At 41.5% G+C, this 115,343-nt stretch carries 105 protein-coding genes (2 of these 105 running past the window's edge); 22 read left to right on the forward strand and 83 right to left on the reverse strand.

Annotated elements, in window-relative coordinates; genetic code table 11:
- The 11 genes from SB658_RS12665 to SB658_RS12715 all read right to left on the reverse strand — a co-directional run.
- Nucleotides 1–334: the 5' portion of a hypothetical protein gene (locus tag SB658_RS12665; RefSeq protein ID WP_003228131.1), read on the reverse strand. Its footprint begins 26 nt before the window's first position; only the first 334 of its 360 coding nucleotides appear in the window; the start codon lies at nt 332–334; its stop codon lies beyond the left edge, outside the window.
- Nucleotides 335–348: 14 nt separating this feature from the next.
- A complete protein-coding gene (locus SB658_RS12670; RefSeq protein WP_003228129.1) occupies nt 349–2,235 on the reverse strand; it encodes a DUF6792 domain-containing protein in 1,887 nt (628 codons plus the stop codon).
- Nucleotides 2,225–2,938 (reverse strand): hypothetical protein, encoded by a 714-nt coding sequence (locus tag SB658_RS12675; protein ID WP_003228127.1) that lies wholly within the window; start codon nt 2,936–2,938, stop codon nt 2,225–2,227. The genes SB658_RS12670 and SB658_RS12675 overlap by 11 nt, the downstream gene beginning before the upstream one ends.
- Before the next feature lie 245 nt (nt 2,939–3,183).
- The gene (hisIE, locus tag SB658_RS12680; RefSeq protein ID WP_003228125.1) at nt 3,184–3,813 is read right to left on the reverse strand and encodes a bifunctional phosphoribosyl-AMP cyclohydrolase/phosphoribosyl-ATP diphosphatase HisIE; all 630 of its coding nucleotides are present in this window, start codon (nt 3,811–3,813) and stop codon (nt 3,184–3,186) included.
- Nucleotides 3,810–4,568, reverse strand: coding sequence for an imidazole glycerol phosphate synthase subunit HisF (gene hisF / locus SB658_RS12685; RefSeq protein ID WP_003228124.1), 759 nt, complete (start codon nt 4,566–4,568; stop codon nt 3,810–3,812). Before hisF ends, hisIE begins: the two co-directional genes overlap by 4 nt.
- Nucleotides 4,565–5,302: a 1-(5-phosphoribosyl)-5-[(5-phosphoribosylamino)methylideneamino]imidazole-4-carboxamide isomerase gene (gene hisA, locus SB658_RS12690; RefSeq protein ID WP_003228121.1), complete on the reverse strand. Its 738-nt coding sequence runs from the start codon at nt 5,300–5,302 to the stop codon at nt 4,565–4,567. Before hisA ends, hisF begins: the two co-directional genes overlap by 4 nt.
- A complete protein-coding gene (gene hisH, locus SB658_RS12695) occupies nt 5,299–5,937 on the reverse strand; it encodes an imidazole glycerol phosphate synthase subunit HisH (RefSeq protein ID WP_003228119.1) in 639 nt (212 codons plus the stop codon). The genes hisA and hisH overlap by 4 nt, the downstream gene beginning before the upstream one ends.
- Nucleotides 5,938–6,522: an imidazoleglycerol-phosphate dehydratase HisB gene (hisB, locus tag SB658_RS12700; protein WP_003228117.1), complete on the reverse strand. Its 585-nt coding sequence runs from the start codon at nt 6,520–6,522 to the stop codon at nt 5,938–5,940.
- On the reverse strand, nt 6,519–7,802 hold the full coding sequence (gene hisD, locus SB658_RS12705; RefSeq protein WP_003228115.1) for a histidinol dehydrogenase: 1,284 nt from the start codon (nt 7,800–7,802) through the stop codon (nt 6,519–6,521). The genes hisB and hisD overlap by 4 nt, the downstream gene beginning before the upstream one ends.
- Complete coding sequence (hisG, locus tag SB658_RS12710; RefSeq protein ID WP_015251138.1) at nt 7,799–8,440, reverse strand: ATP phosphoribosyltransferase; 642 nt, start codon at nt 8,438–8,440, stop codon at nt 7,799–7,801. The genes hisD and hisG overlap by 4 nt, the downstream gene beginning before the upstream one ends.
- A complete protein-coding gene (locus SB658_RS12715; protein ID WP_003228111.1) occupies nt 8,433–9,608 on the reverse strand; it encodes an ATP phosphoribosyltransferase regulatory subunit in 1,176 nt (391 codons plus the stop codon). The genes hisG and SB658_RS12715 overlap by 8 nt, the downstream gene beginning before the upstream one ends.
- Before the next feature lie 250 nt (nt 9,609–9,858).
- Between SB658_RS12715 and SB658_RS12720 the strand changes: the two genes are divergently transcribed.
- Together SB658_RS12720 and pelC are read left to right on the forward strand one after the other, a co-directional pair.
- The gene (locus SB658_RS12720) at nt 9,859–10,611 is read left to right on the forward strand and encodes a C39 family peptidase (protein WP_032677015.1); all 753 of its coding nucleotides are present in this window, start codon (nt 9,859–9,861) and stop codon (nt 10,609–10,611) included.
- A gap of 240 nt (nt 10,612–10,851) precedes the next feature.
- Nucleotides 10,852–11,517, forward strand: a complete 666-nt coding sequence (pelC, locus tag SB658_RS12725) for a pectate/pectin lyase PelC (protein WP_015251135.1) — start codon at nt 10,852–10,854, stop codon at nt 11,515–11,517.
- 19 nt (nt 11,518–11,536) lie between these two features.
- Here the strand turns inward: pelC and hprF are convergent, their stop codons facing one another.
- The 5 genes from hprF to hprK are packed head-to-tail and all read right to left on the reverse strand — an operon-like array spanning nt 11,537 to nt 15,423.
- Entirely contained in the window at nt 11,537–12,055 is a 519-nt protein-coding gene (gene hprF / locus SB658_RS12730; protein WP_003228107.1) for a heptaprenylglyceryl phosphate O-acetyltransferase, read from the reverse strand.
- A 3-nt stretch (nt 12,056–12,058) separates the two neighbouring features.
- Complete coding sequence (gene ppaX / locus SB658_RS12735) at nt 12,059–12,709, reverse strand: pyrophosphatase PpaX (protein ID WP_014481021.1); 651 nt, start codon at nt 12,707–12,709, stop codon at nt 12,059–12,061.
- The gene (locus tag SB658_RS12740; RefSeq protein ID WP_021480692.1) at nt 12,706–13,644 is read right to left on the reverse strand and encodes a nucleoside recognition domain-containing protein; all 939 of its coding nucleotides are present in this window, start codon (nt 13,642–13,644) and stop codon (nt 12,706–12,708) included. Before SB658_RS12740 ends, ppaX begins: the two co-directional genes overlap by 4 nt.
- A gap of 23 nt (nt 13,645–13,667) precedes the next feature.
- Nucleotides 13,668–14,477, reverse strand: a complete 810-nt coding sequence (gene lgt, locus SB658_RS12745; protein ID WP_021480693.1) for a prolipoprotein diacylglyceryl transferase — start codon at nt 14,475–14,477, stop codon at nt 13,668–13,670.
- A gap of 13 nt (nt 14,478–14,490) precedes the next feature.
- Complete coding sequence (gene hprK, locus SB658_RS12750; protein ID WP_003228097.1) at nt 14,491–15,423, reverse strand: HPr(Ser) kinase/phosphatase; 933 nt, start codon at nt 15,421–15,423, stop codon at nt 14,491–14,493.
- 181 nt (nt 15,424–15,604) lie between these two features.
- On the opposite strand from hprK, the gene nagA reads away from it, so the two are divergent.
- The 3 genes from nagA to nagR are packed head-to-tail and all read left to right on the forward strand — an operon-like array spanning nt 15,605 to nt 18,269.
- Nucleotides 15,605–16,795 carry an N-acetylglucosamine-6-phosphate deacetylase gene (nagA, locus tag SB658_RS12755; RefSeq protein WP_021480694.1) on the forward strand — a complete coding sequence of 397 codons (1,191 nt, stop codon included), beginning with the start codon at nt 15,605–15,607 and terminating at the stop codon, nt 16,793–16,795.
- Nucleotides 16,792–17,520: a glucosamine-6-phosphate deaminase gene (gene nagB / locus SB658_RS12760; protein WP_088467414.1), complete on the forward strand. Its 729-nt coding sequence runs from the start codon at nt 16,792–16,794 to the stop codon at nt 17,518–17,520. Before nagA ends, nagB begins: the two co-directional genes overlap by 4 nt.
- A 17-nt stretch (nt 17,521–17,537) precedes the next feature.
- Nucleotides 17,538–18,269, forward strand: coding sequence for an N-acetylglucosamine utilization transcriptional regulator NagR (gene nagR / locus SB658_RS12765; RefSeq protein WP_014478108.1), 732 nt, complete (start codon nt 17,538–17,540; stop codon nt 18,267–18,269).
- Between the two features lie 19 nt (nt 18,270–18,288).
- Here nagR and SB658_RS12770 read toward each other — a convergent pair whose 3' ends face one another.
- Nucleotides 18,289–22,158 carry a lamin tail domain-containing metallophosphoesterase family protein gene (locus tag SB658_RS12770; RefSeq protein WP_410601711.1) on the reverse strand — a complete coding sequence of 1,290 codons (3,870 nt, stop codon included), beginning with the start codon at nt 22,156–22,158 and terminating at the stop codon, nt 18,289–18,291.
- A gap of 164 nt (nt 22,159–22,322) precedes the next feature.
- Here SB658_RS12770 and SB658_RS12775 point away from each other — a divergent pair, with 164 nt between their 5' ends.
- Nucleotides 22,323–22,796 (forward strand): MarR family transcriptional regulator, encoded by a 474-nt coding sequence (locus SB658_RS12775; RefSeq protein ID WP_017695291.1) that lies wholly within the window; start codon nt 22,323–22,325, stop codon nt 22,794–22,796.
- A gap of 40 nt (nt 22,797–22,836) precedes the next feature.
- Here the strand turns inward: SB658_RS12775 and cypX are convergent, their stop codons facing one another.
- Nucleotides 22,837–24,054 carry a pulcherriminic acid synthase gene (gene cypX, locus SB658_RS12780; protein ID WP_017695292.1) on the reverse strand — a complete coding sequence of 406 codons (1,218 nt, stop codon included), beginning with the start codon at nt 24,052–24,054 and terminating at the stop codon, nt 22,837–22,839.
- Between the two features lie 15 nt (nt 24,055–24,069).
- A complete protein-coding gene (gene pchC / locus SB658_RS12785) occupies nt 24,070–24,816 on the reverse strand; it encodes a cyclo(L-leucyl-L-leucyl) synthase (protein WP_003242712.1) in 747 nt (248 codons plus the stop codon).
- Between the two features lie 425 nt (nt 24,817–25,241).
- Here pchC and pchR point away from each other — a divergent pair, with 425 nt between their 5' ends.
- Complete coding sequence (gene pchR / locus SB658_RS12790; protein WP_029318331.1) at nt 25,242–25,751, forward strand: pulcherriminic acid biosynthesis transcriptional regulator PchR; 510 nt, start codon at nt 25,242–25,244, stop codon at nt 25,749–25,751.
- Nucleotides 25,752–25,771: 20 nt separating this feature from the next.
- The gene (locus tag SB658_RS12795; protein ID WP_003228068.1) at nt 25,772–26,983 is read left to right on the forward strand and encodes an MFS transporter; all 1,212 of its coding nucleotides are present in this window, start codon (nt 25,772–25,774) and stop codon (nt 26,981–26,983) included.
- 28 nt (nt 26,984–27,011) lie between these two features.
- Here SB658_RS12795 and SB658_RS12800 read toward each other — a convergent pair whose 3' ends face one another.
- The 4 genes from SB658_RS12800 to yvlA are packed head-to-tail and all read right to left on the reverse strand — an operon-like array spanning nt 27,012 to nt 29,023.
- A complete protein-coding gene (locus SB658_RS12800) occupies nt 27,012–27,371 on the reverse strand; it encodes a phage holin family protein (RefSeq protein WP_003228066.1) in 360 nt (119 codons plus the stop codon).
- A gap of 1 nt (nt 27,372) precedes the next feature.
- Nucleotides 27,373–27,570 (reverse strand): PspC domain-containing protein, encoded by a 198-nt coding sequence (locus SB658_RS12805; protein WP_003228065.1) that lies wholly within the window; start codon nt 27,568–27,570, stop codon nt 27,373–27,375.
- Between the two features lie 4 nt (nt 27,571–27,574).
- Nucleotides 27,575–28,672, reverse strand: coding sequence for a DUF4097 family beta strand repeat-containing protein (locus SB658_RS12810; protein ID WP_014478112.1), 1,098 nt, complete (start codon nt 28,670–28,672; stop codon nt 27,575–27,577).
- Nucleotides 28,673–28,696: 24 nt separating this feature from the next.
- Nucleotides 28,697–29,023: a protein YvlA gene (gene yvlA / locus SB658_RS12815; protein ID WP_144500510.1), complete on the reverse strand. Its 327-nt coding sequence runs from the start codon at nt 29,021–29,023 to the stop codon at nt 28,697–28,699.
- A gap of 217 nt (nt 29,024–29,240) precedes the next feature.
- Between yvlA and SB658_RS12820 the strand changes: the two genes are divergently transcribed.
- Nucleotides 29,241–29,471: a hypothetical protein gene (locus SB658_RS12820; RefSeq protein ID WP_003235419.1), complete on the forward strand. Its 231-nt coding sequence runs from the start codon at nt 29,241–29,243 to the stop codon at nt 29,469–29,471.
- Between the two features lie 198 nt (nt 29,472–29,669).
- On the opposite strand, the gene hag (SB658_RS12825) is transcribed toward SB658_RS12820, so the two are convergent.
- The 4 genes from hag (SB658_RS12825) to SB658_RS12840 form a co-directional block, all read right to left on the reverse strand.
- Nucleotides 29,670–30,491, reverse strand: coding sequence for a flagellin Hag (gene hag, locus SB658_RS12825; RefSeq protein WP_029318328.1), 822 nt, complete (start codon nt 30,489–30,491; stop codon nt 29,670–29,672).
- 337 nt (nt 30,492–30,828) lie between these two features.
- Nucleotides 30,829–33,702 (reverse strand): excinuclease ABC subunit UvrA, encoded by a 2,874-nt coding sequence (uvrA, locus tag SB658_RS12830; RefSeq protein WP_144458806.1) that lies wholly within the window; start codon nt 33,700–33,702, stop codon nt 30,829–30,831.
- A gap of 7 nt (nt 33,703–33,709) precedes the next feature.
- A complete protein-coding gene (gene uvrB, locus SB658_RS12835) occupies nt 33,710–35,695 on the reverse strand; it encodes an excinuclease ABC subunit UvrB (protein WP_003228054.1) in 1,986 nt (661 codons plus the stop codon).
- A gap of 185 nt (nt 35,696–35,880) precedes the next feature.
- Nucleotides 35,881–36,111 carry a CsbA family protein gene (locus SB658_RS12840; RefSeq protein ID WP_003228053.1) on the reverse strand — a complete coding sequence of 77 codons (231 nt, stop codon included), beginning with the start codon at nt 36,109–36,111 and terminating at the stop codon, nt 35,881–35,883.
- 446 nt (nt 36,112–36,557) lie between these two features.
- Here SB658_RS12840 and SB658_RS12845 point away from each other — a divergent pair, with 446 nt between their 5' ends.
- The 3 genes from SB658_RS12845 to SB658_RS12855 all read left to right on the forward strand — a co-directional run bounded on the left by SB658_RS12845 (nt 36,558) and on the right by SB658_RS12855 (nt 41,063).
- Entirely contained in the window at nt 36,558–39,053 is a 2,496-nt protein-coding gene (locus SB658_RS12845; RefSeq protein ID WP_029725983.1) for a PEP/pyruvate-binding domain-containing protein, read from the forward strand.
- A gap of 75 nt (nt 39,054–39,128) precedes the next feature.
- The gene (locus tag SB658_RS12850; protein WP_029725984.1) at nt 39,129–39,698 is read left to right on the forward strand and encodes a TetR/AcrR family transcriptional regulator; all 570 of its coding nucleotides are present in this window, start codon (nt 39,129–39,131) and stop codon (nt 39,696–39,698) included.
- A 30-nt stretch (nt 39,699–39,728) separates the two neighbouring features.
- Nucleotides 39,729–41,063, forward strand: a complete 1,335-nt coding sequence (locus SB658_RS12855) for an MFS transporter (RefSeq protein ID WP_029725985.1) — start codon at nt 39,729–39,731, stop codon at nt 41,061–41,063.
- Nucleotides 41,064–41,110: 47 nt separating this feature from the next.
- Here the strand turns inward: SB658_RS12855 and minJ are convergent, their stop codons facing one another.
- The 30 genes from minJ to degS form a co-directional block, all read right to left on the reverse strand.
- Nucleotides 41,111–42,304 carry a cell division topological determinant MinJ gene (minJ, locus tag SB658_RS12860; protein WP_046160900.1) on the reverse strand — a complete coding sequence of 398 codons (1,194 nt, stop codon included), beginning with the start codon at nt 42,302–42,304 and terminating at the stop codon, nt 41,111–41,113.
- A gap of 78 nt (nt 42,305–42,382) precedes the next feature.
- Nucleotides 42,383–42,736, reverse strand: a complete 354-nt coding sequence (gene swrA, locus SB658_RS12865; protein ID WP_015251121.1) for a swarming motility protein SwrAA — start codon at nt 42,734–42,736, stop codon at nt 42,383–42,385.
- A gap of 383 nt (nt 42,737–43,119) precedes the next feature.
- Nucleotides 43,120–44,562 (reverse strand): carboxy-terminal processing protease CtpB, encoded by a 1,443-nt coding sequence (ctpB, locus tag SB658_RS12870; RefSeq protein WP_003228041.1) that lies wholly within the window; start codon nt 44,560–44,562, stop codon nt 43,120–43,122.
- Nucleotides 44,563–44,701: 139 nt separating this feature from the next.
- Entirely contained in the window at nt 44,702–45,592 is an 891-nt protein-coding gene (gene ftsX / locus SB658_RS12875) for a permease-like cell division protein FtsX (protein ID WP_015251119.1), read from the reverse strand.
- Entirely contained in the window at nt 45,585–46,271 is a 687-nt protein-coding gene (gene ftsE / locus SB658_RS12880; RefSeq protein WP_014481035.1) for a cell division ATP-binding protein FtsE, read from the reverse strand. The genes ftsX and ftsE overlap by 8 nt, the downstream gene beginning before the upstream one ends.
- Nucleotides 46,272–46,505: 234 nt before the next feature.
- Nucleotides 46,506–46,844, reverse strand: a complete 339-nt coding sequence (gene cccB, locus SB658_RS12885; RefSeq protein WP_003242725.1) for a cytochrome c551 — start codon at nt 46,842–46,844, stop codon at nt 46,506–46,508.
- Nucleotides 46,845–46,892: 48 nt separating this feature from the next.
- Entirely contained in the window at nt 46,893–47,738 is an 846-nt protein-coding gene (locus SB658_RS12890; RefSeq protein ID WP_049140380.1) for a YitT family protein, read from the reverse strand.
- Between the two features lie 166 nt (nt 47,739–47,904).
- Nucleotides 47,905–49,006, reverse strand: a protein-coding gene (prfB, locus tag SB658_RS12895) for a peptide chain release factor 2 (RefSeq protein ID WP_010886623.1) whose coding sequence is annotated in 2 segments (ribosomal slippage) — nt 47,905–48,933 and nt 48,935–49,006 — 1,101 coding nt in all. Because the reading frame shifts where the segments join, the coding sequence is not laid out codon by codon here.
- Between the two features lie 69 nt (nt 49,007–49,075).
- Nucleotides 49,076–51,601, reverse strand: coding sequence for a preprotein translocase subunit SecA (secA, locus tag SB658_RS12900; RefSeq protein WP_003228033.1), 2,526 nt, complete (start codon nt 51,599–51,601; stop codon nt 49,076–49,078).
- A 167-nt stretch (nt 51,602–51,768) separates the two neighbouring features.
- The gene (gene hpf, locus SB658_RS12905) at nt 51,769–52,338 is read right to left on the reverse strand and encodes a ribosome hibernation promotion factor (RefSeq protein WP_003228031.1); all 570 of its coding nucleotides are present in this window, start codon (nt 52,336–52,338) and stop codon (nt 51,769–51,771) included.
- A 190-nt stretch (nt 52,339–52,528) separates the two neighbouring features.
- Nucleotides 52,529–52,906: a DUF8042 domain-containing protein gene (locus SB658_RS12910; RefSeq protein ID WP_003244377.1), complete on the reverse strand. Its 378-nt coding sequence runs from the start codon at nt 52,904–52,906 to the stop codon at nt 52,529–52,531.
- Nucleotides 52,907–52,915: 9 nt separating this feature from the next.
- The gene (gene fliT, locus SB658_RS12915) at nt 52,916–53,257 is read right to left on the reverse strand and encodes a flagella biosynthesis regulatory protein FliT (protein WP_014481040.1); all 342 of its coding nucleotides are present in this window, start codon (nt 53,255–53,257) and stop codon (nt 52,916–52,918) included.
- Nucleotides 53,254–53,655 carry a flagellar export chaperone FliS gene (gene fliS, locus SB658_RS12920; protein ID WP_014481041.1) on the reverse strand — a complete coding sequence of 134 codons (402 nt, stop codon included), beginning with the start codon at nt 53,653–53,655 and terminating at the stop codon, nt 53,254–53,256. Before fliS ends, fliT begins: the two co-directional genes overlap by 4 nt.
- Before the next feature lie 21 nt (nt 53,656–53,676).
- Nucleotides 53,677–55,173: a flagellar hook-associated protein 2 gene (locus SB658_RS12925; protein WP_014481042.1), complete on the reverse strand. Its 1,497-nt coding sequence runs from the start codon at nt 55,171–55,173 to the stop codon at nt 53,677–53,679.
- A gap of 17 nt (nt 55,174–55,190) precedes the next feature.
- Nucleotides 55,191–55,520: a flagellar protein FlaG gene (flaG, locus tag SB658_RS12930; protein WP_021480710.1), complete on the reverse strand. Its 330-nt coding sequence runs from the start codon at nt 55,518–55,520 to the stop codon at nt 55,191–55,193.
- A 233-nt stretch (nt 55,521–55,753) separates the two neighbouring features.
- Nucleotides 55,754–56,575, reverse strand: coding sequence for a flagellin Hag (gene hag / locus SB658_RS12935; protein WP_029725988.1), 822 nt, complete (start codon nt 56,573–56,575; stop codon nt 55,754–55,756).
- 144 nt (nt 56,576–56,719) lie between these two features.
- Nucleotides 56,720–56,944, reverse strand: coding sequence for a carbon storage regulator CsrA (gene csrA / locus SB658_RS12940; protein WP_033884178.1), 225 nt, complete (start codon nt 56,942–56,944; stop codon nt 56,720–56,722).
- Nucleotides 56,938–57,369, reverse strand: a complete 432-nt coding sequence (fliW, locus tag SB658_RS12945; RefSeq protein ID WP_003228007.1) for a flagellar assembly protein FliW — start codon at nt 57,367–57,369, stop codon at nt 56,938–56,940. The genes csrA and fliW overlap by 7 nt, the downstream gene beginning before the upstream one ends.
- Nucleotides 57,370–57,389: 20 nt before the next feature.
- Nucleotides 57,390–57,965, reverse strand: a complete 576-nt coding sequence (locus SB658_RS12950; RefSeq protein ID WP_015384781.1) for a DUF6470 family protein — start codon at nt 57,963–57,965, stop codon at nt 57,390–57,392.
- A gap of 46 nt (nt 57,966–58,011) precedes the next feature.
- The gene (gene flgL, locus SB658_RS12955; RefSeq protein ID WP_015714797.1) at nt 58,012–58,908 is read right to left on the reverse strand and encodes a flagellar hook-associated protein FlgL; all 897 of its coding nucleotides are present in this window, start codon (nt 58,906–58,908) and stop codon (nt 58,012–58,014) included.
- Between the two features lie 10 nt (nt 58,909–58,918).
- Nucleotides 58,919–60,442: a flagellar hook-associated protein FlgK gene (gene flgK, locus SB658_RS12960; protein ID WP_003228001.1), complete on the reverse strand. Its 1,524-nt coding sequence runs from the start codon at nt 60,440–60,442 to the stop codon at nt 58,919–58,921.
- An 18-nt stretch (nt 60,443–60,460) separates the two neighbouring features.
- Nucleotides 60,461–60,943, reverse strand: a complete 483-nt coding sequence (flgN, locus tag SB658_RS12965; RefSeq protein ID WP_015714799.1) for a flagellar protein FlgN — start codon at nt 60,941–60,943, stop codon at nt 60,461–60,463.
- A 15-nt stretch (nt 60,944–60,958) separates the two neighbouring features.
- Entirely contained in the window at nt 60,959–61,225 is a 267-nt protein-coding gene (gene flgM, locus SB658_RS12970) for a flagellar biosynthesis anti-sigma factor FlgM (RefSeq protein ID WP_014478128.1), read from the reverse strand.
- 80 nt (nt 61,226–61,305) lie between these two features.
- Nucleotides 61,306–61,725 carry a TIGR03826 family flagellar region protein gene (locus tag SB658_RS12975; RefSeq protein WP_003227995.1) on the reverse strand — a complete coding sequence of 140 codons (420 nt, stop codon included), beginning with the start codon at nt 61,723–61,725 and terminating at the stop codon, nt 61,306–61,308.
- A gap of 72 nt (nt 61,726–61,797) precedes the next feature.
- On the reverse strand, nt 61,798–62,520 hold the full coding sequence (comFC, locus tag SB658_RS12980; protein ID WP_033884179.1) for a comF operon protein ComFC: 723 nt from the start codon (nt 62,518–62,520) through the stop codon (nt 61,798–61,800).
- The gene (comFB, locus tag SB658_RS12985; RefSeq protein ID WP_014478130.1) at nt 62,484–62,780 is read right to left on the reverse strand and encodes a late competence protein ComFB; all 297 of its coding nucleotides are present in this window, start codon (nt 62,778–62,780) and stop codon (nt 62,484–62,486) included. The genes comFC and comFB overlap by 37 nt, the downstream gene beginning before the upstream one ends.
- A 59-nt stretch (nt 62,781–62,839) precedes the next feature.
- On the reverse strand, nt 62,840–64,231 hold the full coding sequence (gene comFA, locus SB658_RS12990) for an ATP-dependent helicase ComFA (protein WP_014481052.1): 1,392 nt from the start codon (nt 64,229–64,231) through the stop codon (nt 62,840–62,842).
- Nucleotides 64,232–64,336: 105 nt separating this feature from the next.
- A complete protein-coding gene (locus SB658_RS12995; protein ID WP_003227986.1) occupies nt 64,337–65,182 on the reverse strand; it encodes a DegV family protein in 846 nt (281 codons plus the stop codon).
- 97 nt (nt 65,183–65,279) lie between these two features.
- On the reverse strand, nt 65,280–65,969 hold the full coding sequence (degU, locus tag SB658_RS13000) for a two-component system response regulator DegU (RefSeq protein WP_003219701.1): 690 nt from the start codon (nt 65,967–65,969) through the stop codon (nt 65,280–65,282).
- A gap of 82 nt (nt 65,970–66,051) precedes the next feature.
- Nucleotides 66,052–67,209 (reverse strand): two-component sensor histidine kinase DegS, encoded by a 1,158-nt coding sequence (degS, locus tag SB658_RS13005; RefSeq protein ID WP_003227983.1) that lies wholly within the window; start codon nt 67,207–67,209, stop codon nt 66,052–66,054.
- 216 nt (nt 67,210–67,425) lie between these two features.
- Here degS and SB658_RS13010 point away from each other — a divergent pair, with 216 nt between their 5' ends.
- Entirely contained in the window at nt 67,426–68,079 is a 654-nt protein-coding gene (locus tag SB658_RS13010) for a YigZ family protein (protein WP_003227979.1), read from the forward strand.
- On the forward strand, nt 68,079–69,254 hold the full coding sequence (gene tagV, locus SB658_RS13015) for a polyisoprenyl-teichoic acid--peptidoglycan teichoic acid transferase TagV (protein WP_072173456.1): 1,176 nt from the start codon (nt 68,079–68,081) through the stop codon (nt 69,252–69,254). The genes SB658_RS13010 and tagV overlap by 1 nt, the downstream gene beginning before the upstream one ends.
- 72 nt (nt 69,255–69,326) lie before the next feature.
- Here tagV and SB658_RS13020 read toward each other — a convergent pair whose 3' ends face one another.
- The 13 genes from SB658_RS13020 to SB658_RS13080 form a co-directional block, all read right to left on the reverse strand.
- Nucleotides 69,327–70,403 carry an MraY family glycosyltransferase gene (locus SB658_RS13020; RefSeq protein WP_410601724.1) on the reverse strand — a complete coding sequence of 359 codons (1,077 nt, stop codon included), beginning with the start codon at nt 70,401–70,403 and terminating at the stop codon, nt 69,327–69,329.
- A gap of 144 nt (nt 70,404–70,547) precedes the next feature.
- Nucleotides 70,548–71,741 (reverse strand): teichuronic acid biosynthesis protein TuaH, encoded by a 1,194-nt coding sequence (gene tuaH / locus SB658_RS13025; protein ID WP_080481292.1) that lies wholly within the window; start codon nt 71,739–71,741, stop codon nt 70,548–70,550.
- Nucleotides 71,742–71,769: 28 nt separating this feature from the next.
- The gene (gene tuaG, locus SB658_RS13030) at nt 71,770–72,528 is read right to left on the reverse strand and encodes a teichuronic acid biosynthesis protein TuaG (RefSeq protein ID WP_003242619.1); all 759 of its coding nucleotides are present in this window, start codon (nt 72,526–72,528) and stop codon (nt 71,770–71,772) included.
- Between the two features lie 23 nt (nt 72,529–72,551).
- Complete coding sequence (gene tuaF, locus SB658_RS13035) at nt 72,552–73,232, reverse strand: teichuronic acid biosynthesis protein TuaF (protein ID WP_017695313.1); 681 nt, start codon at nt 73,230–73,232, stop codon at nt 72,552–72,554.
- A gap of 28 nt (nt 73,233–73,260) precedes the next feature.
- Nucleotides 73,261–74,727 carry a teichuronic acid biosynthesis protein TuaE gene (gene tuaE, locus SB658_RS13040; RefSeq protein ID WP_003227966.1) on the reverse strand — a complete coding sequence of 489 codons (1,467 nt, stop codon included), beginning with the start codon at nt 74,725–74,727 and terminating at the stop codon, nt 73,261–73,263.
- A gap of 84 nt (nt 74,728–74,811) precedes the next feature.
- Complete coding sequence (tuaD, locus tag SB658_RS13045; protein WP_033884207.1) at nt 74,812–76,197, reverse strand: UDP-glucose 6-dehydrogenase TuaD; 1,386 nt, start codon at nt 76,195–76,197, stop codon at nt 74,812–74,814.
- Nucleotides 76,198–76,258: 61 nt separating this feature from the next.
- A complete protein-coding gene (gene tuaC, locus SB658_RS13050; RefSeq protein ID WP_038427949.1) occupies nt 76,259–77,428 on the reverse strand; it encodes a teichuronic acid biosynthesis protein TuaC in 1,170 nt (389 codons plus the stop codon).
- Entirely contained in the window at nt 77,425–78,876 is a 1,452-nt protein-coding gene (gene tuaB / locus SB658_RS13055; protein ID WP_029725996.1) for a teichuronic acid biosynthesis protein TuaB, read from the reverse strand. The genes tuaC and tuaB overlap by 4 nt, the downstream gene beginning before the upstream one ends.
- Nucleotides 78,877–78,931: 55 nt before the next feature.
- Nucleotides 78,932–79,591 (reverse strand): sugar transferase, encoded by a 660-nt coding sequence (locus SB658_RS13060; RefSeq protein WP_003242561.1) that lies wholly within the window; start codon nt 79,589–79,591, stop codon nt 78,932–78,934.
- Between the two features lie 234 nt (nt 79,592–79,825).
- Nucleotides 79,826–81,730 (reverse strand): (poly)ribitol-phosphate teichoic acid beta-D-glucosyltransferase TarQ, encoded by a 1,905-nt coding sequence (gene tarQ / locus SB658_RS13065; protein ID WP_144500508.1) that lies wholly within the window; start codon nt 81,728–81,730, stop codon nt 79,826–79,828.
- Between the two features lie 219 nt (nt 81,731–81,949).
- Nucleotides 81,950–83,437, reverse strand: a complete 1,488-nt coding sequence (locus tag SB658_RS13070; protein WP_038428159.1) for an N-acetylmuramoyl-L-alanine amidase — start codon at nt 83,435–83,437, stop codon at nt 81,950–81,952.
- A gap of 87 nt (nt 83,438–83,524) precedes the next feature.
- Nucleotides 83,525–85,678, reverse strand: coding sequence for a SpoIID/LytB domain-containing protein (locus SB658_RS13075; protein WP_038427951.1), 2,154 nt, complete (start codon nt 85,676–85,678; stop codon nt 83,525–83,527).
- 27 nt (nt 85,679–85,705) lie between these two features.
- Entirely contained in the window at nt 85,706–86,029 is a 324-nt protein-coding gene (locus SB658_RS13080) for a hypothetical protein (RefSeq protein WP_038427952.1), read from the reverse strand.
- Between the two features lie 212 nt (nt 86,030–86,241).
- Here SB658_RS13080 and tagU point away from each other — a divergent pair, with 212 nt between their 5' ends.
- A complete protein-coding gene (tagU, locus tag SB658_RS13085; protein WP_144500506.1) occupies nt 86,242–87,162 on the forward strand; it encodes a polyisoprenyl-teichoic acid--peptidoglycan teichoic acid transferase TagU in 921 nt (306 codons plus the stop codon).
- 39 nt (nt 87,163–87,201) lie between these two features.
- Here tagU and wecB read toward each other — a convergent pair whose 3' ends face one another.
- The 4 genes from wecB to SB658_RS13105 form a co-directional block, all read right to left on the reverse strand.
- On the reverse strand, nt 87,202–88,344 hold the full coding sequence (gene wecB / locus SB658_RS13090; protein ID WP_144500505.1) for a non-hydrolyzing UDP-N-acetylglucosamine 2-epimerase: 1,143 nt from the start codon (nt 88,342–88,344) through the stop codon (nt 87,202–87,204).
- Nucleotides 88,345–88,366: 22 nt separating this feature from the next.
- Nucleotides 88,367–90,277: a glycosyltransferase gene (locus tag SB658_RS13095; protein ID WP_029318775.1), complete on the reverse strand. Its 1,911-nt coding sequence runs from the start codon at nt 90,275–90,277 to the stop codon at nt 88,367–88,369.
- 75 nt (nt 90,278–90,352) lie between these two features.
- The gene (locus tag SB658_RS13100; protein WP_029318774.1) at nt 90,353–91,873 is read right to left on the reverse strand and encodes a glycosyltransferase; all 1,521 of its coding nucleotides are present in this window, start codon (nt 91,871–91,873) and stop codon (nt 90,353–90,355) included.
- Between the two features lie 34 nt (nt 91,874–91,907).
- A complete protein-coding gene (locus tag SB658_RS13105; protein ID WP_101172236.1) occupies nt 91,908–93,275 on the reverse strand; it encodes an alpha-glucosyltransferase N-terminal domain-containing protein in 1,368 nt (455 codons plus the stop codon).
- 340 nt (nt 93,276–93,615) lie between these two features.
- On the opposite strand from SB658_RS13105, the gene galU reads away from it, so the two are divergent.
- On the forward strand, nt 93,616–94,494 hold the full coding sequence (galU, locus tag SB658_RS13110) for a UTP--glucose-1-phosphate uridylyltransferase GalU (RefSeq protein WP_017695322.1): 879 nt from the start codon (nt 93,616–93,618) through the stop codon (nt 94,492–94,494).
- 38 nt (nt 94,495–94,532) lie between these two features.
- Here galU and tagH read toward each other — a convergent pair whose 3' ends face one another.
- The 8 genes from tagH to tagD all read right to left on the reverse strand — a co-directional run bounded on the left by tagH (nt 94,533) and on the right by tagD (nt 105,779).
- Nucleotides 94,533–96,116: a teichoic acids export ABC transporter ATP-binding subunit TagH gene (gene tagH, locus SB658_RS13115; protein ID WP_029726003.1), complete on the reverse strand. Its 1,584-nt coding sequence runs from the start codon at nt 96,114–96,116 to the stop codon at nt 94,533–94,535.
- 19 nt (nt 96,117–96,135) lie between these two features.
- A complete protein-coding gene (gene tagG, locus SB658_RS13120) occupies nt 96,136–96,963 on the reverse strand; it encodes a teichoic acids export ABC transporter permease subunit TagG (protein WP_014665585.1) in 828 nt (275 codons plus the stop codon).
- 217 nt (nt 96,964–97,180) lie between these two features.
- Entirely contained in the window at nt 97,181–99,211 is a 2,031-nt protein-coding gene (locus SB658_RS13125; RefSeq protein ID WP_029726004.1) for a DUF6270 domain-containing protein, read from the reverse strand.
- Between the two features lie 21 nt (nt 99,212–99,232).
- Nucleotides 99,233–100,012, reverse strand: a complete 780-nt coding sequence (locus SB658_RS13130) for a DUF6270 domain-containing protein (RefSeq protein ID WP_029726005.1) — start codon at nt 100,010–100,012, stop codon at nt 99,233–99,235.
- On the reverse strand, nt 100,009–102,693 hold the full coding sequence (locus SB658_RS13135) for a bifunctional glycosyltransferase/CDP-glycerol:glycerophosphate glycerophosphotransferase (protein ID WP_029726006.1): 2,685 nt from the start codon (nt 102,691–102,693) through the stop codon (nt 100,009–100,011). Before SB658_RS13135 ends, SB658_RS13130 begins: the two co-directional genes overlap by 4 nt.
- Before the next feature lie 40 nt (nt 102,694–102,733).
- Nucleotides 102,734–104,077 (reverse strand): glycosyltransferase family 2 protein, encoded by a 1,344-nt coding sequence (locus SB658_RS13140; protein WP_410601734.1) that lies wholly within the window; start codon nt 104,075–104,077, stop codon nt 102,734–102,736.
- A 29-nt stretch (nt 104,078–104,106) separates the two neighbouring features.
- Nucleotides 104,107–105,291, reverse strand: coding sequence for a CDP-glycerol glycerophosphotransferase family protein (locus SB658_RS13145; RefSeq protein WP_029726008.1), 1,185 nt, complete (start codon nt 105,289–105,291; stop codon nt 104,107–104,109).
- A gap of 98 nt (nt 105,292–105,389) precedes the next feature.
- Nucleotides 105,390–105,779, reverse strand: a complete 390-nt coding sequence (gene tagD, locus SB658_RS13150) for a glycerol-3-phosphate cytidylyltransferase (RefSeq protein ID WP_029318766.1) — start codon at nt 105,777–105,779, stop codon at nt 105,390–105,392.
- 507 nt (nt 105,780–106,286) lie between these two features.
- On the opposite strand from tagD, the gene SB658_RS13155 reads away from it, so the two are divergent.
- From SB658_RS13155 to SB658_RS13180, 6 genes are all read left to right on the forward strand, one after another.
- On the forward strand, nt 106,287–107,060 hold the full coding sequence (locus SB658_RS13155; RefSeq protein ID WP_015251089.1) for a WecB/TagA/CpsF family glycosyltransferase: 774 nt from the start codon (nt 106,287–106,289) through the stop codon (nt 107,058–107,060).
- 95 nt (nt 107,061–107,155) lie between these two features.
- Nucleotides 107,156–108,307 (forward strand): CDP-glycerol glycerophosphotransferase family protein, encoded by a 1,152-nt coding sequence (locus SB658_RS13160; RefSeq protein WP_069703629.1) that lies wholly within the window; start codon nt 107,156–107,158, stop codon nt 108,305–108,307.
- An 88-nt stretch (nt 108,308–108,395) separates the two neighbouring features.
- Complete coding sequence (locus SB658_RS13165; protein WP_003235520.1) at nt 108,396–109,109, forward strand: IspD/TarI family cytidylyltransferase; 714 nt, start codon at nt 108,396–108,398, stop codon at nt 109,107–109,109.
- On the forward strand, nt 109,106–110,131 hold the full coding sequence (locus SB658_RS13170; protein WP_003235523.1) for a ribitol-5-phosphate dehydrogenase: 1,026 nt from the start codon (nt 109,106–109,108) through the stop codon (nt 110,129–110,131). The genes SB658_RS13165 and SB658_RS13170 overlap by 4 nt, the downstream gene beginning before the upstream one ends.
- A gap of 3 nt (nt 110,132–110,134) precedes the next feature.
- A complete protein-coding gene (locus tag SB658_RS13175) occupies nt 110,135–111,304 on the forward strand; it encodes a CDP-glycerol glycerophosphotransferase family protein (RefSeq protein WP_024571914.1) in 1,170 nt (389 codons plus the stop codon).
- An 18-nt stretch (nt 111,305–111,322) separates the two neighbouring features.
- On the forward strand, nt 111,323–113,182 hold the full coding sequence (locus SB658_RS13180; RefSeq protein ID WP_048654775.1) for a CDP-glycerol glycerophosphotransferase family protein: 1,860 nt from the start codon (nt 111,323–111,325) through the stop codon (nt 113,180–113,182).
- Nucleotides 113,183–113,220: 38 nt separating this feature from the next.
- Here the strand turns inward: SB658_RS13180 and lytD are convergent, their stop codons facing one another.
- A protein-coding gene (gene lytD, locus SB658_RS13185; protein ID WP_048654776.1) for a beta-N-acetylglucosaminidase LytD crosses the window boundary here: on the reverse strand, nt 113,221–115,343 show its 3' portion. Its footprint extends 520 nt past the window's final position; only the last 2,123 of its 2,643 coding nucleotides appear in the window; its start codon lies off the right edge, out of view; the stop codon is at nt 113,221–113,223.

Consider the following 115,343-nt stretch of genomic DNA (forward strand, 5'->3'; position numbering starts at 1 on the left):
TTCTGTAAGTCAATGTTACATCCTGCTGTCGCAGGTCTTCTATTATCATTTTGTACCGATCAACTTTTGCGGTATGTTCTTCTTTTATCATCTGAAGGGCAGCTTTTCGTTTTTCGCTATTAGACTCAAGCTCTTTTTTTATTTTTTTTACAATCAACCCTTTTTGCCCTTTGATTTCCTCTTTTAATGAAGACTCAAATTTCTTTGTCAGGCTGAGAAAGTCGTTGATCGGTTGATTGAGGGTGCCCGCTTTCCCCTTCATTTCATCTTGGGTAAGAAACATATAGGTCGTTGATACAATTTCTGTTTCACTTTCTGAAAATAAGGAAGTCACTCTTCATATTCCTCCTAAGACTGAAAATCAAATAACTGAGAAATCATTTCTTCTTTTTCAAACAGCTTTTCAATACTCTCGCGGATATTTTTGATAAAATCTCTTTTTTCTGTTGTCTGTTTTTTTAATTCAGCAACAATTCCATCATTAGCAGGAAGCGCACCTGTGTGGAATGATTCATGAACTGAGATTTTCTCCAATTTATCGAATGTGTGGCTGAAACCAGCTGCAAGCCGGAATTGAAGATCGAAGGCATAATGCGAAGGGTTTTCTTCCATATGATGAATAGCCGTGATGATCGCCTGCTTTTTGTCTATGAAGTCTTCATCGATTTCCTGACTGTAAACCTTCTGGTACTTAGAAATCGCATCTTCCATATCTTCAACGATTTTCATACCGTTTTGATAGATTCTGACAGCGGATGAGAGATTGACTTGAATCGTTTCTCCCGAGCCACTCTTCCCTGTAAAATAAATATCGGAGCCTTTATAGCTGAAGCCTTTTTCCTTTGACAAGGCGTTGAGCATTTGAACGATGCTGTGGCCGTCGACGATAAGTTTTAGTGCGTCTTTTGTTTCTGTGTCGAGTGTTTTCAATGAGGACAGAATTGATTTTACATAGTCCACTATTTCACCAACGTCTTTTAAAGCTTGCATAAATTGGCCATGTTTTAGATGGTCTATGAAATGTTCGTACCGTGACTCTATGCCTCGCATACTCGCATTAATATTCGTTAATTCTTTTTTGATGACTTTCTTTTGCGTTTCATCAATATAACCATTTTCAGCTAACTGATCTACGACCGGTCCGCTGTTTCTCAACAAGGTATGAAGAAAACCTAAAAACGACGGCAGTTCCTCTTTTATTCGGCCATACATTTGCTTAACATCATCAAAATGCTCATATAGGACACTTACTTTCTTTAAAGCGCCGTCTGTGTTTTTCACTTTTTCAATCAGGTCTATGTCTATCCCGCTGGCTGCCTTTATAAAACCGTTCAAGCCGTCTTTTTCATAGTCATCCTTATATTTTTGAAGGAATTTTTGAATTGACCTCACATCTTCGTCAGGAACCCCATCCATAATGTTTCGGATGCCTTTTACACTTGTATTTGTATCTGCCATCTTCACATCACCGAATGTAATAAAATCGGCCTTGCCGCTGACTCCATACAGCGGGTCATCTTTTGAGATGCGCTGAGTGATGTTTGTTGTTACGCCTTTGTCTTTGTAATATTGGGTGATGGCTTTTTTAAGGTCATCTTTTGGAATTGAATTTAACTCTTTAAATGTATTCACTTTGAACTTCTTAATCATTGTGTACCTTAAATGATCATCTGCTTTTAATAAGTGATCTACACTTATTTGAGCTCCGTTCACTCCATAAACCTCATCATATTCCCCATCTATTAATTGCACCATTACTTGATTATTATTGGCAAGTGAATGCCCCATACTATACGTTTTTAAACTTTCATCCTTGCCAGCTTTCTTTTTGGCTTCTCTAGTAAACTCTTTCGTTGCATTATATTGGCTATCATCCATTCCAAGAAACAACCCAAAAAAATTATAAGTCCAGTCTTTATTATCTGCGCTACCTTCAGAAATAATTTGCAACTGATTCACTTCGTGCTTCTTATCTACAATATGAATAGCAGTACCATCATAGCCAGATTCTTTATTCTGGTGTACAAGCTCTTTAGATGTATAAATTTCAATATTTTGCGTGAGTTCTTGATGAGTTTCTTCCTTATAGATTCTTCGAATGTCTTCTTCAAAGTCTTTCTTAGCTTCTTGTATTACTTTGGGATCGGAAGAAGCGAATTTCTGTTTATAACCGTATTCTAAATTTATAAGACGTAGTTTTATATTTTCATTTTCAAAAATATTTTTATTTCCCATCTTCCCTCTCCTCTAAATTGAAGGTAACAGAGTTTAATATTTTTTTAACCTTTTTTTCATAGCCTTTTGGATTTTGCTTACATGTCTGTACATTTGCTGAGCAGCTAAACATAAAAGAATATTCCATCCCTAAATAATCTTGTTTTTTTGATTTTATATAACCAAGATAAATATAAGACGGGCTCTCTTGGTTATCAAAGTTTTCTTGTTTTGAAGCAAAATAAATATCCTTATCCTTTGCTTCTATTTTTTCAAATTTACCTTTGTATTCATTTTTACCACTAACAATGTCCAACATGGTCTCAGGGTTGTTTATAAATGATTCATTTTGATAGAACTTTAATGAAGCATTCATTACTATATTCGTTTTATTATTAATACTGTCGAAAAACAGTGACTCGTTTGTCTTTGAAGTTTCAGAGTCGGAATACTCCCCATCTTCCGGAAACAACATCCTAAAACCTTTCAGCTTAGATTCCAGCAAATAATATCCTGGTTCCTCTTCTTTTGTTGACACCATGTACTCTCTCGTTTTCTCGTCCTGAAACGCAGGTACTTGAGGCAGATCCTTGGGATCCATGTCTTTTGGTTTTACCGCTTCTGTTTTATTGTCATTTGTGGTGTTTTTATCATTGTCATTCATACTGCATCCTCCTGTCAGGGCAAGTAATAAGCTGAAGCAAATATAGATGATCTTTTTCATTACGAACCTCCACGGGTTTTGTGAGAATAGTATTCTATTTTTATATCAAAAATAATTCTATTGACCTGGTTAAGAGATGATTATTTCATCCTTTTTCATGTTACATCATGGCGGAATTTGGATAAATAGGAAATCAGACTCGGTTTTGATCTCCTTTTATTAACTAATCATATATAACACCTCATATAAATCTAAATACCTATTACTTTTTTCACAAAACAAAAAGAGCCGTATCATACGGCTCTTTACTCTTCTTTCTCAGAATGGCGTTTTTTCAATACGTCAAGCACATCATCCAGCGGCAAGGCTTGTTCTCTGAGCAGGACAAGCAGGTGATACAGCAGGTCTGCCGCTTCCCATTTGAGTTCCTCGTGGTCCCGATTTTTCGCGGCGATGATGACTTCGGATGCTTCTTCACCGACTTTTTTCAAAATCTTATCGACGCCTTCGCGGAAAAGGTAGGTAGTATAAGCTCCCTCAGGCATTTCCGCTTGGCGTTCCGCGATCACGCGTTCCAGTTCGTTCATGATGCCGAATCGGCCTGCGGCCTGTTCTTCTGTTTGTTCCTTCATAAAACAGCTGTAGCTGCCAGTGTGGCATGCCGGGCCGGATGGCTCTACAAGTACGATCAATGCGTCCTGGTCGCAGTCATACCGGATACCTTTGACGGCTTGCGTGTTCCCTGAGGTTTCTCCTTTATGCCATAACGCTTGGCGTGAGCGGCTGTAAAACCATGTTTCCTTCGTTTCCAGCGTTTTTTCGTACGATTCCTTGTTCATATACGCAAGTGTCAGCACTTCTTTGCTTGCCGCATCCTGCACGATGGCAGGAATTAATCCGTCCTCGTTAAAACGCAGTTCATCTGCCTGTTTCATCTCACATTCACCCCGTATTCTTTCAAGTATGATTTCACTTCTTTAATCGATGTTTCTTTATAATGAAAAATTGAGGCGGCCAGCGCGGCGTCAGCTTTTCCTTTTGTAAAAGCCTCAAGCATATGCTGTGCGTTTCCCGCGCCTCCCGAGGCGATAACAGGGACGGGGACAGCTTCGGAAACAAGCTTTGTCAGCGTGTGGTCGAAGCCTTTTTTCTCACCGTCGGAGTCCATGCTTGTCAGCAATATTTCTCCTGCCCCGCGTTTGACGCCTTCTTTTGCCCACGCGGTGACCTCCCAATCTGTTTTCTTTCTGCCGCCGTGCGTATAGACCTTATATGTGTCAGATTCTTTGTCATACTTGGCATCAATGGCAAGAACGATGCATTGCGAACCGAAAAACTCGGCTCCTTCTGCAATCAGCTCAGGGCGAAGAACAGCTGCCGTGTTCACCGACACTTTGTCCGCTCCGGCACGCAGAATCGTTTTCATATCGCTGAGCTGATTGATGCCGCCGCCGACTGTAAACGGAATCGCAAGCTTCGCGGCAACCTGCTCCACAACGTCAATCATCGTCTTTCGTCCTTCATGTGAGGCGGAGATATCAAGAAAAACAAGTTCATCTGCACCTTCCCGGTCGTACACTTCGGCGAGTTCAACTGGGTCACCGGCATCCTTCAATTCGAGAAATTGAATTCCTTTGACAACGCGTCCTTCTTTGACATCAAGGCATGGGATAATCCGTTTTGTGATCATTTGCGCTTCACCCTTTCAAGCGCCTCACCCAGCGTAAACTGATTGGTATACAGCGCTTTTCCGATGATCGCTCCAGAGACGCCGTCCGCCTCATAGCGGGCGAGGTCTTCGAGATCCGTGACGGAGCTGACTCCGCCTGAAGCGATCACCGATTTCCCCGTTTCCTTAGCAAGCTCGACCGTGCTTTTAACATTGGGGCCTGACAGCATTCCATCTGTCGCGATGTCAGTAAAAATAAAGACTTCCGCACCTTCATTGGCAAGCTCTTTGCCTAGTTCGGTTGCCTTAAGGGTTGATGTTTCCAGCCATCCCTCTGTTGAAACAAAACCGTTTCTCGCATCCAGTCCGATTGCAATTTTCTCGCCATATTGTTTCAGCATTTTTTTGACAAACGGAGGGTTAGAAACTGCTGAGCTTCCGAGAATTACCCGATCGACTCCTGCTGATAAATATTCGTAGACGTCTTTTTCGGAACGGATCCCGCCGCCGATTTCGACTTTCAGGTTCAGCTTTTGCGCAATCTCAATCACATGGCGGTCATTCACTCTTTTCCCTTCTTTGGCCCCGTCGAGATCAACGAGATGGATCCATTCGGCACCCTCTTTCGCAAATAACTCAGCCATCTCGTACGGTGAATCGCCATATATCGTTTCCTTATTATAGTCCCCTTGAACAAGGCGGACACATTTGCCATTTCTCATATCAATTGCCGGATATAATGTAAAAGCACTCATTTTTTCACCTTCTGTTCTGCTGCCATTTTCGTAAATTGGGTTAAGATAGACATTCCGACCGTGCTGCTTTTTTCCGGGTGAAATTGGGCGCCGAAGACGTTCCTTTTTCCAACTACAGCAGGCACTCGCACACCATAATCAGCGCTTGCCAGGAGCGAGTCCTCCTGCATCCCGTCAATGTAATAAGAATGCACGAAATAAGCGTAGCCTTCTTCTGCTTCAGCCAGCAGCGGAGATTCGTTATGAAAGGAAAGGAGGTTCCAGCCCATATGCGGAACCTTCAGCTTGTTTCCTTTTTCATCTTCTGCTTTCAGCCTGACTGCTTTTCCTTTTAACAGCCCGAGTCCTGAAGCGGTGCCGTTTTCTTCGCTTTCTTCAAATAAAAGCTGCATGCCGAGGCAGATCCCGAGAAGCAGCCTTCCCTCTGAGACCATATCGTGAATCAATTGATCAAGCTTCGTGTAGCGCAAATTGTCCATCGCGTCTCCAAATGAACCGACTCCCGGCAAAATGAAGGCATCAGCTTCTTTCAGCTCCTCCGGCTTTTCAGAAACAAAATACGGCACGCCGACACGTTCAAGCGCCTTTGAGACACTGTATAAATTCCCCATTCCGTAATCTATCACGCCGATCATTTACAGCATCCCTTTCGTTGACGGTATTCCTTTAACTCGCGGATCGATCGTTGTCGCTTCATCAAGCGCACGTCCCAGTGCTTTAAAAACGGCTTCAATCATATGGTGGGTGTTTGTGCCATAATGAACGATGACATGCAGGTTCATTCGAGCTTCGAGTGCCAGCTTCCACAAAAATTCATGTACAAGCTCCGTATCGAAAGTTCCGACTTTAGCAGCCGGGAAGTCAGCGCGCATTTCTAAGTGCGGCCGGTTGCTTAAATCAATCACAACTTGAGCAAGTGCCTCATCCATCGGCACAAACGCCGATCCGTAGCGTTTGATTCCTTTTTTATCGCCCAACGTTTCGAGCAGCGCCTGCCCTAAGCAGATGCCGATATCTTCAGTCGTGTGGTGATCATCTATATCAACATCGCCTTTTGCGTTAATGGAAAGATCGAATTGGCCGTGTTTCGTGAATAAATCCAACATATGTGTCATAAACGGCACATCTGTTTTGATATCCGCTTGTCCCCCGCCGTCTATTGTAAATGCCAGCTCAATATCTGTTTCGTTTGTTTTCCTGACGCGTTCCGCTTTTCTCATTTAGAAATCCTCCGTTCTCTCGCTTCAATTGATCTGGCATGGGCTTCTAACCCTTCCAGTCTGGCAAAAGCCGCGATGCTTTCGGCATGTTCTTCAAAGGCTGATTGACTGTAAGAAATAATGCTCGATTTCTTTTGAAAATCAGTTACGTTTAATGGACTTGAAAATCTGGCTGTTCCGTTTGTCGGAAGCACATGGTTCGGTCCGGCAAAATAATCACCGACAGGCTCAGGGCTGTATCTGCCTAAGAAAATTGCACCCGCATGTTTGATACTGCCAAGCAAAGCTTCCGGAGACTGTGTTATGATTTCTAAATGCTCTGGCGCGAGTGTATTGACAGTATTAATCGCTTCCACCATTGTTTCCGCCACATATATACAACCGTAATCTCTCACTGAAGCTTCCGCTATTTCTCTTCGCGGCAAGGTTTTCAGCTGCTTACTCACCTCGGCTGAAACCGCCTCGGCCAGCGCCATGGAATCTGTGACAAACACACATGAGCTGAGCTTATCGTGTTCCGCCTGTGACAGCAGATCGGCTGCAATTTCGCTCGGAATCGCTGTTTCATCAGCCAGCACGACGATTTCACTAGGTCCGGCAATCATATCGATATCGACATCGCCGAACACTTCTCGTTTGGCAAGCGCGACATAAATGTTGCCCGGACCCGTGATTTTATCCACCGGTTCAATGGTTTCTGTTCCGTATGCTAACGCCGCAATCGCCTGAGCGCCGCCCATTTTGTAAATATCTTTTATGCCCAGCTCGGCTGCAGCAACCAAAACTCCAGGAGACAGCAGACCGTCTTTTTCCGGAGGCGTGACGAGAACGATTCTTTCAACGCCCGCTACGAGCGCCGGAATCACATTCATCAAAACAGATGAAGGGTATGCGGCCGTTCCCCCCGGCACATATACACCGGCGGAATCCAGCGCCGTCACTTTCTGCCCCAGCATTGTGCCGTCCTTTCTGTGATAAAACCAGGAGGATTGCAGCTGTCTTTCGTGATATTCCCTAATATTTTCGATTGCCTGCCTAATCACCTGAAGAAGACGTGAATCCAGTGAGGTGTATGCCTCCTCAAATTCTTCTTTTGTGACCAGCGGACTGTCTATTTCGATGCCGTCAAATTTCGCCGTGTAGCTGCGAACCGCCTGATCACCGTTTGCTTTAACATCTTCTATAATGGACCGGACCGTCTTTCTTTGCTCTTCCGTTCCGGCATCGATGGAACGCTTGAGAGAAAGCCGTTCCGCTCCGCTGATGGTTTTGATCTTCATTTTGCCGTCTCTCCTTCCACAACGAGAGATAGGCGGGATGCCATTTCGTCAATCACATCGTCTTTCATGCGATAGCTTACCGGGTTGACAATAAAGCGAGAGGTAATGTCACAAATGTGCTCCGTTTCAACAAGCCCATTTTCTTTCAGCGTCTGTCCTGTGGAAACAATGTCCACTATCCGATCTGCAAGCCCAATGAGCGGAGCCAGTTCAATTGAACCGTTGAGCTTAATAATCTCGACTTGTTCTCCCTGCTCTCTGAAATAACTGGAAGCCACATTCGGATACTTTGTCGCGATTCTTGGCGCTACTCCGCTCCAGTCTGTATTCGGAAGTCCGGCGACAGCTAAGTGGCACTTGCTGATTTTTAAATCCAGTACCTCATACACGTCGCGTTCCTCCTCCAGCATGACATCCTTGCCCGCAATTCCGACGTCTGCCACGCCATGCTCCACATACGTAGTTACGTCCATCGGCTTCGCTAATATGAAACGAAGATTTTCCTCCGGCACATCGATGATCAGTTTTCTCGAATCTTCAAACTCCTCAGGGAGCCTGTAGCCTGCCTGCCTCAGCAGCCCTGCCGCTTCTTCAAATATCCGGCCCTTTGGCATCGCCATTGTGAGTAACTTACCCATTTTGCTCTTCCTTTCTGGCACCGATAAAATAAGTGACGTTTACAAAAGATTTTGTCATCTGGTCGATATTTTCTATTCCCGATAAATCTTGAAGAACCACTTTGTTCCCTTTCATGCGTTCTTCATTCGCATAAGCGATGGCTTGCGCCCGCTGCTCTTTGCTGAAAATAACAGCGTCTATATCACAAGGTTCTTCTTTCATATGAAGGGCTTCAATCAGCCGGTCGATCCGAAGCCCGAAGCCTGTTGCCGGTGCAGGTGAATCAAAATGGCCCAGCAGCTTGTTGTAACGGCCGCCGCTTCCAATGACAAAACCGACATTCTCGGCGAACACTTCAAATAAAATCCCTGTGTAATAGCTCATGTGGCTGACCATATTCAGATCCAGGCGGACATTTTCCGTACATCCGTAATCCTCAAGAATGCCCCACAGCGCCTTCAGCTCATCAACCACGCTTTTTCCTTGCGCAGAATCGACGATTTCCTCGGCACGTCCGCATACTTCTATGCCGCCCCGCAATTCGAGGAGCTCAAGCAGTCTGCTTTTATCAATGGAGGAAAGCGGGAGAGACTTGACATGCTCTCTGTAGCCGACGTAGTTCTTTTCATATAAGAACCTCCGCAGCACATCAGCTCGTTCAACGTTTCCGAGCACCTCAACAAACAAAGCATCCGCAATGCCGGCATGGCCGATGGCAATTTTAAAGGATGCCAGCCCAGCGTTTTTTAATGCCCCGACGACTAAAGCAATGACCTCCGCATCCGCGCTCGTCGTGCCGTCACCGATTAACTCCACTCCGACCTGCTCGAACTCAGCCGGACGTCCGCCTTCACGCTCCTGAGCCCTGAATACATTTGCCGCATAGCCGACTCTTAGCGGATGACCGTGTTTCAGAAGCTTCGATGCCGCTACCCTTGCAATCGGCCCCGTCATATCCGGGCGAAGCACCAATGTCTTGCCGTCCTGATCAAGTAGCTTAAACAGCTGCTGCTCTTCAATTGCTGACTGGACGCCAACGGTATCGTAAAACTCCAGTGTCGGCGTTTCCATAAATTGATATCCCCATTTATCAATCAAATCGGTTAACGATCGTCTCACCTTTTTTTTCGTTTCGTATAAACCGGGCAGTGTATCTCTCATGCCGTGCGGTTTTTCAAACATAAACATCAACCCGAGCACCTCCGCTGTTATCTTATGAAGGAAAATTCCGAATCCTTTAGTTCGCTAATATGATAATATGTTAGCAGATGAAAGAATGAAAATCAACGCTTAACTTCAGTAAGGATATTTTTAGTTCAAATATCCTTCTCCTCATTATGAAAAAATCATGAATAATGTATTAAAGGTACGTAATATCTCAAATTCTTTATGTTTGGCATGCTATAATACAAATCAAATAGAGAACAAGGAGATAAAGATGAAAACACTGCGAACTCTATGTGTCCTGATGATTCTTTCAGGCGTTATTTTTTTCGGACTTAAAATAGATGCAAAAGATATAGATATTCCTTTTTTGAACAGCCTTAAAAAAGTGGTTTCTGATAGCGATACAGACTCAGCTACGAATAGCAAAAAGGAGCTGAAGGGAAGCGCAAAACCGCTGGATGTCATCCTTTACAATCAAATGGACGCACCCCGGCTCTATAACGGCTGTGAAGTAACAAGCCTTGCAATGGTGCTGAATTACGCGGGATACGACGTGACAAAAAACACCCTGGCAAATCAGGTTGCCACAGTGCCTTTGACATACAGCAGCGGATTAAAGGGTGATCCGAATGACGGATTTGTCGGGGATATGGCGAATGGCCCTGGTCTCGGTGTCTACCATCGACCGATCTATCAGCTGGCGAAAACCTATGCAGGAGACAAAGTGTTTGACCTGACTGGAAAAAGCATTTCTGCTGTTTATGAACAGCTTGAAAAAGGCAATCCAGTTTGGGTTATTACGACAGCCAACTTTACGCCAGTTGACAACATGCAGACATGGAAAACGCCAAACGGAACGATAGAGATTACGTACAGCGAACACAGCGTCGCCGTTACGGGATATGATGATAAATATGTGTATCTCAATGATCCGTATGGCTATAAAAACAGAAAAACCGATAGAACAAGCTTTGAAAAAGCGTGGAAACAAATGGGCAGCCAGGCCGTGGTTATTCAAAAGTAAACACCTGAAAGCCGCACTATGCTCTATCCTGAGCAAATACGACAATATTCATGCTTTTTGTTTCAATCGGTAAGATCGATTCATTTTCCATTTATCATCCAAAATTGTCTTTACTTTCAGGCTGTCTGTTTTTATGATTAAAGCAGATTCAGCCTTGCCCCGATCTATGTGAGAGAAGCCGGTGCAAGTCGCTGACGCTTCTCTTGCAAAAAATGAAAGATATCCGGGGAGGATTTATCATTGAAAAAATTCGTGTCTATCCTATTTATGTTCGGTTTGGTTATGGGGTTCAGCCAGTTTCAATCATCAACCGCTTTTGCAGCAGACAAAGTGGTGCACGAAACAATTATCGTACCAAAAAATACAACATATGACGGGAAAGGACAGCGGTTTGTGGCAGGGAAAGAATTAGGCGACGGAAGCCAGTCAGAAAACCAAGACCCTGTTTTTCGTGTGGAGGATGGTGCAACCCTGAAAAATGTGGTGCTTGGCGCCCCTGCCGCTGATGGCGTACACACTTATGGAAACGTTAACATTCAGAATGTGAAATGGGAAGATGTTGGTGAGGATGCGTTAACGGTGAAGAAGGAAGGAAAAGTGACGATCGACGGCGGTTCTGCTCAAAAAGCGTCAGATAAGATATTCCAAATCAATAAAGCCAGTACATTCACAGTGAAAAACTTCACGGCAGACAATGGCGGAAAGTTCATAAGACAGCTTGGCGGTTCAACCTTCCACGTTGATGTGATCATCGATAAGTGCACCATCACAAACATGAAGGAAGCGATATTCCGGACGGACAGCAAAACAAGCACGGTCAGAATGACAAATACACGCTACTCTAATGTCGGTCAAAAATGGATTGGTGTTCAGCATATTTACGAAAACAACAACACTCAATTTTAACAAAAAAAGTCCGCTGATGTTATTCAGCGGACTTTTTCAATCTTTCTTGCATTTCTTCCTTCGTATAGATGATCCTCATCGGATTTCCGCCGACAAATGCGCCGGCAGGCACGTCTTTATGGACAAGTGTTCCGGCGGACACAACTGCGCCATCTCCTATTTTCACCCCGGGCAGAATTGTCGTGTTGGCACCAATCATCACTTCGTCTCCGATCAGAACTGTGCCGATCCGGTATTCGTGAATCAAATACTCATGGGCCAGAATGGTCGTATTGTACCCGATGATTGTATTTGTTCCGACTGAGATCTTTTCCGGAAACATGATATCTGGCATCACCATGAGGGCAAAGGATGTCTGATTTCCAACCTTCATCCGCAGAAATGTACGGTACAGCCAGTTTTTCATCCCTATAAACGGCGTATATCTCGCAATTTGAATGACAATGAAATTTTTGACGACCTTTAAAAAAGGTACCGTTTGATAGACATGCCACAGTGAGTTGGCTCCCGAGACCGGATGACGATCTGTTTTTCTCACAGATTACTTCACTCCAACGATTTGTAATAGATCACTCATTTTCTCAAGCATAAAATCCGGCTCATGCTTCGCCAGCATTTCCGGCCCTTTAATCGTCCATGCGACTCCTGCCGTTTTTGTACCGGCATTTTTGCCTGCCAGCACATCGTGGTAATTATCTCCGACCATAATGGCTTCCTCGGGCTTGCTTCCTAACTGTTTCAGCGCTAACAGCACAGGCTCGGGATCAGGCTTTGCATTCGTCACATCATCAAGGGTGACAACTGTTTCAAAGAATTCGCCGATTCCCGTGAGCTTGAGGCCCATATTGACAGTATCTCTTAATTTTGTTGTCACAATTCCTAATGTAAAGCCGGCTTTTTTTAATGCATCCAGGGTCTCATATACCGTTTCATATTCAGTCACGAGTGAATCATGCATGTCATGATTGTACGCTCTGTACATGGCGATCATATCCTCGCATTTATCAGGGTCCATCGAAGAGAACGTTTCAAAAAGAGACGGCCCGATAAATGCAAGGACATCTTCTCGTTTATACTTGCTCGGATAATAATGCTCCAGTGTATGCAAAAAGGACGCGATGATTAATTCATTCGTATTAATAAGCGTTCCGTCTAAATCAAACAGAATCGTCGTTACTTGTTTGTCACTCATATTGCTTCCTTTCCAACCGCTGAGGGTTTCCACTTTTTCCATGTATGCGCAATAGCCATTGTCAGCAGAACTGCTGTGGTGACACGAATCAAAAGAAGCGGCCAGACCGGTATGCCGAGGGGAATAAAGACAAGTGTATCTTCCACGACCGCGTGGCAGGCAACGAGAAATATAAATGCCAATGTCATATCCCGCCTGCTCACGCCGTCATCCTCGACAGCTTTGATCATGACACCCGCTCCGTAGGCCAGACCAATCGTCAGTCCCGCCACCATTGTCATAGACGTATTTTTATTCATGCCAAGCAGCTGCGTAAACGGAGACAGCCACCTGGAGAACCGATGCAGCCAGCCTAAATCTCTTAAAAACTGGATGATGATCATCAGAGGTATGACAATTGCCGCCAGCTGCAAAACACCAAGTCCGGCTTTCGTTAAGGCTTCTGTCAGCATTGCCAGCCAGCTGTCTGGCGCTACGCTCTTCGCAGCGATAAAACCGTACTGCGCCGTTTCCTGTCCGCCATGCCAAATGAGGTTGATGACGATGGCTGACACAGCGGCTAAACCGATGCGCACGGCCAATATGACGCCAATTCTGATGCCAACCTTTGCGGCAACTGTCGATTCGATAATCAAGTTATGACAGAATGAAAGCATAACAGCTAAAATAAAGACTTCTTTCACAGATAAATCCAATGTTAAAATCCCGGCAATTCCCGCATACAGATTCAGCATATTTCCCAGTACAAGCGGAATGGCCGCTTCACCAGAAAGCCCGAAGAGACCCATTACCGGTGTGATCAGCCGTACAAGCCAATCCATGACAGGGGTATGCTGAAGCAAAGTGACCAATAGCGTTACCGGGAAAATCACTTTACCCAGCGTCCATGTTGTTTGAAAACCTGCTGCAAGACCGGCCAGAAAGATTTTCTTCATGCCTCATCCCCCTTTGTTGACGTCTACTCCGCGTACCGCTCCTTCGAGTATCCCTTGACGCGTCTGAAGATGATGGCTGCCACAGCCAAAACAATCAATACGATTGAAATCACCTGAGCGATGCGAAGTGAATCTGTCAGCATTAAGCTGTCAGTCCGCATTCCTTCAATAAAGTATCTTCCGATTGAATACCAAATGATATAGATCAAGAACATCTCGCCTCTACGCAAATTCGCTCTGCGAAGCAGCAGTAAAACAATGACGCCGACAAAACTCCATAGTGATTCATATAAAAAAGTAGGATGATAATATTGCCCATTGATATACATTTGATTGATAATAAATTCAGGCAGGTGCAGGTTTTCTAAAAAGGCTCTGCTGACAGCCTCGCCGTGCGCTTCCTGATTCATGAAGTTCCCCCAGCGGCCGATCGCCTGGCCGAGCAAAATGCTGGGCGCGGCAATGTCCGCAAGCTTCCAGAACGAAAGTTTTTTCACTCTCGAAAACACATAACCCGTTAAAATGGCGCCGATTAATCCGCCATGAATGGCAATGCCGCCCTTCCAAATCTTAATGATTTCTCCCGGATGTGCCGCATAATAGTCCCATTCAAAGGCAACGTAATAAATTCGCGCGCAAATAATCGCAATCGGAATGGCAAACAGGACAAGATCAATAAACGTATCTTTCTGCAGCCCCCGTTTTTCACTTTCCCTCATCGCAATCCACAGCCCGAGCAAAGCGCCGAGACCGATAATGATTCCGTACCAATGGACGGCTAACGGCCCCAGCTGAAATGCTATCGGATTGAGTGGTTCTATCGCTTCATTCATTTAACGCCAACTCCTATTCTTCTTGTTCACCGTCTTCAATGACGTCCGCCAGCTTGTTGGTGAATTGTTCAGCGGCATTCAGCCCCATCCGCTTCAATCTGAAGTTCATTGCTGCCACTTCGATGATGACTGCAAGATTTCGGCCTGGACGGACAGGAATCGTCAGTTTTGTAATTTCTGTATCAATGATTTTCATGGTCTCTTCCTCAAGTCCGAGCCGGTCGTATTGCTTGCCCTGCTCCCAGAGTTCAAGATTCATGACAATCGTGATTCGTTTATTGCTTCTGACCGCGCCAGCGCCAAATAGCGTCATCACGTTGATAATGCCAAGGCCCCTGATCTCAAGAAGGTGCTCAATTAATTCCGGAGCGTTTCCCACAAGAGTATCCTGATCCTCCTGCCGTATTTCAACGCAATCATCGGCAACAAGGCGATGCCCTCTTTTCACAAGCTCCAGCGCTGTTTCGCTTTTTCCGACGCCGCTCTTTCCTGTGATCAGCACGCCGACACCATATATATCGACAAGAACACCATGAATTGCTGTGGTAGGCGCCAGCCTGCTCTCAAGGAAGTTGGTTAAACGGCTTGACAGTCTTGTCGTTTTCAGCGGCGATCTGAGGACAGGCACCCCATTTTTCTCGGAGGCGTCAATCAGCTCCTGCGGGATGGGCATATCTCTAGAAAGAATAATAGCTGGTGTTACATCAGTGCACAGAGAATCCATTCGCTGTTTTTTCTCCTCTTCAGGAAGCTGTTCAAAGAAAGAAAGCTCTGTTTTTCCGAGAAGCTGCACGCGCTCTCTCGGGTAATATGTAAAATATCCGGCAATTTCAATGCCTGGTCTTGATAGGTCACTCATTGTAATCGGGCGGTTAATTCCTTCTTCTCCGCTGATTAATTCCAAATTGAACTGTTCCATTACGTCTTTTGTGCGAACCTTTGCCACGATATGTTCCTCCTGTTCCGGGCTGCCCCGAGCTTGCTCACAATACTTTCATTTTATCACTTTCAGGCTTGAACCTAAAACAGATTTTATAAAAGGCGGGAAAACACCTCAGCTGGTCTAGATCACTAGTCTGAAAAAGAGTAAAATAAAGGTATTCAAATTCCAGAAAGGCGGATCATCTATGGCAGAGAGTCTTCTTATCAAAGACATTGCGATCGTGACAGAAAATGAAGTAATCAAAAACGGCTATGTCGGAATCAATGACGGAAAAATCAGCACAGTCTCAACAGAACGGCCCAAGGAGTCATATTCAAAAGAAATTCAAGCACCTGCGAATTCCGTTTTGCTTCCCGGCATGATTGACATTCATATCCACGGCGGCTATGGCGCAGATACGATGGATGCAAGCTTTTCTGCGCTCGACATCATGTCGTCAAGACTTCCCGAAGAAGGCACGACGAGCTTTTTAGCCACAACAATTACCCAGGAACATGGGAACATTTCTCAAGCTTTGGTGAACGCAAGAGAGTGGAAAGCGGCTGAAGAGTCCTCTTTATTAGGTGCAGAACTGCTCGGCATTCATTTAGAGGGCCCCTTTGTTTCACCTAAAAGAGCCGGAGCGCAACCAAAAGAGTGGATTAGGCCTTCGGATGTTGCGCTTTTCAAAAAGTGGCAGCAGGAGGCGGGCGGACTGATCAAAATTGTTACACTTGCGCCGGAGGAGGATCAGCATTTTGAACTGATCCGCCATTTGAAAGAAGAATCGATTATCGCGTCCATGGGGCACACGGATGCCGATTCCGCAATGCTGTCGGATGCCGCAAAAGCAGGGGCGAGCCATATGACCCATCTGTACAACGCGATGAGCCCGTTTCATCACCGAGAACCCGGAGTGATCGGAACGGCGCTGGCCCATGATGGGTTTGTGACAGAGCTAATAGCCGATGGCATCCACTCCCATCCTTTAGCGGCTAAGCTTGCTTTTTTGGCGAAAGGCAGCAGCAAGCTCATTTTAATTACCGATTCCATGAGGGCAAAAGGACTGAAAGACGGCGTATATGAGTTCGGCGGCCAAAGTGTGACGGTAAGAGGACGAACAGCTCTTCTTTCAGACGGAACCCTTGCCGGTTCGATCCTCAAAATGAACGAGGGCGCACGGCATATGCGTGAGTTTACAAATTGCTCTTGGACGGATATAGCTAATATAACTTCTGCAAACGCGGCCAAACAGCTGGGCATCTTTGACCGAAAAGGCAGTGTGACTGTGGGAAAAGATGCAGATTTGGTGATTGTCAGCAGTGATTGCGAGGTGATTCTCACCATTTGCCGCGGAAACATTGCATTTATATCCAAGGAGGCTGACCAGATATGAAAGTAATAGAATGTCAAACGTATGAAGAGCTAAGCCAAAAAGCAGCCAGAATAACGGCAGATACAATCAAAGAAAAACCTGATGCCGTTCTCGGGTTAGCGACGGGCGGCACACCGGAAGGCACTTATCGCGAGCTGATCCGCCTGCACCAAACTGAGAATCTCTCATTTCAAAACGTCACTACAGTTAATTTGGATGAGTACGCCAGACTTTCAAGCAATGACCCGAACAGCTATCACTTCTATATGAATGACCGTTTATTTCAGCATATCGACAGCAAGCCTAGCCGGCATTTTATTCCGAATGGAAATGCAGACGATTTGGAAGCCGAATGCAGACGGTATGAACAGCTAGTCGAGTCCCTCGGCGGCACTGACATTCAGCTTCTCGGCATCGGCCGAAACGGACACATCGGCTTTAACGAACCGGGAACGTCTTTCAAGTCGCGAACTCATGTTGTGACATTAAATGAGCAAACCCGCCAAGCGAATGCCAGATATTTTCCTTCCATAGACAGCGTGCCGAAAAAAGCACTGACAATGGGAATTCGAACGATTCTCTCAAGCAAACGCATTCTGCTGCTTATTTCTGGGAAAAGCAAAGCAGAAGCTGTTCGTAAGCTGTTAGAAGGAAACATAAGCGAAGATTTTCCCGCATCTGCTTTGCACCTGCATTCCGATGTTACGGTTTTGATTGATCGTGAAGCCGCGTCATTAAGACCTTGAAAGGAACATGCTGACTTATGAATATCAATAAACAATCGCCTATTCCGATTTATTATCAGATTATGGAGCAATTAAAAACCCAAATTAAGAGCGGAGAGCTGCAGCCGGATATGCCTCTTCCTTCCGAGCGCGAATATGCCGAACAATTCGGGATCAGCCGGATGACAGTTCGCCAGGCGCTTTCTAATTTAGTTAATGAAGGCTTGCTCTATCGCCTGAAAGGGCGGGGCACCTTTGTCAGCAAGCCAAAAATGGAACAAGCACTTCAAGGGCTGACAAGCTTTACCGAGGATATGAAAAGCCGCGGGATGACACCGGGCAGCAGGCTCATTGATTATCAGCTTATTGATTCAACTGAGGAGCTCGCGGCTATATTAGGCTGCGGGCACCCCTCCTCTATCCATAAAATCACTCGGGTGCGGCTGGCAAATGATATTCCAATGGCGATTGAGTCCTCACATATTCCGTTTGAGCTTGCGGGTGAATTGAACGAATCGCATTTTCAGTCGTCGATCTATGATCATATTGAAAGGTATAACAGCATACCGATTTCCCGTGCAAAACAGGAGCTTGAGCCAAGCGCTGCCACCACGGAAGAAGCGAACATTCTTGGTATTCAAAAGGGAGCGCCAGTCCTATTAATTAAACGAACAACATATCTGCAGAACGGAACTGCTTTTGAGCATGCAAAATCCGTATACAGAGGCGACCGTTATACATTTGTCCACTATATGGATCGTCTTTCATAAAAAAAGCCTCCAACCCTTTTTAAGGATTGGAGACATGGCGAAAATCAAACTGGTCTGGTGCCGGACGATATGTTTCTTTTTTCGTCTTGAACTTCCAGATCGGTGATTTCGTTTTGCCGTTAAAACTGTCTTCCACTATAATGTACCAATAATAAACAGACTGCGGTTCAAGATGATCCCAGCGGAATTCAGCTGTATCCCCGCTCTTCACTTGCTCCCGTTTTCCAAGCTCTTCATTGGTATATACGTTACATTCAAAATAATCGGTTTCCACCTTTTTGATTCTTGGCTTCAAATCAAGCGAAAGGGAAAATTCATCCTTGTTGCCATAGGTATCCGTATCATAGTAATTCTTATCCTTTACATACGGAGAATACGTCGATACGTGCACCATGTCATTGGCCTGGTCAAATTGAAGCAAACGCAAATACCCTTGACCGCCTTCTGGCCCGCCCTGATAATCGGCCAGCATTTGATGCACAAGACGATCCGGTTTCCCATCACCATCATCATCCAGCTCATCTGTTTTTCTCATCGCACTATGATAATGCCCGCTCAATACCATCACGACATTCGGGTTCGGCTTTACGATTTCTTTGAATATTTTCTCTCCGATCGGGCTTCTGTTTCCGCTGACCAGCAAATACTCATGAAAAGCTAAAATGGCCATCCGGTCAGGGTGTTTCTTCAGCACCTGATTCATCCACGCGATGTCTTCATCCGTAATGCCCCATCCCATGTACAGCATGATATAATCATTGCCGTTGCTAGAAATCAGGTCATAATGTCCGCGGTTATTTTTATAGGAACCGCCATAATGCAATTTTTTATCAAAACGATCGCTGCCAAAATATTTGCCAAACGCCCTGTAGGAGCCGTCCTTATGTCCGACATCGTGATTGCCGGCCAGCACGCCGTAAGGAATTCCGCTCTTATCCAGAACGGACATTGACCGATCAGCGTTTTTCCACTGTCTGATATCGGCGGAATCATCTACAATATCACCCGTGTGGAACACATATTTGATATTGAGCTGCTTTTGATTATCTTTTATCCATTCGGTCTGTTTATCAAAAATATGCGGATAGCTTTCGGCGTAATACTGTGTATCAGACATCCAGACAAATGTGTACATATCCTTCGCAGGAGGAATTTCATCCTGTACAATCACATTCATTTTCGACTCCCGTACAAAATCGGCGGCAATCACAGACGCTTTCAGCGTAAACGGTTTGTCATCCTTCGCTACGAAGCTGTCAACAGGCTGCCATTCGTTTGTCCGATAATTCCAAGCATACATCGTCACCTTTCTCCCCGGCAAAGAACTGCCCTTCCAGACCGCTTCTGCCAGATCATTCTCATCAATTGATGGATCAACCGTCACTTCAAAGCGATGATAAGGGAAAAGCTCTTTGTTTTCTGTCGATACTGTTTTTCCATCAGCAGCTGATACCCGCTCCAATTCTTTATTCGTAAATGGGGTCTCCCTTTCCGGCACAAAGCTTTTCGGCGGTTCAGTCAGTGACGCGTGCTTAAATATTTTCACATGATTGCGCGCTGTATATTGAAATCCCCTATAAAAACCAACATCCATGGCATCATTCGTCGGATCTTTCACCCGTACAGAAATCTTGGCCTTATGCGTGTCGGCTTCGCTGTCTATAACCTCCGGCTGGTCCGGATGCTCTCGTTCGGTTTTAAATATCCTCTCAATCACTGTTTTATTGCCCGCGAGATCCGTTGCTGTCACTTTTAGAGAATGTTTTCCCGGCAAAAGGTCAGAAGATGACGTATGATATGGGAGTGTAATGCTTTCTCCATCTAACGACGCCTCCGCTTCCTCAATTCTGCTCCATTTATCATACATATCCGCCTGCAGGATAAGGTTTCCTTTATACGTTTGCCCCTCGGTGATATTCGGCTCAATGTGAGGTCCTGAATTATCTACCCGTACAACCAGGCTGACATTTTCCTTGCCGTCGCTTGCTTGAATATGGTGAGCGCCTTCAGAAAGCTTTGATGTATCCCACTCCAGCAGCTGTGATGTAAATAGTCCGTCAGGCAGATTGAACTGAAATTGCCAGCTTTTATTTGAGCGCTGATTATCGCCAATAAAGAGTTCCTTCTCAGGGGACACCCTCTGATCCCTGATCACCGTTCCATCTGATAACACCAATCGGGCGTTTTTGACTAAGAAGTCATCACGGTTTTCAGCAGTATCAAACGGAGACACCTTCGAACCTGAACGTATCGTAATACGCTGCAGCTGCTTCCCTTTCCGAAGCAGTGTCTCTGGCAATGGAACAGAATAGGTGCGGTATTTATTTGTTGTATCATCGAACACCTTCAGCACTTTGCCTTCCATCGTTACCGCGTTTTTAAAATAAAGGTTCGTTTTCCTCGTATCGAATGCAAAATATACTTCTTTTTCCATCGCGGGCTCTGTCACTTGTTTTCTCCCGTCAATCCATAGCTTAATGCGGTCAGCTCGCCCTTCTGTCGTGGCTTTGAGAAATTGAGTTCCCGACAGCGTGTCTCTGTTTTCAATATTCAACCGCAGACCGTGCGCCTTGCTTGTTTGTTTAATATCAATCATTTTGACCGGCGTTCTCGCTTCATTGATCCCGTCCCCGGCCGCCACATAATACTCTAGTTGATCCTTCCCGATCAATTCAGGCGAATACACAATATAATGGTAGAGATTATCGTTACGGTCTTTTTCAGCAAGAATTCGCTTAAACGGTTTGTTCTCATCCGTCCGGTAGTAAAAGGCAGCTGTTTTCACTAGACTTCGGTCCCGTATGTCAGCCCGCAGCTCAATGCTTTCAGCAGGGCGGACAGGCTTGCGGTCAGTCAAATCCTCAATAACCGGCTTTTCTTTATCGAGCTTGATTTTCCGTTTCTGGTCGGGCACCTGTGCCTGTAATACGGTTCCGGGAGACGGATTCTTTTCCCCGATTGAAATGTTCAGAAGTTCTGCTGTTCCGTTCAGTGGATACTTATAAAGCACTGATGACAGCCGGCGCAGCGCATGTTTCCGATAATGCGCAACCGAAATGTCCTTTCCTGTATTCGTTGATATCACAACGGCCCGCGGCCTCGTATTGGCCATACCCTCTGTCTCGTCTATCACCGCAAGATTTTTTCCTTCTTTTAGTTGTGTCTGATAATAACGATTGAAATCCGCTGACGTCAATTCTGGATGCCCGGCAGGCTTCAGCCAGACGACAAACGTTTCGCCGGATGGTATCAAGATCCTTTCATCAGGTCTCCAAATCAGATCGGAGTCATGCCCTTCTTTTGGGTAGCGGTAACGGATATGGTAGTCTTTAAAATCAATCGTTCTGTCAGTCGTATTAAAAATCTCAATAAATTCATAACCGTCTGCGCGTCCTATATTCTTCGTATCAACCGCCAGCTCTGTGATCAGAAGCTCCGGAATATGGGCAAGGTCAGCCTGGTATCCTTCAAGCTTCAGTTTCTTCGTCTCCGACTCAACCCGCTGCTTCCCATTCGACATCACAATGTAATACTCAAGCTCGCTGTTCCAAATCAAACGTTTCGGAATTTGTGCCAAAAACTTGCGGACCGCTCCGGGGGTCGGGTCCATCGGCACCATTTTGTAGCCCAGCTCATTACTTTGTTTATAAAAAAGAAAGGCGGAAAATGCTTGATACGAATTATCGCGAACTTGAGCCTCAATCATTAGATTGCTTCTCATTTCAGCTTTCACATCAATTTGAGGAGGATTTTCAAGCAAGGGTATGTAATGAGGCGTTTGAAATAGTTCCTGCTGTACAACAGGAAAAGCTTTCGATTCATGATGGCCGCCAGACAAAACGGAAAGAAAAGACAGTAATATAGAAGCAATAACCGTGTATTTCCTCATCAAAGCACCTCCCTTTTCATGTATTTTGCGTCTGAACAGGGAAGCTTATGAGTTCATTTTTGTGCATAAAGAACAAAAAAACGTCTGTCTCTTGAAAATTCCACTATTACCCAGTAAACTAAGGATAGTTAACCAGTTAACAATTAAATCAGAGAGGCAAATTGATGGACAACAGCATTCATGATGAATTATTTCAAGCTATACAACAATTCGCATTAAAAAGGGATAAACGCGTCTGGCAAAAGGTGCAGATACCATCCATTGGCATATCCTCACAACATCACGATCACCTCAAAAAAGACTGGACTTTGACCCAGCTTCACATTGTTTCCTGCATACATACCAGCCAAAATGTGAACAACAGCTTCTTAGCATCCCGTTTACACATCTCAAAAGCCGCTGTTTCAAAAGCGGTTCATGCTTTGTTGAAACACAATATCATTACAGTGACAAAAAAGCCTGGCAACAAAAAAGAAATTTTTTATACGCTAACTGATAGCGGCAGAAAATTGGCGGCATTACATGAACAGCTTCATGAGAAAGCAAAGGAGCAATATAAACAGCTTTTTAATGAATTTTCAATTGATGATTTAAAAACAGTGACTGCGTTTTTAAACTTGTGGATCAAATATATGTAAAAAGAGTCTCACCCGCATGGGAGAGACCTTTGGAATTCTATTATGCCCCGTCAAACGCAACGAGAAGTGAAACAGGTCCGCGTGTATACAGACCGGACTCAGCATAACAAAAATCTTCCTCTAATCTGATATTCCGCATCTTATCCAGCACAATATTAGCTACAATTTCGATTTCGTTTTTGGCAAAAGCTGCTCCTACACAGTTATGAATGCCGGATCCGAAAGCGAGATGCCGGGCGGCGCCGCTAAAAGCGCTCTTGATACCAAGATCTTCCCGATGAATATTAAACACGTCAGGCTGTTCAAATGCTTCAGGGTCCCGGTTAGCCGCACCGATCATACAAAAAACAATCGTATCTTTTTTGATTTCCATACCGCCGACCACTGTATCTTGGGACAGCTGCCGCGGAATCAGCTGAACCGGCGGTTTATAACGCAATGTCTCCGCAATGGCTCTCGGAACTAACGAACGGTCAGCCAAAACATCATTCATCTGCTCAGGATTGTTGAGCAAATGGTAGATCATCAGTGCCAGCGTCTTATCAGCCGGTTCCGTTGCGGCTAACAGCACATTAAGAATCAGTGCGAGTATATCCTTGTCCGACAGCGCCATGCCTTCATATTCAGAAGTACATAGGATCGAAATTAAATCTGATCCCGGATTGACGCGACGTTCTTTAATGACCGGCATCAAGTATTGGGAAAGCTGTTCGCTGCACCATAACGAATGTGCCCGCGCTTCAGGAGATTGAGAGATACTCGTGATAAAATCGGCAACTCCGCTGTGCCACTCAGAGATTTTTTCATGGTCTCTTTTATCCAGCCCGAGCATGTCCATCGTGACGCACACCGCGAATGTCTTTCCAAAATCATTGACGAGATCAATTTTCCCTCTTTCAAGATAAGGCGCTAACAAGTTTTCTGCATTTTGTTTAATCAATGGAGACAGATGATCCAGTGCGTCACCGATAAAGCTTCTCACTACAATTCTTCTTTTGGCAGAGTGTTCTTTTCCATGCATTTGGGCCAGCACAGGGCCTCGCATGACTGGTTCGGCACGCTCAACAAGTGATTTCGTCGTGAAGATATCCGGATGCTGAAGGATATAGCGGACATCATGATAGCGGCTGATAAAATAACTGTCTATCGACTCTTCATAATGAACCGGATCTTCCTCCCGCAGTTGTGAAAAATAAGCATATGGATTGTTTTGAAATTGATCAGAAAGCACACTAAACAATTTAATCGATTGGCTCATGTTTTACTCCCCCTATCATCCTTCAGATGTGATCCGTTTCTCAGAAAGCATCTGCGCCATTTCCTGTACAATGAGATACCCTTGATTCGGCCGCATACAAATAGAAAATTCATGGTTACTGATCTTCTCACCCAGCTTCCACGGACGATGATAAGCAAGGAGTGTCTCTTCCACCTCTAAAATATCCGGAGCTCCGATAAAAAACGGCAGCTCAGCTATGACATATTCCACAGCCAAATTCAGCATATCCTCACTGACTTCTTCCATCATCAAACTGACGCCCCGCGCACGCCCGATTATCGCTTCACGAGACATGTCCAAACAAGCATGTCGAAAATGAGGCTGCTCAAAAAATGCATGTTCAACTTCTTGTCTCAACAGCTGGTAGGCTTTGTTATCAATAAAATCAGAAAATGTATGAATCGCCTTCGGATCCCCGCCATGAGCCACAAGGGCTCTTTCTGCAAATCTCCTGTTTCGTGATACCTCTTTCCTTACTTTTCGTTCAGCCTTTCCTCTCGGAGTTCCAAGCGCTTCTAGAAGATTAGCCGCCTCATGCCCTGCAAGTAAAACTGAAACGCTTTTAAATTGAGCTTTCGCCCATCCAATTAATCTGTAAATATAATCCTCTGAAAACCTGCTGTTAAATGGGCTGATCCCCACCAAAACATGCCTGCGCCGTTCAAATATTTCTCTGCAGTTTTCTGTTAATGCCTCAGCAATAAAATGCACAGACCTTCTTTCCGTTACCATTCCGGTCATCTCATTCACCCCTAAAACTTATCCCGCTTTAAGTCATCACCCTCAAATACAAGATGGAATAGCTAAAACAACTGAACAAGACGAATGGCAGGCAGCACTTAAAGTTTCCAAATGTTTTTTAAAATTTTAATAACTATTTCCATTTCACATATCATGATAAATGTTTACTAGTAAACATTAGTCATTTTATCCCTTTTCCTTCCAAACGTCAATATGATCTGTGCCCAAATATTTGAAAATAAATGTAAACATCACATTTTCCACACACTTTTTACACGCATATTCAGCATGACATATCAACAAATAGTCTAAACACCAACAATTGACAACGAAAACAAGAAAAGATAAAATGAAATTGTTCACCAGTAAACGATTTGTTTTATTGTTTCATCGTAAACTATTATTCCTAAGAAAGAAGGTAGCCTATGTCTGATTTGACAAAACAGATGATATACGACATATACGTGAGACTGCTGCACCTTAATGAACAAAAAGCGAATACTTCACTTCAGCAATTTTTTAAGGAAGCCGCAGAAGAGGATGTGATTGATATCCCTAAAAACATGACAAGCATACATGTCATTGACTGTATCGGCCAACATGAACCCATTAATAATGCCGGAATTGCCAGAAAAATGAACTTATCGAAAGCGAATGTAACGAAAATCAGCACAAAACTGATCAAGGAAGAATTCATTAACAGCTATCAGCTGACAGATAACAAAAAAGAAGTTTATTTTAAATTAACCCGTAAAGGCAGACGGATTTTCGACTTACATGAGAAACTGCATAAAAAAAAGGAGCTGGCTTTTTACCAATTCCTCGATTCATTTTCACAAGAAGAACAAAAGGCTGTATTGAAGTTTCTAGAGCAGTTGACGTCAACACTTGAAGCAGAACAAACCGATGGGACTCCAGACAAACCTGTAAAGTAAACAAAAAGGCGGTGTACACTTTGGCTCATACAAAATCAAAGGCAGTATTGATCTTATACACTGTTTGCTTCAGTGCATTTTTTGCATCTTTAAGCCAGAACATTTATTCACCTATTCTTCCGATCATTAAAGAATCATTCCATGTTTCCACAGCTATGGTGAACCTGTCAGTCTCAGTTTTTATGATTGTGACAGCAATAATGCAAATTATATTAGGAGCGATCATTGATTTTAAAGGCGCTCGGATCGTCTTGATTACCGGTATTCTGGCAACGGCAGCAGCCAGCATCGGCTGTGCGGTGACTACTGACTTTACCTTGTTTCTGATATTCAGAATGATACAGGCAGCCGGTTCCGCAGCACTGCCTCTTATTGCTGCCACAACGATCGGACAGCTGTTTACAGGAAATGAACGCGGGAGTGCAATGGGAACGTATCAAATGCTCCTGTCTGTCGCACCGGCTATTGCTCCAGTTCTAGGAGGATTCATAGGCGGAGCAGCCGGATACGAAGGGATTTTTTGGATACTTGCGGCCATCTCTATCGTTTTGCTGGTGACAAACAGCATCACCTTTCCTAAAGATTCTCCAACTGAATCTATGCAGCAAGCCAAAGGCAATGTGTTCGCTCATTATAAATCAATATTTACAAATCGAACAGGGAACGTCATTTTGACTTTAAGTTTTGTTCTCTTTTTCATTTATTTTGCAGTAATTGTCTACCTCCCAATATTGCTGACAGAGCATTACCATATAGATGTGGGTATAGCAGGACTGTTATATTTGCCGCTGGCGCTGAGCACGATTGCAGGTACGTTTCTGTTTAAAAGAATACAGGCAAAAATCGGGCTGCACACCTTGTTTATCGGAAGCAATGTGATTGCCGCCTGCAGCATCATTTTATTTGCTGTTACACATTCCGTTTCTCTCGTTCTCATGGCTCTGACGCTGGCACTGTTTGGCATCTCGATGGGGGTTATTCCTCCCTTGTACTCTACAATGATTACTAATGAATTTGAGCACAACAGAGGGAGTGCAATCGGAATGTTTAACTTTATCCGATATACAGGCATGGCAGCAGGTCCGATGGTATCTGCCTACTTGCTCACAATGATGCCGTCTGCCATGTCCTTTAGCCTCCTAGGCCTTGGATTTGCCGCATTGAGCTTTTGCCTTCTTCCGCCAATGTTTTCGCCGCAGAAGCGCACGAAACAAAAAAAGCACCACATGTAAAAAAGCTGCCTTTGCGGGCAGCTTTTTTTTATTTTTTTCTAAGCGGCTCTAAAATGCCTTTTTGAATCAGCAAATGGAAGACCGACAGGATAACGGATGCCCATATCGCTGTGCCGAAGCCGTCGATTTGAAAGCTGTCACCCATAATGGACGCGGTCATCATAAGCGTGATGGCGTTAATCACAAACAAGAAGAGTCCAAGCGTCACCATCGTGACTGGCAGTGTAAAGATAATCAAAAGCGGTTTAATCAGCACGTTTAAGATCGATAAAATGAGGCTGGCGATAATCGCTGCCCCGATGCTGCTGATATGGATGGAGTCAATATATCCATCAATGACGATTAATAACAATGCATTGACTAAAATGCTGACTGCCCATTTTACCATGTCATTTCATATCCCTTTCTGACGGGACGATAAAAATCCAAATGATATAAATGAGCAAAACCGGCAAGACACTTGTCATAATGGCTAAGATGACAGTTATGACTCTGAGGAGTGATGCGTCCCAATTGAAATATTCCGCGAGACCTCCGATAACACCGGCGATTTTCTTATTTTTTTCTGAGCGATAAAGCTTATTCATTCGATCACCTCTGTGAGTACTTTAGTTTGATGGCGCCTGTTAGTGATTCTGAGAAGACGGTGATGTTTTGATCATGTGCCTGATTTGAAGTGAACATCATTTCTTTTTGAATGGTATCATTTTTTTCCTTCAGCATCTCAACATCCATTAATTCATGGGACAGCGAACCAAGATTGCTTTTCAGCTCTGCCTTCACTGCGAGATCGTCCGGAATCGCAAGCTCCACACTTCCAGTCGTTGTTTTTGCATAAATGGAGCGGCAGTCTGATTCTGTTACGTTAATCGCAATATTTCCGTTAAAGCTTTGAACGTCAATGGATTCGCTTTTCCCTCGGAGATCGATCAATCCGTTAATGGTTTCCGCTTCTATCGTTCCGCAGCTGTGGCTGGCGAGCTTAATTTGCCCGTTGGCCGTTTCAGCTATGGCTTTTTCGGCTGTTAAGTGCGAGAACGACAGCACGCCGTTTGTCGTTTTCGCTGAGAACTCTTTTACATGTAAATGTTCCCCTCTGACCGGACCGTTAAACAGCTTCACCCGAATCTTATCATACTCCTTCTGAGGAATATACAAAGTGACATTCGTTTTCATCGTCTTTTTCTCAGTACGGATAAAAAACTTATTTCCTTTGATTTCACATTCAATATGCTGAAGAAATGCGTGTCTCGCCGCATCCTGGCTGTCAGCGCGATATACCTTCGCCTGGCATTCCGCTCTGATATCGTCATCTTCCCAAGGGACGATATTCACGCTGCCGTTGGCAATTTGCAGCTCAACACTGGAAAAGTCAGTATCTTTAAATTGAAAAATGTGCTGAACATCATACGCATGGCCAAAGTTTAAATCAAGGTCAACTTCCTTGACCTTTTTCACAGCAGAATCAATCCAGTCAAACAGCTTGGCTCCTAAAGACGGTTTGCCGCTTTCTTTTTTTGCCGTTGTAAATGGCTCTTCCTCGTCATGAACGTGAACTGAGAGCGCTGTGATTTTCTCTTCTTTTTCCTTGTAGTCGCTGTCAAGCTTTTCAATCAGTGTCAAAGCTTCTTGTGCTGTAAGCTTTCCTTCCTCAACAAGCTTAAGGATTCGTTCCTTTTCTTGCTTCATTACGATCTCCTCCCCATTGTCTACTTATGCTGCACGCAGGACCTTAATGCCCTGAATCACATTCCAAATGATAATGCCAATGACAACTAAGAAATAAATAACCGCTCCCCCGATGATTACAAATACAGGAAGCAAGCTGTCTCCATCAATCGCAAAGGCTCCGCCAAGTAAAGCAATAAAAAGGAACAGCCAGCCGACAAACGGAACAATGTGAGAAATAAGAGAGCGTATCGCATGGCGTTTTGTTTCTTTCTCATTTACAACAAAATAAGCGACAATCGGCACAATGATTGGCGCAATAAACACACTGAAATAACAAAGTGATGCAATAATAGCTTGATTACGGTTCAATTCATTCCACACTCCTATTGTGAATTGTCCATGACAAAAGATCAGGGACGTTTTACTTATTTATACGTTTAAAATCTCTTCAGGTTTCAAATTCATTCTTTAGACATGCTCCGATTTACGGAAATTGGATTTTAAAAAGTTTTAGAAGTAGAATCTTCCGGCTATACCGATTACAATATGTAAAAAGCTTACGGCAACCAAGGAGGCTGGACAAGCAATGGAGAAAGATCCCAGTGACTATACAGTAACACAAGAATCAGTGTTAAAGCTGATTCATGAACAAAAAAGAATGAATCGTGAAATGATCGCCGAGCTTGAGCAGATTCACGGACCCTTCCCGATCTCTCACGATATCCAATATATAAAAGTGCTGCTCGACAGCAGCAACACGCACATTGTTCAAGATTTAATGAGTGTAAGTAAGCAGCTGTATAAGAAGACTTTGTAATTGCGGAAAACATATCATTCATTATAACTGAAACAAAGTTAAAGGTTAGATGACAATATCTTGCCTTTTTTGTTTTGAAAAAACAAGTGATTCCCTGGCTGTCACAAAATGATTGTAACAAAAAAAGCCTGCCGGCACATCCAGTTAATGGACTCTGTCGGCAAGCTGTAACTATCAGAAAGAGATAGCCGTTCAAAATTAACGTAACAATTGAAGCACGTTTTGCGGCTGTTGGTTTGCTTGAGCAAGCATCGCTTGAGAAGCTTGAGAAAGAATGTTGTTCTTTGTGAAATCGCTCATTTCTTTCGCCATATCAACGTCACGGATGCGAGACTCAGCAGCTGTTAAGTTTTCAGAAGAAGCACCAAGGTTGTTGATTGTGTGCTCTAGACGGTTTTGTACCGCACCAAGTTTAGCACGTTGGTTTGAAACACTTGTAATTGCACTATCGATTTTAACAATCTCAGTGTCAAAACTAAAGTCATCTGCTGAAACATCGATACCTTTTACTCCTAAAGTTGTTGCATCCATGTTACCAATTGTAACATTAATATTTTGGCCAGCATTTGCACCAATTTGGAATGTAAATCCTGCTGTTTCACTACCGTCTAAAAGTTTTTTTCCGTTAAATTCAGTACGTTGAGAAATTCCATCGATCTCTTCAGTTAAAGCATCCATTTCATCTTTAATTGCAGTTAAATCTTCAGTTTGCTGTGTACCTGTGTTTCCTGCTTGAACAGTAAGTTCACGCATACGTTGAAGGATTGCATGGGTTTCAGTCAATGCACCCTCAGCTGTTTGGATAAGAGAAATTCCGTCTTGAGAGTTTTTAGAAGCCATTTCAAGACCTCTGATTTGTCCTCTCATTTTTTCAGAAATCGCAAGACCCGCTGCGTCATCTCCCGCACGGTTGATGCGAAGACCTGAAGAAAGTTTCTCCATGTTTTTTGAGCTCGCACTGTTGTTTGAAGACAAACGGTTTAGTGTGTTAAGCGCTGCAATATTGTGGTTGATTCTCATGTGAAAAATACCTCCATGTGTATATGTTTTTGAAATCAAAGACTTCCTTTTCTTTGATTTCTGGCGTATCAGATTCCAATAAAGCTTCTAACCTATGTAGATTCAGTTATTGCTTAAGGATGCCTTTAAGCCCCTTAATAGGGTTTGTCTGCTTAATTTGGAAATCATCATCCGCCTTTCAATTCATATATCGACAGCAATTTGTAAATGTTTAGGCGTTTTCCCAAAGAAATTATACCAAAGACGAATCTAAACCTATTATGCCGTAAAGAAAAAGCTTGCCTGCTAAGCCCAAAGATGGACTTGCTGACAAGCTGTCCCCTCTTAACAGAGGGTTTTAAGATGTAGCTGTTTCTTTCGCTTTTAAGAGCGATTTCATGCGTGTTTTGTCACGTTCGATAACAGGCTTCAAATAACGGCCTGTATACGATTCTTCCACTTCAGTGATTTCCTCTGGCGTTCCTGACGCGACAATGGTTCCGCCCCCGGCTCCGCCTTCCGGGCCCAAATCCACAATGTAATCGGCTGTCTTAATGATATCAAGGTTGTGCTCAATAACCAGTACAGTGTCTCCGTTGTCTACCAACCGTTGCAGCACGACAAGAAGCCTGGCGATATCGTCGACATGCAAACCTGTCGTCGGCTCGTCTAAAATGTAGAGCGTGCGTCCGGTCGAGCGTTTGTGCAGCTCTGATGCGAGCTTCACGCGCTGCGCTTCTCCGCCTGACAAGGTCGTCGCCGGCTGGCCGAGCGTAATATAACCTAAACCAACATCATAAAGGGTTTGGAGCTTGCGTTTGATTTTCGGGATATTTTCAAAGAAAGAAAGAGCATCTTCAACCGTCATATCAAGCACATCAGAGATGCTTTTTCCTTTGTACGTCACTTCAAGCGTTTCACGGTTATAGCGTTTGCCGTGACACACCTCGCATGGAACGTATACGTCAGGAAGGAAGTGCATTTCAATTTTAATAATCCCGTCGCCGCGGCAGGCTTCACATCGTCCGCCCTTCACGTTGAAGCTGAAACGGCCTTTTTTATAGCCGCGGACCTTCGCTTCATTTGTCTGCGCGAATACATCACGAATGTCATCAAATACACCGGTGTATGTCGCAGGGTTGGATCTCGGCGTTCTTCCGATTGGCGCCTGGTCAATGTCAATGACTTTATCTAAATGATCCAAACCTTTAATCTCTTTATGGCTGCCGGGCTTCGCTTTCGCTTTATGAAGCTTTTGCGCCAGCGCCTTATGCAAAATTTCATTAACGAGTGTACTCTTTCCTGAACCGGAAACACCTGTAACTGCTGTAAACGTCCCAAGCGGGAACTTGGCATTCACTTTTTTCAGGTTGTTTTCTGATGCACCTTTAATTTCAATGTAACGTCCGTCCGGCTTTCTTCTTTCAGGAGGCAATGGGATAAACTTTTTCCCTGATAAATAGCTGCCCGTTAATGAGTTTGGATCTTCCATCACTTCTTCCGGCGTACCCGCAGATATCACCTGTCCGCCGTGAATGCCGGCTCCCGGTCCAATATCTATTAAATAATCTGCTGCCATCATCGTGTCCTCATCATGTTCGACAACAATCAGCGTGTTCCCGAGGTCTCTCATATTTTTCAGAGCGCTGATCAAGCGGTCGTTATCACGCTGATGCAGACCGATAGACGGCTCATCTAAAATATAAAGCACACCGGATAAACGCGAGCCAATTTGAGTCGCCAGCCTGATGCGCTGCGCCTCTCCTCCGGACAATGTACCCGCTGCCCTGCTCAATGTCAGGTAATCGAGGCCGACTTTGTCCAGAAAGCTTAAGCGCTCCACAATTTCGCGCAAAATCAAATTGGCGATCTGCATATCCTTCTCAGAAAGGGTAAGATCTTTAAAGAAGGCAAGTGCGTCGGCGACAGACAGCTCGGTAATTTTCCCAATGTGGCGGCCGTCAATCAGTACGGCAAGCGCCTCTTTCTTTAACCGATAGCCTTTGCACGTCGGACAAGACTTCTGAGACATATACTGCTCCATTTGCTCACGTATGAAATCGGAGCCTGTCTCCTTATAGCGTCTTTCAATGTTGCGCAATACGCCTTCAAATTGAATTTCACCTTCGCGGATTTGTCCAAAATCATTTTCATATCGGAAATAAATCAGGTCATCTCCGCTGCCGTACAGCACTTTATCCAGTTGATGCTTCGGCAAATCTTTGACCGGCACATCCATATCAATCCCGTAGTGGGTGCAGACTGCCTCAAGCAGCTGAGGATAATATTGTGAGCTGATCGGTGTCCAAGGGGCGACCGCATTCTCCTTTAATGACAAATCTTGATTGGGGATGACAAGATCAGCATCCACTTCAAGCTTCATTCCGAGACCGTCACACGTCGGACACGCCCCGAACGGACTGTTAAACGAAAACAGACGCGGCTCAAGCTCACCAATTGAAAATCCGCAGTGCGGACAGGCATGATGCTCGCTGAACATCAGCTCTTCCTCACCGATGACATCGATCATAACCCGTCCTTCACTTAAACGGAGCGCCGTTTCCAATGAATCTGACAGCCGGGCTGCCACGCCTTCTTTCACGACAATCCGGTCAATGACTACCTCAATGGAATGCTTCTTGTTCTTTTCTAATTCGATATCGTCGGAAAGCTCAGCCATCTCGCCGTCAATTCTGACTCTGACATAGCCTTGTTTTCTAATCTGTTCAAGCACTTTGACATGAGCGCCTTTTCGGCCCGAGACAATCGGCGCCAGCACCTGAAGCTTCGTCCGTTCCGGGTATTCCAGAATTCTGTCCACCATTTGCTCGATGGTCTGGGATGTAATCTCAATTCCGTGCTCCGGACAATGAGGCTTCCCTACTCTCGCATATAAAAGACGCAGATAATCATAAATCTCAGTTACCGTACCGACAGTAGACCTCGGATTGCGGCTTGTTGTTTTCTGATCAATGCTGATGGCGGGAGAGAGCCCCTCAATTGCATCCACATCAGGCTTATCCATTTGCCCTAAAAACTGGCGGGCATAAGCAGACAGCGACTCAACATACCGTCTCTGTCCTTCAGCATATATCGTGTCAAAGGCAAGGGAGGATTTACCTGATCCGGACAAACCCGTGACAACGACAAGCTGATCTCTCGGAATCGTTACATCAATATTTTTCAGGTTATGCGCCCTGGCTCCCTTCACCTCTATCCGATCCATAGCCATTTGTTCATCATCCTTCCGCTTTTAGCTCTAAAAGTAAATCGCGAAGCTCCGCGGCTCTTTCAAAGTCAAGCGCCTTGGCGGCTTCCTTCATTTCATGCTCCATCTGTTCAACGACTTTCTGGCGTTCTTTCTTCGTCATTTTCGACAGCTTCGGCGCGGCTTTTGTTTTGTATTCCGCTTTATCCTCAGCTGCTACTGTGGCACGAATGACATCGCGAATTTCTTTATTTATCGTTTTCGGCGTAATGCCGTGCTCTTCATTAAACCGCTCCTGCTGCTCGCGGCGGCGTTTTGTTTCATTAATCGCAATTTCCATAGACTTCGTTATTTTATCGGCGTACATAATGACGCGGCCTTCCGCATTTCTCGCTGCCCGTCCGATGGTCTGGATCAGCGACCGCTCCGAACGAAGGAAACCTTCCTTATCCGCATCCAAAATCGCAACAAGGGATACTTCGGGAATGTCCAAACCTTCCCTCAGCAGGTTGATGCCGACAAGCACATCGTACTTGCCAAGGCGCAGGTCGCGGATAATTTCAATCCGTTCAAGCGTCTTGATCTCAGAATGCAGATAGTTTACTTTAATGCCGATTTCCTTTAAATAATCGGTCAGATCCTCTGACATCTTCTTCGTCAAAGTTGTCACAAGCACCCGTTCATTCCGCTCGATTCTAGCTTGAATTTCGCCGATCAAGTCGTCAATCTGACCTTCGATTGGACGGACGTCAATAAGCGGGTCAAGAAGCCCCGTCGGACGAATGATCTGTTCGACCATTTCATCTGTATGTTCAATCTCGTACGGCCCTGGTGTTGCTGATACATACACGATATTGTGCATATGCTTTTCAAATTCCTCAAAACGAAGCGGACGGTTATCAAGCGCTGATGGAAGCCGGAAGCCGTGATCCACGAGCACCTGTTTCCGCGCCTGGTCTCCGTTAAACATGCCGCGCACCTGAGGAATTGTCACATGCGACTCATCCACCACGATCATAAAATCGTCTGGGAAATAATCAAGAAGCGTATACGGCGTTGAACCTGGAGGCCGCAGCGTCAAATGTCTTGAATAGTTCTCGATGCCGGAGCAGAAACCCATTTCACGCATCATTTCAAGATCATATCTTGTCCGCTGCTCTAAACGCTGCGCTTCAAGGAGCTTTCCGTTTTCATGCATGACCTTCAGCTGCTCCTCAAGCTCCTTCTCGATATTTTGAATCGCCTTCTCCATTTTCTCGGCTCGCGTTACGAAGTGGGATGCCGGGAAAATCGCAACATGATCTCGGTCGCCGAGAATTTCTCCTGTCAGCGCATCCACTTCCCGAATCCGTTCGATTTCGTCACCGAAAAATTCAACTCTGATACAATGCTCATCACGGGATGCCGGAAAGATTTCCACTACATCCCCGCGCACACGAAATGTACCGCGCTGAAAGTCGATATCGTTGCGGGCATATTGGATGTCTACAAGTTTTCTGAGCAGCTCGTTGCGCTCAATTTCCATTTCAGTCCGCAGTGACACGACCATTTCCCGGTATTCCTCAGGCGAACCGAGGCCGTATATACAAGACACACTCGCAATAATAATGACATCTCTGCGCTCAAACAAAGCTGATGTGGCGGAGTGTCTCAGTTTATCAATTTCATCATTAATACTAGCGTCTTTCTCTATAAATGTATCCGTTTGAGGCACATACGCCTCCGGCTGATAATAATCATAGTAGCTGACAAAATACTCGACAGCATTGTTCGGAAAAAATTCCTTGAACTCACTGTAAAGCTGTCCAGCAAGGGTTTTGTTATGGGCAATCACGAGAGTCGGCTTATTGACTTCTTTAATCAAATTAGACACCGTAAATGTTTTCCCAGTTCCTGTCGCACCCAGCAGAGTCTGATGCTTCTTGCCCTCCTGAATTCCTTTTACAAGCTTTTCAATGGCTTTCGGCTGATCTCCCTGGGGCTGATATTTCGAGACTAACTCAAAGCGATCTTTCACAAAAATAAGCCTCCGTTTCTTTAACGAAATCTTCCTATAGATATAGTAACACAATGGAAAGCAAAATCACTAAAAATACGAACTAAAGTTCGGTGGTTTTTTATTTCCAGCTGTTTTTGTGTATAAAAAACCTGCTTTTAAATCGTAAAAGCAGGTATTCAGTCTTTATATTCATTATGTCCAATTTATTCTTCTTTTTTCTCTGCAGCTTTTTTGGCCATATACAGTCCGCCAGCCACAAGAGACACAACATCCAATCCTACAATAAAATACGTTTCTGTATAGCCTTTTAAATAAGAGGCAAACAGCAATGCAGCTGTTAAAGCGATCGCCACATAATGATTAAAGGTGACTCTAGTAAATAGAACAACAAGCATAAAAGGGAAAAACAATGCAAAAACGGCTTTTGTAATCAACAAAAACCCTCCTCAGGGATTCTTCATCTGATCTGATTATAGTAAAAAATGAAGAATCGGACAATCGTGCATTCGCTCCCTCTACTACACCATACCCCTTTTCAGCCAAAATCAATCACCATATTTGCATTTTGGTGCCGGTCAAAACTTATTCCATGGTGCCGCTGTTCTAATCAGCGGCACTTTTTTTATTACATCATCAAGTCCGCCGCCAGATTCCGAGAATAAAAGAAAATAGGCATACAGTACCAGTACGGCCGCATTTTTCATGATAATCTAACTAACTTAACTATTCATTTTATTTAGGACTTTCTGCGTTTGACAGCATTTTCCTGAAAACCTACAATTGAATGATAGTGTTTACTATCATTTTTTAAAACACAGGCTCCGCAATAAAAAGACTAGAGAGAAAAACAAAATGAATGAAGAAAAGAGGGGTTTCAAATATGTATTCTGTTTTATTTCGCCAGGCAGAAGAGTCCAGCCAGCTGGCTGGAGCAAAAGGAATGAATTTGATTAAATTGACCAAACACGGTCTTCCTGTTCCGGACGGGTTTATTATTCAAACGAATGCGCTCGCACGTTTTATGGAGGACAACCAGCTTCAAGAGACTAGTGAAAACGTCGAAGGCGGGATCATTTCCGGAACATTTTCGGATGAGCTGAAAGATGAGCTGACTAGTTCCTTTTATAAGCTTAGAGAATCATATCGATCCGTAGCCGTGCGTTCTTCGTCTGCTTCGGAAGATTTAGAAGGCGCCTCATTCGCGGGTCAATATGAAACCTACTTAAATATCAAAACAGAGGAAGAGTTTCTGGCTAAAGTGAAAGAATGCTGGGCCTCATTTTTTTCTGTGCGGGTCAGCAGCTATAAGAAAAAAATGAACAATCAAATCGCAGAGCCGTTAATGGGAATAGTCGTTCAGGGGCTGATCGATTCAGAAATGTCAGGTGTTATCTTCAGCCGCAACCCTGTTACCCATGATGATAGAGAGCTTTTAATCAGCGCCAGCTACGGGTTGGGTGAAGCTGTTGTTTCAGGAAGTGTTACCCCAGACACGTTCATTGTTAATAAATCTTCGTTTGAGATTCAGAAAGAAATAGGTGCAAAGGAAATCTACATGGAGTCTGCGGCAGAAGGAATTGCTGAAAAAGAAACGAGTGAAGACATGCGCAGCCGTTTTTGCCTTACAGATGAACAAGTGATTGAATTGGCTGAAATCACAAAAAAAACCGAAGACCTGTACGGATATCCTGTTGATATAGAATTTGGAATTGCTGATCATCAAATATACCTTCTGCAAGCTCGCCCGATTACAACCATTGATCAGGACAAAAAAGCGGCAGAAGAAAAACGCAGCTTCATGATTACCGACACTGATATGAATGATTTCTGGCTTAACATGGAGTCTAATATTGAAGGTCCGGTGAGTCCGTTATTTTCATCCTTCATCGTGCCGGCGTTGGAATATGGCTTGAAGAAGAGCATGCAAAAGTTTCCGATTGGTGTAGTTGTTGATGAAGTAAAACTTTATCGCGGACATATTTATTCCAAAAACCAAGGCGGACAGCAGCCTCCTTCTGAAGACTGTGGCAAAGAGCTTTTCCCGATTTTATCGGAGCATATGTATGACATCATCAATCACACATACCTCCCTTTTTACCGGACACTGGACCAGCTCGCACAAACTGAGCATACCGCAGAAAGCGCACTGGATGCTTTTCAAAAACTAAAGGCCTTTTATCTCACGGCTTATGAAGAGCACTTCAATATCGTTTTCCCGCAAATCCTTTTAACAAACAAACTGCAAGCGATGTATCAGAACATTCAAGGAGAGTCCGAAAACGCTCATTTTTACGAGATGCTGACAGGAAAAATGAACAAATCACTGGAAACGGACCGTTGCTTATGGCTATTTTCTGTGGAAGTTCAGGAGAACCCGAACCTTCTGACCATTTTTGAAAACAACAAGCCTGAACAGCTCCAGGAGAAATTAGAACAAACAGATGAGGGAAGACACTTCCTGAAAAACGTCCATGAATTCTTGCAAGAATACGGATGGAGATCTGTTAAAAGTCATGATCTGATTGAACAAATCTGGGTGGAAAATCCGTATTTCTCTCTGGCCAATATTCAAAATTATGTCCGTAATGGCTATCATTTTGACAATGAATTTCAGAAAACGAAAGAAAAACGAGAGAAATTATACAATGAATTCTTGGAAAACATAGAAGATCCCGGTTTGCGCACCGAATTTGACCGCTATTATCAATGGACACTGAACTCTGCAAATATAAAAGATGATCACCACTTTTATATTGACGCCATGCTGGATGCCAAGGCGAGAATCTTTCTGCTGAAGATAGGTGAATTGCTGGCGGAAAACGGTGTCATTCAAGATCGTGAGGACCTTTGGTTCTTATATGACGACGAAGTGGAACAAGCGCTTCTTCACCCTGTATCCCTGCAAGAAAAGGCTGAAAAACGCAGACAGATTTTTCATGAGTATGAGCTGGCCCAAGCCCCTGCCTACCTCGGCACCCCGACAAAAGAACAGCTCAAAGCAGCTGAAGAAATTGTCGGCGCTGTGATAGAGGATGAAAAAAACACAGAGAATCATATTTTTGGCATTGCGGCATCAAGCGGCATTGCGACAGGTCCGGTGAAAATCATTCGGGACGCCAATGAATTTTCTCAATTCGCGCCTGGGGACGTACTCGTTTGCAAGATGACCACACCGCTATGGACCAGCCTGTTTCAAGACGCCAAAGCGATTATTACAGACACAGGCGGCATTTTGTCTCACGCTGCGATTATTGCCCGTGAATACGGCATTCCAGCCGTTCTCGGCACACGCACGGCAACCGAAAGACTGCGAGACGGTGACATCATCACTGTTGACGGAAGCAGCGGCAAAATCACAGTTGTCAGCCGGTCCTGATGCGTCCCCCTCTTTCTTATACAAGCGGGGCGGGTGTATACTTGTCCTGCCAGTATACTCGTGAGGTGAAACGTATTGAGACCGACAAACAAGAGAATCCTTGACGCTGCCATGCAGCTGCTCGTCAAAAAAGGATATCGCGCAACGACTACAAAAGAAATTGCAGAAAAAGCAAATGTAAGTGAAGCGACGATTTTCAGGAACTTTAAAAACAAACAAGGACTAGTTGAGGCTTTGCTTTCTCAGCATTCTTCAAACAGAGGCAGCATTTTGGAACAAACAGAAGGGGATTTGTACAAAGACCTGCTTCATATCGGAACCTGTCTCTTGGAGGAGCTCGAACATAGAAAAGATATCATTAAAATCAGCTTTCGTGAACCGGCCATGTTTCAGGATGTCATTAACCACGTCACTGAATATCCCCAATCTATGAAACAGCTATTGGTTGATTATCTCAAAACGATGGGTGAGAAAGGGGTTATTCAGACAAGAAATGAAGCGGAGCATGCCGACGTGTTCATGTCGATTATCTTCGGTTATTTCATTCACCGTCTCCACTTAGGAGACCGGGTCATATCAATGCCCCAGGAAAAAATGCTGGAGCATAGCACAGCTCTATTTGTCAAAGGAATTTCTGCTGATTAACTCCTTGGCATAATAAAAAGGAGGATCCCAATGAGCTCAAGAAAAGAATGGGCGCTGATCGTCTCGCTATTATTGGGGGCCATTCTGGTTCCCATTAACTCAACGATGATCGCGGTCGCGCTCTCATCTATTTCCCATACGTATAACGAGTCCATCGCAAGCATCACTTGGGTGGTTACCGTTTATTTAATCGTGATGGCAGTCACACAGCCGATTGCAGGAAAGCTCGGTGACATGTACGGTAATAAAACAATGTACTTATGGGGAGTCGGCCTTTTTCTAATCGCATCTCTAGGCTGCGCCCTTTCACCGAGTCTGCTCCTGTTAATTGTCTTTCGGGCATTGCAGGCTGTCGGCGGGGCATTGCTTACGCCAAACAGCATTGCCATTATCCGGCATGTTGTTTCTGAAAAACGCCTACCGAAAGTGTTTGGATTTTTCGGACTGGGTGCGGGACTTGGTGCAGCACTCGGGCCTTTTATCGGCTCTATACTGATTGACAGCTTCAGCTGGCATTCGATTTTTTGGGTCAACATCCCGTTCCTCGCCATTGCTTTATTTACGGCATTAACGATGTTTCCTCAATATAAAGAAAATAAATCTGACGCGCCGCTGGATATCATCGGCTCTCTCTTGCTTGCAGGCAGCATCGTTTCCATTATCCTGCTGACGAAAAATGAGGCTCCATGGGGATATGCGGTATACAGTGTATTGATACTTCTTTTTGTTCCGCTTTTTTTCAGAAGAGAAAAACGTACCCAGCACCCCATCATTGACTTTGCACTGTTTAAAAGCTCAACCTTTACAAATGCGAATCTATCAGTCTTGTTAAGCAATTTGATGATGTATGCCGTCTTATTGATTATGCCGTTATTTATGACGAACCAATTTGGGCTTAATACGTCTAACAGCGGGATGGCGCTTTCTGTATTTTCGATCTTCATGTCAGCCAGCAACTGGGTGGGCGCGCAGCTCCATCACAAATGGGGAGCCAAAAAAATCATTTTTCTTTCATTTGCCATGATGGCTGGTGCGAATCTATTATTTTTGCTGTTAAGCAGCTCGCATTCTGTCTTATTCCTCATGCTCTCTCTTATCCTTGGCGGGCTCGCTTCCGGAGTCGGTCTGACCAGCATGCAGGTGTCATCCCTTGCCACAGTAGACCCCGGAATGTCAGGAGTGGCATCCGGGATTTTCTCGACCTTCCGTTATTTCGGAAGCATCATTTCATCAGCCTTAATTGGCCTGATTTCGGGATATCACATCCTATTTATGATTCTCTTTGCTGTATCCATCATCGGCGTTTTTGTTTCATTGGGCATCAAATCTGATGAAACGGCACGGATAGAAAAAAACTCAGCGTAACACAAAACAGCCCGGCATCGCATCTTCCTGCGGTGCCGGGCTGCCTTTTATGATCCAGAAGCGACTGCTTCGTCTTCACGGTCATCCTTTACGAAGAGGATGCCCAATTCATGATGTTCTCCTTCATAAGAAGCTCGCTGGTCAAAACGAATTTCTCCATTCAAACCGATAATTTCAAGCTTCACATATGCACGGTTATGCTGAAGCGCTTCATAGAAATCAGAAACATTCTTAACCGGTATGCCATTGACTTTCGTTATGATTTCCCCGATTTTCAATTCCAGGTCCTCAGCCGGCGTATTGGGGATAATCCCAAGCACCATTAAGCCCTGATCCCTTTTCGAGAAATAAAACGGAGCCGCGTTATCATTCACTCTTTGCTTTATGGACAGAAAAATGCGCCCTAACAAAGCAGTACAGACCGCTGCCCCCGCAAGCGGCGTCCACAGTAAGCTCGCTGCACCGAGAACTGCGACGGCAAGACCGAGAATACAAACGCGTTTCGCTGTGATCCTTATACTCGTTTCAGGCAGCGATCCCTGTACCCTTTGTCCAAATCCGACAAAGTAAGGAATCCATAGAAAATGGAATGAGCTGCCGGGAACCGTAAACACGGGCCACCAGCTAAGGTGCGATTCTAAACCATTACCGGGCACGAGAAGGAACAGCGGCAAAAGCCAAACCCGGTTTGCCAGCTGCTGTCCGATCGGCAAACCGCGGCTGCTTACGACAAGCGCCGGTGATGTTCTCACATGCGCAGAACGATAAGCAACCGCTCCTTCAGTGATAATCAGCAAACCTAGAAACACAGCTACAGCCGGCCAAACAACTGCAAATCCTTGCGGAAATCTCTCCAGAAAGGGCTCCGCCTGATATATTTGCAGTCCAAAACCTATCAGCATACTCACACTGACGATATATGCAGCAGACATCCAGTTTGCGCGAAGAGTGAACGCTGCCGCTGCAGTGATAACGGCAATAATCGCAAGTAAACCGAGAGGAATCGATATTCCGAGTCCACCTAAAATAACTGACAAAAGAAGACCTGGAATCAGTCCCTTTGTATATGTAAATTTCAGATCATCATAAATATCTGCTATTCTTGTATGAAAGGTTTTTCGTTCCCGTTTGATTCTTACATAGCCGAAAGCCAGGGTTATGATGATAAAAAACCAGAAAAGCGGGTGTAAGAAGAACAGGCCCGCGCTTTTTAACAGTTCAATTCCCCATTGAACAGACACTATCTCTCACCGCCTCAAGCCAAACATGTTACTTATATTCTATCAAATATTAAATGGCTTGGATATCCTCAGGAGAGTTTATCTCTCTTGCGTCATCCACAGCGTGACATTCGATAGTGAAAAATCCTTTAAATAGTGGTTTACATCCACATCCAATAACCCGCTGATTAGATGCATCGACCTTTTTATATCTGTCAGATTAATTCCTAATCGCTTATGATTTTTCATTAAGTAGTTAAAATAATGTTTGGCGCATTCCTCATTAATGTCATTTACTGATTCGACATTGGTGTAATTGACCAAATATCTGCTGAACAGCATAAGAAGACTTAGTGCTTTTGTAGCTGAAAATGTTACGTCTTGTGTTCTGTCTTTTAATTGTTCCACTAATTCATAATATTTTTTTTCACGCACAATACTTGCCCTCTTCAATTGTGAACCCCCATTTTCTTTATACAGATAAGCACGGGCCAGTATAAGCAGCAGTACTGGAGTGCTAACAAGCATTCTCGCTAACGTTACTCTTTAAATACCTGTCGTTCAGCTGCCATTAACCTGATTACTGTTCTTTTTAGAACCTTCTTATATTGTATGAAGTAAACAAAGACTAGGCAACTTGCAAAAGTTTCATTTTAAATGCATATTAACTCGTTAGAAAGTCTCTCTCATATATTGATATCGGGTAATAACAGTCCTTTATAAATGTTTATTTGTGAAAATTTTTTTAATTTCTTGTCAAAAACTCATTTTTTATGTGACTTATGATCTATAATCTCTTTAAGCACAAAGAAACAGGAGATGGAATACCATCTCCTTTAATTGACAAATAATGATTTCAATGCTGTTTGAAGCTGCAAATCATTTTTTTCATCTGATTTTTTCTTTTCTATCTGCTGATTTAATGTCTCTGCAGTGCGAGTGTCGATCACACCGGTTTTATTCAGCTTGTTTTGATCCTGAAAAGCCATAACCGCTTTTTTCATGTCTTTGCTGAAATAGCCATCCTCACGTCCCGGATCAAAGCTGAGACCTTTTAACAATACCTGCGCATGCTTGACGTCTTCATTGTTCATGTCCACTTTAAGCGGCTCTTTCAGCTGTAAAGGCCCGGCGGAAAAATAATCGGGCTGCTTAATCGCAATGGTCGGTTCAATTCCTTTCTTATGAATCCAGTTTCCATTTGGCGTCAGCCACTTGTAAAGCGTTAATTTGATGTTGCTGCCGTCCCCCATTGGCACAGCCTGTTGAACCGTTCCCTTTCCAAAAGACGTATCGCCTACAACATCATAATGGCCAGCTTCCTTTAATGCACCGGCAAGAATTTCTGATGCAGAGGCACTTCCTTTATCCGTAATCACATTGACAGGGTACGCTTTTTTATGGGTCAATGTTGAAAAATAACGTTTTTTATCCCCATTGCGTTCAGCAATCTGAATATACGGCTGATCCTTTGTAACGAAATGCTTAAGAATTTCTTCCACACTTTGAAGATATCCGCCCGGGTTGCCGCGTACATCAATGACAAGTCCTTCTATTTCTTTTTTCTCAAGCTCCCTCAGCGCTTTTGCAAAATCCTCTGCGGTGTGCTCAGAAAAAGTAGAGATGGCAATATATCCAACAGAATGCCCCTGTACTTTTTTCTCTGATGCAAAAACCGTTTCGAGTGGAATCTCAGCTCTCTTGATCCGGAATGACAGCTGCTTCTTCGTTCCAGGCCGCTGAATCTTCATTGAAACGCTGGACCCTTTTTTTCCTCTTATTTTTAACACAGCGTGGTTTAAATCCTTGCCGGCCATCGATTCTCCATTGATGCTGATAATTTCATCATTAGGCTTCAACCCGGCTTTTTCCGCTGGCGATTTCTTGAATGGAGAAACAATAATAATTTTGCCGTCTTCCATGCCAACCTCAGCCCCGATGCCTTCAAATGAGGAATCAAGAGAATCAGAAAATTGCTTAGCTGTCTGCTTATCCATGTAAACAGAATAAGGATCATTTAGCGTAGACAGCATTCCCTGGATGGCTCCCTCGAGCAGCTTTTCTCTATCTACTTTTTCTACGTACTCATTCGAAATTAACTCATACGCTTTTTCGATTTTGTCCATAGCTTTATCCCGTTCAGAGTCAGCTTGTGCCGTCGCGGGAACTGCTGCAGTCTGGGGCTTATCCATCTCAAGCAGGTTGATTCCCGCATATACACCGGCGCCTCCGAACAGCATGCTCCCTGCTGCTATCACAGCCATTATTTTTTGATTCATCCTTTACTCCTCCTGTATGCCAGACTGTCTTTACCAAAACCTAGAGATAGTATATGTAAAGGATGGAGATTTCATGTAATCATAGAAGAAAAAGAAGGCAAATGAAAAGCCGTCCCGAAAGCGGAACGGCTTTTTCACTTTATACTCGCAAAAACTTGCGGATGGAAGTCAGACTTCCCCATACTCCAATTACTGCGCCGATTGCAATCAGCACTAGCGAAACTTGGAATACAAATGGATTATAAGGAAGAAGAGAGACAAATGATCCTTGAACCTTTGGAACGACCCATCCGATGACGTATTGGTAAGTGCTCAGCACCAGTGCAATCGGAATCACAGAACCGAATACGCCTAGCAGCAATCCTTCAAGGAAAAACGGCCAGCGGATAAACCAGTTTGTCGCGCCGACAAGCTTCATGATTTCAATTTCTTTTCTTCTTGCGAAAATTGTAATTTTAATGGTGTTGGAAATTAAGAACATCGCCGTAAATACCAGGCCGATAATTAACGCGATTCCAATGTTGCGGGAAACGCCGACCACTTTAAACAAACGGCTGACCTCTTCTTTTCCATAAGTGACTTTATAAACATGATCCATTTTTTCGATCTTTTTCGCCACGTTCGGCGTATCATGCGGATCTGTCGTTTTGACGACAAACGCATCATTAAGCGGGTTTTCCTGATCCTTCATTGTCAGGGATTTTCCGCTGTCACCAAAACTGTCAACCAGCTGGTCAAGCTCTTTTTCTTTAGATGAAAAAGTGACACTCTGAATGCCCTTCAGTTCCTTAATATCGTTCTGAAGCTTGTCCTGTGCCTTCTGATCTGCAGTCAGATCAACCAGCACTTTGATTTCAACTTGTTTTTCAGCATTCGTGGCCATGTTATTCAAATTCAGCATAATCACTAAAAACACGCCGACTAAAATCAGCGTAACGGTTACAGCACTAATGGATGCAAATGTCATCCATGTGTTTCTCCCGAGAGATTTAAAACTCTCACGCAAGTGGCGCCCGAGAATTTTAATCATATGAACCATACTCCCCTCTTGACTCATCACGCACAATGATACCATCTTCGATTGCAATGACACGTTTCTTCATGGTGTTTACGATTTCTTTATTATGTGTCGCCATCACGACTGTTGTCCCGCGGTTATTAACTTCCTCCAGCGTCTTCATGACTTCCCAGGACGTATCCGGATCAAGGTTTCCTGTCGGTTCATCAGCAATGACAACATCAGGGTTGTTCACAATTGATCTGGCAATAGATACACGCTGCTGCTCCCCGCCTGAAAGCTGGTCAGGAAATTGTCGCGCTTTATGCTTCAGCTGCACGAGATCAAGCACTTCAAGCACCCGTTTCTTAATAACAGACGGCTGTTCTCCAATCACTTCAAGGGCAAATGCCACATTTTCAAAAACAGTAAGTTTCGGAAGAAGCTTGAAATCCTGAAAGACAACGCCTATTTTTCGGCGCACGAAAGGAATCTCTTTTTCTTTAATTGTCGCGAGATCTTTATGATTGATTAAAATTTGTCCTTTTGTCGGTTTTTCTTCTCTGTAAATCATTTTAATAAAAGTAGATTTACCTGCTCCGCTCGGACCAACAACATACACAAACTCGCCGGGATGAATGGTAACAGAAATCCCATTGAGCGCTTTTACGCCGTTCGGATAGGCTTTATATACTTCCTTCATCTCTATCATGAAATCACCTAATCTTTTTATATCATTTTATCTATCACACGGTCATACTCTTCGAATGCATTCGACAATTTATGACCCATTCATTTGTAAAAAGATGAAAAATCTGAAAGTTCCCTTTTTCAATACACTTCATTATACGTCAAATTTAGACATAATACTATTACAGTTTCTTTTCATTCATATTGTCAAGGCATAAAAACATCCTTGCCGGCACTCGGCAAGGATGTTTTTATCTTACTTTTTTTCTGACAGCCATTTGGCAATAACAGCGGCTTCGTTATCATCTACAAGCCCCTTTGGCATATTGCCGCGGCCGTTTTTAATAATGCTTTCAATTTTGTGTTCATCGTATTTGCCTCCGACCTCTTGGAGATTAGGCCCTGACACACCTTCTAAATCCTTGCCGTGGCAGCCTACGCAGCTTTGCTGATATAATTCTTCCCCTTCAGATGCAGTGGCTTCCGTCTTGCTGCCAGTGTCTGTCTTCTCTTCTTTTGCATCGTTTGATCCGCAGGCAGCCAACAGAACAGAAAGCGCAAATCCAATCATTAGTATCGATAACTTTGATTTCATGTTGAGAAGCACAACTCCTTTACGATCTCTTCCATATTATAACCTCGTTTAAGCGCGTTTGAAACCCTCGCCCAGCACCTCGCTCGCGTCTGCTACAATTACAAAAGCTGACTCATCAATCTGTTTGACGATTTGTTTCAATTTGGTGAATTCAGTTTGCCCAACCACGCACATTAAAATCGGACGGTCATCGTCAGTATATCCGCCGACTGCAGAGATTTTTGTCACGCCTCTGTCAATCTTCTGTAAGACAGCCTCCTTGACAGCCTGCTCCTGCTTTGTAATGATGAGCGCCATTTTTGAACGATTAAAGCCGACTTGCACAACATCAATGGTTTTGCTGGATACATAGACGCCAAGCATGGCATATAAGCCTTGCTCAATATTAAATACAATCATAGCCGTAACAACGATCATTCCGTCAATGATGGCGAGACACTTCCCCAATGACAGACCGGAGTACTTATGAATGATCTGTGCAGCCAAGGCTGTTCCTCCCGTCGATCCTTTCCCTAAGTACACAATACCAATTCCGATACCTATCCCGACACCGCCAAAAATCGCCGCCAGGAGTTCATGATGAGTGGCGGGCTGAATATCCCTTGTCAGAAACACTACTAGCGGCAAAAACACAGAACCTGCAAGCGTCTTTAGTCCAAATTTCCCGCCGAGCAAAATGACGCCAGCAATAAATAAAGGGATATTAATAATCCACTGTACATACGCTGCTTCAAAACCATATGATTGTAAAATCGTACTGATCCCGCTGACACCGCCGGCGGCAATCTTGTTCGGAAGCAAAAATACATTAAAGGACACGGCCGTAATCGCTGCTCCTAACAATATGTATACATAATCCCGCAAAATCCACAATGCTTTATTCCGTACGTCCATCATATATCCTCCGTTTCTTCCAATGCTCTCCGATAGCATTTTAATCCTTCCCTGATTAGATGTAAATAACACCCAAATACAGTGGTAATATGCTAAAGCAGCAGTGAAATCAAGGATATAAGGAATAAAAAAAACACACCCGTATGCATCAGGTGTGTTTTTCAGCTTATGAAAGCTTAGAACGCAGGTAGGCATCAATGAACGTATCAATGTCACCATCCATTACAGCTTGAACGTTCCCCATTTCTGTATTGGTCCGATGGTCTTTTACCATGGAATACGGATGGAATACATAAGAACGGATTTGGCTGCCCCAGCCGATTTCTTTTTGTTCACCGCGAATTTCATCCAGTTCAGCCTGCTGCTCTTCAATTCTGCGCTGATACAGCTTGGCCTTCAGCATTTTCATGGCTCTTTCACGGTTTTTAATTTGTGAGCGCTCCGTTTGGCATGTCACAACTACGTTCGTCGGCAAGTGAGTAATCCGAACGGCTGAATCCGTCGTATTGACGTGCTGTCCGCCCGCGCCGCTTGCACGGTACGTGTCAACTTTAATATCCTCCGTACGAATATCAATATCAATTTCATCGTTAAATTCAGGCATGACTTCACATGAAACGAAAGATGTGTGGCGGCGGCCTGATGAATCAAATGGTGAGATCCGCACAAGACGATGGACACCTTTTTCTGCTTTGAGATACCCGTAAGCGTTATGTCCTTTGATGAGCAATGTCACTGACTTGATTCCAGCCTCGTCACCTGGAAGGTAATCGAGTGTTTCTACTTTAAAGCCGCGGCGCTCTCCCCATCTTGTATACATTCTAAGAAGCATAGAGCCCCAGTCCTGTGACTCTGTACCGCCAGCACCAGGGTGCAGTTCTAAAATCGCGTTATTTTTATCATACGGCTCGCTGAGAAGAAGCTGAAGCTCAAACTCATTGAACTCTTTTGTTAATGATTTTAGTTCTTTTTCAAGCTCAAGCTGGAGATCAGTGTCCGGCTCTTCTTTCAAAAGATCATGAGTCATTTGTAATTCTTCGTGGGATTCATTCAATTTTTTATACGAATTGACATAATCCTTTAAACCGTTTGCTTCATTTATAACCGTTTGAGCTTTTTGCTGATCATTCCAGAATTCCGGATCAGCCATTTGTTCATCTAGCTCAGCAATGCGGGCCTCCTTTGATTCGAGGTCAAAGAGACCCCCTAAAGTCCGCTAAACGAGAAGCCATATTTTCGAGCTCTGCTCTGATTTCTGATAATTCCATTTCATTCACCTCATTAAAAGATCCGCAGGCGCCTGCAGGCGCCGCGGTCAGTAAACTTGCCGGGGCGAACTATTCAGTACGGCCGCAGCAATTTTTATATTTTTTCCCGCTTCCGCAGTGGCATGGGGCATTTCGTCCGATATCAACCACTTTGCGAACCGGTGCTTTCTTTGCTTTTTTGTTATCGTCGCCTTCTTGCGGCTGATGAGCTGTTGTTTGGCCTTGTACAACCTCTTCACGCTCCAGATTGTTTTCAATCTCAGCTTTCATCACAAATTTTGCGACTTCGTCCTCAATTGATTCAATCATATGCTCAAACATCGCAAAGCCTTCCATTTGATACTCACGAAGCGGGTTCGTCTGCGCGTAAGCACGAAGGTGAATCCCTTGGCGGAGCTGATCCATCGCATCAATATGATCCATCCATTTAGAATCAACGGCACGAAGAACGATAACTTTTTCGAATTCGCGCATTTGCTCTTTTCCGAATTGCTCTTCCTTCTCATTATATTTTGTGATGATGCGATCCATAATGAGCTCAAGCATTTCATCCGGTTCTTTCCCGAAGATATCGCTCTTCTCAAGCGCACCTTCATCAAGATAAGTTGTGTTGATAAGATCAACTAGACCGTCAAGCTTCCACTCCTCAGGAAGCTCTTCTCTTGGCGTATAGGCTGCAATTGCGCGTTCGAGAGAAGACTTGATCATATTTTCAACGATTTCACGCAGGTTTTCAGAGTCAATGACTTCAAAGCGCTGCTTATAAATGACCTCACGCTGCTGGCGGAGAACATCATCATATTGCAGAAGCTGTTTACGCGAATCGAAGTTATTGCCTTCGACACGTTTTTGTGACGATTCAACCGCGCGAGATACCATTTTGCTTTGGATTGGAGTAGAGTCGTCCATGCCGAAGCGGTCCAGCATCGCCATTGTCCGCTCAGCTCCGAATCTGCGCATCAATTCATCTTCCATAGAAAGATAAAATTGAGTAATCCCCGGGTCTCCCTGACGTCCGGAACGACCTCGAAGCTGATTGTCAATCCGGCGTGATTCATGTCGTTCTGTTCCGACAACAGCGAGTCCGCCAAGCTCTTTTACACCTTCGCCAAGCTTAATGTCCGTTCCGCGCCCCGCCATGTTAGTCGCAATCGTAACTGCGCCTTTTTGGCCGGCCTCTTCAATGATCTGCGCTTCACGTTCATGGTTTTTGGCATTTAACACTTGATGCGGAATTCCTTTGTTTTTAAGCAGCTTAGAAATCAATTCAGATGTTTCAACGGCAACCGTACCGACTAGAACAGGCTGTCCCGTCATGTAACGCTGTGCGACATCCTCCGCAACTGCCTTAAACTTTCCTTCCATCGTGCGGTAAATTAAATCCGGACGGTCATCACGGACAACAGGCCTGTTGGTAGGGATCGTGACAACCTGCATGTTGTAGATGTTGCGGAATTCTTCTTCCTCTGTCTTAGCTGTACCCGTCATACCGGCAAGTTTTTCGTACATTCGGAAGTAGTTTTGGAACGTAATCGTCGCCAAGGTCATGCTTTCGTTTTGAATCTCAAGCCCTTCCTTTGCTTCAATCGCTTGGTGAAGCCCCTCACTGTAGCGGCGGCCTTTCATCAGACGTCCCGTGAAGGAATCAACAATAACAACCTGTCCGTCTTCCACTACATAGTCAACGTCCTTTTGCATCGCAACGTGAGCTTTTAAGGCCTGGTTGATATGGTGGTTGAGCGCGACATGCTTCACATCAAAGAGGTTATCGATGCCGAACGCTTTTTCCGCCTTCGTCATTCCTTCTTCAGTAAGCTGTACAGCTTTTGTTTTGATATCGTACGTGTAATCCTTCTCCGCTTTTAACGTACGGACAAAAGCATTTGCCTGTACGTACAGCTTAGTGGATTTGGCAGCTTGTCCAGAAATGATAAGCGGTGTTCTCGCTTCATCAATTAAAATAGAGTCAACTTCATCTATTACCGCAAAATGAAGCGGGCGCTGAACCATCTGCTCTTTATAAAGAACCATATTGTCACGCAAATAGTCGAAGCCAAGCTCGTTGTTTGTGGAGTAAGTAATATCAGCGGCATAAGCTTCCCTTTTTTCGTCTTTTGACATTGAGTTTAAATTCAAACCGACAGTCAAACCGAGAAACTCGAAAATTTTCCCCATTTGCTCAGCGTCACGGCTTGCCAAGTATTCGTTGACAGTCACGACGTGTACGCCTTTACCGGTTAACGCATTTAAATAAACAGGCAAGGTAGACGTTAATGTTTTCCCTTCCCCCGTTTTCATTTCCGCTATATTTCCGTCATGAAGCGCCACGCCCCCCATGAGCTGGACTTTAAACGGAAACATGCCTGTTACGCGGCGTGAAGCTTCTCGAACAACAGCGAAAGCTTCAACAAGAAGATCATCCGTTGTCGCCCCTTTTTCAAGACGCTCTTTAAATTCAATTGTTTTATGTTTCAATGCGTCGTCAGAGAGATTTTCATAGTCTCCGCGAATCGCATCAATATCGTTAGCAATTTTTTCGTATCTATTCAGCGTACGTTTTGTTGGATCAAACATTTTATTTAAAATTCCAAGCATTTATAACGCTCCTCTATCATCACATGCCTATTTTAGAGGCATGTATAAATAATTTACTAGTCCATGTATACCTCTCATTATCATATCATACCTTTTGTTATTTCCAAAGAATTTGCAAATAAGAAAAACAAAAACCTTCCGCGGACATCACGGAAGGCTTCTCTTCATTATTCAGTCGGTTCAATTAAGCCATATTTCCCGTCATTTCTGCGGTACACGACATTTGTAAGGTTTGTTTCCGCATTTGTGAAAACAAAGAAATTATGGCCGAGCATATTCATTTGCAAGATCGCTTCTTCACTATCCATCGGCTTTAAATTAAAGCGTTTCTGACGGACGATGTCCAAGCTCTCCTCCTCTTCTATGTCATCCTGAACCGCAATATCTGTATCAGAGCCAAGACCGTTTGCCAATAAATATTTTGGAGAGCCCTGCTCACGGAATTTACGGTTTACTTTCGTTTTATGCTTACGGATTTGACGTTCCAGTTTGTTTGTTGCGAGATCAATTGCGTTGTACATATCCTCGTTATGCACCTCGGACCGAAGCGCCAGATCTGTCATCGGAATCGTAACCTCAACCTTAGACTCCTTGTCATTGTAAAACTTCAAGTTGACGTTCACATCAGCATCCACGCTATGGTCAAAATAGCGCTCCAGCTTGCCGATCTTCCTCTCGACATGATCCTTTAACGCGGGTGTCACTTCAATATTTTCTCCTCTGATGTTATAGTTCATCAAAGAACGCCTCCCTTTTATTAAGGATATGTATCTATTTCTCTTTTACCCTTTACAATTCCTGCTGAAACATAAATCTTTTGTGAAAATTCAGTGAACTTTGTCGAATTTTGTTTGTATTTGCTCTGTTATTGGCGGTTCGGAGGTATATGTATATGCTGATTGAACGAAACAAATACCTCACACACGCCTAATTGATTAAAAAGGGTTCCATACATTGATGAATAGACAGCATCCATTTTCTATAATGAATCAGAAAATGTTCCTTTAAATACTCACAGAACTCATGAGAGGGAAAAGAGAAAGAGACCAATTGATCAAACTCCGCAAAAATTTGGTCAAATGCTTTCACACAAATTTCAGCACACCGCGAATCCATAATGAAGAGAAGTGTTGAATGTGTTGAATCTAAATAAAAAAAGGCTTGGATCAGATCTTGGTAGATCCGATCCCCTTCTGTTTTTGATAAATTCTCTTCAGCCTCTATCAAATAACACAACCCTTCTTCAATGGTAAAAAGAAGATGATAATAAGCTGATAAAAGCGTATAATCTTCAATGCTCTTCAAGGCACTCACCTATTTACGCTTGTCATAATATGTGCCGTCAATCGTAATGTTGTTATAAGGGTTTAAATACGTCGTATGCATCACACGTTTTCTTTTCATCTGCTGAAGTTCTGCTGCGATTGACTGCTTCAGTCGTTCCATTTCCTTCACAATAAGCTGATCCCATGTAAGCACTAGCTTCATCTGCTTTCGCTCTTCTTCTGAAAGCGGCAGAGATATCTCCTGAATCAGTTCAGACCGTTTAGCCACAAAGTCTTCAATTTGTTTTAAAAGCTCATCGCTTTCCGGCGTATTTTGTATGTGTGACAGCATACTCTTCGTCTCAGTGTATAGTTGATCTATGTTATTCATGCGATCCCGCCTGATCCGTGCCGGTCCTTCCGTTCACTTTGAATGGCTTGTTTCCAAGCATCGCGAAAATCTGTTACATAGCCTTCAACCTCAGCCAGCATGCCCGTATCATTTTTGATATTTGCCTGTACCAATCTTCGATACATATAATCGTACATCGCACCCATGGAAGCGGAAAGCTCTATGTTACGGTTAAGTGTAAAATTTAATTCCTGAATAATATTTTGCGCTTTAATCAGATTCTCATTTTTACGTTCCATATCATCATTCTCAATGGCCTGAGAGGCAAGTCTTATAAATTTTAAACAGCCATTATACAGCATAAGCGTCAGCTCCCCGGGTGTAGCCGTATTCACTGAATTTTGCTGATAGGCTGTATATGGATTTTGGATCGCCATGTGTCATCCTCCAGATTACATTTATTGTACAAGAAGCTGTGATAAATAGGACGCTTGTTCGTTCATTTTTTGAATCGCAGAATCCATTGCACTGAATTTTGAATAATAGCGGTTTTCTATTGTGGTCAACCGGTCCTGCATTTTGGTAATATCAGTGCTGATCGTATTTAAATTTTTACCGATTGAATAATCATTGGTTCCCATTGTCGAGTTGCCGGCTTTTGCTTCAATGCTCTTCACCGTACTTTTCAGGGTGTCACCGATGCGTTTCATAATCCCTTTATCACTATAGGCGCTGCTGTTCGACCCACTTGTAAATAAAGCGGCAACGCTTTGCGGATCTTCTTGTATTTTGGCTTTCAGTTTGTCTTCATTAATCTCTAAATGTCCCCGCATTTGGTAAGCACTTGAGGTTGTTATGCCGAATTCTGTCAATTGATAGGTTTTCCCATCCGCATTAACTTGAGTATAAAAGTCAGTCCGCATTTGGTTCGTGCCAGTGCTGATGCTGGAATCATTTCTAAGCAATCCGCTTTTCGCCTTCTCCTCCCAGAGCTCTACCTCTTTATCGGACATGGCTTCTTTTTGTTCACTTGTCAACGGAGTATAGTCTCGGTATTTTTCTTCTTTCAGCTTTTCATTCAGGCTGTCAACCATTTCATTGTATTTATCTACAAACTCTTTGATTTGGTTATAAATCCCGTCAACATCAGTAGAAACAGATGTGGTAACAGGGCCTGTGGCTGCAGTTGTATTTTTAATCGAGTAAGTAACACCATTTACCGTGAAATTGTTTGTCAGCTTCTCCATTTCAAAGCCGTTAATTGTGACTTTGGCATTTGTGCCTTCTTTGTAAGCAGTGAGCTTATTATCAGCATCCAAAGAAAAACCAAGCTGACCGGACATAAAGTCAGCTGTAGCAGAGTCTGCTGCCTGTATACTGCCCCCTGCACCTGTTGCTTTAGAAGAAAACGCAATGGTTTCTACGTACTCTGTACCATTCCAAATTTTATCTTTAAAAGCTGATACTCCTAGATCTGAGCTGTTAAGTTTAGAAATCACATTATCAATCGTATCGGCGCTCGTCACACTAATGTTCACTGTTTTTGCCGTTGTCTCACCAGGCGCAACAACGTTAAATGCCAAATTATAATCGCCTTGTGTATAACCCGTATAATTGTTTGCCTTATACGTTGCTGCGGTTGCCAAGCTCGCCACTTCAACAGTAGAAGAAGAGTTTGGTGCACTTGCGCTTCCTGTAGCAGTTAACACAGACTCATTAGAGCTTGTCACAGTTTTGCTCTGATACGTGCTAGGATATGTCAACGTATTTTTAGACATATAATCTTGCAATTCTTTTATTTTTGTATTGACTTCACGATAGCTGTCACGCTGCCATTCAAGAGTCTGCTTTTTTTGCTTCAGCTTATCAAGCGGCGCTCTTTCTGTCTGCATCAGCTTTGATACAATATCATCTATATCCATTCCTGATGCCAGACCTGTTATTCTTGTGACCATCTCAAACCACTCCTATTCTACTTTTTTTCATCTACAAATAACCCAAGAAATTCAGTCATAGCCGCATAAAAATCAAGCCACCGTTTTGGTGGAATTTCGCGGATCACTTCATTTGTAGAGTCCTCTATTACTTTTACATAGTATTCATTTAACTTCTCATGAAGCTCAAACTTCAGGTGAACTTGCGAAGGTTCCAAAAGCTTGTTCATTTCCCCCACCATTTCAGCAAGATTGGTATATGAAACTTGATGAACAGGAACCTCGTTATCATTATCTTTCTGATTATGTATTTGAGTATCATAACGATCCCAAACAGGTTGTAACGTAGTGAGCCTTTCAATGTTCAATTGATCATCCCCTATGCCCCAATCTATCGTTTATATCGACTAAATGGAGATAAGATTACACATATTTTTGGAAAAAAATCTTCTGTTTTAGATTTCTTGTTTGGAAATACATTTATAAAAAGTTAGTGGAGAATCCGGTTATTATATCACGAGTTAGTGACTGCAAGGGGGAAGTATTCGGAGCTAGAAATACTAATTAAAAGACCTTGGCGTTGCCAAGGTCTTTTTTAAAATTAACGTAATAATTGAAGTACGTTTTGCGGTTGTTGGTTTGCTTGAGCCAGCATCGCTTGAGAAGCCTGAGAAAGAATGTTGTTCTTTGTGAACTCACTCATTTCTTTAGCCATGTCAACGTCACGGATACGAGACTCAGCAGCAGTTAAGTTTTCAGAAGAAGCACTAAGGTTGTTAATAGTGTGTTCTAGGCGGTTTTGTACCGCACCAAGTTTTGAACGTTGGCTTGAAACACTTGTAATTGCAGTATCGATTTTAGCGATCTCAGTGTCAAAACTAAAAGTAGCTGATGACACATCGATACCTTTTACTCCTAAAGTTGTTGCATCCATGTTGCCAATTGTAACATTAATATTTTGGGTAGCATTTGCACCGATTTGGAATGTAAAACCTGCTGTTACACTACCGTCTAAAAGTTTTTTTCCGTTAAATTCAGTACGTTGAGAAATACCATCGATCTCTTCAGTTAAAGCATCCATTTCATCTTTAATTGCAGTTAAATCTTCAGGTTGCTGTGTGCCAGTGTTACCAGCTTGAACAGTAAGTTCACGCATACGTTGAAGAATCGCATGAGTTTCAGTCAATGCACCCTCAGCTGTTTGGATAAGAGAGATTCCGTCTTGAGAGTTTTTAGAAGCCATATCAAGACCTCTGATTTGTCCTCTCATTTTTTCAGAGATCGCTAGACCCGCTGCGTCATCTCCCGCACGGTTGATACGTAGACCTGAAGAAAGTTTCTCCATGTTCTTTTGTGCTGCACCATTGTTTGAAGACAAACGGTTCAGTGTGTTAAGTGCTGCGATATTGTGGTTAATTCTCATTGTTTTGTTCCTCCCTGAATATGTTGTTTAGGCACGTCCTTGTGCCTTATTTTTGTAACTGGCGGAGTCATTTGCGCCTCCTTCCGGCTACATCATTAATATCGGATTGTCTCTGATTTTGTTAATACAAAAATAAAAAAATCCTCACTTTTTTTGTGAGGATAATGCGGAGATCACATCGCTGGATAACGCTGCTGCACGGTTATTTTCTTCCTGAATGGTCAAGTAAATTTCTTTCCTGTGAATATCAATATGCTTTGGGGCGTCAATTCCAAGCTTCACTTGATCCCCCTCAACCGCAATCACTTTTACTTCAATATCAGCACCTATTTGAATCGCTTCGCTTATTTTCCGCGATAAAACTAGCATGATTCTCCTCCAATCGGATGCTTTGTCGTATATGAGGAGTCGTGTAAAACGACTTGCTTAGCCATCATGTTCTTGCGATTCACAATAATGGGAGCCAATAAATTAGCAGTAGATTTTTCGAATGGCTCTGCCATGGTCAATATTGTCATGACTTCTACGTCTTGAATATTATCGATATCCAAAAGTTCAGCAGTTGATTCATCAAGGTCAAATTCATAATTCTTAAAAAAGATAAACGGACTTACAACGATGAACGCAAGATTTTCTGAAGTGACGGACTGCAGTGCCACGAATGGAGAGTCTTCTGAAAGCGGAAGTATGACAAATTGTTTTTCTTCTAAAAAGCCTGGAATCCCGCTTTCAAAAAGAATGATTTGTTCTTCTTTTATGTTCATTTGGCCATGGTACTTCGTATGAATGATCATTGTTCACGATCCTTTTCTTTTTACTTTTCGGGTGATTCTTTCGGGTATTCTACATCTATATTTAAATCAGGGTATTGGAGCATGTCAACCTTAACATTTCCTGGCGTATATTCAACAATTGGCTTATGCGGCTCAGCCTGAATAACAGGCTTTCGCGGCGTAATCTGAACGTCAAGCTGTGACGGAGTATATTGTATTTTCACCCTAGATAGAGAAGGAGCATAATTTTCACCTAATTGAATTTGGTGCATTTCAGAGTTCCTCCTTGCTTGTGAAGCGATTGGGTTCCCTTTATTTTCAATTCTCATAAGCTCGTCGCCTTCTTCTGCAGTGCGCGCTATTCCCTCCATTACATCCTCATGCCCTTGTTGGGCGGCTTCTTCAATTCTCTTGAAAACATGCTTTCTGTCTAATTCTTCCCATGCTTGTGTCTGGTCAATCGTGAGTTTTCCAGGTGTCACCGATATTTCCATTTCCGCACTCGGCTGTTCGATCTCTAGATCAGCTTGAGGCTGCTCCATTTTTAAGCTGGCAGGCGTCGTTGTTAAACCAATTTTTCCTTGAACACTATGCATAATCAATCTGGGAATCTGCATCACTCTACCTCCTGAACTATAAAAAAAGCGAACTCCTAAGAGCCGCTTACTTTAAAAAGTCAATCAATGTAGGCTGAACAATTTGCGCATTAACGGCCAGAGTAGCCCTGTGCACACTTTGCTGCGCAATAAATTCAGTTATTACTTCTTCCAGTTCTACATCTTCATTGTCTGATAACACTTTGGTAGCTGTTTCTTCTTGCGCTGACAGTCTTGTATTAACCAGTTCAAGACGATTATATCTCGCTCCAAGATCAGATCGTTCAGCACTCATGCCGTCAGAAAAATGATCAATATCATCTAAAACACTGTCCATGCCATCTAGCGAACCAGAATTTAGTGCTTTCTCAAAAGAATCAAGCATTTCAAATACATTCTGCCCGCTTTCAGAAGTGCCTCCAAAAGCTGACTTTGGATCTGAATTCACTTTCAATGACATATTATTTGATATATTGACTACGACATCAGCTGTATCAGAAATTGTATAAGTTCCGTCTCCGTTATCTGTAACCGGAGGCTTATCTGAATTTGTGCCATTAAAGATATATCTGCCGTTCACTTGTGTATTCGCAATATTTAAAAGCTGTTCCTTTAACTGCTTTACCTCTACGCCAATCGCTTGCCGCTCCGACTCGCCGTTTGTATCATTTTGAGCTTCAACCGCTAATTCTCTGACCTTTGACAGGATGTCAATTCCTTCTGTAATGTTTGTTTCTGTGTTTTCGAGCCAGGTAAAGGCTTGAGAAGCATTGCTTTTGTACTGCTGCACTTGAGACAGTTGCGTATTATACTTTAAGCTTTTCATTGCTACTACAGGATCGTCGGAAGCTTTTGAGATTTTTTTCCCTGAAGAAATCTGCGACTGGAGTTTATCCAGCTTCGAGTAGCTCGAACCGATATATCTCAGTGAGTTTTGCTGTATCATGCCTTGTGTTACTCTCATGTGACTCTACCTACCTTCCTCCAACACCCATGCCGTTGATCACTTTATCAAGTAATTCGTCTTGTAAAGTCACCATTCTTGCAGCTGCATTGTATGCGTGTTGGAATTGAATCATATTCGTCATTTCTTCGTCTAAAGAAACTGCGCTCATTTGCTGACGGTTTATGTCAGCATCATTCAGCTGTGTTTCTGTATTAGACGCCAGTCGATTAGCCTCTTGAGCTTCGATCCCTAGCTCGCCAATCAGACCCGCATAATAATCTAAAACACTAGTTTCTTTACCGTTAATGGTTATTTTACCGGTTAAAACATTTGCTAATTTTGTAGCATTTGCGTTATCGTTGGCTGCACCAGTCAGTGAGAAAGCAATGTTTGCGCCTTTTGAATCTATTATGCTGTCAGCCACTTTGATCTTGCCCGCCGCGCCCTTGGCAGGTTCAGTTTCACCGCCAGTAAAATCAAAAAAGTCTCCGCCTTGTTCACCGCTCTTGGTCACACCATTTCTGTGCACTTCATTGAAAGCTTTCGCGAATTCAAGCGCCATATTGTCAAGATCAGAAAGCATTTCCGGGTATACGCCCTTTTCTTGGCCGTCTGCTGTTATATACCCGTAAGACTCTATAAATCCTAAAAGGGATCCCTTGCTGCTAAAGGACTCCGCCTGCACAGCTGTATCCCCGATTGAAATACTTGATACTAACCCAGTTTCATTATCATAGTTGGCTGCAAGTTCTGAAACCTCGTAATTTTTACCGTCCAAAACAGTTCCTAGCGACTGTTTATTTTTATCAAGGATTTCAATTGATACAGTTCCTTCAGCAGATGCAAGTGCATTCCCGCCTGATTTGTTGTAGCTGACTTTGATATCAACCATTGAGGATAATTTATCGATCAGCAAATCTCGCTGGTCATATAAGCCATTCGGAAGAAGCCCGACCGGCTCTACTTGTGCAATTTGCTTATTTAAACTATTTAACTGAGAAAGCAGAGAATTGACATCCAACACAGTTGTATTTAGCTCTGCTTTTAAATTCGATTGGACATTTGTAAGTGATTCAGAAATATAATTAAACGTTTCAGCTACAGCTTGTCCTTTTCGAGCAACAACAGAACGTGCACTTTCTTCATTTGTATTATTCGATAATTCCTGCAGGGAATTCCAAAACGAATTGAGCACACTGTTCAAGCCGCTGTCATCCGTTTCATTTAAAACGCCTTCCATTTGGGACAGCGCTTTGGCCTTCGTGTCATAGTATCCGGCACTGTTGTTTTGAAGACGGTATTGGTAGTCAAGAAAGATATCTCTTATTCTCTCAACTGATTTTCCTTGAACGCCCGTACCCATTTGTCCCGCTGTTTTTTCTGCGTTTTTAGATACAGCAGGGAAATAGTCCGTTGCCTCCAATGAGACCCGCTGCCTTGTATAACCATCAGTATTGGCATTTGCCACGTTATTTGCAGTAGTGCTTAAAGCTGCCTGCTGAGCGCTTAACGCCCGCCTTGCAGTTTCAAGCCCCATAAAGGTAGATGTCATTTTCTGAATTCCTTTCTGCTAAGCTTTTGAATCAAACAATTTCATTTGGCTGCTTTTCGGCAGCTCAGCTTTAATTGATTTGCTGTAATTGAAGTTATTTTCCTTAGGAACCAGCATATCGTACGAAATAGAGATGAATTGCAGCGCGTCTCTTGTCAGCTGCCTATTCATCTCATTTACCTTTTTCAGACGTCCGAGAACTTGAGAAAGAGATTCGTATAGTTGTTCCAGCTCTTCCTTTTCACTTCCTGAGGTTTTGGCGATACATGCGGAAATAGTATTATTTTCGCTATATCCGAGAAAGGCCGAAGTTGTTTTGATCCGGTCATCTTCTGTCTGCGTGATTGCTTGAATATATTTTTGCTCTTTTGTCAAAATGTAAGAAAGCTCTTTTGTTTTGCCGGCTTTGAGCGCTTCCGTCTTTTCTTCAGACAGCGTGAGCAGGTGCTCATGCAGAACGCAAAGTCGCTTCAAATGTTCAATAATTGCCTTCGCTGACATGGGCTTTCTCCTTTTTTATTGCTTTTTATAAAAATTAATCATATTTTTCGCGATATGATTTGCGTCTACTTTGTATGACCCGTTTTCAATTTGCGCTTTAAGCTGCGCAATTTTTTCCTGTCGTGAACCAGTGACTGCGTCGGATGCATGTTGCATTTCTTTAGCCTGTGATGAAATTTCAATTTTATCTTGAGGCTGTGCAGCAGTTTTTTGCACCGCTTGCTTATCATAATTTTTTTGATATGGATTAACGGATTGTGTTCCAAATTGATTGATTTTCATAGGATTCCTCTCGCTTTCCGTTGCAGTCTTTAAACAATCTTAACCCTTTTATCGACTGCGTTTTCAGTTAGTTTAGGGAATCAGCTGTTTTTGGTATTATAGGCATAGTATGTGTCTTTTTTACTATTTTCTTTCTCGATTTTCAGAGCATCCTCGTGGTTCAAATGATCCATTTGATCCTTAATATCGGACTGGCAAGCCTTGCAGAACTTGCCTTCTCTAATCGATGTCCCGCACCTTTCACAAGGGTATGCCAAATTAGGAAGATGAGTGATCTGAATTCGCTTCTGCCTGATGAATTTCAATATCAGCTCTTCTTCCACACCTGTTTCCTCAGTTATCCGGCTCAAAGTTGATTGCCGGTTTTCCTGTTTTCTTAAAAATTTATAGACAGTCTCAAATGATTTTTCTTCTTCCTTAATACACGCCTGACATACAGTTTGCAGCTTTGTTTTTAAAAATAAAGCATTGCATTTCGGACAATTAGCCAGTTCTCCCATCTTTTTTCTCCTTATTAGATAATATGCCTGTGTCAATTTCTAGTGATTATATCGGCATAAAAACAGAATCATTTAGCTTCTGATCAAGGTAAAAGATGACACTGAAGCGGCTTTTCCTTTTTCTAATAAGCAGCGGGCTGCGAAGTGCAAGGTGGCGCCTGTTGTATAAAGATCGTCTATTAAAATGATATTCATACCTTCTGCTGAATTATTTTTTGTATCAAAAATGCGCTCTGACAGCAGGCGTTCTGTTTTCTTTTTCTTTGACTGTTTCTCATTATTCAGGCGAATGAGGGGATGGTGGGAAGGCCGGTCTAAACATTCTGCCAAGAGCTGTGCCTGGTTAAATCCGCGCTCTTCTTCCCGTTCCTTGCTCAGCGGAATAGGTACAAGAACAAAATGCTTATCGGGGTAAACCTTAGAAAAGGTTGAAGAAAAATCACTTTTAAATGCATTTATGATTTCTGCATCTCCTCTAAATTTAAAACGGGAGAGCGTTTCTTTCATCATATCATTATATGTGTAAACTGAACGGTTCTGACGCAATAGCAAACTGTCTCTGATCCTTGTTCTCCACACCTCGCAATCCCTGCATACGGCATGAACAGATTGAGGTCTGCCGCACAGGGGGCAGATATGTCCTGTGATTTTCTTTAATTTGCTTCTGCAAGAATAACAAACCTTTTCATCAGGCTTTAGTAAAAAAAGGGCTCTCCATGTAACATCTTGAGAAAATTGCGAATCACATAATAAACAGATCAGTTTATGAATGCCTCCTCCTGCTTCGTGTGACATAAATCGCTTGGACTCTCTGAAACTACTGCAGCAGATTCAGCCAAAATGACAAGCATTGCTGTGTTTTTTTGTTTATCTACCAGCTCAGCTTTCGTATATGCGATCTTTTTAAGATCAGTAACGTAGGATGGACTCACTTTGTTTAAAGAAAGTGCCAATACATCGTTTTGGCATACTTGGCAAGTACAGGCCATATGAAGCTGGTCCATATATCGGTCGAGCAGTTCTTTCATTACGATTTCTTTTGAATTGACAAGCATTTTTACAGCTCCTCATCATCGGTTATATGAGTATACTGTACCACGTTTTCAAATAATGGCTAGTCTGTACATTCAACTTTTGCTGCCAATTCATTCATTTCTTTTATATGCTTTCTTGCATCGAGCATACTCTTTGTTTTGCCGAAGTGAAAGAAAATGACATCGCCGTCCGCATATTCTTTATGCCGGCCAGTTCTTCCTGCAATTTGAACAAGTGCACTTTCCGTAAAGATAGGTGATTCCGCTCCTAGTACACCCGTTTGCACCTTGGGGACTGTGACGCCTCTTTCCAGTATTGTTGTTGTGATTAATAGATCGAGCTGACCATCTCTGAATTGCTGCACTTTCTCCTTTCTATGCTTGTCTTCCGCGTGCACAGATGCGGTTCGGCAATGAACCCCTCTAAAGCACGCAGCAGCCTTTTCCAGAATAGAAACGGAAGGAACGAATAAAAAAACAGGCCTCCCTTCTTTTACATGAAACTCTATCCATCTTTTCACCGCTGGCGGAATTTTATTTCGGTTTAATTTCTTCTTCCAGTTTCCACACCATACAAAGCGCGGTTCGGGTAAAGGTTTCCGGTGGTGTCTTGCGGGGATGCGAACTGAATGTAACTGTCCGTTCAGTGCTTTTCTTTTTAATTCTTTAGGAGGTGTTGCACTTAAATAAACGAGGGTGCTGTTTTTCTTTCTTGCTTTTTGAACAGCGAATTGAAGGGTTTGATCAGCAGAATATGGAAAAGCGTCAACTTCATCAATGATCATAACATCGATTGCATCTTTATATCGCAAAAGCTGATGCGTAGTGGAAATCATAAGCGGAGATAGCCGCCCTTTGTCATCGCTTCCTCCGTAAAGCGCTGAAATGTCAGCACCCTGAAAGGCAGCCTTGAGCCTTGGAGCAAGCTCTAATACAACATCGGTGCGAGGTGTTGCAATACATACACGCAGTCCTTGATTTAACGCTGATTCTATACCAGGAAACAGCATTTCTGTTTTGCCAGCGCCGCAAACCGCCCAGATGAGGAGCTCTTCTTTTTTTGATATTGCTTCAATTAAAACATTGGCGGCTTTTTGCTGTCCGCTTGAAAGCTTGCCGTCCCATGTCAGTTTAATTGACTGCCAGTTTGGTTCATTTTCCTCTTCCCATGAATATAAAGGAACCTCCTCACTCACTCTTCCCATCATGACACAGGAACGGCAATACAGCTTATTCTTTCCAGATGAGTGATAAAAAGAATAATACCGCTGATCAGTTTGGCCGCACCTATTACATCTATATCCCCGTTTATTTATGGATATAGAATTTTCAGCAGTGATATATCCATTCTTGATATGCCATTCAATCATCTCATCGGAAAATGAGAGCTCAGTCCTGAGCAAATGACGGCTTCGAAGCGTCTGCTGCAATTCTCTAGAAAAGGAACTGTTTTTTTCAACTGGCACATTCACATAGCACGCCTCCTTTCGAGACAGTATGCCTGAATGAATATTTTCTGTCCAACAATTAAAATAAGAATATAAAAAAATCTCCGCTCTAAAAACGGAGATTTGGCCTTATTTAAAACACCAGCAAATTCCTAACGCACCTTCACCCAAATGAGTGCCGATTACCGCGCCAAAATAGCTGTTATAAAATTCAACATGAGGATATTTTGCAGAAAGCTCTTCAATGATTTTCGCTGCTTCTTCCTCTCGATTAGCGTGGATAACAGCAGCTCGCATAGGCAACCCTTTACTCGCATCTTCGTCTAAAAGCTCATAAATTCGCGAAATTGCTTTTTTACGTGTGCGAATCTTCTCAAAAGGCACAATTACCTTATTGTCAAAATGAAGGATAGGCTTTACCTTTAGAAGACTACCAATGAAGGCTTGGGCGCTGCTTAATCGCCCGCCGCGCTGAAGATGAGCTAAGTCATCTACCATAAAATAAGCACGAACTGTTTTTTTCATTTCTTCCAGTTCTTTTATAATATCTTCCGGCGATGATGCTCCGTTTTTGATTAATTCAGCAGCTTTAAGGGCATAAAAGCCTTGAGCCAAGCAACTGATCTCTGAGTCAAATGGATACACATCAATATTGTCGACCATCGAATCAGCCGCTGCTGCACTGCTGAATGTTCCGCTGATCCCGCTGGAAAGATGGATACTGATAACCGCATCATAAGACTTGCCAAGCTCTTCATATAGCGCAACCAACTCGCCGATTGGCGGCTGAGAAGTCGTCGGGAGCTCATTATGCTTTTTCACTTCTTCGTAAAAGCTTTTCCAGTCCAACTCAATTTCTTCACGGTAAGTCTCCTCCCCAAAAACAACCTGGAGAGGGATCATATGTATCTGATGTTGTTCACGCATTTCTTTCGGAATATATGCCGTGCTGTCTGTTACGACTGCAATATTCATAGCTTCGATACCTGCCTTATTGCTTTATAACTCTATTGTAAGGGAAACGGCAGCCTAAAAAAAGACCTGCCTAGAAAAAGGCAAGTCTCCTATTATACTATCTCATTTCTACCCAACCATTTTTAATGGCGACCACAACGGCTTGCGTCCGGTCGTTTACATTCATTTTTTGTAAAATATTGCTGACATGGTTTTTAACGGTTTTCTCACTGATAAACAATGATTCACCAATTCCGCGGTTGCTTTTTCCGTCTGCAAGCATCTGCAGCACTTCACATTCCCGCCTAGTTAAAATATGTAATGGTCTGCGGATTTCAGGGTAAACCTCATGTTGAGGGTGTGCAGAAACTCCGCTTGTTGCAAGGCGGCGGAATTCGTTAACGAGGTTGTGAGTAACCTTCGGATGAAGGTAAGATCCGCCCTCAGCCACTACTTTAACCGCTTCAATTAATGTATCAGCATCCATCTCTTTCAGCAGATAACCTCTTGCACCTGTTTTCAGGGCATGTGTTACATAATTTTCGTCATCGTGAATTGATAGAATAATTACTTTAGATTCAGGATACAGCTCTACAAGCTGTTTTGTAGCTTCCACACCATTTACGTTTGGCATATTGATATCCATGATCACAACATCAGGATGATAGTGCTCAACAATACGAGCCGCTTCGTCTCCGTCATCACCTTCGGCTACCACTTCAAAGGTAGGTTCAAAATCCAATATCCGTTTAACACCTTCACGAAATAACTGATGGTCGTCGATAATAACAATGTTTACTTTAGTCACAAGCCACGCCTCCTTGTATTATTGTTCTATATACTCTAGCATTCGGTCAATATGCCTTTTGGCTCTATTTTACAAATCATAGTCAAAGAGATAACGGAACCTTAATCATAATAAATGTCCCAAGACCTATTTTCGAATCTATTGTCATCGTTCCTTCCAATAAATCTACTCTTTCTTTCATGCCCAGCAAGCCGAATGATTTGTTTTTCTTCTCTTTCGCTTCCTTCAGGTCGAACCCTTTACCGTTATCTTTTATCATTAAAATCACAAAATCCTTTGTGATCTCAACTTTGACTGTAATTTCTTCAGATTCAGAATGCTTTAGCGCATTAGACACAGCTTCCTGTGCGAGCCTGAAGAGCGCAACCTCAAACTGAGGCGCTAGCCTCTGATCCTCTGTTTCTCCAATGCACTGAAAATGTATTTTGACCTTCCCGTTATATTCCTCGGTTGTATATAGATATTTTCTTAAAGTTGGAATCAGGCCTAGGTCATCAAGGGCCATCGGTCTTAAATCATATATAATCCTTCTCACTTCGTAAAGGGCATTCCGAACATTTTGGCGTAGATTTTTAATTTCTTGGAATCCGTCCTCTGCGCCCCGGTCACGGAAAATCCGCTCGATTAATTCCGACCTCATCATAACATTCGCCAGCATTTGAGCGGGTCCGTCATGGATTTCTCTTGAGACTCTTTTTCGCTCTTCTTCCTGCGCCTCAATAATTCTTAAGCCGAAATCCTGTTTTGCCTGAGCATCAGCAAGAAGCAGTCCAACTTCGCGCAAATCCTGATTCAAGTAGTTGAGCACAACTGTAATTTGGCTTACTAATGATTCTGACCGCTCAATGATTTCCTGAAGCCCTAGCAATCTGCGCTCCAAATCGTCCCGCCGTTCGCGCAATTGCTTCTCACGCTGCTGGATCATCGTCAATTCTACCTGCAGCTTATGGGCTTTTTCATAAGCATTGCGGATTTCCTCTTCACTGAATCTATGAAAATTACGGCTGACCTCGGATAAACGGTTTCTCGCATGGCGGGTTTGCACTTCAAGTTTATCGCCAAGCTCGATCACTTCATACACCTGCTGTTTAATTTGTTTCAGTTCTTCGACCAGCTGTTCATACTGCTGGCGTGACTGCTCCCCGATTTGAAAAACCTCGTCCTTGCTCCCGTCAACGGTTTTCAGCATCTTCATCAAAATAGAATCCAGCACTTTGGAATCCATCTTTGTTTTATTCATAATTTCCCTCCGTCACGGCGTTGTCATATATTTTTATTATAAATGTAATTGATCTGCAAATTATGTCGAATTATAATGAAAGAATGCGTATATTCTAGAAAAAAACATTTTTATATACTATCTACTCTTTATGATACCAAAATACGCACAAAAATTCTAAAGACTGTACGAATTTGTATAGGCAGTCTTTTATGCTTAGCAGGAGGGTCAGCTAGCATGCTGCACAGCTATTTTACTGTGAAAGAAGCAGGAGAACACGAGATTGTTATAGAAAAATCGCGTTTTATCTGTCATTTAAGCCGTGTTTCTACCGAACAAGAGGCACAGGAATTTATACAGAAAATAAAGAAACAGCACTGGAATGCGACTCATAATTGCTCGGCTTATGTTATTGGCGAGAATGATCATATCCAAAAAGCCAATGATGACGGAGAACCAAGCGGTACAGCGGGAGTGCCGATGCTCGAGGTTTTAAAAAAACGCAGACTGAAGGATACTTGCGCCGTCGTTACACGCTACTTCGGAGGCATTAAGCTTGGTGCTGGCGGATTAATTCGCGCTTATGGGAAATCAGTGTCTGAAGGATTAAATCATATAGGTGTTGTAGAACGGAAGCTTATGCGAATCATGCATACTTCTGCAGATTACACATGGCTTGGCAAGATTGAAAATGAATTAAGGGAGTCACAATTTCTGTTAAAGGAAATCCATTATTCAGAAAATGTTGAATTCGAAACATACGTCGAAGAAAAAGAAACAAACGCTTTTTCTGAATGGATGACAGAACTGACAAATGGAAAGAGTGATATTAAAGAGGGAGAGTTGACGTATCTTGAAAAAGCCGTCAATCACATAAAGGAGACTGAATAATGGCTGAACGCGTTAGAGTGCGTGTGCGAAAAAAGAAAAAGAGCAAACGCAGGAAAATTTTAAAAAGAATTATGTTATTGTTCGCCCTTGCACTATTGGTAGTTGTAGGGCTTGGCGGGTATAAACTTTATAAAACCATTAACGCTGCGGATGAATCGTACGATGCCCTATCCCGCGGGAATAAATCAAATCTTCGCAACGAAGTTGTAGACATGAAGAAAAAACCGTTTTCTATTTTATTTATGGGAATAGAGGATTACGCGACTAAAGGACAAAAAGGGAGATCAGACTCTCTTATTGTTGTTACCCTGGATCCAAAAAATAAAACCATGAAAATGCTGAGCATTCCGCGTGACACACGTGTGCAATTAGCTGGTGACACAACGGGAAGCAAGACGAAGATCAATGCCGCTTACAGCAAAGGCGGTAAAGATGAGACAGTTGAAACTGTTGAAAACTTCTTGCAAATCCCGATTGATAAATATGTCACAGTTGATTTTGACGGATTTAAAGATGTGATTAATGAAGTCGGCGGTATTGATGTTGACGTGCCTTTCGATTTCGATGAAAAAAGTGATGTAGACGAAAGCAAACGGATTTACTTCAAAAAAGGCGAGATGCATTTGAACGGCGAAGAAGCCTTAGCATATGCCCGGATGAGAAAACAGGATAAACGCGGAGACTTTGGCCGTAATGACAGACAAAAACAAATCTTAAACGCGCTGATTGACCGCATGTCAAGTGCAAGCAACATTGCTAAAATTGATAAAATCGCAGAAAAAGCCAGCGAAAACGTTGAAACCAATATTCGCATTACTGAAGGTTTAGCGCTTCAGCAGATTTACAGCGGCTTTACCAGCAAAAAAATCGACACATTGAGCATTACAGGTTCTGATTTGTATTTAGGGCCTAACAACACATATTACTTTGAACCTGATGCTACAAATCTCGAGAAAGTCAGAAAAACGCTTCAAGAGCATTTAGATTATACTCCTGATACAAGCACTGGCATTTCCGGTACTGGAAATGCAACAGACGGGACTGACAGCTCAAGCAGTTCTGGCAGCACTGGCACAACAACTGACGGGACGACGAGCGGAAACAGCTATTCGAATGACAGCAACACAAGCTCAAACAACAGTACAACGAATTCAACAACTGATTCATCCTATTAAAAAATGCCCGGTCCTTTTAGAGGATCGGGCATTTTTGCTCAGAAAAAAACTCCGGCACATAAGCCGGAATTTTTAATTCCTTTTCACCAGCCGTTTATAAAACTTTGTAAACGGCTTAAATTTTTCATTCACGAGTCCTGTCACTTCTGCTATGATTTGCATAAAAATAATTAAAATGAAGATAATAAACAAAGAAAGCCAAATTGTGGCACTTTTAAGTACTATCGCACTGGTACTGAAAATAAATCCAATTAAATAAATAACTAAGACCGACATCCGATGTGAAAGGCCAAAGGCCATCAATCTATGGTGAATATGCGACTTATCAGGCGCTGAAATCGGCTGTTTGTTTAATATTCTCCTGATGATAGCAAATGTTGTATCAAAAATCGGTACGCCTAATATAATAATCGGGATAACGATACTGAACAATGTGACACTTTTATACAGGCCTAATAATGAAAGAATTGAAATACTATACCCTAAAAAAAGTGATCCCGTATCTCCCATAAAGATTTTTGCCGGGTGGAAGTTGTAAAACAAAAACCCCAGCGTGCTGGCAATAACGACTAATGAGAGTGACAGAATGAGCACTTTTCCGCCGGATAGCGCCATGACAGCGATCGTTGACAGGCCGATAACAGAAAGACCGGCAGCAAGGCCATCCAATCCATCAATCAGGTTAATTGCGTTCGTGATGCCGACAATCCATAATACCGTCAGCGGATAAGCCATCCATCCTAACTCAAATCGTTCTGTTAAAAAAGGTACTGAGAAAAAGTCCATTTTTAAGCCGGTGCTTACAATCATAATGGCTACACCTAATTGAATCAAAAACTTAACTTTTGCACTTAATTGATATTTATCGTCAAGAATACCTAACACAATAATGATGAATGCTCCGACTGTAATTGCCGTCATCCTTGTTTCTGTGTAAATACCGGATGCAAGCACGCCTGCAACCACCCCGATAAATATGGCCAGCCCGCCCATGCGGGGCATGATTTTGTCATGTACTTTTCGATTGCTGGGCTGGTCAACTGCACCTATTTTAATCGCAATCCTTTTTACGATTGGGGTTATGATTAAAACTGTCAGCAGCGAGACAATAAACGCAACAACAATGCGAATCATGCGTTCGTCAAGCATAAAGAAGTCTCCTTTGGAATTAAATGAAGTCTTTATTTATATAGAGAACCGTTCCTTCCATTATACCTTCTCCTTAGTTATTATAACAAGCTTCATCAAAAAGAAACACGTATAATCAAAAAACGCGCATCCCAATTTATAGGACTACGCATGTTTTTGAATCCCTGTATATTTCATAATTTGTCTAAATAAGCAATTCCAATCTTGTGTGCGAGCGATGTTTCGGCGCATTTCTTTATAGGTTTCGTCTCCGTTTTGTTCGAGAACTTTTTCACAAGCTGCTATAAAATCAATTGGATGATCACCTTCTACATATTCGTATACATACGGCTTTTGCATTTTTGAGGTTGACGGAAGATTAGAGCCGACGACAGGTTTTCCTGCCGCTAAAAATTCAAATAGTTTCAGCGGAAACACAGCTTGATTATACGATGATTTTTTATAAGGCATGATGCCAATGTCGATAAGCTCCATAAAATGCGGAACTTCTTTCGGATCTGCCGGGCCGGTCCATATGACATTTGGAAGCCTCAGCAGCTCTTGAAACGAAACGTCACCATTGGTGGCATCCGGGCCAACCCATAAAAATGTCCAATCAGGCTTTTGCAGGGCGGCTTCTTCAATCATTTTAAAATCGAGCTTCGGTTTAATTCCGCCGATAAAACCTAACACTGTTCCTTCTCTCCCCTGCAGTATACTGCGATCGGGAGCTTGTTTATTTGCAGAAAACAGCTCATACTCCACACCGTTTTCCACAGTATGAACCTTTTCTCGTCCTGCAGTCAGTTTTTTGTCTACTTCCTTGTGAAGATAATCTGATGAACAGGTTATTGAATCTGCTCGTTGTATAATTCTCAGCTCTGCCGATTTAATGACTTTTCGCCGGAATTCAGACAGCAGATTTGAACGCCCGCTGATCGGCGCCGCCCATAGGTCACTGCAGTCATAAATGACCTGATCCCAAGAATACAGCGAAGACAGCAGTGGGAATCCGGGAAACGTGTACCATAAACAGCAACGTTCACCGTTTGCAGAAGCAGGTGTAAGCTCATCGAGTAATGGGGAGAGCTTATGTCTGTAAAAGACATCTGTATATCGTCCGAAACGAAACATTTTTTTCTGCAGCAGGTCTTTGACAGCGAATTGCCTGATGCCAGAATGGACTTCCTGAAACTCTTTCCCTTGGGCACGCGGAGCCGGACATACCCAAATAACTTCCTTCGTTTCCTCCTGAGCAGCTAAAAATTCTGCCAGCCGGTGCCTTCTGTATCTCAATTGGTCTTTTCCCCATTCAGCAGTGGCAACGATGACATGAATGATTGCTTCTTTTGTTTCCACCTTCATCACCTTTTCTCTCTGTTTGCGGCTATAATCTTTTTTTCACCGCGTTTTTTGCATATTGAACAAAACACCATGTTGCTTTCATAAAATGAAGCCGTTCGATCTCCCTGTAGACAAACCACGTTTTTTTCGCAGCCTTCCATTTGTTGCTGGAAATTGAATTATTGACAAGCCGATATTCAGCCAGGCATTCATTCATTCCATAGGCAGTAAATCCTTTTTTTAAAAGAGACAGCCATGTGGCTAAGTCCTGTCTCGTTCTGATATTCGGCATTTGGATCTGTCCCGTTTGCTCCCTGTCAATCATCACCGTCAAGCAGCCGATAATTGTATTTTTCAGGGCGTCATCGTACGTCAGGCTTTCCGGCGCATGAATAAATTTATCGAGTGGGGTCCCGTCCTGCGCCATTAAGCTGTAGCCCGTGAAAGAAAACGCACAGGAGCGCTCCATCATAAACTCAAGCTGCTTTTCCAGTTTGTCTTTTTTCCATTTGTCATCACTGTCCAAAAATGCTACGTAGCGCCCTTGAGCGCGTTCCAACGCTTTGTTGCGAGCAACCGCAGCTCCGGAGTTCTCTTCCAGATACACCACATGAATTCTTTCGTCTATTTTTTCATACTGCTGTAAAATGTCGCGGGTCCCATCCGTTGAGCAATCATCCACGATAATCATTTCCCAATGAGGATGGCTCTGATCTAATACCGAATGAACCGTGTCTTCAATATAGTCACGCGCATTATAGGAAGGTGTAATGACAGATACGAGAGGTTTCCAATTGGTCATGATCACATCTCCATCGTATGATTTTAAAAGGATTCCCTGAAAAATTCAGGAATGACAACGAACATAAAGGCAATCGTAAGGCCAATCATAACGCCGAGAACTGCTTTCTTTTTCGGAGACATTCCGCCGCCTGCTGTCTCACTTACGGTTTCGGAATCAGTAACACTTGCCGCTTTCAGGTTAAGCTGTGTGTTTTTGAGCTCATATAAAAATCTCTCTTTATCCACTTTGGAATCCTCGCTCACCGACTCGCCTTCAAGCGCGTCTATGCTGCTGCGGATGACGGCTTCTCTTTCTGCATACAGCTTTTGATCATTTTTGAGGAAGGTGGAGGATATGGCGTTTAAGACAGATTCCGTTCTATCCTTATCCTCGTCGCTATAGCTTAAAGTCAGTAACGATTTGGATTCCGTTTTGATGGTAAGCTTCTCTTTGATCTCTGCTACATCTTCATCCTTTTCATCAGGAAGCGCCTCCTTCAAAAAAGAGTCGCTCTTAAGCAGAAGCGGAATCTCTTCTGTGCTGTTATAAACCGGATGATCATAGCTCCCCACAGCCAAAGTATCTTCAGCTGTATAGCTCTTTTGATCAGCGATCTGTGACGGCAGGATATACCCCGCCGCACCTAATATAATTGGCACCGCTATGATCCAAATGATATTTTTTTTTATGCGACGGGCTATTCTTATCAATATATCGTTCATATAAGTCTCCCTGCTTTTTGTAGTCTGTTTATCTGTACATCGGCTCAGGCATTTGTCTGGATCGCCTTAACACATTCACGGCGGCGATGACGAGCGCCATAAACACCCAATGGAAAAATAAATTTGAAACAGAGCTTGGGCTGATACTTGATACCAGGAAACTGACCATAGCGGTAATAAGTCCTTCTGTGATCAGTTTTGACTGATTTTCTAATTTTCTTTCATAAAACTTGTAAAGCACCCATATGAGGTAGGCATAAACGGACAGATATCCCAGCATGATGAACAAGCCAAAATTAGCAAGAATTTCAACAAGCCAGTTATGCACCTCTGCCACATTGTCAGTATCATATACAGCATAATGCTCAAGATAATAGGATACATTTCCTGCTCCGACTCCGAATCCGTATGAATCAAGGAAAAAATGCCAAGCGTTTTTCAGCAGATTTGCCCGAGCCACATTTGATGGAAGCCTGTCATGAAATGAATGCAGCGTCTGCGGGGCCAGAAACAGCTCCCAAAACTTTGAATAGATTTTGCTGGCGAAAAGAACTGCGAAAAGAGCAATTCCCGCCGCCGACAGCCATATAGCCATTTTCTTTAAAACAGGCGGCAATACAATGAAGATGTAGACAGCAATACCTGCAAAAATACCCAGAAGGCTGGCTCTTGAACCAGTGGCAAAAATTAAATACAACGCACAGAGCGAGAGCACAAGGCCAATTGCCTTGATGTATCCATTCTTAATGTTTTTCATCATCGTGATGTAAAAAAAGAAGCTGATGGATAAAAAGGTCGCAAAGTCATTTTGATTAAAAAAGACCGATGTCGGATAATGCTGCTTATACTCCGGTCCGCTGTACAATGTGGAACTCGGAAGATGATGGTGGGTGATATGATTGTAAAAACCAATGATCATCAGAAATACCGTCATCACCAGCCAAATGGCATAAATAATCATCAGCCGCTCCATTTTTTGCACGTACATGACAATAAGATAAATGAAGAAAATTCCCATTGCCAATAAGGCTAAATACTTGAGGCCAACTGTTACCGACTTGGCCCACAGCAGAGAAACAAGGCCATATATAAACCAAAAGGCGAAAAAGAGCAATATCCCTTTTACTTGCAGCCCATGCCATCTTTCAATATGGGTTCGATTCCGAACCATGCCGAAAATATGAAGGCAACCCGCTGCAATGAGCAGAAGCCGGTAAAGGAACAAACTGAAAAATCCAAGATGAATAGCGAAAAATGCATTATTTAAAAAAGTGCAGGCGATCAAAATATAGATTACAGCCATAAAGAGCCGTTCTTTTGTTGTAAATGCGGTTGCAAGCGTCAGTAAAAACAGGCCAATTGCCAACACCGCAAGCACAGCAGCCATCTGCATGAAACCTATATCTTTATGGATGGCTCCCAGCAATAGGACGACTCCAAATATAGCAGCGGCCAGTAACGCTAGCGTATGGACCGCTGATCGTTTGATACTCACATGTTTAACCCCTTTCCTGATGTTTCAGGAGCCGGCGGCCGAGCCTAGCAGCCGGCAGCTTCAACCAAGTAACACTTTTTCTTTTTATAAATTGACGCTTCCCAAGTCTTTAGCCAATTCTTCAAGCGGCAAACCCGGAAAATACTTGTCAGAGGGTTCCGTTCCCCGAACAGCGGGACGGCCGATAGAGTGATAAATGTATCCGGCTGCCTGCATCTCTTCAAGTGAAAATAAATTTCTGCCGTCGATGATGACTGGCTGTTTTAAGAGACTTTTCACTTTTACAAGCTCCATTTCTTTCACTTCCGGCCAATCCGTTAAAATCAGGCATGCATCAGTGTCTTCAATCGCAGCATACACATCTGTGTAATACTCGACCTGTTCGCCAAGGATCGCTGAAGCTTCAGGAATAGCAATCGGATCGTATGCTTTTACATGGGCGCCCAGCTGCTGCAGCATTGGGATAATATCAAGCGCTGGAGCGGATCTCACATCGTTCGTATTCGGTTTGAAGGCTAATCCCAGGACTGAAATGGTTCTCCCTTTGACGCTTCCCATAACAGTCAAAAGTTTATCTACAATATGAACACGCTGCTTTTCGTTCGTTTCAATGACAGCTTCGATGAGCTTGAATGGATAGCCTGCCGATTTTGCGATTTGAAGCAGCGCGGTTGTATCCTTTGGAAAACATGAACCGCCGAATCCAATACCCGCTTTAAGGAACTTTCTGCCGATACGGCTGTCAAGACCAACACCATCAGCAACTTTTGAAACGTCTGCGCCGACTCGCTCACAAATGTTTGCGATATCGTTGATAAAGGAAATCTTTGTCGCCAGAAATGCATTCGCGGCGTATTTAATCATTTCTGCACTTTCTAGGTTTGTTTTAATGACAGGAGCATGGAATGGCTGATGAAGTTCCTCAATGATGGCAGCGGCTTTATGACTTGTTGAACCAATCACGGCACGCTCCATATTCATCGTGTCATGAATCGCTGACCCTTCCCGAAGGAATTCAGGGTTAGATACAACATCAAATGAGTATCTCCCCTTTGAGGCTTTTTGAACGATAGATTGCACCAGTTTCCCTGTTCCAACCGGGACTGTGCTTTTATTTACGATCACTTTGTAGCCGTTAAGATGCTCACCGATTGTTTTCGCCGCCGCTTTGACGTACGTTAAATCAGCTTCTCCTGTTTTGGACATAGGCGTTCCGACTGCAATATAAATAATATCTGAGGCCCGAATGGCGGACGGGATATCGTTCGTAAAGGTCAGGCGCTGATCCAGCACATTTTTTTCAACTAAGTCTGCAAGCCCTGGTTCATAGATTGGGATTACCCCATTTTTCAGACTTCTGATTTTTGATTCATCGATATCACAGCAAACAACTTTATTGCCGATCTCCGCAAAGCAAGTGCCTGATACGAGTCCTACATAACCTGTTCCAATGACAGCTATTTTTTTCACAGCGCTCATCCCTCTCCTGTAAAATGATCTTCCTATTTATATTGGTCGCAGTGTCTTACGATTAAACGGACGTTTTCGTGACCGTCTGATACTGATGATGCAAGGCCTTGGCGTTTTTTCCTGCGTCAAATTGAGCCTGCACGGTTTCATACAAGTCATCTGCTACTTCCGGCTTCCATATTTGCTCATGTTCGTACCGAGTGATCGCTTCTGCCAAGGCTTGAGCGGATTTCGGTTTAATCAGCAGATGTTGGTGCTTTCCGAATAAAGACGACACTCCGCCAACATCCGTACAAATAACAGGAACCCTTAGCGCCAGGGCCTCAATCACAACAGTCGGCATCCCCTCACTGTAAGAAGGAAGTACGAATAGATCTGCCGCAAGTAAATAGTCTCTTACCTGATGATTCGGGACTTGGCCTGTGACAATATGCCCCTTCTGCGTCAGCATCGATTTTGCGGGACCATCCCCGACAAAGACTGCCTTAGGAGAGTCCTGCAGCGATTCGATCGCTTCAGACAGTTCAAAAATGCCTTTCTCTCTGACCAGCCGGCCGACATAGACAGCCAGACGCTGATCGAGCGGGAGTCCGAGTCTTTTTCTGATTTCCTCTTTCGTCTCCTCATTCTCCTGAAAGCGGCTGAGCTGTATGCCGATTGGCAAAACCGAGCTGTCAAAGCCCGAAAGCTTTTTGGCTTCTTCCTGAAGCTTGTGGCTGACTGCTAAAACAACTGACGCAGAACCTACGGCACGCTTGAAGGCTTTAAACGCTCCTTTGCTGTAATGCGGATAGACATTCACATCACTGCCATGCAAGGTCAGAACATAAGGAATTTGCGCTGACTCTGACACGACTGCCGCAGCCCCGCCCGATGGCATGGCAAAATGCGCATGGATCAGATCCGGATATAGGTCGCATTGTTTCATGGTTTTTAAAACGGCTGATGCGATTCTCCGATGAGGCTGCGCCCACTTCAGCTGGCCGGGAACTGCCCGATAGAAAGGCCGGTAAACAGGTATTCCCTTTCTAATCTCATACTCCGGTCTGGCATCCTTTTTTCGATATGTCTTTTTCAGCATGCGGACAGGCGCTGAATGAAAAGGCCGTGGGCATATCACAGTGATATCAAGCCCGAGTTTTTGCAGCTCTTGCACTTGTGTCTCATGAAACACACCCTCACCGGGTTTCATACTGCTCGGATATACGCTTGTGATCCACAAAATCTTCATGACAAACGTCCTTTTCTTAGTAGTTTGCTTTTCGTTTGAGGGTACGCTTTTACCAAAAGAAAGAGATAGCACAGCGCCCCGGCTGCAACTGAAATGGCCAGCCGCATTTCTGCCTGCATACTGAAGTGTTCGGTACTGAGGCTTACACCAAACGCGATGATGCCCATCGCCGCAGTAATCAGAAATGGCTTCATAATCGACTGGAAATAAGCTGAAAGGTTAAGCTTGATGACATATGCCAAAAGCCAGCGCCCGATCAGGAAATTAACAACACTGATAATGGCATACACCCATGCGACTGTCAGCAGGCTTCCCGTCTGTACAGCTGCAAACAGTGATAATCCGTACAGCAGCAGCACGCCAGAATCCCAATAAAACGCTAAGTCAGCTCTTCCTTTAGCCAGCAACACAGATCCATTTGGATTCATAAGCACTCTTAGTATTCCGACAATCGCCAGAACATTTAGGATCGGAACAGCAGCAAGCCACTTTTCTCCGAAAACCGCTGTGATAAAGGCGTCTGACACAGACACGAGCCCGATTAACAGCGGAAACGAAACAAGCGCCAGCATTTTTGTCATATTCAGAAAGCCTTCTCTGATCACGCTGTTTTCATATTTGTTTTTTGCGAAAACAGGGAATGCCACCCGTGTGACAATCGGATTGATCTTCAAAACCGGAATGGTGACAATCTGATAAGCGAGGTTATAAATCCCCAATGCTTCAGCACCAATAAACCGGCCGATCAAAATCATGTCGATATTTGCTCCCAGTCTGTTCACAAGACGGGATGAAAGCTGAAAGGCTCCAAAAGAAAAGAAATCCTTCATGCCTCTCAAATCAAAAACAAAAGCAGGATGCCACTTTTTTCGGTATACAGCCCAATATAAAATCCCTTTACTGGACTGCAGCAGGACTTGAGAAATCACGTACGCCAAAATCGCATCCATCATAAAAACCGCTATCGCTAAATATCCGAATGACAATACATTTGAAAAAATCTCTATTTTGCTTAACGTATTAAAATGCAGCTGCTTTTGCAGCATATACTGATATTGCTGTCCAATTGGCGCGATCAAAAACATAATCGCCAGAATCCGAACCAGAAACACCAGCTCTTCTCTTTGATAAAATCCCGCAATGACAGGACTGCTCACATATAAAAGAACAAACAGCAAAACGCCCGTCATAATGTTAAGCCAATACAATGTTGACAGCTGGCGCTCCGTCGCGTCGTCTCTCTGAATTAATGCTGCGCCAAAACCCATATCGAGCACAATCTGGGCGAAAACTGTAACCGTTGTGATCATGCCGACAAGCCCAAATTCTGTTAAGGTCATCATATTTCCAAGCAGGGCAAACTGAACAATTTGTATGATTGTAATACACATGGTTGAAATACTTGTCCACTTTGCACCGCTCATGATTTGTTTTGTAATACTTGGCATCATATTCCCTACTTCTTTTTAAGCTCAGATTGATGGTGAATAATGGCATTCCGTTTTATCTTGCACCATCACCCGTCCAAACTACTTTACAAGTTTTTAACATAATTTTTAATTCTAAAGTGAAAGTCAGATTGCGAATGTAATATAAATCAAATATCAGCTTTTCCTTCGGCGTCATATCGTAACCGCCGTTCACTTGAGCCCAGCCGCTCAATCCCGGTTTAACAGCCAGACGCTGTGTAAAGCCTGGAATCTCATTCTGGAATTTTTCCGTAAATACGGGCCGTTCCGGACGAGGGCCAATCATACTCATATCGCCTTTCAGCACATTAAACAGCTGAGGAAGCTCGTCAATTCTCGTTCTTCTGATAAAAGCTCCGATCCTTGTCACCCGCGGATCTTGCTTCTGTGCCCAAACCGCTCCAGACTTCTCGGCATCTATTTTCATGGAACGAAGCTTATAAAGCTTAAATGGTTTCCCGCCTTTCCCTACGCGTTCCTGCGTATAAATGGCAGGCCCCGGCGTCTCCAAACAAATCAAAATTGAAAATACCGCAATCATTGGCAGCGCAATCGCCAACCCAATGAGCGCAAACCAAATATCCATTACGCGCTTTATTGCCAAATAACGAGCCGTCTTTTCAGATAATGTAAAAGAATGTATTTGCTGAACTGAGAATTCACGACTCACATTCATGCTTTTCTCTGCACTCACTGACACACACCTCACGATTTGTTTGGGATGTTATGATGACCTATGCCAGTCAGTTTAGCAGACGGATGTTAATTGGATGTAAATGGTATGTTAAGAAGTGTGAATTTGTTATTTTTTCTGACATTTATCCGTAAACTTTTTATTGTTTTAGACACTTTTTTTAAAAATTAAGCATATTGTTTAAAAAAAGAGACAAATCATTTTACTGATTTGTCTCTTTTCGTTGTGAAGCATTTAATATTGAAAATAAAACTTTGATTTAGAGGTTAACAGCTTGTATTGAACCTCAACCATTTTACTAAAGAATAACATGGATTTTCGTTCCACATTCCTTGTGTCCAGGACAATTGCTTGGTTATCCACTTTTGCACTGATTTTATTTTGAGAAGTGTTTATCGCAAATTCAATTAATCGCTCTTTCTTTACATGAGCTAGCTGTTCAAGCAAACTCTGCACGTTTACCGTCAATTTTGTGCAATTAGGCTCTAACTCTATACGTTTTACCGGTAATGAGATTTCAGACTGTCCGGTATTCACAATCATTTTTGAATGATTTGGCAAACAGATTTGCTTATCTTTAAAAATAAATGATAAATCTTTTGATTCAGTTTCATATGAAAGTTCTGCTTCTGTATAGGCATGTTTCTTTATATCAATCGAAAGATTATCGTAGTTCATTGTGAAATATGGTCTTGCACTGAAGACAAACAACGCATTATGCCCTAAATACATCGTGTTTGTTGAATACTTATACGCAGCACGCTTGTTTCCGATTCTCGCCCTTAATTTATAGCCATCTATTGACGATTCAATAAAGAAATCCCAAACGCCTAAATCTTCTTCTGCAGATGCCAGTTCATCAAACTTGCACTCAAATGTAAATATTGAATTTTCATACTTAGCCGGCGCAATGTATTTTTCCGCCTTTGTATCGCGATGAACAAATATTCCTGTCAGAGATTGATTTTGATTCGTTTCATCATCCAACAATTTGTGTTTAATGGTTCCTTGAATGCTGAGACTGTGATCGCTAAATTCAATATTCTGCAGATAATGTTCAAGCTTATTTTTATAATTTACTTTTAATAACTCTTCAGAAATTGGATAGCGTTCTAAGCTCGGATAACGTGCAATTAAATCCCCGTTATTTACAACACAGAACTTTTTAATGTCTTGTTCTTCACGCTCATACTGGGTTAACCCCTGCAAATCATTATTCCGAATAAACAGCAGCCGCAATTTGATATGCGGAAGGACAAATTGGTCAGCCTCTTCAGGTACTGCATGAATAAATGAGGACAAATATTTAAACCATTCAGCTCTTTCTTCATCTGTCTTCATTTTTATTGTGACATTTTTTGTCCGCGAAAAATCGAAATGCCTGTTTAAAAATACTGCCATCAGTTTCGTTTTTCTTGCTTCTTCCAGATCACTAGCCTTGATAGCAGAGATAATATCTTCCATTGCTCCATAAAAGTTCTCTGGGGGAACATAAGCGACACTCATATGCTCACCGTCTCTTTTGACCAGATAGTAATAATCATAGTCAGCTGAAACAGAAATCTTCTTTGCTTTTAAATAAGCATTCATTGTGAAGACTTGATCTTCCGCTGCTTTTATGTGAGTAGGGAAGATGATTTGATTTTCTTTTAAAAGTGAGGCTTTAAACAGTTTTTGGGGTCCCAATGTGAAAACAATTTTGGAATCAACCAAATCAACATCTGGGTTTGTTTCCTTAAACATTGATTTGGGAACACCTCGGCCGTTTATCCCTTTTAACTTACCTAAAGTAATATCTGAATCATTCTCTTTTGAGAAATTGTACCATCTTAACAATGCTTCATTGCCTAGATAGTCATCGGAATCAACAAACAGGATGTATTCACCTTTGGCAATTTTTATTGCATCATTCCGCGGTGCACCTGGACCGCCTGAATTTACGGTTCTTTCAACAACAACAATATTGTCATATTTCTTTTTATATTGATTCAAAATGTCTAAAGATGAATCCGTAGATTTATCATCGACACATATAATCTCATAATCCTCTTTTGGCATCGTTTGGTTAACTAAGCTATCAAGACATTCGGAAATAAGATCTTCTGAATTATATACAGGGATAACAATGCTTATTTTCATCGATTACCTCACTACCCTAATGGATCGGTTATATTTTTGCCTGATAATTATATCAAAAACATCTGTCAATAAGAATAGGCCTAACCTTAAATTTTGTTAAACTTTTACATAGCATATGTGGTTTAAAATTTTTCTCATTTTATCGTATAAAAAAGCTTGCCGGCAATTCCTGATGGGTTCTGCCGGCAAGCCGCTGTTGATGTCTACTAATTTAATCCCCTAATAATATCCAATGATTCCTTCATATATTGCTTGAGCTGCTTTTTCTTGATACAAAGCACTCTTTAACTTACTTGCGTCGTTCGCATTTGAAATGAACGCCAGCTCCGCTAAACTGCTCGGCATCGTTGATTCTCTGATGACATGGAAATTCCCGATTTTCACGCCGCGGTTTTGAGTATTGAGTGCTTTATAGAGTCTGTTTTGTATTTCTGTCGCAAGCCGTTTGCTGTTTTCTGACTCATATTTTGTATAATAGTAGGTTTCAGTACCGGTTGCTGCTGGGCTCGCTGAATTGGCGTGAATACTCACAAACAGGTTTGCATTATTGCTTTTTGCTTTTGCAACCCGCTCTGAAAGCTCTAAGAAAACATCTGTAGATCTGGCCATAATCGGAATGGCTCCACCATTGGAAAGTTTGCTGTTTACAAGCTTAGCAACAGCAAGGTTAACATCTTTCTCTTTTAAACCATTACCGACCGCGCCGCTGTCATAACCACCGTGTCCTGCATCCACAAATACCTTTTTGCCTACAATTACATTTTTAAGCTGGTTCACGACATTTGTTTTCACTGAAATAGTTCCCCCAAGAACTGTGAAGGTATTCTTGCTATTTGATCCGATGACTGTTCTTGTCGCAGTCGGCAATGAACCGGCGTCAGTAAATAGCATTGGGCGATTTTGCTTCGCCGCCAGCACAGAACCCGCTAAAGCATCTGCATATTGATAGCCATTGCTGACAAATGCAGCTTTTGATGAAGAATAATACTTTTTCGCTATGTTGGCAGCCACTTCAAAACGGCTGTTCCCGCCGATTCTTGTTGGTGATGGCAACTGGCTGTAAACGCTTTTTGAGACACTGATTTCTCCCCCGACCACAATAGTCGATGTTGTTCCTTTGCTGTTCATCGCATTTTTCGTTGGTTCGGGAATAGAGCTTGCAGTCGTCAGTAGAATTGGAATACCGTTACGGGCAGCATAAGAACCGATTGCCAAACTGTCAGCATATGCCGTTCCATTTGCGATTACTGCTTTTGAATTTGAAGACAATTTTTTAGAAATATTTTGAGCAACTTCATAGCGGCTTCTTCCGCCGATCCGTTCCACATTGGAAATACCCAATTTTTTAATGTCGCTTACAACGTTGTTAGAAACACTGATCGTTCCGCCAATGACGATGACCTTGCTCGGTTTAAGCTGGCTGATTCTGTCTTTAGTCGGTGTAGTCAGTTTAGATGATTCCGTCAATAGAATCGGGGCATTGTATTTGTAAGCCAAAGGTGCAGCAGTTAATACATCTGCATACGCTGTTCCGTTTGCTATAACAACCGTGCCCGCACTGCTCCAGCCTTGTTTTGATACATTTACTGCAACCTCATATCTGCTTGCTCCATCCAGCCTTGTAACAGAGTTGGCCGCAAACGCATTTGGTACAAATAACACGACTCCTAGTATCAGCATAGGTATGCTTTTAAGAAAGATCCGCAAAGATAGTCCCTCCAAAGATTCATAATGATCCATAAATCAAATAACGAACAAAGGAGGCATCTCGCCTCCTTTGACTCTAACAATCTTTTAATAGCTTGATAGAGTTGTTCCCGGATAGTAAAAACTTAAAATTGTTGTATAAGATTGTCCGGCAGCTGCTCTGGCATTGGCTCCGTACTGACTCATGCCTATGCCGTGTCCGTATCCTTTACCGCTAATGAGAAAGGCGTTTGTATTGCTTGAGACAGAAGCATATGTACTCTTCATATTGGAAGCGCCAAGCATCGTTCTCAGCTCTGTTGCAGGTACAGTAATTGTTGCTGTTTTTTCACTGAGGCTTCCATTTGACAGGATATAGCCATTTGATTTTTCTTTCACGAAATATGAGAATGTGACGCTTGCTGTTTCCGGCCGCTGACCGGCAGTTTTCTCCGTGCTGAATTTCACACTGGATATTTTCGTGATTTTGATAGACTCGGCATTGCTGTATTTATTTTTAATAAACCAGCTTTTCAAACCGCTCAAATATGATGAGTTTGTTTCATTTTTAGAGCTCCACCATGAACCCGGGCTTTTCAGATTCAGACTGCTCTTATCAAGCTGGGTTTTATTTAAAGACAGAGACCAGCTGATTTGCGGGTCGTACGTATCTTTTTTGGCGATTAAATAAGGAAGCTGGCTGCTCCACACCTCGCCGCTCGCTTCTGTGTAGCCGCCGTTGCTTGAGGAATACGTAGCTGAAATCAAATTCCCATTGTATTTCAAAACTTTTCCTTTTGTAGCTTCGACCACTTCTGAAGTTTTTGAATTCCAGTCATATCCGCCATATACCTGAAAAGCGGTGGTGTCTTGTACTTCTTTTCCGGCCGAACTGATGGAATAAGTTCTCGCTGCGACAGCTTGGGCTTTAAGCGCTTCTTTCTGCCAGCTGGCCGGCATTTCATGAGGAACAACACCCTTTAAATAATCTTCAAAGGGGATATTCACATTGATTGGCCGAACATATTTGCCTGACTCTATTGTAAATTTCATGTTTCCGAGATATGGCGTTCCGTTCAGACTGATAGAATTTGTAGTTGCATATTTTTTAGGCTGTGCTGTAAAAGACGTTCCAAGCGTCTTGATTGCAGTACTGTTTTTATAAAGCACTAGGTTTCCGCCGGTTAACTTGACTGTATATCCAGTTCCTGCAAAAGTATCTGCCAGTTTGTTCTTTAGCGTATCACTGATGGAAATGCTTCCTCCAAGCAGCGCAAATGACTGAGTTCCTTTTGACGCTACTACATCAGCGACTGGTGACGGCAGGCTGCCTGATTCAACCAGCAGTAAAGGGCTTCCCTGCTTTGCTGCAAGCACAGATCCCGTTAATGCATCCGCGAATGTTTGGCCGTTTGACATAAATACCTTTGTTGCTTTCATATTTAATTCTTTAACGATATTGGCAGATACCTCATATCGTGAAACGCCGCCAATCCGTTTCACAGTTGCCTTCTTTTTTAATGCAGCTTCCACACCAGTGCTGACACTCAACGGACCGCCGACAATTGTAACCTTGCTTGGAATTTTGTAATCACTGCGGATGTTATTGTCTCCCGCAAGTAAAATCGGATAACCGTTCATTGCAGCATATGGCGCGATTGACAGGGCATCCGTAAAGACCATGCCTGTGGCCACTACTGCCTGGCTGTAATTCCCCATCCGATCGGCTATGTTTTTAGAAACCTCGTAACGGGTTGCTCCGCCAATCCGATCGATAGAACCATATTTTTTTAATGTATTTTCTACATTTTTAGAAACACTGATTGTCCCGCCAATGATGAGAATATTGTCAGGATTTAATTTTGCAATTTCGCTTTCTGTTTTTGGTGTTAGCGAATCTGCGTCTGTTAATAAAATCGGTGCATCGTACTTTTTGGCAAGCGGGGTTGCTGAGAGCGCATCGGCAAAAGCATCCCGATTCACAATGACCACAGTCGTTGGATTTGTCCATCCGGCAGAGGCGACATTATTGGCAACATCAAAACGGGTTGCTCCTCCATATCGCTCCGTATCCGCAATTCTTGAGCCGGGAATTTCATATCCGCCTGTGATATCGACATCCAAACTTGATTTGCTGCCTACATAATTACTCAGCTTAACCGAAATGGTTTTATCAGCGGCTTTCGCAGTCTGCATAAACGCCGGACATGCTACAGCCGCCGCAGTGACTGACGATAGAAGCAAGAGCTTCATTTTTTTCAAAACATGGAACCCCCTAAGAGTTTTTTATTACTTTGTCTCAAGATCCTTAAGCATTAAAGCGCCATTTGAATCTTTTGTATATTTGACAACAACTTTTTGCCCTTCTGAAATGCTGTTCATTTTGTCCTGAAGGTCTGAACCAACCTGAATCGACGTCTCTTTATCATCAATAGTGACTGCAATTGTATGGCTGTCCGCCAAACCGGCAAAAGTGCCTTCCTTCGTTACTGTCTCTTCTGCAGCTGCATCCTGGCTGTCTGAATTTGTTTCTGCTCCTGATGTGTTCTGAGCTGTGCCGCACGCAGACAAAAGAAGCAGCATTGAGAACATTAAAATAGCAATTTTTTTCATTCCTATATCACCTCTCCACTTTTTATCGACAATTTTAAGCTTATTTTAAGATTTCTTTCAAAACAACGAAAAATTTTTGCGGATTTTCTTAAAATACCGAAACATTTGTTACAAGGAGCCGTCTATTGTAAAGAATCAGACAAATTTTAGTTGTTTTCAAATATTAAGAAACTTATAATCGTACTAGATTACAAAAAAGCGAGGACTTTATTATGAGAGCTGAAAAAAGAAAGAAAAAAAGAAAGGCATTACTTGTCATTTTAGCCATTGTGGCCGTATTTGTACTCGGAACTGGCGGCTATGCATACTACTTATGGCATAAAGCAGCATCAACCGTGGCAAGTATTCATGAAAGCATTGATAAATCTAAAAAGAGGGATAAAGAGGTCAGTATCAATAAAAAAGATCCTTTTTCCGTCTTAATCATGGGTGTGGATGAACGCGACGGCGATAAGGGCCGTGCCGATACGCTCATTTATATGACCGTTAACCCAAAAACGAATACAACCGACATGGTCAGCATTCCGCGTGACACGTATACAAAAATTATCGGAAAAGGCACAATGGATAAAATCAACCATTCATACGCTTTCGGCGGCACGCAGATGACGGTAGACACTGTTGAGAACTTCCTCGATGTCCCGGTTGATTATTTTGTGAAAGTGAACATGGAAAGCTTTAGAGACGTTGTTGATACACTTGGCGGCATTACAGTTAACAGCACATTCGCGTTCAGTTATGACGGTTATTCGTTCGGCAAAGGAGAAATCACGCTGAACGGAAAAGAAGCGCTCGCTTATACCCGGATGAGAAAAGAAGATCCGAGAGGCGACTTCGGACGCCAGGACCGCCAGCGCCAAGTCATCCAAGGTATTATTAATAAAGGCGCTAATATTTCTTCCATCACGAAATTCGGAGATATGTTTAAAGTTGTTGAAGATAATGTGAAAACGAACTTGACCTTCGATAACATGTGGGATATCCAGTCCGATTACAAAGGTGCGCGAAAACATATTAAACAGCACGAACTAAAAGGTACAGGCACGAAAATCAATGGAATTTACTACTACCAAGCTGATGAAAGCGCCCTTTCCGATATTACAAAAGAGCTGAAGGACAGCCTCGAAAAGTAAAACAAAAAGAAGCTTCGCACAATGTGCAAAGCTTCTTTTTTATTTGCCTGTAAATGAATCCGGTTGTTCTTTCCGGTACCCGTAATGAAACAGCAATTCTTCCACAATCCGGCGGGAAGCCTCTCCATCTCCATACGGATTAGAAGCCTGGGACATTTTCTTGTACTCATCAGGATCAGTTAACAGCTGTTTTGCCAGCTGATAAATGTTTTCCTCATCCGTCCCTGCAAGTTTCAGCGTTCCCGCTTCCACTCCTTCAGGCCGTTCCGTCGTATCACGCAGAACAAGAACCGGTTTCCCGAGAGATGGGGCTTCCTCCTGCACGCCGCCCGAATCTGTCAATATAAAATGCGATTTCGCTGCAAAGTTATGGAAATCAATCACCTCTAAAGGTTCAATCAGATGCACTCTGTCAGAATCACCAAAATGCTTCTGAGCCGCTTCCCGGACAACAGGATTCAGGTGCACAGGGTAAACGACTTGTACATCTTCAAATTCCCCTACAATTCTGCGGATGGCCTTGAACATGTTTTCCATTGGCTCACCCAAATTTTCCCGGCGGTGAGCGGTCAAGAGAATCATTTTATCCTCACCCACCTGATCGAGAACAGGATGTGAGTAACCATCCCTAACCGTTGTGTTGAGTGCGTCAATCGCTGTATTGCCCGTTACAAAAATAGAGTCGGCCTTTTTGTTTTCTTTTAATAAATTGTCTTTCGCCTGGCCTGTCGGAGCAAAATGCAAATCAGCAATCGCCCCTGTCATCTGTCGATTGAGCTCTTCCGGAAACGGGGAATACTTATTCCCTGTACGGAGCCCCGCCTCCACATGACCGACAGCAATTTGATGGTAAAAAGCGGCTAGGCTTCCGGCAAACGTCGTCGTCGTATCACCATGGACAAGCACAATATCGGGTTTGATATCTTTAAACAACTCATCCAATCTTACAAGTGCGTTAGACGTAATCTCTGCCAGTGTCTGCCGCTCCTTCATAATGTTCAAATCGAAGTCAGGCTTGATGTGAAACGCATCTAACACCTGATCGAGCATCTGTCTGTGCTGTGCAGTTACCGTTACATAGGAATCTATTTCAGGATATTTTTTCAATTCAAGCACAAGCGGTGCCATCTTGATCGCTTCAGGCCTGGTCCCGAAAACAGTCATAACTTTTAGTTTTTTCATATTTGTCACCTGGTTTCTTTGTTTAACGGGCTGTTAGATAGAATTTCGATTGGTCCGATTGTATAAATAGATCTACTTTCTTCTTTATTTTAAAGCACCATAGCTTTTTTTCAATATTTTTACTGCAAAAGTACACACTGACATCCTTTTTCGGAACCAATGTGGTTTTATAAGAATTAATGGATAAAACAATATTGGTGTTTTGTAAATAAGCCGGAGCAAACTTTTGCTGAACGAGATTCCGATCAACCTGTATCACTGTCCCATCAGCTGAACTGATTTGATTTTTTATTGGTATTAAAAACTCTTGGTTATTGCATTCGAGCAATAATAAAGATTGCTTCGGAAAAAACAATTGGCTTCCAGGAAATACGAACGTTAAATGCTGGTCCGAATCATTATCTCTGAATTCGACTTTCAGAACTTCCTGCTTTCTGATATCCACCGACAAATTATCATAGGTTTTAGTAAAGTACGGCCGTGCGCTGAAAGCATATTCCCCGTTATTCCCAATATATTTAGCATGTTTTGAATAAGGATACGGTTCTCTGCTGCTGCCAATTCGGACGCGTTTTTTATAGCCGTCTATCCCCGATTCAATAAAGAAATCCCACACACCAATATCTTCTTCATGAATAGCCAAATCAGTAAACTTCGTGAGAAATTCAAATTCTCCGTCCTTGGAATACACTGGAGAAATGATTTTTTCAGTTTTTCTATCACGGTGCACCCAAATGCCGTATAAAGTTTGCATAGCTTGATGCTCTGGTTGTAAAGCCGTGTGGGTAACCGACCCTCTTAATGTGAAAGTGTTGTCCTTCATTTGAAATTCGCTCACGTAATGACTGATTTTGTTTCTGTCATCAACAATCCGTTCATTCTCTGCCAAATGATATGAGATAAGGCTGGGATAGTTTGCTATGATATGACCATTTTTAACTGACGTATATTGGGCCATATTTTCTTTATCAGCTTCAAACTGCTTTAAGCCCTTTAGGTCATTATGGCGTACAAAGTGTAATTTTAACCGCGTATGAGAATGAACAAGTTTATCAATTTCCCGTGGTATATTTTGTTCAACAAAATGATGCAGCTCTGTCATCCATGTTTGCTGCTCCCGTTCGTCCTCGATTGTTACGGTAAAGTCCGTTGTTCTGGAAAAATCAAAATGACGATTCAAAAATTTCGCCATAAACTTCATTTTGCGATTATGTGAAAGACGGCTATTACGAATCATATCTATGATTACCTTCATTGCGCCATAGTAGCTTTGAGGCGCAACGTATGCAAACGTCATATGCTCGCCATCATGCTGTACAGCATAGTAATAATCATAATCGGCCAAGACAGAAATTTTGTCCGCTTCTAAATAAGCCTGCATGACAAATACCTGATCCTCTGTAGCCTGTATATTAGAGGGGAAATATATGTCATGCATTCTAAGCAGTGAGACTTTAAAAAGTTTTGTCGGTCCTATTGAGTAAACAAGCGGAGATTTTACAAGATCCGCCTCAGGTTTCGTTTCCTTAAAAATAGCTTGCGGGACCGATCTGCCGTTTACACCGACCATTTTCCCAAGCACAATATCTGAATCATGCTGTTTTGCAAATTGATACATTCTCTCGAACGCTTCGATTCCTACATAATCATCGGAATCAATAAAAAAAATGTATTCACCGTTCGCAGCACGTATCGCTTGGTTTCGCGGCTCCCCCGGCCCTCCCGAATTTTTTTCTCGTTCTATAACCGTTATATTAGAATACTGTTCACTGTACTTTTTTAATATTGAAACCGTGCCATCCTGTGAACAATCATCTACACAAATAATTTCGTACTCATTATTCGGCATGGTTTGTTGAACCAGACTATCCAGGCAGCGGGAGATAAAATGTTCTGAGTTGTATGTGGGTACTGCTGCAGTGATTTTCACCATGACACCTCTATCCTTATCCGCTTCTATTTCATTCGCAAAAGCTCATATAATGAACAAAAATGATGCAAAAACGTACTATTTCGTTATTTCAAATACTTCTTCCCATCTTTCAAATAATCGGGCTTCACTATATTCAGTATCCATTAAGTTCTTTGCGTTTTTTCCATATTGAATGGCTCTCTCAGGGTTGTCGTACAAATAAATGATACTTTCAGCAAGCATGTCAATATTATCAGGTTCTACAAGCATTCCCGTTTCGTGTTCTTTTATGAGCTCCCTCGGGCTGTATTTCACATCAAAACTGATAACAGGGGTTGCGCACGAAAACGATTCACAAATCGCGAGACTAAACCCCTCAAATTTTGATGTTAATAATGTGGCAAGCGCCTGCTGATAAAATGGAGCGGGATTTGCGACATATCCTTTTAAATGTACATTATCTAACTTAAGATCATCGATCAATTGCTGGTATTCCTCATGGCCGGGACCGCTGCCATATATATTCAGGACAATATCCGGCCGGGATTTTTTTACGATTCCCATTGCTTTTATGACCTTATCGATCCCTTTTTCCTCATGATATCTGGCCACCATGACAAATTCGTTTTTCTTCTTTTCATACGTTTGTAATTTTTCAAGCCTTCTTGGTGCATGAGGAATAACAAAAATATTATTGTTCGACTCAAAATCCTTCATGATATCTTCTTTTTGTTCATTCGTTAATACGATCAGCCCGTCATAATCCTTAATATGCTCCATCGCATATTGATGATTGGTTCGAACTTTGCTGCCTAACGTATAAGGATAATCTAAATGATTTGAGTGAACACAGTAAAATCGTTTTGCCAATCCTGCACGCATTTCATTTACTTTTGAAGCACTTCCGACTCCATCACAGATGATAATAGGGTCCTTTTCTTTCTCACATAACGTTTCAAGCCAATGTGTATGAAACTGGTGCTTGTTTTTGAAAAATACAGCTTCCTTTTCATCACGGCCAAACAGCATAACTCCTTGACTGGCTCCTGTTTTAAAATGGTACCATTCTGTTAAATAACAGAAACCGTCGGGTGCTGTGTAGTGAATTTGATTGATTTTTCCGCTTCTTGTATCGAATATCACAGTTTTATTTACATAACCGCCATGAAAGAATTCTCGCTTTGTCATTTGCATATTTTCATTGAAATGATCTACATATAAAAGATTATCCGACTCATCCCATTTTTTCTTTTTAATATATAAGCCATTCTTGAAGTATTCCGTTTCTAATTTTTCCTCATTATGATACGCAGCATACGGTTCTTCAAAGCGATTACGATTTTGATCATAGTAACTTTGTTGCACTTCCCCAATTTTTATATGCTTATGCTGATTTTTATAGTCATCATAAATATTGAGGATATTTACATCAGCATGCAGCCTTCCAGCGCTCTTCAGCACTTGCTCAATCTGATCATAATTGTCTTTATAATCAAGTGTAACCAAATCGATTTTATGGCCGCGCTCCGCAAATGTAAAAGATCTTGACATCATAGAGCTTGTAATGCCGCCTTTTTCAATGTCTATTTCATATATTAGTGAAAAGATCCTTCTCATCTTCAAGCTCCTTCTTCTGGTAAAACCTTGTCTGCTATTTTTTCACAAACAGCCGTTTCATTAATTTTCTCCGAAATCCCTCGGCAGTCTGAACACGCAAATAATTATTTTCTTTTTCTAAAGTAACTTGCCAGCCTGAAATACTTTGTTTTGATAATGGAATTTCCTTTGAATCGGTTATTCGCACACCTGATGCAAAGAAGCTATTATCCCACTCGGAACAGAGATACAATTCAATGGTGGACAACTGATCTAATACAGAGTGAACACGAAGTGTACCGCTTACGGTAAATATTAGTTCTTCCTCGCTGTTTACTTTTGCGTTAAACGTGCTTTCAGTGCCGCTCTTTTTATTTTTTAATTTCCAATACATTTTATGGCGGCCAACAGAATGGGGAGGAATGCAGCCTTTAAATTCAACCTTGGCTGACAGATATAAATCGGATTTTGATTGCCATTCTGCCATTAACAGCTCAACATTCATATCCTTCAATTGATTATTAAATGGCACCTGATCTATTAGTTTGTCCACAAAACGCTTGCGGGTAAACGGCTCTTCAGAAACGTAATAAATATTTGTGCGAGGCCCCGTATTTTTAATTATGTCATGATATCTCTTCAAGGAAGGAACCACAAAAGCATCAAGGTGGCCTATTTCCTTTTCAGGGTTTTCCAACATCTCATTCGTCTCTATAAAACCTAGATACATGGAAGAATATTCAACTGAAAGAGATTTTAATGTAGTATATAACTCAACTTCAGAAGTCATAAATAAATAATCCGCTTCCTTTATCAAGCGGCTCAGAAAATAACGGGCAAGTTCATTTTCTGAATACAATACACTGACTATATTCTCTTTTTCGTCAAAAATGACAATTTTTTCAGTTGTTCCATCATTCTTATACCATTTTGTCATATAACAAGTGCCATCTGCCCTTAAATAAAGATGCTGCTTCGGTTTGTTAGTGTCCAGATCCATGTACATTAAGCTGTGTACATATCCAGACAAATCATATTCTTCCCTTTTAAATCTTTGCCTGCTTTCATTAAAGTAATCAATAACAGCAAGTTCTCCTGATGCTGTAAACCTTTGATATTTGATATAACGTCCATTATTGTAATAACGATAAATTGGCTTATTTGGTTCTTGAATATATGTTAAACCTTCTTGTTCAATCGGATGCTTGATTTTATCTTTCTGAGGTTCAGAACCTTTAAAGTAGCTGTACATATTAATAACAGCAGTATCTTTAAAAGAAGAAGGCCCATTGGGCTCATGATGTAAAGTGACAATTTCCATTGGATAATTCCAATCGATCGTATTGATACTAAACTTTTTTGCAGCATTCAGCTCTTGACAAACAAATGCTAATTTTGGAGTAGAAACCTTAATCGTCATCATCTATTTATTACCTTTCGAATAAATTCGTACAGTCACATTTTCAGAACTACATTATATCACTTTTGCTGAGCAGGCTCTAGAGATGAAGAAGCTGTTATATTTCTTGAAATACCGGATCAGGTGAAACTGTTTTATCTATCAATTAATGATATTTTTTTGTATTTCTTCAACCCCAAAGTCACTGAATTGACTCTTGTTTAATATTGGTTTTTCTTATATGATTAAATGTGTTTAACAGAATGAAAATAGGGTATTGATGAGAAAAGAAACTCAAACATTTTAAATACTCTGCATTCAAAAGAGTGACCCTAAATCTGTTCTTAAGGAAGGTGCTTTGAAATTGAAAAAAGTACGTAAAGCCATAATCCCTGCCGCAGGTCTCGGAACGAGATTCTTGCCGGCTACGAAAGCAATGCCGAAAGAAATGCTTCCTATCGTTGATAAACCTACCATTCAATACATAATTGAAGAAGCTGTTGAAGCCGGTATTGAAGATATTATTATCGTAACAGGAAAAAGCAAGCGTGCGATTGAGGATCATTTTGATTACTCTCCTGAGCTTGAAAGAAACCTAGAAGAAAAAGGAAAAACTGAGCTGCTTGAAAAAGTGAAAAAGGCTTCTAACCTGGCTGACATTCACTATATCCGCCAAAAAGAACCTAAAGGTCTCGGACATGCTGTCTGGTGCGCGCGCAACTTTATCGGCGATGAGCCGTTTGCGGTACTGCTTGGAGACGATATTGTTCAGGCTGACACACCAGGGTTGCGCCAATTAATGGATGAATATGAAAAAACACTTTCTTCTATTATCGGTGTTCAGCAGGTGCCTGAAGAAGAAACACACCGCTACGGCATTATTGACCCGCTGACAAGTGAAGGCCGCCGTTATCAGGTGAAAAACTTCGTTGAAAAACCGCCTAAAGGCACAGCACCTTCTAATCTTGCCATCTTAGGCCGTTACGTATTCACTCCTGAGATCTTCATGTATTTAGAAGAGCAGCAGGTTGGCGCCGGCGGAGAAATTCAGCTCACAGACGCCATTCAAAAGCTGAATGAAATTCAAAGAGTGTTTGCTTACGATTTTGAAGGCAAGCGTTATGATGTTGGTGAAAAGCTCGGCTTTATCACAACAACTCTAGAATTTGCGATGCAGGATAAAGAGCTTCGCGATCAGCTCGTTCCATTTATGGAAGGTTTACTAAACAAAGAAGAAATCTAAACAAAAAGGCTATTGGACATTCATCCAATAGCCTTTTTTTATTTCAACATCAAAGTCAGTGTATGCTCTTCATTATCAACTGTGAAGACAAGATCAGCTGTATTCACAAGAAAACGATCCTTGCTGCTGTCATACAATACATCGCTATCACTTAAGGATAGTGACGCCGGGTTGATAGGAGAAATGTTATGAAAAATAAGCTCTGTTGCTTTATCATTCTCCAGCACATAGCTGATTTTTTCATAATCAAAATCTAACGTTTTTCTGCCGTCAGCCGTATCCCCTTCAGTATATCCATTCAATTTGGATTGAATGCTGGTTCTGCTGTCTCCCAGGAATTTCAGAAAGTATTCATAGGAAGAAGCTGCGTTTTGCGAGACATAAGACGTAAATGCAGCGGCATGCAATTCAGCATGTTTCATGTTAGCTGCAACAGCGCTCTTTTTCACAAAATAAGACTGTCCGTTAAACTTTATTTTCGCTGCCTGTTTGCCTTTTGCAGCTACCGACACCTCTGTACCGAATGGCAGTGTAACGTCAGCCTTCTGTTTCAAACCCTGATCTTTATAAGCAGCCGCTTTTTCATTTGCTATAAACCCTTGCTTATTGACTGCGGTTAAGCGTTCATCTGACTTGCCCTTTGCATTGCCATGATGATTCTTCACTTCATTTTGCGGGATAGCACCAAACGAAGCAATTGTACGAAGCGGAGCATTAAAGAACATCGTTCCTGCCATGAATACAGTCAGGATAGACAAAATAGCAATTTGAACCGCATTAGCCAATGATTTCGGCTTTTTCTTCTTTTGGCGGAAACGGGCAAACGCTTCAGGATCTTCTTTCTTCCTCTCTTCCGTCTGCTCTTTTTTATATGTCTCTTTTTCTTTTTTAGACAGCTTATTAAACCAGTCAATAAACGCTTTATACTCTTTGACAACCGTTTTTGTTTCATCAAACATACGAAGCTCACCATAGTGCATCCAAGCGACGCGGTCACACATCTTTTCAATCTGGCCGATCGAGTGGCTGACAAAGAAAATCGTTTTCCCTTGCTTTTTAAAATCATTTATTCTGTCTACACACTTCTGATAAAACGTTTGGTCCCCTACAGAAAGCGCTTCGTCAATAATTAAAATGTCAGGGTCAATATGCACGGAAATCGCAAAACCGAGACGCGATTTCATCCCGCTGGAATAGTTTTTAACCGGCTGATTAATAAAATCGCCAATCTCAGCAAATTCAACGATGCTGTCATACATATCATCAATTTCTTTATTGGTTAACCCCATCATCAAACACTTGAGCCGGACATTGTCCCGGCCCGTTAATTGGTTATTTAAACCGGCAGCAATCGCAATCAGCGACGGCTGGCCGTTCATTTCAATTTCACCGCTGGTCGGTGGAATAATTTTAGCCAGCAGGTTAGACATGGTTGATTTCCCTGATCCATTTATCCCTACAAAGCCGATTGTCTCTCCCTCATACACGTCAAAGGAGACATTCCGCACAGCAAAAAAACCATTATCCTTAGCCGGAAAAAACAATCCTTTTATCTTGTCCGATTGTTTTTTATACAAATGATATTGCTTTGAAACATTTCGAAACGAAACTTTTAGTTTCATCGTACAATCTCCTTACGTATTAAAGAAAGTCAACAAACTTGTCTCTGAATTTCATATGCAGAATAGAACCCACTAACAATAAAAGGAATGTGAACAGCCAGAAATACAGCGTGTACTTCATGTCTTGGAAAAACCATTTTCCGTCTAAGAAGCTGTTCCTAAATCCTTCTATCAGATAAAAAATCGGATTCAGCTTAAGCACAGGCAGAAGATTCGGGTGATTTTTCCCGAGCTGCTCTGAGATATTCCAAAAAATCGGAAGTAAAAAGAACAATAATCTGGTTACGGCCTGCAGCAGAAATTGATAATCTCTGACAAGCACACTGATTGTAGAGTTAAACAAGCTAAATGAAAACATAAACACAATCATGCAGATTAAATAGTAAATATATTGTATCCAATGCAAGCTAGGGTAAACACCGCTTGCTAAAAGGACAATGACATAAACACCCATCATTACAAAATAACTAAATAAATTTGAAGCAATCACTACAGAAGGCAGTGAACTAATCGGAAAATTCATTTTCGCAACCATATTGATCCGTTTAAATACACTGTTTGATCCATCCAAAATCGTCGGGCTAATAAAAAACCACGGGATCAAACCAGCCAACATCCAAACAATAAAAGGAACTTCTCCAATACCTGTTATGACTGGCTTGCTGTTACGAATCCCCATACCAAATACAAACCAATACGCCAGCATTTGAATGAGAGGATTGAGAAACTGCCATAATACGCCAAGATAATTCATCTGATACTGAGACTTTGTCTCATACGAAGCTAAGCGCAAAATTAAAGGAAACGATGTCACTTGCTCTTTTACGATTCTTACTAATGCATTCATTGTTTATCTTCCTTAGACTTAAATGATTTTTTGGATCTTTCGGTTAAAGAAATTTGAAAGCACCGGTGAATATTGTAACAGATATTCATTCATTTTTCATGTAATAGTCGACAGACCCACTTGTTAATTTAAAAATCCAATATACAACTAATATAAAAAGAATAGTTCTAAAAAAAGATAAGATAACAACAACCTTATTTTAGAACTATTCATGTAATTAATTTTTCATTTGGTCTTCTGATGTGATTTTCAATAATCTGTTAAAAAATTCTCTGTAGTAATCTGATTCATAATGAGAATAAGATAAACCATAAGGATATCTTTCATCTCCTATAAACTTTGTATCAGACAAATCTATTACCTTTGCTGAAGGGGCAATAGACAGGAAATAATTATCTAATTTATCCCAAAAGTAATTATTTCTCCTTATCATTGGAATATCATCAAATGTTTTTATTTTACTATCCATTCCATAATATGTTTCGGTAAATCTGCCCTTATTCAATATAATTTTATCTTCAGGAATAATGGTTTTTAACTTATCGAGAAATTTACCAATATTTTTCTTCCAAAGCTCAAAATACCTCTGATTTTCATGATGATTTATGATGTGTATGTTATCCCAATTTGATAAGAACTTACTTACTTCAATAAAATAGTTACAAGTCACATAATTATTTTCCTGAGTTCTAATGACCGGCTTACTCGCGTCGCAATAAAAATCAATAATAATGTAATCAGGGTTTGCTTCTTTCAACTTTACAAAGAAGTCTTTTTTAAAATCCGTTTCTACCCATGGCCGATCACTTTCTTTAACATCATTAAATTGATTAAAATCTATATCTACAGGATCAGACATCAAACTGATGACTGATGAATGGAATTGTGTATAACAACATTTATAAAATTTTTTGTAATCAGGGTTAAAAAATGATGACGAATTGAATGCATTTCTGCTAAAACAAGTACCTAAAACAGCTATATTAAGTGTATCTGCATCTTTATTTGAGTCAAAAAGCATATACAAAGATAATCGATTTCCACCATTTTTAAAGAACTTCACTTTATATCCATCAGCTATATTAAAATAATCAGTCTCAATATTTTCATTACAGCTAATATAAACATAGTCTTTACTATCAATTAAAATGAACACGTCCCATACACTCGCATGATCTTTTCTTAGCAATTTTAACAAATTTCCTTTGTCTATCTCACAAAAAAATCGATCACCGTTATTTAGAAGACTGTATTCTTGAGAAAAATAATATTCGAAACCATTTCCTTTTTTCTCTCTTTTTCTAAAAACTACTTTACATTGTGAATTTATCTTAGTATTTATCTTAATATAAAGCCTTACAATCTTGTCATTTTCTTCAAATGAGGTTAATTGAGCAATATTTGTATCTTTTCGATATGTGTGCAGAGATAATGAGTTGCTTCCTGTTTTGTTTAATTTGACATAATGAAATGGGTGGCTTCTCAGTGCACTTAATTTATCAAGAGAACTTGGCAATTCTTTATCAACTAAACAAGAAAGCAAAATAGATTCAGAATTATTGTCTAATTTGATATAAAAATCCCAAATGTTTGAATCGTCAACAATAATATTATCCGGAAGATTATATAAATCAAGGTCAACCTCAAAGTGGTCATCAGCTTGAGACAGTTTTCCAAGTTCTATTTGTTCTTCATGAAATTGATAAAGGGTTCCATGTGGCCTACGTGAAAGAACGAATAGTAAATCGTTGTTTTCAAATAATTTATGCTTCTCTCCCTTTATTTGAAGTTTTAAATGAAGCTTGTCAGGTGAATTACCCTCTTCAATACTAAATATACTGAATTTTGCATTGTCAGGCTGTACTGTAATGACTAATTTATTATTCACTAATGAGCAGGCCCCAAAATACAAAGAATCTGGTTGCTTTATTTCTAGTTTGTGTTGACCATCGAGACAGCTAATTAGTAATTGGGCATTTTGGTTTAATACTGTCAATTCCCACTCATTAGAGAAGGCGAGTTTTTTCGACTTTATTATATGAGCAAATTTCACTTCACATAAGAAATAACCTTCCTTATGCATATAAGAATAAGGAAGCTTTATCTGAATAGGCTGCTCAAAGGCTATGTTATTAGTCTTTAATTTTAAAGCCAGGCCCTCAAATTCCTCGATTCTGTGTGTATGACCAAAGATTATCCACCCATCATTTTTAAGATTTACAGAAATGTTCATTATCTCAATTTTCACGATGAATCCTCCGTATACTATTTATTTAAAGACTGAGTTTTTTAACTGGTCCAAAAAATTGGTATAGTAATCCATTGTATAATGAACATAAAATTTGCCCCATGGATGGTTTTCATATGAATTATATTTTTTATTTTCGAATAAACTTATTGCCTCTACATCACTGAAGCTGTCTAACACGTACGCATCAAATTTGCTCCAAACACTATTATAATAATCAACATCAATTATCTTGATGTTTCCTCCATTAATAAGCAACTTTTTCTTATCTTCTTTATCAAAAAAATGATGAACATTTCTTGCACTATTTAAGATAATTTTGATATCGGGACAATTTAATTTCACATAGTTATAAAAAAGATTAAACTTTTGTTTCCATAGTGAAAAATATTTTTCAAAATGATCTTCAATATTAAAGCTTTGCTTTTTATTTTGAATTGAAAGTTTATAATAATTTGTTTTAGGAAGTGTCCACCTGTTATTTGTAATATACTGATTGCTAGAAATTTCCACGTAACCAAAATGCACATCTGCAAAAAAATCTAAAATTAATATATCTGGCTGAATAGATTTAATCTCGGTTAGAAAGCTATTCTCAAAATCCGTCTTTAAAGTGTTTTTTTCATGATTAGACATGTTCTCATTATCAATAACAATGTAGTTAGGTTTACTCATTGTTGAAATAATGGACGATTGGTTTTGGGTCAATACACAATCAAAAAAATTTTTATAATCAGCATTAAATTGAGAGTTAAAATTATCCCGTGTAACACAACTACCGTAAACCGCTACTTTTTTCATTTCTTTATTCCCTCTTTAATATTAGTTCCTAGACTAATAATTTGTTGATAAACACGTTTACAGTTTTCTTTATCCGTATACTTATAAAATTGATTTACTCTATCAATATATTTGGCATCCATTATACAATCGTTTTCCATACAATTTATCAGCTTATCAACTAAAGCATCTTTATCAGCAATTACTTCTCCAAACCCCATTGAATTGTAATCAAAATACCCTTTTTCCAAGTGATTTTTTTCGTATTGGAAGTAAAAAACAGGTTTTTTAAGATAAGCAAAGTCAAATGCAACGGATGAATAATCTGTAACTAAAATCGCACTATTATTGAAATGATCTCGATAACTTTCATTAATGTCCGCAATCCTCACTGAACTATTTTTGTTGAAATCTTTCAACTGCTGAACAATATTTGGATGCGGGAAGAATACGATCTCGTATCCTTTTTCATTAGCCTCATTAATAAGTTTAGCATCATTTAATAAATTATTAAGTTCATTAAAATAAACTGAGTTTTTAAAGAGTGGTGAATAATCTCTTTTCCCTGTTTGCGGATTTATTTTTCCTACTAAATGATTTCTCCATGTTGGCATAATTAATATCTTTTTATGATTATGATTAACAAGCTTATCAAATCTAGGAAATCCAGTTAGAATTACTTCTCTTTTTGAATAATTATAATGACCATTAATTATAGACTCATACTCAGGTTGAGCGGCTGTTATAAATAGTCTAATATTTTTCTTATACTTATTAAGCCATCCCGAAATATCATCTTTCGTAATTCCATGTTGAAGAAAAACAAAGTTAAATTTAAATAAGTCCTTATAATATTTCCTCATATTCACAAACGGGTTGACTACATAATCATCTGCATGTGAAGAGATAATTTCATCGGCAAGTAAATGTAAGAATTTGTGCTTAGGTGACCCGTATGCAACAACTGGTCCTATTTTTTTCAGCCTGTTATAATCTGGACTATCTTTACTGATAATAAAATATTTTTTGATGCCGTCATTCTGCTGCATTGCATATTCAAATAATGCTTCAGCATTATCATCGGCCTTGTTGATTCTATCCATAAAAAGCCATACTCTTTTATTTTTCTTTATTTTATAGAGGTGTTCCATAATCTTTCTTACATTTGATGCTTTCTCAGCACCTATTTTATTAAAGGTCTTAAAACGTCTTTGAGCCCGCTTTTCTTTTGCTCTAATAATCTGATTTTTATCTTTTAGAACTACTAAATTATTAAGTTTATGATCGAAATAAATCCCTATACCATTTTTGGTATAGAAATCAACTATATGTTTATCCAGCGGGAATAATCGTCCAAAGTTAATTTTTACTTTTATTAGTTTTCCATTTGATGAAATCATCATTTCAATATTCGAGTTATTTGCAAGCTCACCAACTGGGATATCAACCTTAAAGCCCAGGTACTCTTTAACTGGCTTATTTAAGCAATATAAGTTGTGTACTGTTCTATCAATTTTTTCGGCATGATATATTTTGTCATTGACACATGCTTTCACTTCTAATTCTGCGGCATCAAATAATGAACCAAAATTACCTTCAAGGGTTAAAATCCCCTTTTCAATGCTTAATAGCTCCATTGTTATAGCTTCATATCTCATAGAATTAATTAATTTCTCTTTAAAATATAAATTCACATTACGATTCAAAAAGATCTTTTTAAATACATTTTTTTTATTTCGATATTTCAATTTGATTAAAAAATATTTTCTGTGCAAGTTTAGAGATTTTTGTTCAAAGATTATGTCGTCATCTATAAATGCAAGTATTCTTTCTAGCAAGTCAAAAAACTCTTCAACTTCGTTATCCGTCAAAACATCAGTTCTGTCTTCTATATTTATTCTCCACTGCAAGTCATAGGCAATCATATACTGAATGTATCTTGGAACGTATCCTAATGTTGTAATACTATGATTAATTAATTCTCGAGAGAAATTCTTCAAATAATCTACATACCATTTTTTATCATTTTTACCTGTTTGAGTTGCAGATGACGCATCTTCTCTTCGTCGATAATTATATTGTCCTTCTGACACAATACCGTATACTTGGCGCTTCATTATAATTTTAGTCAGCCATTCACTATCTTCAGCGTAGGCCATATCTTCATTAAAAAAGTGATTTTTAACAGCTTCTTTTTTCACGAATGAACTTGGTGCTGATAATTGAATTCCTGTATGTTCTTTCAAGATATGAACTAGCCTAGTTTTATCAAATTTATAATTTAATAAGTGTGGACCACTTGTTTTACCAAACATCATCATTGGAATAGAAACTACATCGACTTTAGAATAATTCTTTTCAAAGAAATCATATACTTTTAAAAGGGTCGAAGGGGACAATGTATCATCAGGATCTAAGAAATTAATATATTTACCTTTGGCATATTTTAAACCCTCATTACGCGCACTACTTGCTCCGCCATTCTCCTTATCGATAAAGACTATATTTTCTGGATACGCTTCTTTATACTTTAAGCAAATTTCCCCTGATGCATCAACACTTCCATCGTTGACTAAAATCAACTGTATATGATGCTCAAAATCAAGTGCCTGATCAATTATGCTTGTTATTGCTTCATCTAAAAATTCTTCAACATTGTAAATTGCCATTATAATAGAAAAGAAAAAATTCTTTTGTTCCAAGTTTTCATTCTCCTTTTGAATTTTGTTTTATAGAAAAGAATTAGATTCGTATTAACCTCTTAAATAATTTATTTAAAACATTGACTTTTTGGAGATAAACATAATGATTATCTTTTTCAACTATAAACCTAAAAAAAATAACTCCTAAAGGAATTTTTAATTGGTAAGAAGAATATTTTCTATCTCTAACAGTAGTTTTCCAAATAACAATATTCTTTTGTGTTTGTTCGTTTAACTTGGCCCTTATGAATTTTTTTCCATAAGAGATGTAAACATTATTTTCATCTTTAATTGCAGATTCTTCATTACTCAAACTCACAATTAGCTCAATAGAAAATTTATTGACTCTCCATGAAGTAATTACAACTTTTTCGTTTTCAATTTTTCCTATTTGAATAAGTTTATTAACAGGATAACCCCATCGTTTAAATGAAATCAGATATTCTTTTAAGTATGTTTTCATTTTTTGATTGATAATTAACTTTTCATCCATATATTTTAAAATTTTATATAATTCTCTGAAGAATTCCAGTTGTTCTGTCTCATCTAGTACTTCATAAATCAAGTTATTGTTTTTTTGAATAATAAATAACTTTACATGATTTAGAATTAAGCATTGAATATAAGGTATTACCTCACCGTATTCCTCTAATGATCTTTTGATCATTTCCTCATAACCATTTTTAAGTAAAAAAGTATACCTATTTTTTTTATACCATGAAGTGTCTACGAGAGAATTTTCCTCTTTTCTTTTTCTATAGAAATACTTAGCATCAGGAATAAGACCATATTTTTGTTCTTTAATTAAAAAAGTATTAATAAATAAAACATCTTCCCAAAAATCCATCTGTTCATTAAAAGAAATTCCTAAACGATCTATTGCTTTTTTCCGAAAAAATGTTCCACCAATGTGATAGTGAACAGAAGAGTAATTATCAGTTATGTTTACAATGTTTTTATTACTTTTAAATCTATAATTAAGTGAATGCTCTCCATTTTTATTGTCAAAGAAAAATAGCGGCAGCACCGCTAAATTAATATCGGTATGTTTTTTAAAAAACTTTAATACTTCTGCAATAGCATTTGGTGAAATTTTGTCGTCTGAATCAATAAAGCCTATAAATTCACTATTTTCATTAAATTTTAATCCATTATTTCTTGCTAAACTGACATTTGGTGTATCTTGATAAATAATTTTTATATTATTCGGAAATGCTGTTGCATATTTTTCACATATGTTTTTCGAATTGTCGATACTATTATTTTCAATTAATATAATTTCGATGTTTTCTTCAAAATTAAAAGTTTGATCAATGATACTGTCAATGGCTTCACTTAGATATAACCCCGAATTATAAACAGGCATTACAATTGAAAACAACATTTCAAGTACTCCTTTAAAAGAAAATGTTTTTATCCAAGTATTTCTTCAACAACTTTTTTAGATGAATCACCTTTTTCCAAATAACAAAATTGATCATAAAACGAAGTAAGGTTTTCATCCTGCTTATAGTGCTTTGTTTTGTGTATGGCTTCAATTACTTTTTCTGTTGTTTTAAGAAGAGGTCCCGGAGCACATTTTTCAAAATCATAGTAAAAGCCTCTTAGTTTATCTCTATAAAATTCAATATCAGGAACATAAAAAAGGATCGGCCTTTTTAAACCGGCAAAATCAAAAAACACCGAAGAATAATCTGTTATTAATATATCTGATATTAAATATAGCTCTCTAATATCATTATGATTTGAAAAATCATAAGCAAAACCCTTGTACGCAGTTAAGTTAATATTCTCAGATACAAGATAGTGCATCCTTAAAATAAGAATATATTCATCACTTAATTGGTCTTTAAGACTTTCTAAATCTAAAACCATATTAAATTTATATTTACCTTTAGCATAAAATGAGTTGTCTCTCCAAGTTGGGGCATACAAAATAATTTTCTTATCTCTATCAATACCTAATCTGTCTTTTATTTTTAGCATTTCTTCATATTTATTTTCTTTATGTAAAAAGTCATTCCTCGGATAGCCAGATTCAATAAAGGTTCTTTTAAACTGAAAAGCACTTCTAAAAATCTCCGTAGAGTATGCATTAGGGGAAATGAGATAATCCCATTTACTAGCTTCTTTCAGGAAGTTTTTTTTATATTGTTCAGTCGTCGTGCCGGGCATATGTACTTCGTCCATGTCATTTGCAAGTTTTTTTAGGGGAGTTCCGTGCCAAGTCTGCACATATGTGGTTTTTCTCGGTTTTGGGATCCATAACGGCAAGCGGCTGTTTGTTATCCAATATTTCGCTGTAGCCATATACCATAGCCATTTGAGAGAGAATCTTTTTAAATATTTCACATCTAAATTATCAAATAAATCTTTGTTTCTTTTATCTATACTCCAGATTAATCGGTAATCATATTTATCTTTATTTTCCTCAAGATACTCAAAAATTGCTCGTGGATTACAGCTGAATTGTTTGCCGGAATAGCTTTCGAAGATGATTAATTTTTCATTCCTGGGCAAAAGCCCAATTGTTCTAAAAGCAATTGAGTATACTCTGACCAATAGACTTCTATATTTCATTAAAATCTTTGATTTCATTTTAGACTCCTTAAATGTCGAACAATTAAATACTTATCTCAGCAAACAAGAAAAAAAGAAGCAACTGAATTACTTCAAGCCTCTTTAAGTTAGTGCTTCTATAAACTAGCCATGTCTTTTTTGATTTGGGTAGTTGAAATGCCTTCTGTTCTCGGAAGGTAAATGACCTCACAATATTCCTTTAAGAAGTCAAATTTCCCTTTCCAATCATCGCCGATCACAAATGTATCTATATCGTACTTTTGAATATCTGAAATTTTTTGTTCCCAGTTTTTTTCGGGAATCACTTCATCCACAAAATCAATTGTTTCTAAAATGAATTTTCGATGTTCATAGGAATGATGCGATTTTTTTTGTTTTTGAAGATTAAATTCATCTGTAGATAATCCTACGATTAAGTAATCACCCAGATTTTTTGCTCTTTGCAGCAGCTTCATGTGTCCATAATGAAATAAATCAAATGTTCCGTACGTTATCACTTTCTTCATCAGATAACATCACCTTCCAACCGTTTTCAACTGAGAGTACCAGAAAAAAACCACAAACCTTAACAGATTGTTTATAATTTCGACACATTTTTTACGTACCATTAATATTGAACAATAATAGCATAAGTTCCTATAAAAGTTAAGGCTCTTTAAAAATGTCAATCATCAGCATTTTTTGGTATCATCGTTGTATTGATGTATAATTTTTACAGGTCTAATGTCTTATCCATACCCATTATAACAAGTTTTCTTTTTCGAAAAAATCGAATCTTTTGTCGCGTTTTTAAGTGAAACGATTTTCTTTCTGCTGCGTCATTTATTTTGTACGCCCTCCTCATATTAATTCATCGTCAAAACGTGAAGGAATTGTAATGTGAATGTTAAAAGTTCCTAAAGATTTTTGTGGTAAGATAGAGTAAAATGTTTTCAGACAAAGAGTCTTTAATCAAACTATACGAATGACACGTATTTTTTATAGACATATAGATGAAAAGGAGGGTTGATACGATGCAAACAAAACCCATTAATCAATTAGATTTTGTAGACGGTGAACTGACTTCATTTGTATCACATTTAGAAACGTCATTTTTGGACCAGAATAAAGGTGCGTTCATCGTAACAGCGAATCCTGAAATCGGATTTGAAGCGATGCAAAATCCGCGTTATGAAGCGGTTCTTTCATCTGCTGATTTTATTTTGCCGGATGGCATTGGTGTTGTGTTGGTTTCCAAGCTAATTGGTAAGCCGCTTCAATCCAGAATCGCCGGTTATGATTTGTTTACGTCTTTGCTTGAGAAGGCTGATCAAAAGAAAAAACGGGTTTTCTTTTACGGTGCAGCTAAGCATGTGATTGCTCAGACAATCGAGCGAGTCGAACGTGATTATCCTGGGATTGAAATTGCCGGATATTCTGACGGTTATGTGAAAAATCAACGTGAGGTGGCAGACAAGATCGCAGCCTCAAATCCTGACATGGTATTTGTTGCTTTAGGTTATCCTAATCAGGAGTTCTTTATCCATAAATACCGACATCTATTCCCTCAGGCTGTTTCTGTAGGGCTGGGCGGAAGCTTTGATGTGTTCAGCGGCAATGTCAAAAGAGCGCCCTCATTTTTTATCCGTTTTCACCTTGAATGGATGTACAGGCTGATCACAAACCCTGCGCGCTGGAGAAGAATGCTTAGCATTCCTAAGTATGTTACAGCCGTGCTGAAACATGAACGAACTTCAGCAAAGCCGCAATATACGGGACAGGTCAAAGATCAATCACGCCATCTGTAATGGGCCTTAAAGGAGCTATGGTATGTAATGAAATGCATGAATCTTTCACTGTGCCTGCCGACAATCAGTGGCAGCCGTTTTGAGCTGATGACAGATTGAAATCCTGGTTTGCGTTTTTTTACTATGTGTTCATCAAAGTCATCGGCGCATTGCTGTTTTGGGTCAAACCGGGAAGTCAAGTGACCCTTCTTGTTTCCTTTCCTGATAATGCCCGGGCAATATTAAAGGAATATCAGATGGGACACTACTCATTTCCCATTCATGTACTTCTGACCCAGCATGCCAAATCGCTGGAAACAGAATTTCCTGAGCTTACTGTTTCAGTTATTAACGAAAAACACCCGCTTCATATATATAAAGCGGTCTTTTCTATGCTGAGCAGTAAAGCTGTGATTGTTGATAACTATTTTGTTTTGACAACCGTTTTGACCTGCAGACCTGATATCGAGTGTATCCAAGTTTGGCATGCGAATGGAGCGTTTAAACGATTTGGGTTAAAGGATATCAACACACAGAATCGTTCGCGGGCTGACGTGAGACGCTTTCGCAAAGTGTATGCTTCATTTGACCGGATTGTCGTCGGTTCTGAACATATGGCTGACATATTCAAGGAATTCTTCGATATAAAAGGTGATAAATTTCTTCGGTTTGGCGTGCCTTTAACCGATGCTTTCTATGAGGTGAAGGAAAACAGCAATGACCTTAAAAGCAAATATCACCTGCCGGTAGAGAAAAAAATCATCCTGTATGCGCCTACCTTTAGGGATCATCAGTTTGAAAGCTTTTCGCTGCCGTTTTCAGAAAAACAGCTGCAGCATGATTTAAAAGGAGAATATTTACTTGCAGTAAAACTTCATCCTGTTATGAAGCAATCTGCTCAATTGCATGGGGATAGTGCGTGGATAAAAGACGTATCAGACCTCCCGCTTGCAGACCTTTTAAAAATGAGTGATCTGTTAATATCAGATTATTCTTCTGTCCCTTTTGAATTTGCTTTGCTGGACAAACCCATTTTGTTTTATACGTATGATATGGAGGCTTACAACAGAACCCGCGGTTTAATCCGCCATTATACAGAGGTAATCCCCGGGGTTCCTTGCCGTGATTCAGGAATGCTCTTGGACCAGCTGAAAGATATGAACAGGCTTCAAGCTGAAGTGGAGCGCTTTTCACGTGAATGGAATCTGTACTCAAGAGGAAATGCCAGCAAGCTGCTTTTAAGCTATGTAAATGAGAAATTAAACTGATCTTTATATATAATAGAGATCGGTATTGCAAATAATATGAAAACCTTTTATAAAACATTATGAGTTGTAGTAAGGAAGGAGTCATTTTATGATTTATGCTGAGATTCTAGCCGGTGGAAAAGGTTCCCGCATGGGGAACGTTAATATGCCAAAACAGTTTTTGCCGTTAAATAAACGCCCAATTATCATTCATACGGTTGAAAAGTTTTTATTAAATGACCGTTTCGATAAGATTTTAATCGTCTCCCCTAAAGAGTGGATTAACCATACAAAAGACATTTTAAAGAAATTCATCGGGCAGGATGATCGCCTGATTGTCGTTGAAGGCGGCAGCGACCGTAATGAATCTATTATGAGCGGCATCCGCTATATTGAAAAAGAATTCGGTATTCAGGATGATGACGTGATCATCACTCACGATTCTGTGCGTCCGTTTCTCACTCATCGCATTATCGATGAAAACATTGATGCTGTTCTTCAATACGGCGCGGTTGATACTGTTATCTCAGCCATTGATACAATTATTGCTTCAGAAGACCAGGAATTTATTTCTGATATCCCTGTCCGCGATAACATGTATCAGGGGCAAACACCGCAAAGCTTCCGGATCAGCAAATTGGTCGAGCTTTATAATAAACTGTCCGATGAGCAAAAAGCTGTCCTTACTGACGCTTGCAAGATCTGCTCGTTAGCGGGTGAAAAAGTGAAGCTGGTCCGCGGTGAAGTCTTTAACATTAAAGTAACGACACCATATGACTTAAAAGTGGCTAATGCCATTTTACAGGAGCGAATTTCACAATGATTAATCAAACATATCGTTTAGTTTCTGCCCGACAATTTGAAGTGACATATAAAGATAAAGTTGTCCATTCAGATAAGGTCGTCGTCCGTCCTACCCATTTATCCATCTGTGCTGCAGACCAGCGTTATTATACTGGCTCACGCGGCAAAGAAGCGATGGACAAAAAACTGCCGATGGCTCTGATCCATGAAGGGATCGGAAAAGTCATGTTTGATCCAACAGGCACATTTAAAGTCGGAACCCGGGTTGTTATGGTGCCAAATACACCGGTTGAAGAGCATGAAGTCATCGCAGAGAATTACCTGCGTTCCAGCAGATTCCGTTCAAGCGGTTATGATGGATTTATGCAGGATTATATGTTCATGGCGCCTGATCGGCTTGTTGAGCTTCCAGACAGCATTAATCCGCATGTCGCAGCCTTCACTGAGCTTATTACAATTGCAGTTCACGCGCTTTCCCGCTTTGAGCGCATGGCGCATAAGAAGCGTGACACATTCGGTGTCTGGGGGGACGGAAATCTCGGATTTATCATGACGCTTCTACTGAAGAAAAAATATCCAGACAGCAAGGTGTTTATTTTCGGAAAAACACCTTACAAGCTTGATCATTTTTCTTTTGTTGATGCAGCTTATCAAATTAACGACATTCCTGAAGATGTCAGAATTGATCATGCCTTTGAATGCGTGGGCGGACGCGGCAGCGAAAGCGCAATTGAGCAAATCATTGCCCATGTCCATCCTGAAGCGTGTGTAGCGCTCCTAGGCGTGTCTGAATACCCTGTTGAAATTGAAACAAGAATGGTGCTTGAAAAAGGGATTACGCTGATCGGCAGCAGCCGCAGCGGACGCGAGGATTTTGCCCGTACTGTAGACTTTTTAGCTCAATACCCTGAAGTCGTTGATTATTTAGAAACATTAGTTGGCGGACGCTTCCCGGTACGCAGTATTGAGGAAATTACAAACGCGTTTGAAGCAGATTTGACTTCATCTTGGGGAAAAACTGTTATTGAATGGGAAATTTAAACAGTGAAAACATTCCTTACACGAATTGTAAAAGGAGTATTCGGCACTGCTTATAAACTATTGAGCGCTTTATTACCAGTACAGCACAACAAAATTGTCATAGCTTCCTATCGTGAGGATCATTTAAGTGATAATTTTAAAGGTGTCTATGAAAAGCTGAAGCAAGATCCGTCTCTTCGCATCACCCTGCTGTTCCGCAAGATGGATAAGGGGCTGATTGGACGAGCTGCATATTTGCTTCACCTTTTCAGCTCGTTATATCACCTTGCAACATGCCGCGTGCTTTTGTTGGATGATTATTATTTTCCTTTGTATGTTGTGCCAAAACGAAAGGAAACTGTTGCCATCCAGCTTTGGCATGCTTGCGGCGCGTTTAAAAAATTTGGCTACAGCATTGTGAACAAGCCGTTCGGCCCTTCTTCTGATTATTTGAAGATTGTTCCCGTGCATTCAAACTATGATTATGCCATTGTCAGTGCACCCGCTGCCGTTCCGCATTTCGCCGAAGCCTTTCAAATGGAGCAAAAGCAGATTTTGCCGCTCGGCATTCCAAGAACGGATTATTTTTATCATAAGGAACATATTCGCACTGTACTGGATGAGTTTCATCGGGTTTATCCTGAACTGAAGCATAAAAAAAAGCTTTTGTATGCTCCTACTTTTCGAGGCAGCGGACATCATCAAGAGGGTGACGCTATACCGCTTGATCTGCTACAATTAAAATCGGCGCTAAACCATAAAGATTATGTCGTGATCCTCCATCTTCATCCGTATATGCGCAAACATGCGCACACGGAAGAGGATGATTTTGTGCTGGATTTAACTGATTCGTACTCTTTGTACGATTTGATGGCAATCTCTGATGGGCTGATAACCGATTATTCTTCAGTTATTTTCGAGTACAGCCTGCTGAAACGTCCGATGTATTTTTACTGTCCGGATTTAGAAGACTACTTGGAAGAACGTGATTTCTACTACCCGTTTGAATCGTTTGTACCCGGGCCGATTTCGAAAGACGTTCCATCGCTTGTACACGATATCGAGAGTGATCACGAGGCTGATACGAAACGTATTGAAGATTTTTCACAGGCATTTATCACCCATCAGGACGGCAAATCTTCAGAGCGGGTGGCCGATTTTATTTCATCATTTTTAACATCTGGTGCCGATTAGGAGAAAGTGAGGTACAAAGTGAAGCTGGCAAGAAAGATTAAGAACAGACTTTTCAGATCAAAAAAGAAAACGCAAAAAGAAAATGCAGCTGTCATTGTCCATCCAGCTGATAACAGGGTTTTTTCTCTATTTGATAAAACGAAGCGAATTGAAGAAAACCAGCAAGTCCCTGTCAGAAAGATTTCTGAGTTTTCTTGGAATGGGTCAATCCTAAAAATTGCGGGTTATATGTATATCAAGGGCCTGCCGCTTCAAAAAGAGGATCAGGTTCGAAAACGTTTATTATTGGTGAACAACGGTGTTTTATTTACAGCTGTTTCACTGCGGGATGTTCCGGTAGATAAGCTGTCAATTGATACTTCAAATGTGCCTGGAGCCTATAAGTGGGCAGGATTTTCACAGCAGATTAACTTTTCTAAGCTGCTGAATGACAAGCCTCTTCCGCAGGGCGAGTATAAGCTGTTTCTCGAGATTGAAGCTGTAGATGACCAAAATGTAAAACATCAGGAAGTGCACACAGTCGGAAATGTAAGTAATTTCCTTTCTAATGATGTGTATGCCACAAAAATGGAATTTCATTCTGCTAAAAAGCTGATGAAGTTCAATTTGATCGTTAATTATGATGAGGGCGAAAAGACGATTAATTTGTCTTGCAACAAACTGCAGGAAATTGATCCGAGCCTTTTGGAGCTGGATACTGGAAAAGAGGCAAACCGCTTTTTGCGCAAGCTGAATACAAGCTTATTCCATTTTGCTTATGATGTATTCCGCCTGCTTCCAATTAAGTCTAATAAAATTGTCTTTGCTTCTGACAGCCGGCTTGATATGACAGGAAACTTCGAATTTGTTTATGAAGAGCTGCTGAAACGTGAAGAAAATTTTGATTTCAAATTTTTCTTAAAGAGCAGCATTCGAGATAGAAAAAGCCTGTCTGAACTGATGTCGATGGCTTATCATTTTGCGACAAGCAAAATCATTTTTATAGATGATTTTTATCCGATTATTTATCCGTTAAAAATCCGTAAAAATGCGGACCTTGTCCAGCTGTGGCATGCTGTCGGCGCCTTTAAGACATTCGGCTACAGCCGAATCGGTCTGCCAGGAGGACCGTCACCGCATTCGAAAAACCATAGAAACTACACGAAGGTTATTGTCAGCTCTGAAAATATACGGAAGCACTACGCAGAGGGCTTTGGGGTAGACATTGAGAACGTCATTGCTACGGGCGTACCGCGAACAGACTTTTTCTTTGATGAAGCGAAGAAGGCATTTGTAAAAGAACGCCTTTACACGGAATATCCGTTTCTAAAGGACAAAAAGGTCATTCTTTTTGCTCCAACCTTCCGCGGAAACGGTCAGCAATCAGCTCATTATCCTTTTGAAGTGCTTGATTTTGACCGTCTGTATCGAGAGTTAAAGGATGAATATATCTTCTTATTCAAAATTCATCCATTCGTACGAAACGATGCCAATATACCTTATCAGTACAGCGATTTCTTTTATGATTTCTCTTCGTTCAGGGAAATTAACGAGCTATTGCTCGTAACAGATATTCTGATAACGGATTACTCTTCTGTTTGCTTTGAGTATGCTTTATTAAATAAACCAATGATCTTCTTCAGCTATGATGTAGATGATTATATTCGCAAACGTGATTTCTATTACGATTACTTTGACTTTATTCCTGGCCCTCTTGCGAAAACGTCTGAGCAAATGATTTCGATCATTAAAGAAGAGAAGTATAACTTTGAGCAAATTGATTCATTTGTTCATTATTTCTTCGATGATCTTGATGGAAAAGCAAGTGAGCGAGTCGTCGATCAAATTGTTTTCCCTCAGGAAGAAGAGCCATCAGAGGATAAGGTTCTTAAAAGATAAATCAAAAACACCTTTTGCAGCCGCAAAAGGTGTTTTTTTTATTGATATTCCGGAACATCAAAGTAAAGTGTATAGCCGTCCAGCAATGAATACAGGCTGTACATGCGGTTTACTTGTTTGTACGCCCAGCCGATGTCAGTTGCGTATTGATGTGTCGCTGTAGCTGACCATCTCATTTTGTACAGTGTGTCCTGATTGTAAGCTGTGTTGTGGATATACGATGAGCCTATGAATTTAGCTCCGCCGATAATGGCCGCTTCTGGTGTGAACCAGCCCTGTTCGTACGCATATTTGGCTCCGTAGTAATTCGGATTGCTGTCGTATGCTCCAATTCCATACATGTTGTATACGGTCTTTCCGTTATAGGTTAATCCATTGGCTAAAGCGGATGTCCCGTTTCCTGTTTCCAGAAGAGCGTGTGAGATTAAATACAGTTCGTTGATGCTATATTGATTGGCGGCATCGATAAATGCCTTTGCTCTCCCTGTCAGGATGCCTTTACCCGCAAGCACTTTCTGATTGACCTCAGTAACGCTGAGGCCCGCTGTCTGTGACAGCTTGAGAAATTGGAAGTAGTATTTGCTGTCTCTGGAAAAGTTATTCGGATCCACGTATTGAACTACTTCATCACTGCTTGCGTTTCGCCAGCCCAAATTGATCTTAGCCCAGCCGTTTATCTGTCCGATGATTTTCACTTTATCGCCTTTTTTAAATTGGCCGATCACGTTTGTCGGGCTGACTTCCGGCGTTGACCGGATATTTAGTACATCAGCCGTAACGGTTGATGTTGCTGTATTAATGTACGTGAGCGATACGTAAGCCGCTCCGTCTGTTTGCGGACTTACTGTCATTTGTTTTTGGACCATATCACGAAGCGAGAGATTGTAATTTGTTTTCATGATTTGCGGGCCGTTTTTGATCTTCACGATAGATGATGTCCATCCGTATAATTGTTTTAGCTTCGTTGATGCCGCAGCAGCTGTATTATTGCCTGTGAACTGCTCATTTACGCTGATTTTATAAAGCGTATTGCTTGTCGTTGTATAGCTCGGGGTTACACTTTTCGATTTAAGATAGGTTAACCCATTGTTCAATGCTGTTTTGCTGCTGAGCTGTGTTGTCACGATTTTGTATTGTGTATATGCAGTCTGGCCTGTTTTTGATGTTGTGACTGCGATATGATTTTGTTTGAAAAATGTTAAAACGCGGTCAATCTCTTCTTGGCTGATGATAGCTTCAGTTGTGATTTGATAGCTGCTCGCAGCTGTCTGACCGGTTTTCTGGCTTGCTGCTGATATATGATTCGATTTGAAAAACGTGAGTGCCTGATTGACTTTCGTTTGATCAAGCAGAGATTCGGTTGTGATTTTAAACGTGTCAGCTATTTGTTTTTTGACGGATTTTGCAGAAGCACTCAGCTGATTTTTCTTTAATATGTTCAAACCCTTTGTGACCTTTGCTTGATCTGATGTTTCTTCTGAGATGAGCTGATATTGATTTTCTGCTGTTGATCCAGCTGCTGTTTTTGCAGCTTTTACTTTTTTCTGAGCAAAGAAGGCTGCTGCTTTGTTTGCTTGCTGCTCGCCTAAAATCTTTGCCGTCGTGATTTGATAAGCTGCAGACGTTGTCGTTTTTTTGACGCTGGATGACGTGTAATGCCATTTTTTCTTTTTAAAGAAAGTGTCTATTTTTTGGAGCTGCTGTTTTGTTATACCCTTCATATTCACGGTATATGATGTGCTTTTTCCAACCTGTTGATAACTGCCGGATACGCCGGTGTTTTTCTTGATTTGGCTGATGGCATCCTTTACTGTATTCAGCCCTTTGAAATAAGCTGATTGGACATTGTATGACTCAACGGTTGTTTTTTGATTGATGGACTTGTAGCTGCCTGTGATGCCAGTGCTCTGTTTCAGCTGCTGCAATAGAATCTTGGCATTCGCTTCATCTGAAATAGCAGCAGTTGTGAACGTATAATAGGCTTGCCCTTTCACTGTTTCCTTTAATGATGCCTGCAGCCCAGATTCCTTTTGGAAGGCGTTTTTGATCTGCGCTGCTCTGCTGTCTCCCACGATTGTGCCAGACTGAATGGTTGTGACAGACACCGTGTGTGTGATGGGCTGATACGAGCTTTTAATCCCCGTTTGCTTGGCCAGGCTCT

This window comes from Bacillus sp. SIMBA_008, assembly GCF_046535495.1.
Lineage (GTDB): Bacteria > Bacillota > Bacilli > Bacillales > Bacillaceae > Bacillus > Bacillus subtilis.

Excerpts from the sequence above, each read along its gene's own strand:
- SB658_RS12670 (WP_003228129.1), bottom strand. The coding sequence starts at position 2,235 with ATGGGAAATAAAAATATTTTTGAAAATGAAAATATAAAACTACGTCTT.
- SB658_RS12675 (WP_003228127.1), bottom strand. The coding sequence starts at position 2,938 with ATGAAAAAGATCATCTATATTTGCTTCAGCTTATTACTTGCCCTGACA.
- hisIE (WP_003228125.1), bottom strand. The coding sequence starts at position 3,813 with ATGAAACAGGCAGATGAACTGCGTTTTAACGAGGACGGATTAATTCCT.
- hisF (WP_003228124.1), bottom strand. The coding sequence starts at position 4,568 with ATGATCACAAAACGGATTATCCCATGCCTTGATGTCAAAGAAGGACGC.
- hisA (WP_003228121.1), bottom strand. The coding sequence starts at position 5,302 with ATGAGTGCTTTTACATTATATCCGGCAATTGATATGAGAAATGGCAAA.
- hisH (WP_003228119.1), bottom strand. The coding sequence starts at position 5,937 with ATGATCGGCGTGATAGATTACGGAATGGGGAATTTATACAGTGTCTCA.
- hisB (WP_003228117.1), bottom strand. The coding sequence starts at position 6,522 with ATGAGAAAAGCGGAACGCGTCAGGAAAACAAACGAAACAGATATTGAG.
- hisD (WP_003228115.1), bottom strand. The coding sequence starts at position 7,802 with ATGAAGATCAAAACCATCAGCGGAGCGGAACGGCTTTCTCTCAAGCGT.
- hisG (WP_015251138.1), bottom strand. The coding sequence starts at position 8,440 with ATGGGTAAGTTACTCACAATGGCGATGCCAAAGGGCCGGATATTTGAA.
- SB658_RS12715 (WP_003228111.1), bottom strand. The coding sequence starts at position 9,608 with ATGTTTATGTTTGAAAAACCGCACGGCATGAGAGATACACTGCCCGGT.
- SB658_RS12720 (WP_032677015.1), top strand. The coding sequence starts at position 9,859 with ATGAAAACACTGCGAACTCTATGTGTCCTGATGATTCTTTCAGGCGTT.
- ppaX (WP_014481021.1), bottom strand. The coding sequence starts at position 12,709 with ATGAGTGACAAACAAGTAACGACGATTCTGTTTGATTTAGACGGAACG.
- SB658_RS12740 (WP_021480692.1), bottom strand. The coding sequence starts at position 13,644 with ATGAAGAAAATCTTTCTGGCCGGTCTTGCAGCAGGTTTTCAAACAACA.
- lgt (WP_021480693.1), bottom strand. The coding sequence starts at position 14,477 with ATGAATGAAGCGATAGAACCACTCAATCCGATAGCATTTCAGCTGGGG.
- nagA (WP_021480694.1), top strand. The coding sequence starts at position 15,605 with ATGGCAGAGAGTCTTCTTATCAAAGACATTGCGATCGTGACAGAAAAT.
- nagB (WP_088467414.1), top strand. The coding sequence starts at position 16,792 with ATGAAAGTAATAGAATGTCAAACGTATGAAGAGCTAAGCCAAAAAGCA.
- nagR (WP_014478108.1), top strand. The coding sequence starts at position 17,538 with ATGAATATCAATAAACAATCGCCTATTCCGATTTATTATCAGATTATG.
- SB658_RS12770 (WP_410601711.1), bottom strand. The coding sequence starts at position 22,158 with ATGAGGAAATACACGGTTATTGCTTCTATATTACTGTCTTTTCTTTCC.
- SB658_RS12775 (WP_017695291.1), top strand. The coding sequence starts at position 22,323 with ATGGACAACAGCATTCATGATGAATTATTTCAAGCTATACAACAATTC.
- cypX (WP_017695292.1), bottom strand. The coding sequence starts at position 24,054 with ATGAGCCAATCGATTAAATTGTTTAGTGTGCTTTCTGATCAATTTCAA.
- pchC (WP_003242712.1), bottom strand. The coding sequence starts at position 24,816 with ATGACCGGAATGGTAACGGAAAGAAGGTCTGTGCATTTTATTGCTGAG.
- pchR (WP_029318331.1), top strand. The coding sequence starts at position 25,242 with ATGTCTGATTTGACAAAACAGATGATATACGACATATACGTGAGACTG.
- SB658_RS12800 (WP_003228066.1), bottom strand. The coding sequence starts at position 27,371 with ATGGTAAAATGGGCAGTCAGCATTTTAGTCAATGCATTGTTATTAATC.
- SB658_RS12805 (WP_003228065.1), bottom strand. The coding sequence starts at position 27,570 with ATGAATAAGCTTTATCGCTCAGAAAAAAATAAGAAAATCGCCGGTGTT.
- SB658_RS12810 (WP_014478112.1), bottom strand. The coding sequence starts at position 28,672 with ATGAAGCAAGAAAAGGAACGAATCCTTAAGCTTGTTGAGGAAGGAAAG.
- SB658_RS12820 (WP_003235419.1), top strand. The coding sequence starts at position 29,241 with ATGGAGAAAGATCCCAGTGACTATACAGTAACACAAGAATCAGTGTTA.
- hag (WP_029318328.1), bottom strand. The coding sequence starts at position 30,491 with ATGAGAATCAACCACAATATTGCAGCGCTTAACACACTAAACCGTTTG.
- uvrA (WP_144458806.1), bottom strand. The coding sequence starts at position 33,702 with ATGGCTATGGATCGGATAGAGGTGAAGGGAGCCAGGGCGCATAACCTG.
- SB658_RS12845 (WP_029725983.1), top strand. The coding sequence starts at position 36,558 with ATGTATTCTGTTTTATTTCGCCAGGCAGAAGAGTCCAGCCAGCTGGCT.
- SB658_RS12855 (WP_029725985.1), top strand. The coding sequence starts at position 39,729 with ATGAGCTCAAGAAAAGAATGGGCGCTGATCGTCTCGCTATTATTGGGG.
- ctpB (WP_003228041.1), bottom strand. The coding sequence starts at position 44,562 with ATGAATCAAAAAATAATGGCTGTGATAGCAGCAGGGAGCATGCTGTTC.
- ftsX (WP_015251119.1), bottom strand. The coding sequence starts at position 45,592 with ATGATTAAAATTCTCGGGCGCCACTTGCGTGAGAGTTTTAAATCTCTC.
- ftsE (WP_014481035.1), bottom strand. The coding sequence starts at position 46,271 with ATGATAGAGATGAAGGAAGTATATAAAGCCTATCCGAACGGCGTAAAA.
- cccB (WP_003242725.1), bottom strand. The coding sequence starts at position 46,844 with ATGAAATCAAAGTTATCGATACTAATGATTGGATTTGCGCTTTCTGTT.
- SB658_RS12890 (WP_049140380.1), bottom strand. The coding sequence starts at position 47,738 with ATGGACGTACGGAATAAAGCATTGTGGATTTTGCGGGATTATGTATAC.
- secA (WP_003228033.1), bottom strand. The coding sequence starts at position 51,601 with ATGCTTGGAATTTTAAATAAAATGTTTGATCCAACAAAACGTACGCTG.
- hpf (WP_003228031.1), bottom strand. The coding sequence starts at position 52,338 with ATGAACTATAACATCAGAGGAGAAAATATTGAAGTGACACCCGCGTTA.
- fliT (WP_014481040.1), bottom strand. The coding sequence starts at position 53,257 with ATGAATAACATAGATCAACTATACACTGAGACGAAGAGTATGCTGTCA.
- fliS (WP_014481041.1), bottom strand. The coding sequence starts at position 53,655 with ATGGCGATCCAAAATCCATATACAGCCTATCAGCAAAATTCAGTGAAT.
- SB658_RS12925 (WP_014481042.1), bottom strand. The coding sequence starts at position 55,173 with ATGGTCACAAGAATAACAGGTCTGGCATCAGGAATGGATATAGATGAT.
- hag (WP_029725988.1), bottom strand. The coding sequence starts at position 56,575 with ATGAGAATTAACCACAATATCGCAGCACTTAACACACTGAACCGTTTG.
- csrA (WP_033884178.1), bottom strand. The coding sequence starts at position 56,944 with ATGCTAGTTTTATCGCGGAAAATAAGCGAAGCGATTCAAATAGGTGCT.
- fliW (WP_003228007.1), bottom strand. The coding sequence starts at position 57,369 with ATGATCATTCATACGAAGTACCATGGCCAAATGAACATAAAAGAAGAA.
- SB658_RS12950 (WP_015384781.1), bottom strand. The coding sequence starts at position 57,965 with ATGCAGATTCCCAGATTGATTATGCATAGTGTTCAAGGAAAAATTGGT.
- flgL (WP_015714797.1), bottom strand. The coding sequence starts at position 58,908 with ATGAGAGTAACACAAGGCATGATACAGCAAAACTCACTGAGATATATC.
- flgK (WP_003228001.1), bottom strand. The coding sequence starts at position 60,442 with ATGACATCTACCTTTATGGGGCTTGAAACTGCAAGGCGGGCGTTAAGC.
- flgN (WP_015714799.1), bottom strand. The coding sequence starts at position 60,943 with ATGTCAGCGAAGGCAATTATTGAACATTTGAAGCGACTTTGCGTTCTG.
- flgM (WP_014478128.1), bottom strand. The coding sequence starts at position 61,225 with ATGAAAATCAATCAATTTGGAACACAATCCGTTAATCCATATCAAAAA.
- SB658_RS12975 (WP_003227995.1), bottom strand. The coding sequence starts at position 61,725 with ATGGGAGAACTGGCTAATTGTCCGAAATGCAATGCTTTATTTTTAAAA.
- comFC (WP_033884179.1), bottom strand. The coding sequence starts at position 62,520 with ATGTCACACGAAGCAGGAGGAGGCATTCATAAACTGATCTGTTTATTA.
- comFB (WP_014478130.1), bottom strand. The coding sequence starts at position 62,780 with ATGCTTGTCAATTCAAAAGAAATCGTAATGAAAGAACTGCTCGACCGA.
- SB658_RS12995 (WP_003227986.1), bottom strand. The coding sequence starts at position 65,182 with ATGAATATTGCAGTCGTAACAGACAGCACGGCATATATTCCGAAAGAA.
- degS (WP_003227983.1), bottom strand. The coding sequence starts at position 67,209 with ATGAATAAAACAAAGATGGATTCCAAAGTGCTGGATTCTATTTTGATG.
- SB658_RS13010 (WP_003227979.1), top strand. The coding sequence starts at position 67,426 with ATGCTGCACAGCTATTTTACTGTGAAAGAAGCAGGAGAACACGAGATT.
- tagV (WP_072173456.1), top strand. The coding sequence starts at position 68,079 with ATGGCTGAACGCGTTAGAGTGCGTGTGCGAAAAAAGAAAAAGAGCAAA.
- SB658_RS13020 (WP_410601724.1), bottom strand. The coding sequence starts at position 70,403 with ATGCTTGACGAACGCATGATTCGCATTGTTGTTGCGTTTATTGTCTCG.
- tuaG (WP_003242619.1), bottom strand. The coding sequence starts at position 72,528 with ATGACCAATTGGAAACCTCTCGTATCTGTCATTACACCTTCCTATAAT.
- tuaF (WP_017695313.1), bottom strand. The coding sequence starts at position 73,232 with ATGAACGATATATTGATAAGAATAGCCCGTCGCATAAAAAAAAATATC.
- tuaC (WP_038427949.1), bottom strand. The coding sequence starts at position 77,428 with ATGAAGATTTTGTGGATCACAAGCGTATATCCGAGCAGTATGAAACCC.
- tuaB (WP_029725996.1), bottom strand. The coding sequence starts at position 78,876 with ATGCCAAGTATTACAAAACAAATCATGAGCGGTGCAAAGTGGACAAGT.
- tarQ (WP_144500508.1), bottom strand. The coding sequence starts at position 81,730 with ATGAAAATAAGCATTGTTATCCCTGTATATAATTCAGAAGATCTTATT.
- SB658_RS13080 (WP_038427952.1), bottom strand. The coding sequence starts at position 86,029 with ATGAAAAAAATTGCTATTTTAATGTTCTCAATGCTGCTTCTTTTGTCT.
- tagU (WP_144500506.1), top strand. The coding sequence starts at position 86,242 with ATGAGAGCTGAAAAAAGAAAGAAAAAAAGAAAGGCATTACTTGTCATT.
- wecB (WP_144500505.1), bottom strand. The coding sequence starts at position 88,344 with ATGAAAAAACTAAAAGTTATGACTGTTTTCGGGACCAGGCCTGAAGCG.
- SB658_RS13095 (WP_029318775.1), bottom strand. The coding sequence starts at position 90,277 with ATGGTGAAAATCACTGCAGCAGTACCCACATACAACTCAGAACATTTT.
- SB658_RS13100 (WP_029318774.1), bottom strand. The coding sequence starts at position 91,873 with ATGAGAAGGATCTTTTCACTAATATATGAAATAGACATTGAAAAAGGC.
- SB658_RS13105 (WP_101172236.1), bottom strand. The coding sequence starts at position 93,275 with ATGATGACGATTAAGGTTTCTACTCCAAAATTAGCATTTGTTTGTCAA.
- tagH (WP_029726003.1), bottom strand. The coding sequence starts at position 96,116 with ATGAAACTAAAAGTTTCGTTTCGAAATGTTTCAAAGCAATATCATTTG.
- tagG (WP_014665585.1), bottom strand. The coding sequence starts at position 96,963 with ATGAATGCATTAGTAAGAATCGTAAAAGAGCAAGTGACATCGTTTCCT.
- SB658_RS13130 (WP_029726005.1), bottom strand. The coding sequence starts at position 100,012 with ATGAAAAAAGTAGCGGTTTACGGTAGTTGTGTTACACGGGATAATTTT.
- SB658_RS13140 (WP_410601734.1), bottom strand. The coding sequence starts at position 104,077 with ATGTTGTTTTCAATTGTAATGCCTGTTTATAATTCGGGGTTATATCTA.
- SB658_RS13145 (WP_029726008.1), bottom strand. The coding sequence starts at position 105,291 with ATGAAATCAAAGATTTTAATGAAATATAGAAGTCTATTGGTCAGAGTA.
- tagD (WP_029318766.1), bottom strand. The coding sequence starts at position 105,779 with ATGAAGAAAGTGATAACGTACGGAACATTTGATTTATTTCATTATGGA.
- SB658_RS13155 (WP_015251089.1), top strand. The coding sequence starts at position 106,287 with ATGCAAACAAAACCCATTAATCAATTAGATTTTGTAGACGGTGAACTG.
- SB658_RS13165 (WP_003235520.1), top strand. The coding sequence starts at position 108,396 with ATGATTTATGCTGAGATTCTAGCCGGTGGAAAAGGTTCCCGCATGGGG.
- SB658_RS13170 (WP_003235523.1), top strand. The coding sequence starts at position 109,106 with ATGATTAATCAAACATATCGTTTAGTTTCTGCCCGACAATTTGAAGTG.